A 113,787-nucleotide genomic window follows, 5' to 3' on the forward strand; every position below is an offset into this window, starting at 1 on the left:
CTCTTCATCGAGGAACAGCCCATCACCAAGTGGGGCCGCGCCCTGCAACAGGCCTTCCCGACGCTGCTGAATGCGGCGGGCCAGGTGGCGCGCTGACAGCCGGCGCGCTGACCTGAAAAACAGCATCCGGCGCGGCACCCGGTCCCCAGACCACCACCCCGCCGGAGCCCGGTGGGGACCGGCGCTGCCTGCCAGCTTTCCCAAAGCCCGCCCGCGTACAAATTTTTGGCGCTTTTTCGCCCGTCTTCCGGCCCTCCGCCCGGGCCGCCGCTTTCAAGTTGCGCCTCCGTGGGAAACTGCGATATGCGGACGCCGACGCGGACACCGGTCGATTACGCGACCGCCTCAGCAAAGAATGGTTGATTGATGAAGAAAGCTCTTATCACGGGTGTGACTGGTCAGGACGGCTCTTACCTGGCGGAACTGCTTCTTGAGAAAGGCTATGAAGTGCACGGCATCAAGCGCCGCGCCTCGCTTTTCAACACCGAACGTGTCGACCATATCTATCACGACCCGCACACCAGCGGGAAACCGTTCACGCTGCATTACGGCGATCTCACCGACACCTCCAACCTGACCCGGATCCTGTCCGAGATCCGCCCCGACGAGGTCTATAACCTGGGCGCGCAGAGCCACGTGGCCGTCAGCTTCGAGGCACCGGAATACACCGCTGACGTGGACGCCACCGGCACCCTGCGCCTGCTGGAATCGATCCGATTCCTGGGCATGGAAAAGACCACGCGCTTCTACCAGGCCTCGACCTCGGAGCTCTACGGTCTGGTGCAGGAAATCCCGCAGACAGAAACCACGCCTTTCCACCCGCGCAGCCCCTATGCGGTGGCCAAGATGTACGCCTACTGGATCACGGTGAACTACCGTGAAGCCTATGGCATGTACGCTTGCAACGGCATCCTGTTTAACCACGAAAGCCCGCGCCGCGGCGAAACCTTCGTGACCCGCAAGATCACCCGCGGCATGGCCAATATCGCCCTGGGCCTGCAGGACTGCCTCTACATGGGCAACATCGACGCCCTGCGCGACTGGGGCCATGCCAAGGATTATGTCCGCATGCAGTGGATGATGCTGCAACAGGACGTGGCCGAAGATTTCGTCATCGCCACCGGGGTTCAGTATTCGGTGCGCGAATTCATCCAGTGGACGGCCAAGGAACTGGGGATCGAGCTGGAATTCTCCGGCGAGGGCGTGAACGAGATCGCCACCGTCGCCTCGGTCAGTGGCGACTTGGCCCCGGCGGTGAAACCGGGCGACGTGCTGCTGCGGATCGACCCGCGCTATTTCCGGCCCGCCGAGGTGGAAACCCTGCTGGGCGATCCGACCAAGGCCAAGGAAAAGCTGGGCTGGGTGCCCGAGATCACCGCCCAGGAAATGTGCGCCGAGATGGTCGCCGCCGACCACAAGGTCGCCCGCCGGCATGCGCTCTTGAAAGAGCACGGTTACGAAATTCCCGTCGCGCTGGAAAACGGCTGAGCTTCATCCCGCGCGATCGCCATTCGAAGTCAGGAGGCACATTATGCCCAAGATCTACGTCGCAGGCCATCGCGGTATGGTGGGCGGAGCGATCACGCGCAAGTTGCAGGAGCGCCAGGCCGCGGGGGAGGACATCACCCTCGTCACCCGCACCCATGCCGAGCTGGAGCTGACGAACCAGGCGGCGGTCAAGGCCTTCATGCAAGAGGAACAGCCCGACATCGTCGTGCTGGCCGCGGCCAAGGTCGGCGGCATCCTCGCCAACAACACCTACCCGGCCGAGTTCATCTACGACAACCTGATGGTGCAGTGTAACGTGATCCATGCCGCCTGGGAGGCGGGGGTGGAACGCCTGCTGCAGCTGGGGTCGTCCTGCATCTATCCCAAGGCCGTGCCGCAGCCCATGCGCGAGGCGGCACTGCTGACCGGCCCGCTGGAACCCACGAACGAGCCCTATGCCGTCGCCAAGATCGCGGGCATCAAGATCTGCGAAAGTTACAACCGCCAGTACGGTGTGGACTATCGCTCGGTCATGCCGACCAACCTCTATGGCCCGGGCGACAACTTTCACCCGGAAAACAGCCACGTCCTGCCCGCCTTGATCCGCCGCTTTCACGAGGCCGCGCAGGAAGGCAAGGACGAGGTGGTCATCTGGGGCAGCGGCAAACCGCGCCGCGAGTTCCTGCACGTCGATGACATGGCAGAGGCTTCGCTCTTCGTGATGGATCTGGACAAGACCACCTACGATGCCAACACCCAGCCGCAGCTGAGCCACATCAACGTCGGTTCCGGCGTCGATGTCTCGATCCTGGAACTGGCGCAGATGGTGGCCGAGGTGACGGGCTTCAAGGGCAAGATCGAACTGGACCGGACCAAGCCCGACGGCACCATGCGCAAGCTGATGGATGTCAGCCGCCTGGCCGACATGGGGTGGAAAGCCTCGATCGACCTGGAAAACGGCGTGCGCGAAACCTACCAGTGGTTCCTCGACAATCAGGACAGCTTCCGCCGCTGATCCGCTGATCAATCTGCCGACGCGCCGGGCCTTTGCCCCGGCGCGTTTGCGTTTTCGGGGCTCAGTCTACCGGCAGCCCCGAGGGCACCCGGTCCGGCCGTCCCAAGGGACGTTGATCCACACCCGCCCCGGTCAAGGCCTCCAGGAAGGCCAGCAGGTCCGCGACCTCGGCGTCGCCCAACGCCACCGGCACGATATCCAGCGCCCGCGCCTGCCGTGCCATTTCCAAACGGTCCTGCCGGATCGCGAAATCCCCGGCGGCCAGCCAGGGCACCTGGGGCAGGCGGGCCTCGGCCTCTTGCCACGCCGCCCGGCTGGCAGTCGGGTCCAGATGGTGCCGCACGATCCCGTCCAGCGTGGCAAAGGCGCCGTTGTGCCCATAGGGCGCGGTCAGCGCCACGTTCCGCAGTGATGGCGTGCGAAAGCGATAGGCGTCTTCCAGCAGGTCACTTTCTCCCATCCGGCCCACGTCGCGCGGCATCGGGTCGAAGGGTCGCGTGCGCCCCGGTCCGAAGGCGGGCAGGCCAAGGGCGTGGAACGCCTGATCGCTGAGCAGCGGTCCGGAATGGCAGGTGGCGCAGCGGGCCTTGCCAAAGAACAGCTGCCGCCCCCGTTCGGCGGGGGCGGGCAGGGGTGTCCCGTCGCGCAGCCAGTCGTCCCAGGGGCTGTCGATGCTGACCCACTCGGCGGCGGTAAAGGCCCCCAGCGCGTTACCGATCTCGACAATCGTCACCTCGCTGGGATGCTCGATGTGATCGAAGGCCTCGACGAATAGCGCGCCATACTCGGGAATCGTGCGCACGCGTTTCGCCAGCACCGGCCAGCCCAGATCGATCCGGTCGTGCACCGCGCCCGTCACCGCGTTCTCACCCACGTTCCCGGCCATCTCGAACTGTGCCGTCAGCGGGAACAGCGCCTGCGCGGCCAGGATGTTGTCCAGTCCCTGCGGCAGCCATTCCTCCGCCGGGCTGTCGAATCCGTTGCCAAACTGGTCCGACACTTCCAGCCGCCCGTCGTGGAACAACACGCGCACCGATTTGTGCCCAAGGTTCCACAGGGCCGGCGCGTTGCGGGGGATGCGCTTGCGGATCATCCGGTCGCCGGTGCCGGGCCTGCGCTTAGGGCCAAGCCCCTCTCCCCCCTCGCCGATGCCAAGGCTGAGGCCGTCACCGCTGGACAGGCTGTGATGGTGGCAGGTGCCGCAGGAAATGTTGCGGTTGCCGCTGAGGATGGGATCGTAGAACAGCAGCTGGCCCAGCCGGGCTTGCGCGGGATCGGCGTCGATGAAATCCTCCATCGACACCGGCTCGGCCCGGGCCGCAGTGACAAGCCAGAGGAGGCAGACAAGATGCAGGGCAGGGCGAAAGGCGCGCATGGCGTCATTCTGGCAGGCTTGCTGGCCTTCTCAAACCCCGTTCTTGCCGCCGACCTCGAAGAGGCGCGCGACCTGATGGAGGCGGGCGACTTTCCCGCCGCGATGGACCAGTTTCGCGTTCTGGCGCGGTCTGGCAACGCCGACGCCGAGGAACTGATCGGCGTCATGTATGCGCTTGGTCTCGGGGTGGAAAAAGATCCCGAACGGGCATTTGAATGGTATCTGCGTGCTTCTCTCAAGGGCCACCCCGGCGCCCAGTCGGGCCTGGGCTGGTACTATGAACTGGGCCTTGGCCTGCCGGCGCCGGACCTTGTGCGCGCCTACCTCTGGTACGCGCTGTCGGCCATCGGCGGCGATGTGGACGCGCCGGATTCGCTGGAGGAACTGACCCCGCGCATGACCCGCGATCAGCGCAAGCGGGCAGAGGTGCTGGTCGAGGACTACCGCGTCTGGATGTACCCGTTCAGGTGATCCCGGCCCCGGCGTCCAGCGCCTTGGCAATCCGGGCCACCCCGTCTTCGATCCGCTCCGAGGGGATCGAACTGTAGCCCAGTCGGTAAAACCGGTCCCGCGCGTGTTCGGCGGCGAAAAAAGGTGCACCGGGTTCGATCAACACGCTTTCACCGCGCAGCCGTTCGGCCAGATCCCGGCTGTCCACGCCCTCGGGCGCCTGCATCCACAGGCTTGACCCGCCATGCGCGCCGCGCCCCGCCACCCGCAGCCCATACCGCGCCACCGCCTCTTCCATGACGGTTCGACGGGCCGCCAGCGCCTTGCCGATACGCCGGACAAGAGCATCGTAATGTCCCAGGCTCAGGAAATGCGCCGCCGTGCGTTGCACATGCCCCGGAGGATGGCGCAGCACGCTGGCCCGCAGCGCACGCGCCTCGCGGATAAAGGGCGCGGACCCGACAAGGTAGCCCAGCCTCAGCCCCGGAAAGAGCGACTTGGAAAACGAGCCCACGTAGATCACCCGCCCGTCCTCGTCGAGGCTTTTGAGGGCGGGGCTGGGGGGCGTCAGGTAGGACATCTCGAATTCGTAATCGTCCTCCACGATCAGGGCACCCAGCTCTGCCGCCCGCGCCAACAGCGCCTTGCGGCGGGACAGGGGCAGGGTGGCCGAGGTCGGGCACTGGTGGCTGGGCGTGGTAAAGATTACCCGGGTGCCGCGTGGCACCGCCTCGGGCGGCAGGCCTTCTTCGTCCACCGGCACCGGGGTCAGGCGGCTGCCTGCCTGCCGCAGGATCTGCCGCAGCGCCGGGTAACAAGGATTCTCGACCGCCACGTCGCGCCCGGTGGCCAGGATCTGCGCCGCCAGCCACAGCGCGTTCTGCGCCCCCAGCGTGATCAGGATTTCCGACGGGCGGGCAAGGATGCCGCGGCGGGGCAGCGTGTGGCGTGCGATGAAACTGACAAGCTCGGGGTCGTCCGCATCGAACTGGTCCTGCGTCAGCGCATCGAAATTCCGCGCCCCCAACGCCTGCATCGCACACAGCCGCCAGTTGGCATGGTCGAACAGCGTCGGGTCCGCCTGCCCGTAGATGAAAGGGTATTTGTAGCGCGTCCAGTCAGCGGGTTTACCCATCCCCAGCGGTGGCCCGTCGGCGAATCTCTGCGCCAGCGCCTCGTCCCAGTCCACCCTGTCCGCCCGGTCGGGCGGCCTGCCGAAATCCGGCGGCTCGGGCGCGTTGTCAGAGACGAAATACCCCGACCGCCCGCGCGAGGTGAGATAGTCGTTCGCCAGCAGTTCCGTATAGGCCAGCGTCACGGTGATCCGGCTGACGCCCAGGTGCCGGGCCATCTTGCGAGTCGAGGGGAGCTTTTCGCCGCGTTGAAAGCGCCCGTCCAGGATGCCCTCGGCCACCATCTGCTGAATGCGCGCCTGAAGCGTGCCTTGCGCGCTGGGGGACAGGTGAAAAGTCTCGACCGGGATTGCCATGCGGCGCAGAGTAGGCTGGACCGATGCGGTGCGCAATCTGGACTTAGCAGCGCCATATCGGCGCAGCGCAGGTATGGCGGCCCGTTTCCGGGATGGAAACACTCAAGGCGCGCACAGCCCCGGCCCACGCCTAGTTAACAAGATCCTGACGGCTTGTACAAAATGCTGGAATAGCCGTACGTTTTGTACAAAACGTACAAAACGCCAGCGCCCTCCGGCACCCGGATTCAGGTTTTGACCCGGTCCCCGAAGATGGCCGATCCGACCCGCACATGGGTTGCCCCCAGCGCGATGGCCTGTTCGAAATCGCTGCTCATTCCCATCGACAACCCGCCCAGACCATTGCGTTCCGCGATCTTCCGCAGCAGCGAGAAATGCAGGCTTGGGGTCTCTTCGACCGGCGGAATGCACATCAGCCCACGCACCGGCAGGTCCATCTCGCGGCACTCTGCGATGAACCCATCCGCATCGCTCGGCAGCACGCCGGCCTTCTGGTCTTCCTCGCCCGTGTTCACCTGGATGAACAACTCGGGGCAATGGCCCTCTTCCTGCGCGATGCGCGCGATTGTCCTTGCCAGTTTGGGCCGGTCGACAGAATGGATCGCGTCAAACAATTCAAAGGCTTGCCGCACCTTGTTGGTTTGAAGCGGGCCGATCAGATGGACCGAGACATTGTCGAACCGTGCCTTGAAGTCCGGCCATTTGCCCGCCGCCTCCTGCACGCGGTTTTCGCCGAACAGGCGGTGGCCTTCGGTCAGGACGGCTTCGACCCGCTCCAGCGGTTGCACCTTGGAGACGGCGATCAGCTGCACCTCCTCGGCCCCGCGCCCTGCCTCGGTACAGGCTTTCGCGATCCGGTCCTGTATCTCGCTCAATCCCACGGTTCGTCTCCCCAGGCTTCGATGAAGGGCGCCAGTTCGCGCTCGTATTTGCGCCAGGCCTCGCGCCGCCCGGCGTGAATCGGTTGCCGAACCTGCATCAGGCTCAGCGTTTTCACCCCGGATTTCGAGGTGTGGAAGTTCAGGCAGGCCTCTTCCCAATCCAGCCCGGCGGCATCCACCAGGGCGCGCGCATTGGGTTCGGGGTCAGAGACCAGATCGTCGTAGCGTACCTCGTGGATGCGGTCGGGAATCCTTTGTTTCCAATGCTCCACCGACCGCCGGAACATCTTGATCGCATCGGCGATGTCGGCCAGGTCCGTGGCGTAACGGTGTGTGCCCAACTTGAAATGGTTCTTGTAGATCGACAGCGCGGTGTCGCGGGGATCACGATGCACCACGATGATCCGCGCGCCGGGCAGCCCGCGCGCGATCAGGCCAAAGACCATGTGGGTCTGGATCGACTTGTCGGTGACGACGCCCTCTGTCTGGCCGGTGTCGCGGCGCACCAGCCGCGTATAGGCCTCGGCCCATTGGGACAGCTTGGCCGAGGTCAGCTGGGCCAGAGGCGTCATCTTGTGGGCGGGGCCAAAATGGGCGACGGCCTGTTTCAGGGCGTGCCCCATTTCGCCGCCCGCATGGGCCTGACTGTGGCTGGCGATGATCTGTTCGACCAGGGTCGTCCCCGAGCGTGGCATGCCGGTGACAAAGACCGCGCGCGGCGCCTGTTCCTGGCCCAGCGTCGTGTAGTCGTCGCTGTCCTGGGCATCCAGATAGGCGCGCCATTCCGCGTCCCGTTCCGCCGGATCGTATGGGGCCTGTTGGCGCTGCAACGCATTGGCCCGGTCGAGGTAGGGAAAGACTTTTTCGGTCGCGCCGATATCTTCCAGAGCCTTGGCAAGGGCGAATCCCAAGTGCATGCGTGACATCTCGGGCAGTTGATCGTCTTTCCAGAGCGACAGCATCTTGTCCAGCAACGGATCGCCCTTGGGCATCTTCCGGCCCGAGCCGAGCACGCGATAGATCTCGCCGTTTCGGGGGACGCGTTTCACGAGAGAGCGCAGGATCTTTTCGGCCTCGTCAAAGCGGCCAAGATGCTGGAGGTACACGGCTTTTTCGCCGCGCGGTTGATTGGATTGCGGGTCCGCCGCGATCAGGCGGTCATACAGGCCCAGGACCTTGTCGGAGGCTTCCAGCCGTGAATATGCCTCGACTGCGGCCTTGAGCAGCGTCTTTTCGTAGGGTTTCTTGGCCAGCGCCCGGTCCAGTTCGCGGATCTGCGCCGGGGTGTCCCCCCGCGTCTCTGCGATGCGGGACAGGTGGTAATGGACCTCTGGCGCGCCCTTCGTTGGCAGCAGAAGGGACTTCAGGGTGGCTTCGGCGGGGTCGAGCTGCCCCTTGCTGATTTGTGCTAGCGCGCGACCGAACTGCGTCTTGATCTGCTGGGGCGTCATCACATGCTCTCTTGTCCGCTACGAAGTCCGTTCAACCAAAAGAAAAGAGCGGACGCAAGCGCCCGCTCTTCCCTAAGCCAGTTGGCTGGTGTCCTTAGAAGGACATCGCCAGACCCAGCGAGTACTGGTCGTAGTCGCCAGCCGGCATAGCGTCGAAGGTACCGCCGCCGATGCCGAAGAGACCACCGGCTGTGGGGGTGCCAACATCGCTGGAACCGTAGCCGAACTGAACGACGAGACCGCCACCCAGGTCATAGTTGGCTGCGAGGCCGAAGCCGCTGTTGCTCGCGAACCCGTCAGCGTTGTACTCACCGTAGTTTGCCGACAGGGTCAGGGCGTTCATGGTGTAACCCACGCCAATGCCCCAGTGGTCGACAGTTTCGCCAATGAAGTCGGTCAGGTCGGTTTGCGAGTAGTTCACGATGGCCTGCAGGCCGTTGTCGAAGGTGGTGTCGACCGACAGGCCAACCACGTCAACATCGAAGCCGCCACCGAAATCAACGGTCTGGTAGCCGAGGCCAACGCCCAGGTCCAGGCCGGCCAGCTCACCGGTGTAACGGAAGCCGATGCCCCAGATCGGGTCAAAGGTGCCGGTGTCGTCGATTTCGGTCGAGATGGCGACCGAGAATGCGTCGAAGGCATAGTCGAAGCGGACAACTTGACCGTCGAAGGTGCCGTCCAGGCCGCTGTTGAAGTTGAAGCCGGCGTGGGTGGTGTGGTCGTCAGCGATTGCACCGCCGATGCCCACTTCGGTCATGGCCCAGTCCAGAGCGCCGTCGGTGTCGCCCATGGTCAGGCGCGCGCCGCCGTATGCGATGAAGACCGACATGTCGGACTCGCCACAGACTGCCGGGCCGTTGGTGTTGGTGCCGCCAGCGCCGGGCTGCGAGCAGTAGTCCGGGTCGATTGCTTCGTCCAGGTCGATGGTGGCGCCGAAGGTCAGGCCGTTGTCAGCTTCGCCCGACAGGGTGAAGGTGACGTCGATGTCGCTGTGGAACTGAGCTGTGGACAGGTGGTCACCGTCGACCACACCCATTTCAGCGAAGCCGGTCAGCGAAACTTCGGCCGCGGCGACGCCTGCGGTTGCAACCAGTGCGGTGGTCGCGAACAGGATCTTTTTCATTGTTTCCCTCATGTGTTCAAAGGCACGTACCAAGCCGATTGCCCGGCCTTGATGAGGTTTCTATGCGCTTTGGGAGGGCGCCAATGCAAGCCATCGGGAAAGCTGCTCGGCAACAAGCAATTCAGTGATGCGATATTGCCACAAGGGTTTTTGCCCGGCCCCATCTTTATGCGCTATAGCAGCGCCTTGCACTGAAAGTTGGGCAGGAACCCGCCTATGATCCGTGCTTGCCGCAGGTGCGCGCCGCTTGTATGGAGGGCGACAGTGTTGTTGACGCAAGAGGGACTGCCATGACCACGTCGCGAATCCTTATCGGCTCCTCGCTGTGTGCGGTGATGCTGGCGACGTCCGGTTGCAGCTCCCTCAGGGGCAACAGCCAGCCGCGTCAGCCGGTCGACACTCCGCCCGCCGAAGAGATCTTTCGCGACCTCGAAGCGGAAAAGGGGCGCGCGCGGTCAGAGAGCACGGTCTGGGACATCTTCAAGAAGCGTGAAGATCCGGGCCGCGTCGGCGCGGTCAACCGGTACATATGGAACGCCGCGCTGGATGTGCTGGATTTCCTGCCGGTGCAGACCGTCGATCCCTTCTCCGGCGTCATCACGACGGGCTATGGCACGCCGCCGGGCGGTGGACGGGCCTACCGGGCAACGATTCTCATCAGCGATCCGGCGCTTGACGCGCGGTCGCTGAACCTTGCGCTGCACAGCCGATCCGGCCCGGTCGATCCGGCCACCGTGCGCGCGATCGAGGATGCGATCCTGACCCGGGCCCGCCAATTGCGTAAGCAGGACAGCGGGTTCTGATCGGCGCAGACCGAAGGTCATCACTATCCGGGCCGGCCCTTCGTGTGCCGGCCCTTTTGTTTGGAACGGTCCGTGGTTGTCGGCGAGACGATCGCGTCAGTCACGGGGCGGACGTGCGGGCATCTCTCCAAGCTGCCGGACCCAGTCCAAGTGGCGCGGCAGGCAGACGCTCTGCAGATCGTACTGTTCCCGCACCAGCGCCCGAGCATTCGCCCCCAGACGGGCCCGCGTGTCGGGGTCGTCCAGCAGGGCATCAATCCGGTCCACCAGCGCGGCACGGTCGAAGAAATCCACCATCAGGCCGGTTTCTCCCTCTGTCAGGACCTCGCGCACAGGGGCTGTGTCGCTGGCCACGATGGCGGCCTCGGCGCTCATCGCCTCCAGCAAGGACCAGGACAGGACGAAGGGATAGGTCAGGTAGACGTGTACCCGGCTGACCTGCATCATCGCAAGGAAGCGATCATAGGGGACGCGCCCCAGGAAATGCACGCGATTCCAATGCGGTGTGGGGATTCGCCCACGAACCTCATCGATGAAGATCTGTTTCCAGGTCTTTCCCTGCGGCGGTTTCGACCCGTAAGAGGTGCCGTCGCCGCCCAGCATCACCACATGCGCGTTTTTCCGGCGTTTCAACAGCTCGGGCAGGGCGCGCATGAAGACGTGGTAGCCGCGATAGGGTTCGAGGTTGCGGTTGATGAAAGTGATGACCTCGTCATCGCGGGTCAGCGTCGGACCGTCCTCGATATCCAGCCGCGCAGCGGGATTGGGCCGCACCAGGTTGGTGTCGATGCCGTCATGCGCCACGGTCAGCCGGTCCTGCCAGTGGTCCGGGAATGTCGCCGCCTGAAAGCGGGTGGGCGAGATTCCGGCGTCCATGACCTCTTCGTGCAACCGATTGTTGAGGTTCTTCATCCGAATCCGCAACGTGTCGCCGGCCGGGTTCTTGCTGGGGAATTCGGGGTCGAAATCCACGAAGGGATGCGTGGTCAGGTGATACAGCTCACAGTAAAGACCCAGCCGTGCATCGGGCCAGACATCCTTGAGGAACATGCTTTCGCCCCAGCCGTGGTGGGCGCAGATCACATCCGGTTCGAAGCCCTGTTCCTTGAGGCCCAGCGCGCCGCGATAGCAGGATGTGCCGCGCAGGATCTTGGTTTCGAAGTCCGCCAGCCAGGGGTGGATGCCCTTGGTCGAGGCGCCCTTGATCTCGTAGGGGACGATGCGGACACCCTGCCAGGTTTGCGCCTCCTTGACCTTGCATGTCAGCGCAACGACCTGGTGGCCCTGAGCGGCAAGCGCCGGGGCAAGGTGCTTGTATTGCCCGGGGAAATTCTGGTGAATCAGGAGAATCTTCATCTGCGCGTCCTCTTGCGGCCTCTGGCGGGCTGCCGTTCAGGGCATCCTAGACGGCGGCTGCGAAAAAGGGAATCGGTTGGTGGGAGAGGCAAGGCTCTTGCAAGAGCCTTGAGAAACGCGCTTCGAAGCGCGTTGTTCAAGCGGCTTCGAAGCCGCTTGGCGCGGCGCGGCCAGACCGTTGGGCGAGGTCGTTGGAAGGATCCGAGACCTGCACCCTCTGGACCTCACCGCCCCGGCGCCCTATCACCCGCCCCCAGCAGCCGCCCGCCGGAGAGAGACACATGTCGCGTTACGACCCCGCTACGATCGAGCCGAAATGGCAAGAGGCCTGGGATCAGGCCGAGACCTTCAAGGCGCGCCGCACCGGCGACAAGCCGAAGTACTACGTGCTGGAGATGTTCCCGTACCCCTCGGGTCGTATCCACATCGGCCACGTCCGCAACTACACGATGGGCGACGTGATCGCGCGCTACAAGCTGTCGACCGGACACAACGTGCTGCACCCGATGGGGTTTGACGCCTTCGGGATGCCGGCGGAAAACGCCGCGATGAAATCCGGCGGTCATCCCAAGACCTGGACCTACGACAACATCGACACGATGGTCGGCCAGATGAAGCCGCTTGGCTTTGGCCTCGACTGGTCGCGCATGTTCGCCACCTGCGATCCGGAATACTACGGCCAGCAGCAGGCGCTGTTTCTCGATTTCCTCGAAAAGGGGTTCGTCTACCGCAAGAACGCGGTGGTGAACTGGGACCCGGTCGACATGACCGTTCTGGCCAACGAACAGGTCATCGACGGCAAGGGCTGGCGGTCCGGCGCCGAGGTGGAACGGCGCGAGCTGACGCAGTGGTTCTTCAAGATTTCCGACATGGCCGGAGAGCTTCTGGACGCCATCGACGGGCTGGACGAATGGCCCGCCAAGGTCAAGCTGATGCAGCAGAACTGGATCGGCAAGTCGCGCGGGTTGCAGTTTTCGTGGCAGCTGGGCGCGCCGACGCATGGGTTCGACAGCCTTGAGGTCTACACCACGCGCCCGGACACCCTGATGGGGGCCTCTTTCCTTGGCGTTTCGCCGGATCACCCGCTGGTCAAGGCGCTGGAACAGGACGATCCGGAACTGGCCGCAGCGGTGGCCGAGATGCGCAAGGGCGGCACCACCGCCGAGGCGCTGGAGAAGGCCGAAAAGCTGGGCTACGACACCGGGCTGACGGTGAAACACCCGCTTGATCCCAGCTGGGAAATCCCGGTCTGGGTCGCGAACTTCATCCTGATGGACTATGGCACCGGCGCGATCTTTGCCTGCCCGGCGCATGACCAGCGCGACCTCGATTTCTGCCGCAAATACGACCTGCCGGTGATCGACACCTTCGTGGCGCTGGACGATCCCAAGCCGGTCGAGACCGAGGCTTTTGTGCCGCCCAAGACCGAAAAGGTGAAATGGATCAATCATTTCGCCGGGATGGACGAGGCGACGGGCGAGACGGCCATTGAGACAACCATCGACTTCATGGAAGGCAAGGGCCTGGGTAAGGGCGTCGAGAAATTCCGCCTGCGCGACTGGGGCCTTTCGCGTCAGCGTTACTGGGGCTGTCCGATCCCCGTGGTCCATTGCGACGCCTGCGGCGTGGTGCCCGAGAAAAAGGAAAACCTGCCGATCAAACTGCCCGACGATGTCAGTTTCGACATCCCTGGCAATCCGCTGGACCGTCACCCGACGTGGCGCGACTGTGCCTGCCCGTCCTGTGGCAAGCCCGCGAAACGCGAAACCGACACGATGGACACCTTTGTCGATTCGTCCTGGTACTACGCCCGTTTCACCGCCCCGCGCGCGACCACGCCCACGGAGATGGAGGAAGCGGCCTACTGGATGAACGTCGATCAGTATATCGGCGGCATCGAGCACGCGATCCTGCACCTGCTCTACTCGCGCTTTTTCGCGCGGGCGATGATCGCTTGCGGCCACCTGCCGGAGAAAAGCGCCGAGCCCTTCAACGCGCTGTTCACGCAGGGCATGGTCACGCACGCGATCTATCAGACGCGCGACGCGAATGGCCGTCCGGTCTATCACTACCCCGAGGACGTGCGGCTGGAAGGTGACAAGGGATATCTGGCGGACGGCACCGAGGTCGAGATCATCCCCTCTGCCAAGATGTCCAAGTCCAAGAGCAACGTGGTGGACCCGATGAACATCATCGCCACCTATGGCGCCGATACCGCGCGCTGGTTCGTCCTGTCCGATTCCCCGCCCGAACGAGACGTGGAATGGACCGCCAGCGGGGCCGAGGCGGCCAACAAGCACCTTGGCCGTGTCTACCGCATCGCCGCCGAGATCGCCGCCAACGAGGCGCCCGAGACCGCCGAGGATGCGGCGCTGCTGAAAGAGACGCACAAGTGCATCCATGACGTCACGATGGGCGTCGAGAGTTTTGGCTTCAACGCGGCCATCGCGCGGCTTTATGCCTTTACCAACGCGCTGTCGAAATCGCGTGCGGGCAAGCAGACCAAGACATTTGCCGCGAAAACTCTGGCCCAGCTCATGTCGCCCATGACGCCGCACCTGTCAGAGGAAATCTGGCAGATGCTGGGCGGTGAGGGGCTGATCGCCGAGGCCGCCTGGCCCAAGGCGGACGAGTCGCTGCTGGTCGAGGACACCGTGACCTTGCCGATCCAGGTCAACGGCAAGCGCCGGGGCGAGATCGAGGTGCCCAAGGACCTTCCCAAGGAAGAGGTTGAAAAGCTCGCGCTGGCGCACGAAGCTGTGGTGCGGGCCCTTGACGGGGGCCAGCCGAAAAAGCTGATCGTGGTGCCGGGGCGGATCGTGAATGTGGTTGTATGACAGGCGAATGATCCTGCTGGGGGCGACAGCCCTCGGCGCCTGCGGGTTCACCCCGGTCTATGGACCGCAGGGCGGCGGCGGGGCGCTGCTGAACGCGGTGGCACTGCCGGACCCGAACGACAACACGGGCTACCACTTCAACCGCCGGTTCGAAGAACGACTGGGCCGTGGCGGCCCGTCGGCCCCCTACCGGCTGGACCTTCGAATCCAGACCGATGAACAGGACATGGGGTCGACCTCGGCGGGCACGACCACGCGTTATCGCCTGATCGGGCGTGTCTTCTACACGCTGGTCGAGGCCGGCACGGCCAAGACCCTGCTACAGGGGCGCACCAATGCCTTTACCGGCTATTCCAGCACCGGCTCCACCGTTGCCACCCGCGCGGCGGAAACCGACGCATTGGAACGCCTGATGGTACTTCTGGCCGACCAGGTGATCGACGACCTATTGCTGTCAGGCATCACCGCTTCATGAAACTTTCGCCGCGCGATGCGAATGCGTTCTTCCGCAAGCCCGATCCGGGCGTGGCGGGCTTGCTGATCTATGGCGAGGACGTGATGCGCGTGGCGATGAAGCGCCAGGAGGTTGTCGCTGCCATCGTCGGCCCCGAGGGCGAGGCCGAAATGCGCCTGACCCGGATGGTGGGCGGGGATCTGCGCCGCGATCCGGCGCAACTGCTGGACGCGGTCAAGGCGCAGGGGTTCTTTCCCGGTCCCCGCGCGGTGCTGGTCGAAGAGGCGGCGGACGGCATCAGCGCAGCGATGAAATCGGCGTTGGGCGACTGGCGCGAAGGCGATGCGCAGATCATCGCGACCGCAGGGCAGTTGACCGCGCGATCGTCCCTGCGCAAGCTTTTTGAGGGCGCGAAAAACGCCTATGCGGCGGCGCTTTACAACGATCCGATGGGGCGGGCAGAGATCGAGGCCGAACTGGCGCGGGCGGGTCTCAAGAATATCGACCGCGAGGCGATGGGGGCGCTTGAACACCTTGCGCGCGACCTGACACCGGGCGATTTTCGCCAGACTCTCGAAAAAATCGCGCTCTACAAGTTCGGGGACGAAGCGCCGCTGACACCGGACGAGGTCACGCTGAACGCGCCCGCCTCGATCGAGGCGCAGATGGACGAGATCTTTCACGTTCTGGCCGAAGGGCGCACCGGTGATATTGCCCCGGTCATGCAGCGGCTGACAGCGCAGGGCGTGGCGCCGGTGACATTGCTCATCATGGGGATGCGGCATTTCCGGACGCTCTTTGCTATCGCCTCGGCGCCGGGTGGCCCGGCGCAGGGCATCGGCAAGCTGCGCCCGCCGATCTTTGGCCCGCGCCGCGACCGGATGCTGCGCCAGGCGCAAAGCTGGTCGTCCGCGCGGCTGGAAGAGGCGCTGAAACTGCTGATGGATACTGATCTTACGCTGCGGTCTGCTGGTCAGAAGGCGCCGCAGATGGCGCTGGTGGAGCGGGCCTTTGTCCGGCTTGCCTACCTTGGGCGGCGCTGAATGTGACTGGGGAGAAAAGCAAATGACTTACACGGTTTACGGTGCGATCCGCAGCCGCGCGTTCCGGGTGCTCTGGCTGCTGGAGGAGCTGGGCCTTGACTATTCGCATGTGCCCGCCGGTCCCCAGTCCGACGAGATCCGCAAGGTCAGCCCTCTGGGCAAGATCCCGGTGCTTGTCGAAGGGGACACCGTGTTGCGCGATTCCACCGCGATCCTGACCTATCTCGCGGACAAGCACGGCGGGTTCACCCATCCCGCCGGTACGATCCTGCGGGCGCAGCAGGACGCCTGGACCTTCCGCATCCTGGACGAGGTGGAATCGCTGCTCTGGACCGCGTCCAAGCATACCTTCGTCCTGCCAGAGGCAGAACGCGTCCCCGAGGTCAAACCGGCCTGTGCGGCGGAATATGCCCGCAATATCACCCGCATCATGGAAGAGGCCGAGGGTCCCTACCTGATGGGCGAGGCGCCTCTGGTGCCGGACATCATCCTTGGCCATTGCGGGACCTGGGCGCAGGTGGCGAAATTCCCGGACGGGGGCCCGGCTCTTGCGGACTACCTGGCGCGCCTGCGCGCGCGTCCGGCGTTTCAGGCGGCGGCCTCTTAGGATCCTCAATACCACCTTGGTGCAGCGGCCATCCTTGGCCGCACAAAGCGCCCTGTCCGTCCTGTCGAGAAACTCCTTGACCTCGATAGGACGCACACCCACCCGCCAGGCGTCCTCCGAACTCGCCTCGCGCAGTCAGCGCACGCATTGCCCGTCTCCGATACGGGCCAGCACGCCAGGCTGACGGACCAGTGCATGACAGACGCCCGAGATCAGCGGCACATGGGGTCGATGGAGGCCAAGACATAGGCCTTGGTACTGAAACTGTTGGGAATCAGTCGGTTTGGCCAGAGACAGAAGCCCATGAAACGTCCCTTGTCGGGGTTCAATCCAATACCTAATACTGATGTTAACAGAGGGTTGCTGTCACAGCGCTGAATGCAAAGCGGGCCGGGCATTGCCTGCCCGGCCCGCCTGCTGCCAAGATGGCCGCTTAGTTCAGGTCGGCGTCATAGGCCGCCTGAAGATCGGCCTCGGCTTTTTCGACGGCTTCGATCAATGCATCAAGGATCTTGTCGCCGCCGTCCACGTTGTCGCGGAACCAGTCCTGCACCGGCTTGGCGGCCTCGGCAAAGGCGGCCTTTTCCTCGGGCGAGGGCACGTAGATGTCACCGCCGCCTTCGACGAAATCGGCATAGGCCTGGATTGCGCCGCGCTTGGGCGCCGCGAACGTGGCCTGCTGCAGCGCATAGAACCCGTCAACCACGACGCGCTTCATCGCTGGGTCCATATTCATGAACTTTTCGTTGTTCATCCACCACAGCGCGCCCATGTAGGCGTGACCGTCCAGCGTGACGTACTGCAGGCCGGCATCGGGGAACTTCATGCCCATGATGTCGGTGATGCCGTTCTTGGACCCGTCCACGACCCCGGTCTGGAACGAGGTGAACAGCTCGGGCCAGGGGATCGGGGTGGGCGCGGCGCCCAGGGCCTTGACCAGTTCCTGCGGCAGGTCGGCGACCACGGTCCGGATCTTCAGCCCTTCCATGTCGGCGGGCGAGGTGATGCGGCGCTTGGTGTTGGCGAAGTTGCGCCAGCCGCCGGTGTTGCCGATCGTCATCAGGCGCACGGTGTTGTCGCTGTCGTCCAGCGCCATGTCCCGCATGGTGCGCACGAAATCGCCCTGAAGCACATGTTCGGCCACGCGGTCATTGGCCATCAGGTAGGGCAGGTCCAGCACCTGGACATAGGGAAAGATCCCCGCCGCGCCGCCGGACGTGGAGATATAGATGTCGATCGAGCCTTCGGCCACGCCCTCGATGCATTCCGCCCCGGTGGAACACAGCTGGGTGCCCATGTAGATCTCGACCTCGATGGCGCCGTTCGACGCGGCCTCGACGAAATCCTTGAAGACGATCAGGCCGGCATAGTCCTCGTCCGCCTCGTTCGAATTGGCGGTGGCGACCAGCTTGATCGGGTCCTGGGCGAAGGCCGGGCCCCCGGTCAGGGTGGCGGCGGCTAGGGTCGCCGCGGTCAAGATTGGTTTCAGCATGTGTTTCCTCCCGTATGCTGTCGTCTGTGGTTATTGCGGCGCCGGGCTGATGCAGGCCATGAAACCTGTATCGGGCGGGCACCGGATGAAATCTGTGAGGTAGGGCACGGTCATCGAGATCGGCGGGACATAGGTAATCAGGAAGATCACGAAGACTTCGACCGCGAGGAAGGGCAGGATCGCGCGGGCAATTGTCTCCACCCGTTCCCGGCTGACCGTTGAGGCGACGAAAAGCACCAGTCCCATCGGCGGCGTGGCAAGGCCCACGGTCAGGTTCACGCTCATGATGATGGCGAAATGGACCGGGTGCACGCCCAGTTCGACAAAGATCGGGCCAAGGATGGGGCCGAGGATGATGATCGCCGGGCCCGCATCCAGGAACATGCCCACGATGAACAGCAGGATGTTGATGAGGAACAGCAGGATCAGCGGGTTTTCGGACAGGCCCAGGATGATGTCGGTCAGGATCTGCGGCGCATGGCTCAGGGACACGACGGTCTTGAAGGCGACCGCCGCGCCGACCAGCAGCAGAACGGCGGAGGTCGACAGGGCCGAGCGGGCCAGCACCTGGTAGAGGTCTTTCACGGTCATCGAGCGCAGGACGGCAAAGCTGACCACCAGCGCATAGGCCACGGCGACGGCGCTGGCCTCTGTCGGAGTCATGACGCCGATGAGGATGCCGCCGAGGATGATGATCGGCGTTTGCAGCGGCGCGACGGCCTTCTTGCAGACGATGCGGAAATCATGGCTGACCTGCCTGCGCCAGTACATCAGCAGGAAATGCGCCGGGACCAGCATGGCAAGGTAGACGGCCCAGCCACCCGGATTGCCCGGGATCGCCGCGGCCACGGCGTAAAAGAGTCCGGCGAGGTTGATCCGGACGAGGATCAGGCTGACCCAATATTCCGTGGTGCTGATCGTCTGGCCCCTGACCACGATGCGTTCCGCCTTGGGCAGGTCATAGCGGTCGGCCATGACACGGACCATGACCATCAGCCCGACACCCACCAGGATGCCCGGCACGATGCCCGCAAGGAACAGCGCGGCGACGCTTTCGCCCATGACATAGGCGTAGATGATCATGATCCCCGAGGGTGGGATGATCGGGCCGATGACGGAACTGGCGGCGGTGATGGCGGCGGCAAAGCGGCGAGTATAGCCGTTTTTCTCCATCGCCGGGATCAGGGTCGATCCCAGCGCCGAGGTATCGGCCACGGCCGATCCGGACAGCCCGGCAAAGAGGATCGAGGACAGGATGTTGACCTGCGCCAGCCCGCCGCGCAGGTGGCCCATGATGGCCTGTGAGAACTCGACCAGACGGATGGTGATGCCGCCACGGTTCATGATTTCGCCCGCCAGCATGAAGAAGGGCAGCGCCATCAGCGGAAAGCTGTCCATGCCGTTGTAGAGGTTGCGGTAAAGGACCGAGAGCTGGCGGCTCTGGTCGTCCATGACCAACAGGCCGAAGGGTGCGGCGAGCAGGGCAAAGACCACCGGCAGCCCGATCAGGATGAGCACGAGGAAGACGGGCAGGAACCAGATCAGCATCAGTCCGCCCCCGCCATCGCGTCATGATGCAGCGATTTCAGCCGGTCGCCGCCGCCCAAGACGGTGATGACCTGCCGCAGGATCAGCTCGACATTGACGAGGATCAACAGGTTTATCCCGACCCAGAGCGCGGCATACTGGTACTGGTTGGCGAACTTGGCCTTGCACTTGCCGATCTCGATCCCGAAAGGCCAGCGCAGGGACGAGGAACAGCCGCGCCCGGACAGGCTGTCGACATGGTTGTTCAGCCCCTTGTCCCAGGCAATCAGCAGCACCCAGAGAGAGATCCCCAGCAGCACCAGCGACAAGAGCGCGGCGACAATCCGGGGCAGGGCGCGTTCGACGATGTCTATGGCGACGAATCCGCCCTGCCGGTAGGCCAGCGGCGCCATGAGGCCCACCAGCCAGAGCATCCCAAAACGGGCGGCTTCCTCTGTCCAGTTGGGAGCGTCGTTCAGCACGTATCGCCAAAAGATCTGGCCCAGGATCAGGCAGACCATGATCGCCAGCGCAAGCACCGCGATAACACGGCCCACGGCAAGCAGACCGGTATTCAGCCGCTCCAGCGGCCAAAGCAGAGTCAGCAGCACCGGCATGGCGCTCCTCCCATAAGCGGGGCTTTTTTCGCCCCTTGTTGTTCAGGCCGGGATCTTGGGCGCCCCGGTCCCTGTGGTCTCAGCCCTTGAGGCTGACAAAGCGGCCGCCCTGGAACAGCAGGGGCAGGCCGGGCCGGAAGGCCGCGCTGGTCACGCGGCCCAGGATGATGAGGTGATCGCCCGCGTCATGGGTGATCTCCTGGGTACAGTCGAAACGGGCGAGGCATCCTGCGATGCGCGGCACGCCGTTGGCGTCCTCACCCCAGTCGCAGGCATGAAAGGCATTGGCCTCGCGCGTGAAGGCGGTGCAGATATCCTGCTGGTGGCCGTCAAGGACGTGAATCGCGTAATGGCGCGCGTCGCGGAAGACGGGAAAGCGGCGCGAGGTCTTTTGCGGCGACCACAGCACCAGCGGCGGATCCAGCGAAACGCTGGCAAAGCTGGAGGCGGTGATGCCCACCGGGCCGTCGGCCCCCTGTGCCGTGACCACGGTCACGCCGGTGGCAAAGCTGCCAAGGGCCTCGCGGAAGGCGCGGCTATTCTCGCTGGGGTCGACGCTTTGCATGGCGTGGCTCAGGTCGCCGTCCATCAGGGCACCTCCTGCCCCAGCGCGGCGGTATAGAGTTCGAACCAAAGCTCGCGCGTCATCTGGATGTCGAAGGCGTGGGAAATCGCCTTGATCCGCTCGATCGAATTCGTGCCCATGACCGGCAGGATGCCCGCCGGATGCGCCAGCAGCCAGGCCACAGCCACCGCCGCGCGATCGGCCAGGAAATCGTCGGCCACCCGGTCCATGAGTTGTGTCAGGTGCGTGTCCTCTGTCATCAGCGCGCCACCACCCAGCGGGGACCAGGCCATTGGCGGAATGCCCCGCTCTTGCAAATAGGCCACGTCACCATTGGTGAAACCCTGATGCGCCGACAGGCTGAGTTCGATCTGGTTGGTCACAAGCGGCGTTTTCATCGCCGATTGCAGCAGGGTCCAGTCGTGCAGCCTGAAGTTCGACACGCCGACGGCACGCACCTTGCCCAAGCCCACCAGTTCATCTAGCGCTTCACCCGTTTCACGGTGATCCATCAGCGGATCGGGGCGGTGGATCAGCAAGAGGTCGATCTCGTTGATGCCCATGAGGCTGAGCGAATGATCGACCGAGGCCATAATATGCGCGCGGCTGGTGTCATAGTATTTCACCCGCGCATCCGCGTAGCGGCCCACGGGTGCCACGATATCGCACTTGGTGACGATCTCGACCTGTTTGCGCAGGTCCGGCGTCAGCGCGGCGCCCAGGATTTCCTCGGCCATGTAGCCGCCGTAGATGTCGGCCTGGTCCAGCGTGGTGATGCCCTGGTCAAGGCAGGCCGCGATCTTGTTGCGGACGTGGTCGGGCGCGGTATTGGCATCGTCGCCCAGCCGCCACATGCCATAAACGATGCGGCTGAGGCTCAGCCCCTCTTGAAGATCCACGCGGTCCATCATTTGCGCTCTCCCACGCCAAGGGGCGTTGCCGGGGTTTCATCGGGGACACGACCGTACTCATGCGGCAGCGAACAGGTTTTTAGCTCCGGCATGACCAACTTGCCGAAATGCTGGCATTCGTCAATGTGCGGATAGCCGGAGAAGATGAAGGCGCGGATGCCCATCTTGCGGTACTCTTCGATCTGGCTCAGGACCTGGTCGGCGGAGCCCACCAGCGCCGCGCCGCAGCCAGAGCGCGCGCGCCCGATCCCGGTCCAGAGGTGAGGTTCGACATAGCCGAACTGGTCGGCCAGCTCGCGGGCGCGGGACTGGTGCGACACACCAAGAGAGCTGCTGTCATGCGCCCGGTCGCGGATCAGGCGGCCGTATTCGTCGTCGAGTTGCGACACCAGGCTTTCGGCGTATTCGCGCGCCTCGGCCTCTGTGTCGCGGACGATCATGTGCACGCGCAACCCGTAGTCCAGCGTTCGGCCATGCCGTTCGGCCACGGCGTTCACGTCCCTCATGCGTTGGGCAAGCTGCTCTTTGGGTTCCGGCCACATCAGGTAGACGTCGCAATGTTCGCCGCAAAGCTCCAGCGCGGCGGGCGAGTAGCCGCCGAAGTACAGCAGAGGCCCGCCGGTCTGGTAGGGTTTGGCGGGATCGGTGGTCAGGCCCTCGAAATCGTAGACCTCGCCGTGAAAATTTATCTCGTCTTGCGTCCAGGCCTGTTTCAGGATCTGCACCACCTCGCGCGAGCGCTGGTAGCGATAGGCGCTGTCGGCCTTTTCGCCCGGGAAATCCGACGAGATGACGTTCAGCGTCAGCCGTCCCTTCATCATGTGGTCCAGCGTGGCCACCGTGCGCGCCAGCATGATCGGGTGCATCTCGCCACAGCGGATGGCGGCCAGCATGTTGATCCGGTCTGTCAGCGGCGCCATGCCCGCGACAAAGCTCAGCGTGTCCTGCCCGACCTGGTAGGAGGACGGCGCCAGGATGTTGCGAAATCCCTGCTGTTCCGCCTCCAGCACGATGTCACGGCAATGTTCGAACGAAGAGCGCAAATCGCCCTCTGGCACGCCGAGATAGCGGTAGTCGTCAGAGCAGAGCGCCGAGAACCAGCTGACCTCGGACGCATCGAGATCGCGGGATGTGAGGGGCACGACGGTCATTTCAGGGCCTCCCGGAAGTGCGCCGGATTCGGCGTCGATTTCTTCTTGCGTAGCATCCGGATAATCATGCATCAATAGTGTATTAATTTTGCCGCGACGCGAACGGGACTGCGGCGGGAGGAGATCATCTTGGCGCGGGGAAGAAGCTCGGCGGCGTTGCCCAAGCACGCCCAGATCAGCGAAATGCTGATCCGTGACATTGCGGCAGGACGGCTGGCCGATGGCGCACGGCTGCCGCCGGAACGCGAGATGGCCGAACAACTTGGAATTGCCGTGGGCACCCTGCGCAAGGCGCTGGAGGCCTTGGCCAACAAGGGGTTGCTGGACCGTGTCCAAGGGTCCGGAAACTATGTCCGGGCACGTGACGGCGTGGCCTCGATCTATTCGATGCTGCGGCTGGAGCTGAAGGCCGGTGGCGGGCTGCCCACGGCGGAACTGTTGGGTGTAGAGCGATTGGCGAAACCGGCGGATGCCCCCCCCTTCGGTCCGTCGTCCGAGGGGTGGCGGTTCCGGCGCCTGCGGTTCCTGGGCGGTGTTCCGGCGGCATTGGAAGAGATCTGGCTGGACGGAGCGCAGGCGGCGCGTGTCGCCGCAGAGGACGTGTTGGAATCGCTTTACCTTTTCTACCGTGAACGGCTGGGGCTGGTGATCCTCTCGGCAGAGGACCGGATTGGTTTCGCGCCGGTGCCCGACTGGCGCGATGCACGGTTCCCGCCCGGGGTGGGTGAAACGGCGGGCTATGTCGAACGCATCGCCTGGGACAAGACAGGCGCGCCGGTCGAATATTCTCGCACCTGGTTCGACGCGGAAACCGTCACTTATATCAACAGGATCGGCAGGGGGTGAGCGTGGTCAGGTACGGCGTGATCGGCTGCGGCATGATGGGCCGCGAGCATATCCAGAACATCAACCTCTTGCCGCAGGGCAGGGTGGTCGCGGTTTTCGATCCGGTCATAGACTTGGCGCAAAGTGCGGCCGAACTGGCGGGCGGCGCGCAGGTCTGCGCCACTCTGGACGAGTTGCTGGCGGTCGACGGGCTGGATGCGCTGGTGGTGGTCAGCCCGAACGATTGCCACGTCCCGCAGCTGCGCCGGATCGCGGCGACTCGACCGCTGCCGGTGCTCTGTGAAAAGCCGCTGTATACCACGCCGGAAGACGAGGTCTTTCTGACCGAATTCGCGCACAGCTATCCCGCGCCGGTCTGGGTGGCGATGGAATACCGCTACATGCCGCCCGTGGCGCTGTTGCGGCAGGAAGTGGCCGAGGCGACAGGCGGAATTTCCATGCTGTCGATTCGCGAGCACCGCTTTCCCTTTCTGCCCAAGGTGGGCGCGTGGAACCGTTTCAACGCGCGGAGCGGCGGCACGCTGGTCGAGAAATGCTGTCATTTCTTCGACCTGATGCGCCTTATCCTCAGGGATGAACCGGTGCGCGTCATGGCCAGCGCCGGGCAGGCGGTGAACCACAAGGACGAAACCTATGACGGGCGGTCGCCAGACATTTGGGACAACGGCTATGTGATCCTGGATTTCGCAGGCGGTGCGCGGGCGATGCTGGAACTGTGCATGTTCGCCGAGGGCGCGCGGTACCAGGAAGAAATCTGCGCCCTCGGCCCCGCCGGCAAGATCGAGGCGCTGGTGCCCGGGCCGGGCCGGTTCTGGCCCGAACACCTGGGGGAGGCGCCTGTGCCGCAGGTGATCGTCTCTCCGCGCGTGCCCAGGGGGCCGCGCGTGATCGAGGTGCCGGTCGAGGCCGAGTTGCTGGCAGCAGGCGATCACAACGGGTCGACCTTCTACCAGCACGAGGGGTTCAACGCGGTGGTCCGGGGAGAAGGGGCGCCCGAGGTGACACTGGCGGACGGGATGGCCGCGGTCCGGATCGGGCTGGCGGCGCAGGAAAGCGCGCGGACCGGACAGGCGGTGCTGCTGTAGCGCCGTGCGCATGAAGCGGGCAGCGCGATGCCTTGCCGTTAGGTAATTCGTCTGACCTTGATGCGGATCATGACACCTGTGACACTTCCCGTGCAGTTTGCGCGGGACACGCGGAGAGGATCATGGCGCGACTCGATGACAGGACCCGCGAGGTGGTGTTTCGCACCGAGGGTCTGACCAAGACTTATGACACCGGCGAGGTGCAGGTGCATGCCCTGGCGGGCGTGGATCTGGAATTGTATGGGTCAGAGCTGACCGTGTTGCTGGGCCCCTCGGGGTCCGGCAAGTCGACGCTGCTGAACATCCTCGGCGGGCTGGACCGGCCCAGCGGCGGACGATTCTGGTTTCGCGAGAAAGAGTTGACCAATGCCAGCGACCGGCAGCTGACGCGCTACCGGCGCGACCATGTCGGCTTTGTCTTTCAGTTCTACAACCTCGTGCCCTCGCTCAATGCGCGCGAGAACGTGCAACTGGTCACGGACGTGGCAAAGCGCCCGATGAAACCCGCCGAGGCGCTGGACCTGGTCGGCCTGAGCCACCGGATGGACCATTTCCCGGCGCAGATGTCGGGGGGCGAACAGCAGCGGGTCGCCATTGCGCGGGCCATCGCGAAACGGCCCGACGTGCTGTTGTGCGACGAACCCACCGGCGCGCTGGACAGCCACACCGGCACGCAGGTCCTGGCGACGCTGCAGCGGATCAACGATGAATTCGGCACCACTACGGCGGTCATCACCCACAACGCCGCCATCCGGCTGATGGCGCACCGGGTGATCCGGTTCCAGGACGGGCGCATCGACCGGATCGAGGAAAACGACAGCCGCCTCGCCGCAACCGAGATCCATTGGTGAACGCATGCACGCAATGGACCTCAAGCTGTTTCGCGACTTTCGCAGGCTCTGGGTGCAGGGCGTGGCAATCGCACTGGTGCTGGCGGCGGGTATCGCGGTCATCATCATGTCGGTGGGTATGAGCCGGGCGCTCAACGAGACCCGCAGCGCCTATTACGAGAGCAACCGCTTTGCGCATGTCTTTGCCTCGGCCCGTCGCGCGCCGGACAGCCTGCTGTCGCAATTGCGCGACATCGAGGGCGTGGCGCAGGTGGAAACGCAGGTGCGCTCCTACGCGATCCTCGACATTCCGGGGCGTGCGAAACCGGCGACCGGCCTGCTGATTTCGCGCCCCGAACTGGGCGAGCCGCTGTTGAACGTGCCTCTGCTGCGACGGGGCCGCTGGCCCGAAAATGCGGGCGAGACGGTGGTGAACGAACCCTTTGCAGAGGCCAACGGCTTTGTCCCCGGCGACACAATCTCGGTCAACCTGAACGGACGCAAGCGCGGGGTGACGATAACCGGCACCGCGCTGTCGCCCGAATTTGTCTATACCATCGGCCCCGGCGCCTTGATGCCGCAGAACGAAACCTTCGGCATCCTGTGGATGCAGGCCGAAGTGCTGGACGCGGGGTTCGGCATGGCGGGGGCCTTCAACACCGTGGCGCTGACCGTTCTGCCGCGCACGCCGTTGGAACCGGTCAAGGACGCGGTCAAGGCGCTGCTGGACCCCTACGGCGCGGCGACGCCGGTGGGGCGTGATGCGCAACAGTCGAACGCCTTCCTGGATGCCGAGATCCAGTCTCTGGAGGTGCTGGCCTGGGTGCTGCCGCCGGTCTTTCTGGGGATCACTGTCTTTCTGGTGAACATGGTCATGGGCCGCATCGTGCAACTTGAACGGTCCGAGATCGGTCTGATGAAGGCCGTGGGCTACACCAACTGGGAAATCGGGCTGCACTACCTGATGCTGGCGGCGTTGATCGCCTTTCTGGGGGTCGGCATCGGCTGGGGTGTGGGATCCTGGCTGGCGCAGGCCATGTCAAAGCTCTACGCCAAGTATTTCGACTTTCCCTTCCTCGTCTTCGGCGTGCCGCTCAGCATCTATGCGCTCTCGGCGATGCTGGGCCTTGCGGCGACCAGCGCGGGGGCGCTGAACAGCGCGATGCGTGCGGCGCGGCTGGCGCCCGCGGTGGCGATGGCGCCGCCCGCACCGCCCAATTTCCACGGCTCCACGCTGGACCGGCTGGCCGATCTGCTGAGGCTGGGCCAGCCGACTCGGATGATCCTGCGCAGCCTGCTGCGCTGGCCGCTGCGCGCGGGGATGACCCTGTTGGGCATGGCGCTGGCGGTTTCGGTGCTGGTGGCGTCGAACTTCTTTCCCGACGCGATGGAAGAGATCATAGACACTGCCTTTTACCAGTCGAACCGGCAGGACATGTTGCTGTTGTTCGACCCCGACGCGCCCGAAACCGCGCTGGAAGAGGTCAGGCGGCTGCCCGGTGTCCTGCAGGTGGAGCCCCAGCAATACCACGCAGCCCGCCTGATCTATGGTCCCTACGAAAAGCAGGTCCCGGTCTCGAGCGTGGCGGATGCGGCGGACCTGGCGCGGGTGGTGGATGGCGACGGGCAGGTGATCACGCCCGACCCCTTCGGCATCCTGCTGTCGGATCGCCTGGCGCTGGCGCTGCATGTCGGCGTCGGCGACACACTGACCGTCAGTTTCGAAAGCGGTCGGCGCGAGACCTTCGAGGTGCCCGTCACCGGCATCGTCACCCAGTTCTTTGGGCTGGGCGCCTATTTCGCCCATGACACGCTGAACTCCATGTTCCGTCAAAGCCCGCGGGTGTCCATCGTCAACGTGACATTGGCGAACCCGCAGGCGGCTGAGGCCTTTCAGGAGTGGATCAAGGATGTGCCCCGGCTGACGGGCACCATCAACATGACCGAAAACCGCATCAGCTTTACGGACACGTTGAGCAACAACATCCTTGTCGCGACCACGGTCTATGGCATCCTTGGCATGATCATCACCGTCGGCGTGGCCTACAATGCCGCGCGGGTGCAGCTCTCTGAACGGGCACGAGAGCTGGCCTGCCTGCGCATCCTGGGTTTTGGCAAGGGTGAGGTGGCCTATATCCTGGCCGGTGAGGTGCTGTTGCTGGCCGTTCTGGCGCAGCCGGTGGGCTGGGTGATCGGCTATGGCGTGGCGCGGCTGATGACCGAAGGCTTTACCAGCGATCTCTATGCCATCCCGCTGGTTCTGGAACCGGCGACCTTTGCCCAGGCCAGCCTGATCGTGCTGGGCGCCGCGGTGGTCTCGGTAGCGCTGGTGGCGCGCCGGTTGGGGCGTCTCGATCTGATTGCCGTCATGAAAACAAGGGAGTGAGGACATGTGGTCCCTGCGTACCATAGGACTTTCGGCTGTCGGCCTCGCCCTGGTGGGCGGGTTGGCGGTCACCGCTTTCCGGACCGATCCGATTCCGGTGGACACGGCGCCTTTGGCGCGCGGCGTGCTGAGTGTGACGGTGGACGCGGATGGCAAGACGCGGATCAGGGAGGTCTACGAGGTCTCCTCTCCCATCGTCGGCACGGTCCTGCGCTTGCCGGTGACGGTGGGCGACCCGGTGGCCAAGGGGGTGACCGTGGTGGCCCAGGTGCAGCCCGCTGTGCCGACACTGCTGGATGCGCGCAGCCGGGCACAGGCGGTGGCGGCGCTGCACGAGGCCGAGGCAAGCGTGAAATTCGCCGAGGCCGAGGTTGTCCGGACAGAGGCGCAGCGCGCCTATGCGCAGTCGCAGTATGACCGGGCCAAGGCCCTGGCTGACCGGGGCACGGCCTCGCTGACCGCGCTTGAGACGGCGGCGCAGCAGCTGCAACTGGCCGAGGCCGACAAGCTGTCTGCCGACGCGCGGCTTGCAATGTCGCGCGCCGCGCTGGAAAGCGCGCAGGCGGTGCTGGCCGAACCCGAGGACGCGCCGGGCGGGGGCGATTGCTGTCTGCCGATCCTGGCGCCCGCCGATGGCGTTGTCCTGTCGGTCGAGGGCGAAAGCGCGCGGCCCGTGGCGGCAGGCGCGCCGCTGCTCAGCATCGGCGACCCGGACGATTTGGAAATCGTTGTCGATCTTTTGTCCTCACAGGCGACCCGCCTGGCGCCCGGCGCCTCCGTCGAGGTGGACCGCTGGGGTGGCGAGGGCACGCTGGCGGCGGAATTGCGGCTGATCGAACCGGCAGCGCGCACTGTCGTTTCGGCCCTGGGGATCGAGGAACAACGCGTGGATGCGGTGCTGGATTTCACCTCTCCGCCCGAGATGCGCGCGGGGCTGGGTCAGGCCTTTGCTGTCTTTGTCCGGATCGAGGAATGGCGCACCGAAGATGCGCTGTTGATCCCGCTGTCGGCGATTTTCCGGCGCGAAGGGCAATGGTTCACCTATGTGCTGGCCGATGGCGCCGCGCATGAGACGGCGATCGAGATCGGCCGCCGCGACGGGCGCAGCGCCGAGGTGCTGGCCGGCGTCGCGGTCGGGGATCGGGTGATCCTGCACCCGCCGGACACGGTAGAGGACGGGGTCGAGGTGGCCGAGCGCGACTGGCAGTAGGCGCCCCCACCCGCAGGCAATCATGAAAACCTCTTGGCCGGGGCTTGTGATTTGACGCGCGTCCAACTTAATCTTGACGAACGCGGGCGGTCCGCCCAGTCTTTTAATATTGCGCGCGTAAAGTTTTTTCTGCGTGTGCGGCGGGCATGCGTCCGATGCCGGAGGGGGAGACAGGGTTCATGACCGGCAGGAAGATCCGGAACATGGAGGAATTCGCCGAGGTCAGCGGGATCTCGCGTCCGACCGTGTCCAAGTATTTCAACGACCCGGACAGTGTGCGGAAATCCACGCGCGCGCGGATCGAGAGTGCCCTGGAGCAATACGACTATCGCCCCAACATCTTTGCGATCAACCAGAACCGCAAGCTGACCAAGAACATCGGCATCGTGGTGCCCTATCTTGCCGACCCCTTCTTTGCCGAGATTGCGCGCAATCTGGAAATGCTGGTGATCGCGGCGGGCTATCATCCGATCCTGCTCAGCTCGCACGGATCCACCGCGCAGGAAAACGACAACTTCGAAAGCCTGCGCGCGATCAAGCCCGCCGGGGCATTGCTGGCGCCCCTTGGCCGGGCGTCTGACAAGGCGGCTGTCGAGAGGTTCTGCAAGGCGGTGCCCTCTGTTCTTTTTGATAGTTATATCAGTGGTATGGGTGAGGCCTTCGTGGGGCATGACAATATCCAGGCGACCAAGCTGATCTGCGAATACCTCTGCCGGACGGGGCAGCCCCCGGCCTTTTTCGAGATGCGCACGCCAACCAACCCGAATGCCTATCGTCGCCGCAACGCCTATTGCGAGGCGATGGAGCGGCTGGGCCACCCCGTGCAGCTGTTGCAGGCCGAAGGCGGCGGCTGGGATTTCGAAAAGATCGGGCTGGAAGGCGGTACGAAAGTCATCGAAGAACGCAGCCTGACCACCGATACGATCCTGTGTTCGAACGACCGTCTGGCCATCGGCTTTCTGGCGGCGGCTTATCAGAAGGGGCTGCGAGTCGGGCTGGGTGCGGGGGCCGCGCTGCGCGTTGCCGGACACGACGACCACCCGTTCTCGCGCTATACCTGCCCGCCGCTGACAACGGTTTCGCAGGACTATACTGCAATCGCAGAACGCAGTGTCGAACGACTTTTCAGCCTGGTCGAAAGCGGGGAACGTGCTGAAAACCGCGATGAAATCTTTTTCGAAGGCAAGCTGGTCATGCGGCAATCCGCATAGAGTATTCTGCGTCGCGGCAAATTTTAATTTTACTCCCGTAAAGTTTTTGATTGACTCGCTGAGGGGCGTTGCGCAGTCTTTGAGTGTGCAACGAGCACTCCAAGGGAGGAAATTGGATGACTTTGAAAGGCGCATTTTTTGCGGCTTCCGCTCTTGTGTCGGTCAGCGCGACTGCGCTTTCCGCCGAGGTCCTGACCATCGCCACGGTGAACAATGGCGACATGATCCGGATGCAGAAGCTGACCGACGACTTTACCGCCAAGACCGGACACGAGGTGAGCTGGGTCACGCTGGAAGAGAACGTGCTGCGGCAGCGCGTGACCACGGACATCACCACCAAGGGCGGTGCCTTCGACATCATGACCATCGGCATGTACGAAACGCCGATCTGGGCCGCCAACGGCTGGCTGGTTCCGCTGGACGACCTGTCGGAAGAGTATGACGCCGATGATATCCTGCCGGCGATGCGCGGGGGCCTCAGCCATGACGGCACGCTCTATGCCGCGCCCTTCTACGGCGAAAGCTCGATGATCATGTACCGGACCGACCTGTTCGAGGCCGCCGGGCTGGAAATGCCCGAGGCGCCGACCTGGAGCTTTGTCGCCGACGCCGCCCGCAAGATCACCGACAGGGACAACGAGATCTACGGCATCTGCCTGCGCGGCAAGGCCGGCTGGGGCGAGAACATGGCCTTCCTGACGGCCACCGCCAACTCCTTTGGCGCGCGCTGGTTCGACGAGGACTGGACCCCGCAGTTCGACAGTGATGCCTGGGAAGAGACACTGACCTTTTACCTGGACCTGATGAACGATGCAGGCCCTCCGGGCGCCTCGACCAACGGGTTCAATGAGAACCTCTCGCTGTTCCAGCAGGGCAAGTGCGGGATGTGGATCGACGCCACCGTCGCCGCCTCTTTCGTGACCAATCCCGACGATTCCGCCGTGGCCGACAAGGTCGGCTTCGCGCTGGCGCCGGACACCGGCAAGGGCAAGCGCGGCAACTGGCTCTGGGCCTGGGCGCTGGGCATCCCGGCGGGCACCCAGAAAGAGGATGCCGCCAAGGAGTTCATCGAGTGGGCGACCTCCAAGGCCTATATCGAGCTGGTCGCGGCGAACGAGGGCTGGGCCAACGTGCCTCCGGGTGCGCGCAGCTCGCTCTATCAGAACGAGGCCTATCTCTCCGCAGCGCCCTTTGCCGAAATGACGCTGAAGTCGATCAATTCGGCTGACCCGCTGAACCCGACCGTGGACCCGGTTCCCTATGTCGGCGTGCAGTTCGTGGCGATCCCGGAATTCGCGGGCTTTGCCACCGACGTGGGCCAGGAATTCTCGGCCGCGCTGGCCGGTCAGCAGACCGCGCAGCAGGCCCTTGCCAAGGCGCAGGCGCTGGTCGCCGACGCAATGGAAGCCGCAGGGTACTGAGGCCTCCTCCCAGGCCGGAGGGCGGGGGCAACCGCCCTCCGGTTCCTGACCTAACAACAGACATCAACACGGCGGCGCGACGCCGCCAAGGGAGGAGATGCGTCATGGCGACCCAGCATTCGCGATCCGCAGCCCGTCTGATGATGGCCCCCGCGGTTTTCCTGCTTCTGGTCTGGATGCTTGTTCCGCTGTCCATGACCCTCTGGTTTTCCTTCCGCAAGTACCTGCCGCTGCGCGGCGGGGACCTGGGGTGGGCCGGCTTTGACAACTACGTCCGTTTCGTGACGTCCAGTTCCTTCTGGCCCAGCGTAATGACGACTCTGATGATCGTCGGTGGTGTGCTGGTGGTGACAGTGGTCCTGGGCGTGCTGCTGGCGATCCTCCTGGATCAGCCGATGTGGGGGCAGGGGGTGGTGCGCATCCTTGTCATCGCGCCCTTCTTCGTGATGCCCACCGTGTCGGCGCTGGTCTGGAAGAACATGTTCATGGACCCGGTGAACGGGCTCTTCGCACACCTGTGGAAGTTCTTCGGTGCCGAGCCGATTGCCTGGCTGTCCGAGGCTTCGATGCAGTCGCTTATCATGATCGTCAGCTGGCAATGGCTGCCCTTTGCGACGCTGATCCTGCTGACCGCGATCCAGTCGCTGGACAGCGAACAGCTCGAAGCTGCCGAGATGGACGGCGCCCCGCCATTGGCGCGCTTCTTTCACATCATTCTGCCGCACCTGAGCCGGGCGATCACCGTGGTGATCCTGATCCAGACGATCTTCCTGCTGTCGATTTTCGCCGAGATCTTCGTCACCACGCAGGGCTCGTTCGGGACCAAGACGCTGACCTACCTGATCTTCCAGCGCGTGCTGGAAAGCCAGAACGTCGGACTGGGGTCCGCGGGCGGGGTCTATGCGATCATCCTGGCCAATATCGTCGCGCTGTTCCTGATGCGCATCGTCGGGAAGAACCTCGATGCCTGATCTGGCCACATGCAAAACGGCGGGCGGGGCGCGCGTGCGCCATGCCCGGCCTCGGGAGAGCGGTGACGCGACCACGCTGGCTGCCCTCCAAAGCCCGATAGCCGCCCTGACAACGGCTGTTCCAACAAATGCCCTCCCGGGGGGGAGGTCGGGCTTGGCGCATGCGCGCCGGATGTGCCCGACGATCGGTGCAACGCATCGCCCCGCCGCCACGCAGGAAAGGCTCTGATCATGGCACGCGCCGTCAAGACACAACGCAAGGCGATCAACACCGCGCTGGCCTGGGCCGTCGGTCTGCTGATCTTCTTTCCCATCCTCTGGACCATCCTGACCAGCTTCAAGACAGAGGCGCAGGCCATCAGCGATCCGCCGGTCTTCCTCTTCTTCGACTGGACGCTGGAAAACTACGCGGTGGTGCAGGAGCGGTCGAACTACATGCGGTTCCTTTGGAACTCGGTGATCATCGCCGGTGGCTCCACGATCCTGGGCACGATCATCGCGATCCCCGCCGCCTGGTCCATGGCATTCGTGCCCTCGAAGCGGACCAAGGACATTCTGCTGTGGATGCTCTCCACAAAGATGCTGCCCGCGGTCGGCGTGCTCTACCCGATCTACCTGCTTTTCATCAAGCTGGGGTGGCTGGACTCGCGGGTCGGGCTGATCATCGTGCTGATGCTGATCAACCTGCCGATCATCGTCTGGATGCTCTACACCTACTTCCGCGAAATTCCCGGAGAGATCCTGGAAGCGGCGCGGATGGATGGTGCCAGCCTGCGCGAGGAAATCCTTTACGTGCTGACCCCGATGGCGGTGCCGGGCATCGCCTCGACCATCCTGCTCAACATCATCCTGGCGTGGAACGAGCCCTTCTGGACGCTCAACCTGACCGCCGCAAAGGCAGCGCCGCTGACGGCATTCATCGCCAGCTATTCCAGCCCCGAAGGGCTGTTCTACGCGAAACTTTCGGCGGCCTCGGTCATGGCCATCGCGCCGATCCTGATCATGGGCTGGTTCAGCCAGAAACAACTCGTCCGCGGCCTGACCTTCGGCGCGGTGAAATAAGGGGGAGAGACCCGTGGGACGTATTCAACTCAAGCAGGTCAAGAAGTCTTTTGGCGACGTGACCGTTATCCCGCCCTTGGACCTGACCATCGAGGATGGCGAATTCACCGTCTTTGTCGGTCCGTCCGGCTGCGGCAAGTCCACCCTGCTGCGGCTGATCGCCGGCCTGGAGGATACCACCGACGGCGTGATCGAGATCGACGGCAAGGACGCGACCATGTTGCCGCCGGCCAAACGCAGCCTGGCAATGGTGTTCCAGTCTTACGCCCTGTACCCGCACATGTCCGTGCGCAAGAACATCGCTTTCCCGATGAAAATGGCGGGCATGGACAAGGCGGAGCAGGACAAGCGTATCGCCTCGGCGGCCAAGGCGCTGAACCTGACCGACTACCTGGACCGGCGTCCGGGGCAGCTGTCGGGCGGCCAGCGCCAGCGGGTCGCCATCGGGCGGGCCATCGTGCGGGAACCCGCGGCCTTCCTCTTTGACGAACCGCTGTCCAACCTCGATGCCGCCCTGCGTGTCGGCATGCGGATGGAAATCAGCGAACTGCACAAAAAGCTGGACACGACGATGATCTACGTCACCCACGACCAGGTCGAGGCGATGACGATGGCCGACAAGATCGTGGTGCTGCATGCGGGCGTGATCGAACAGGTTGGCAGCCCGCTGGAACTGTATCGCAACCCGCGCAACAAGTTCGTCGCCGGGTTCATCGGCAGCCCCAGGATGAACTTCATCGAAGGGCCGGAGGCCGCGAAACACGATGCGCAAACCATCGGTATCCGCCCCGAACATATCGAGGTTTCGACCACCGAGGGCCTGTGGCAGGGCCGGGTCGGCGTGGCCGAGCACCTGGGGTCGGACACCTTCATCCACGTCCACGGAGTGCCGGGCTGCGACCCGATGACCGTCCGCGTGGGCGGCGAGATCCCGGTGCATCACGGCGACACGGTTTTCCTGAACCCGAACCTCGATCACCTGCACCGTTTCGATGCCAAGGGGTTGCGCATCCAATGACTCGACTGACGGGAAAGGTGGCGCTGGTCACCGGCGGCGCGCGCGGCATTGGCCGCGCGATCTGCCAGGCTTATGCGCGAGAAGGGGCAAGGGTTGCCGTGGCTGATCTGATGGCGGATGAGGCGCGGGACTGTGCGGCCACTCTGGGCGACAATGGCATGGCGCTGGGCATGGACGTGACGAACCCGGCCTCCATCGCCGAGGGCGTCTCCCGGGTCGAGGCGCAATGGGGCCGGATCGACGTGCTGGTGAACAATGCCGGCATCTTCAACATGGCCTCTGTCGACCGGATCACGCCCGAGGACTACCGCCGGCAGTTCGACGTCAACGTCGGCGGCACGATCTTTGCGATCCAGGCCGTTGTGCCGGGGATGAAGGCGCGCGGCGGCGGGGCGATCATCAACTTTTCCTCGCAGGCTGGCCGTCGGGGAGAGCCGAACATCGCCGTTTATTGTGCCACAAAGGCGGCGGTGATCTCGGTCACGCAGTCGCTGGCGCTGGAACTGGCCGGGGACGGCATCCGGGTCAATGCCATCGCGCCCGGTGTCATCGACACCCCTATGTGGGAGATCGTCGACGGGCTGTTCGCCGAATACGAGAACAAGCCAAAGGGCCAGAAGAAACGCGAGGTAGGCGAGGCGGTGCCGCTGGGCCATATGGGTACACCCGACGAGGTCGCCGATCCCTGCGTTTTCCTGGCCTCTGACGAGGCCCGCTACATCACCGCGCAATGCCTGAACGTCGATGGCGGGAACTGGATGAGCTGATGACCGGGAGCCTTGTCAAACTGAGCAATGCGACGCTGGCGGAGCTGCCCGAGGCTGTCTCTGCTCCCGTCTATGACCGTGATGCCCTGACGCCCGGGATTGTGCATATCGGCCTTGGCAACTTTCACCGCGCGCACCAGGCCTGGTACCTGCACCGGCTGATGCAACAGGGGCTGGCAAGCGACTGGGCCATCGTCGGCGCCGGTGTGCGCCCCTATGACGAGGCGCAGCGGCTGAAGATGGCCGAACAGGACTACCTGACCACGCTGATCGAGCTGGACCCGAAGGGCAGTTCGGCGGAGGTGGTGGGCTCGATGATCGACTATGTGCCGATTGTCGAGGGCAATGGCCCGCTGATCGACCGTATGGCCGACCCGGCGATCCGGATTGTCGCTTTGACGGTGACAGAGGGCGGATATTACCTGGACCCGGCGACCAAGGCGTTTGATCCTGCGCATCCCGACATGCGCCATGACGCCGCCAACCTGGATGCCCCGCGCACCGCCTTTGGCGCCATGATCGCCGCGCTCAGGCGCCGTCGCGACAGCGGCGCGGGGCCGTTCACCTGCCAGAGCTGCGACAACCTTCCCGGCAACGGGATCAAGCTGGAGGAGGTCATTCTTGGGCTCGCCCGGCTGGCCGATCCGGCACTGGCCGATTGGATCGCGGCACATTGCAGCTTTCCCAACTCGATGGTGGATTGCATCGTCCCGGCCACCGGCCCGCGCGAACTGGCGCTGGTGCGCGATTTCGGAATCGACGACGGGGTGCCTGTCACCCATGAGAATTTCCGCCAGTGGGTGATCGAGGATCGCTTTTGCGCCGGACGCCCGCCTTGGGAAGAGGTGGGGGCGACCATCTCTGACGATGTGCACGCCTACGAGGCGATGAAGCTGCGCATCCTGAACGGTGGCCACCAGGTCATTGCTGCTCCGGCCGAGATCCTGGGGATCGAAACGATCCATGATACGATGGACCATCCGCTGATCCGGGGCCTGTTCCGCAAGGTGGCGTTGGAGGAAATGGCACCGCATGTCCATCCGGTACCGGGTATGACGCCCCCGGCCTATGTCGACCTGATCGATACGCGGTTTTCCAACCCGAAGATCGCCGACACCGTGCGCCGCGTGGCCTTTGACGGCTCGTCGCGCCATACCGGGGCCGTCCTGCCGGTGATCCGTGACGCGGTGGCGGCGGGGACACCCTTGGCCGGGCTGGCCTTGTCCCAGGCGCTGTGGGCCAGGATGTGTGCCGGCACCCGAGAGGACGGGTCGGAGATCATGCCCAACGACCCGGTCTGGGACGCGCTCGTGCAGGCGGCACGCGCCGCAAAGGACAGGCCACAAGCCTGGCTCGATCAGCGTCAGTTCTATGGCGGACTGGCGGATGACCCCGGTTTTGCGGCGGCCTTCGCCGAGGCGCTGCAACGGGTCTGGGCCGACGGGACAGAGGCGGCAATAGGCGCCTACCTGGACTGACGGCCCTGTCCGGGGCGGTGAAAGCAGAAAGATATCAGTTGGTTGTCGGCGCGTGTTGGCGTTGGTTTGCCTCTTGTGACCCGGTGCTTCTGCGCCGGGTCTCTTCTTTCCGGACCCATCAGTCAGGCCGTTTCTCCAATAACATTTCCGGTTTCAGACAAATTCTAGGCAAGCAAGAGGAGGGTTTTAGCCTTCTGTTCATTCCAAGCGGTGAGGTTGGCGGCGCACCTGAAGCGGTGGCGCAGACCGATACCAAGGCCTGCATCCGTCAGAACGACGTCAGCAAAGCCGATCGCGGCAAATGAAACCGGCGCCAAAATGCGCTTTCGAACATCAAGGGCAAGAATATGTCTAGCATCCTGACGAACAATGGCGCGATGGTCGCGCTGCAAACCCTCAAATCCATCAACTCGAACCTCGCGGACACCCAGTCGGAAATCTCGACGGGCAAACGTGTTGCAACCTCCAAGGACAACTCCGCCGTCTGGGCCATCTCGAAGGTGATGGAAGCGGACGTAAAGGGCTTCAAGGGGATCTCCGACAGCCTCAACCTTGGCCAGTCCACCGTCGCCGTCGCCCGCCAGGCCGCGGAAACCACGACCGAGCTGCTGACCGAGATCAAGGCCCGCATCGTTGCCGCCCAGGAAGAGAACGTCGATCGCGACAAGATCCAGACCGACATCGACGCCCTGCGCAACCAGATCGTCGGCGTCGTCGGCGCGGCACAGTTCAACGGTCTGAACCTGCTGTCGAACACCGAGACCACCGCCGGCACAGGGGCGGTCAACATCCTTGCCTCGCTGGATCGGTCGGGCACCGGCGTGACCGCATCGGACATCACGGTGCAGAAACAGGACCTCGGGCTTGGCGCAGCCTCGATCGACGTGGCATCGGCATCCGCCACCGCCGCGGCCTCGGACGAACTGTCAGGTGCGGCCAACACCGCCGCCGTCGCCCTGGCCGGTAACGCAACACAGGCGACCACCGCTGCCGTTGTTGGTCAGACCGCAGGTGCAGGCACCGCCACTGTGGCGGCCGGCACCGGTTTCTCGATCGAGATCACAGCGGGTGCCGCCGGTCTGGCGACCTTCAACACCACCGCAACGGCAGGCGCACAGGAAATCACCTATGTTGCCCGCGACGGTGACACTCAGGCCGATGTGGCCGCCGGTCTTGCCGACGCGTTTAACAAGTACGTGACCGACAACTCGGCCATCACCGACGGCCTCGGCATCGGCGCGGCGGTGAATGGCACCAACGCGAACCAGATCGATTTTACCGGCGCCAACAACACCGGTGACAACTTCTCGGTCCAGGTCCGCAGCTACGCTGTCGGGGACTCCACCATCGGTGGCCGACTCGAAGCCCTGGCCGATATCGACGTCACCACCCAGGCCGGTGCCGATGCCGCCCTGCTGGAGGTCGAGACGCTGATCCAGACCGCCATCGACTCGGCCTCGGCCTTCGGCTCTGCCCAGGGCCGGATCGAAACTCAGGCGGATTTCGTGTCCCAGCTGACCGATGCGCTGAAATCCGGCATCGGCGCGCTGGTCGATGCGGACATGGAAGAGGCCTCGGCCCGCCTGCAGGCGCTGCAGGTCCAGCAACAGCTGGGTGTCCAGGCGCTGTCCATCGCCAACCAGGCGCCGCAGTCGCTGCTGTCGCTGTTCCAGGGTTAACCCCTATCCAGGGCCCGCCGGGGTCGTGGAACGTTTTGTTCTCGAAGGGGCGGTGCGCATGCGCCGCCCCTTTGCCTTGTCGGGTGAATGCCCGGAGTTGCTTAAAAATTAAGCGGTATGCCGGGGCGGCAGGCATCCGGGCGCGCGCGCGCTTGCCCCGCGTCGCGCCAGTCGTGAAAAGACCTCATGTCGGATCGGATCACCATCGTCGTTGTCGAAGAAGACCGCGAGCGCGCGATCTCGATCGTCGATGCTCTGCGGGCCTCGGGCCCTTACGACGTTCATGTCATCGGCAATGCGTCCAGCCTGGCGCGCCGGATCGGGGCGCTGGCACCGGATGTCGTGCTGATCGACATCGACAATCCCACCCGCGACATGCTGGAGGAACTGACGCTGGCCTCCGGCCCGCTGGAACGCCCTGTCGCCATGTTCGTCTCAGGCGCGGCAAGCGGCCTGGCGCGCGAGGCGGTGGAGGCGGGCCTGTCCGCCTATGTCGTCGACGGGATGCAGCCGGACCGGCTCAAACCCGTGCTGGACGCGGCCATCGCGCGTTTCCAGATGATGCGCCAGATGCGCCGCGAACTGGCCGAGACTCGCCGCGCGCTGGAGGAACGCAAGGTCATCGACCGCGCCAAGGGCCTCTTGATGAAGGCACGCGGCATCGAGGAGGAAGAGGCCTACGCCCTATTGCGCAAGGCAGCGATGGATCAGGGGCGCCGCGTGGCCGATGTGGCCGAGGCTCTGGTCACGGCATCGGGGCTCTTGTCATGAAGATGGTCAAACTGCCCGTTGCCTTTGTTCCGCTGGTGGACGCGGCGCCGCTGATCGTGGCCGAGGAGATGGGCTTTGCCCGCGAAGAGGGGATCGCGCTGGACCTGGTCGCCGCGCCCTCGTGGTCCTCGGTGCGGGACATGCTGGCCTTTGGCCGCGTGGATGCGGCGCAGTTGCTGTCCCCCGTGCCCGTCGCGATGGCGCTGGGGCTGGGCGGGGTGACACAGCCTGTTTCGGCGGTCTCAGTCCTGTCGGTGAACGGCAACGTGATCGGCGTCAGCCGCGCGCTGGAGGATCGGTTGCGGGCCACGGGCTATGGGTTCGATTTCCATGACGCGGCGGGCGCGGCCCGGGCGCTGGCGTCAGTCGCCGACCGACCGCTGGTCTTTGGCGTCCCCTTTCCCTTTTCCATGCATGTAGAACTGCTGCACTACTGGCTGGAAAGCTCCGACCTGGCGCAAAAGGGGTTCGAGGTGCGCACCGTGCCGCCGCCGTTGATGGTGCGCGCCCTGGCCGAAGGCGATGTGGATGCCTTTTGCGTGGGTGAACCCTGGGGATCGGCGGCGGTCGAGGCCGGGGCAGGGGCGCTCTTGCTGCCGGGCAAGGCTGTCTGGTCCTTCGCACCGGAAAAGGTTCTGGCGGTGCGCACCGACTGGGCCGAAACCGAACCGCACCTGTTGGGCAAGCTGATGCGCGCGGTCTGGCGGGCGGGCCGCTGGCTGGATGCGCCGGGGCACCGGACCTCGGCGGCCGAGATCCTGGCGCAGAAACCCTATCTCGACCTGCCGTCCGAGGTGGTCGACCGCGCACTGACCGGGCGCCTGACGATCTCGGGCCATGCCGAACAGCGCCTTGTCGATGGCTTTGTCGCCTTTCACGAGGGCGCGGCCAACTTTCCCTGGCGCAGCCAGGCCAAGTGGATCGCGCACCGTCTTGCCGCCCGCCTGGGCCTGGACGAGGCCGAGGCCCGGGCGCGCGCCGCAGAGGTTTTTCGCAGCGACATCTACCGGGCGCAGATGGCCATGACGGGTGCGGACCTGCCCGGAGCCTCGGAAAAGCTCGAAGGCGCGATTCGAGAAGAGACCGCCGTCGCATCGAAGAAAGGTGGGCTGCTGCTGCCGCCGGACGCGTTCTTTGATGGGCGCATTTTTGATCCGGAGAAGCATTGATGCCCAATAATGCGGCACTGCAGCGTGCGATCCCGCCGGTTTTCGCGGTCTTGCGCTGCGCTGCGGCAGAAAACCATTGCCTGGGGACCTCTGCCTGACGCAGGATCACCCCATCGACGTGCAATGGCGTACGTCGCGCGAAATATCTCCCATAGACCGGGATTATCCGAGCAACGCCGCTCACACTTTGTCCTCCTCCCGGACAAAGCGTGTTTGCGGCTTTTTGTTTTGCCCGGAGTTTCGTGAAGGACCCGGGCCCTTGAAAAAAGGAACCGACCTCATGAAGTCTTTCCTCCTCGGCCTTGCGGCCACCACCGCCCTTGTCAGCCCCGCTCTTGCGCAGATGCTGGATCTCGAAAAGGACGAACTGACCTTCGGCTTTATCAAGCTGACCGACATGGCCCCGCTCGCCGTGGCCTATGAGCAGGGTTATTTCCTTGACGAGGGCCTGTTCGTGACGCTCGAGGCGCAGGCCAATTGGAAGGTCCTGCTGGACGGCGTGATTGGCGGGCAGCTGGACGGCGCGCACATGCTGGCCGGTCAGCCGCTGGCCGCGACCATCGGGTTCGGCACCGAGGCGCATATCATCACGCCGTTTTCGATGGATCTGAACGGCAACGGCATCACTGTCTCGAACGAGATCTGGGACCAGATGAAGCCGAACATTCCGCATGAAGACGGCAAGCCCGTCCATCCGATTTCCGCCGAGGCGCTGGCCCCGGTGGTCGAGAAGTACAAGTCCGAGGGCAAGCCCTTCAACATGGGCATGGTCTTCCCCGTCTCCACCCACAATTACGAGCTGCGCTACTGGCTGGCCGCCGGCGGGCTGCACCCGGGCTATTACAGCCCCGAGAACATCACCGGCCAGATCGGCGCCGACGTCCTGCTGTCGGTGACGCCGCCGCCGCAAATGCCCGCCACGCTGGAGGCCGGGACGATCTATGGCTACTGCGTCGGTGAGCCGTGGAACCAGCAGGCGGTGTTCAAGGGCATCGGCGTTCCGGTCATCACCGACTATGAGCTGTGGAAGAACAATCCCGAAAAGGTCTTTGGCATCACCGCCGAGTTCGCCGAGGAATATCCGAACACCACGCTGGCCGTGACCAAGGCGCTGATCCGCGCGGCCATGTGGCTGGACGAGAACGACAACGCCAACCGTCCCGACGCGGTCGAGATCCTGTCGCGGCCCGAATATGTCGGTGCGGATTACGACGTGATCGCTGCCTCGATGACCGGCACATTCGAGTATGAGAAGGGCGACAAGCGCGAGGTTCCCGATTTCAACGTCTTCTTCCGTTACAACGCCACCTATCCCTTCTACTCGGACGCCGTCTGGTACCTGACCCAGATGCGCCGCTGGGGCCAGATCGCCGAGGCCAAGCCGGACAGCTGGTACGACGAGGTGGCCAAATCGGTGTATCGCCCGGACATCTACCTGGAAGCCGCGCGCATTCTGGTGGACGAGGGCCTGGCGGATGAGGCCGATTTCCCCTGGGACAGCGATGGGTACAAGGCGCCGACCCCGGCGGGCGATATCATTGACGGCATTCCCTACGACGGCCGCACGCCCAATGCCTATCTCGACAGCCTGCCCATCGGTCTGAAATCCGAGCAGACTGTCGTCGGCACCGAGGTCAAGGGCTGACACCGGCCCGGACGCCGAGGCCCCGGATCAGGTCCGGGGCGCGTTTCACTCCCTGTATCGCGCGCCCCGGGCACCGCCCCGGGGCCTCTCCCTCCCTCCGCACGAGGACCGCAAGACATGACGACAGTCGATCCGAATTTCTCTGACAACGCCGCCCGCGAAGCCCGCCGCGCCCGGCTCTTCACCCGCATCAACGCCGCCGACAAGTGGTTCCAGGTACTGGGGCTGAGTTGGCTCACCCCGGCGCTCAAGGCCGCCGCAGGTGACAACCCCAGGGCCCAGATGAAAGACCTCTGGCGCCTTCTGGGCGTGCCCTTGCTGGCCATCGCCGGTTTCCTGCTGCTCTGGGGCACGCTGGCGCCGCAGGTGCAAACCAGCCTCGGCGCCGTGCCTGGCCCGGCCGCCGTCTGGGAAGAGGCGGTGAACCTGCACGCCGATGCCGAGGCCAAGGCCGCCAAGCGCGAAAAGTTCGAGGCGATGGTGGCCAAGCGCAATCAGAAGTTCATCGACGCGGGCCAGCCCGACAAGGTCAAGGACATCGCCTATACCGGCGCGCCCAGCTACTACGAGCAGATCTGGACCTCGATCAAGACGGTCTTCTTCGGCTTTTTCGTCGGCACGGTCATCGCCATTCCGCTGGGTATCATGGCGGGGTTGTCGCCCACTGCGAACGCCGCGCTGAACCCGCTGATCCAGATCTTCAAGCCGGTCTCGCCGCTGGCCTGGCTGCCCATCGTCACGATGATCGTCTCGGCCATCTACGCCACCAATGACGGGCTGTTCGCCAAGTCGTTTCTGATCTCGGCCATCACGGTGACGCTCTGCTCGATCTGGCCGACGATCATCAACACCGCCCTGGGCGTGGCGAGCATCGACAAGGACCTGGTCAATGTCTCCAAGGTTTTGAAGATGAACACCTGGACCAAGATCACCAAGCTGGTGCTGCCCTCGGCCCTGCCGCTGATCTTCACCGGTCTGCGCCTGAGCCTCGGTGTCGGCTGGATGGTCCTGATCGCGGCGGAAATGCTCGCGCAGAACCCTGGCCTGGGCAAATTCGTCTGGGACGAGTTCCAGAACGGCTCCAGCCAGTCGCTGGCCAAGATCATGGTGGCGGTCTTCACCATCGGGATCATCGGCTTTCTGCTGGATCGCGTGATGTACGCCCTGCAGTCCCTTTTCACCTTCTCGAACCAGCGGTGAGCGACATGGCTGTGATCGAATTCAACAACGTCTCCAAGAGCTTTGGCGAGGGCACACATGCCACGCCGGTACTCAAGGACATCGACCTGGCGGTCGAGGAGGGCGAATTCCTGGTGATCCTGGGCTTTTCCGGGACCGGCAAGACGACGCTGATCAACCTGATGGCCGGGCTGGACAGGCCCACGCAGGGCAGCGTCACCTTCCAGGGCCAGCCGATCACCGGACCGGGCCGGGAACGCGGGGTGATCTTCCAGAACTACTCGCTGATGCCCTGGCTGACGGTCGAAGGCAACGTGCGCCTGGCAGTGGACACGGTGTTCCCGCGGATGCCGCGGGCGGAAAAGGCCGCCAAGGTCGCCCATTACGTCCAGATGGTGGGCCTCAGCCACGCCGCGACGCGCCGCCCGGCGGAACTGTCGGGTGGTATGCGCCAGCGCGTGAACGTGGCCCGGGCGCTGGCCATGTCGCCCGAGGTGCTGCTGTTGGACGAACCTCTGTCGGCACTGGATGCGCTGACGCGCGCCAACCTTGCCGAAGAGATCGAGAAGATCTGGGAGGCGGACAAGAAGACCTGCGTGCTGATCACCAACGACGTGGACGAGGCGATCCTGCTGGCGGACCGCATCATCGCGCTGAACCCGGACGGGACCCTGAGCGAGGAATTCAAGGTCGGCATCGAACGCCCGCGCGACCGCACGGCGATGAACAGCAACGACAGTTTCAAGGCGCTGCGGGCGCAGGTCACGCAATACCTGATGGAGGTGGGCATCGAGGCCAAGCCCGAGGGCACACGGGTATTGCCCGAGGTCACGCCGATCCACGGTGTCCCGCAGGCGGTCAAGGAGGCCCAAAAAGGCCTGATCGACGAGCGGTTCCTGGACTTCAGCCAGTTGCACAAGGTCTATCCGACGCCCAAGGGGCCGCTGACCGTGGTCGAGGATTTCAACCTGAAGATGGACCGGGGCGAGTTCATCTCGCTCATCGGCCATTCGGGCTGTGGCAAGTCCACGGTGCTGACAATGGCCGCCGGTCTGAACGAAATCTCCAAGGGGGCGATCAAGCTGGACGGCCGCCATGTCGAAGGCGCGGACCCCGAACGCGCCGTGGTGTTCCAGTCGCCCTCACTGTTCCCCTGGCTGACGGCGCGCGAGAACTGCGCCATCGGTGTCGACAAGGTCTATCCGCGGGCTTCGCGGGGCGAACGGCAGGACGTGGTGGAATACTACCTCGAACGGGTCGGGCTGGCCGACGCTATGGACAAGCCCGCCAGCGAGATGTCGAACGGCATGAAACAGCGGGTCGGCATCGCGCGGGCCTTTGCACTCTCACCCAAGCTGCTGCTGCTGGATGAACCTTTCGGGATGCTGGACAGCCTGACGCGCTGGGAATTGCAGGAAGTGCTGATGGAGGTCTGGGACCGGACCAAGGTCACGGCCGTCTGTGTCACCCATGACGTGGACGAGGCGATCCTTCTGGCCGACCGGGTTGTGATGATGACCAACGGACCGCAGGCGACGATCGGCAAGATCATCGACGTCGACCTGCCGCGCCCGCGCACCCGCAAGGCGCTGCTGGAACATCCCGATTACTACAAATACCGCGCCCAGGTGCTCGATTTCCTCGAGGAATACGAACACGGCGCCAAACCCAAGCCCAAGGCCGCCGCGCCGCGGGCCATCGCGGCGGAGTGATCCCCATGAAACAGAAACTTGTCGTCATCGGCGCCGGAATGGCCTCTGGCCGGGTGCTGGAGCACCTGCGCGACCGCGCGCCCGATCAATATGACATCACGCTTTTCAACGCCGAACCGCGTGGCAACTACAACCGCATCATGCTGTCGCCTTTGCTGTCGGGCGAAAAGACCTACGCGGAAATCGTCACCCATGACGATGACTGGTACGCGGACAAAGCGATCACCTGCCGCTTTGGCGAGCATGTGGTCGGCATCGACCGCGAGGCCAAGACGGTGACCGGGCAGAATGGCACGGTGGGGTATGACAAGCTCTTGATCGCCACCGGGTCCGCGCCCTTCATCATCCCGGTGCCGGGCAAGGACCTGCCCGGCGTGATTTCCTACCGCGATCTCGACGACACCAACGCGATGGTCGAGGCCTCTGCCAAGGGCGGAAAGGCTGTTGTGATCGGCGGCGGGTTGCTGGGTCTTGAGGCCGCGGCCGGGCTGGCGCTGCGCGGCATGGAGGTCACCGTCCTGCACCTGATGGGCCACCTGATGGAACGCCAGCTGGACGAGGCGGCGGGCTACCTGCTGAAGAAGGACCTCGAAAAGCGCGGCATCACCGTGCTGACCAAGGCCGCGACCAAGGCGATCCTGGGCGAGGATCACGTCGAGGCGGTGCTGCTGGAGGATGGCACCGTTCTGGACGCCGACCTGGTGGTCATGGCGGTCGGCATCCGCCCCGAAACCCGGCTGGCCAATGATGCGCATCTGGATGTGGCGCGCGGGATCGAGGTCAACGCGCAGATGATGACTTCGGACCCGGACGTGCTGGCCGTGGGCGAATGTGTCGAGCTTGACGGGCAGCTTTTCGGCCTCGTCGCGCCGCTTTACGATCAGGCCAAGGTGGTCGCCGCGACCCTGACCGGGGAAGAGGCGGCCTTCGTGCCCAAGGAACTGTCCACCAAGTTGAAAGTCACCGGCTGTGATCTTTTCAGCGCGGGGGATTTCGCCGAGGGCGAGGGGCGCGAAGACGTGGTGTTCCGCGACCCGTCGCGCGGCGTTTACAAGCGCCTCGTGATCGAGGGCAACAAGCTGGTCGGCGCGGTCATGTACGGCGACACCGCCGACAGCAACTGGTTCTTCGGGTTGATCAAGGACGGCACCGACATCGCGGAGATGCGCGAGACGCTGATCTTTGGCCCCGCCTACCAGGGAGGTGGCCAAGCGGACCCTCTCTCAGCCGTTGCAGCCTTGCCGCCTGAGGCGGAAATCTGCGGCTGCAACGGCATATGTAAATCCACTATCGTCAATGCCATCGAGGGCGGCGCCACCGATCTTGGCGCCGTCAAGGCAACCACCAAGGCCAGCGCCTCTTGCGGGACCTGTACCGGGCTTGTCGAACAGCTTTTGCAGGTGACGCTGGGCGACGGGTTCGAGATGCCCACGGCCCAGCCGGTCTGCGGCTGCACCGACCTTTCCCATGAGGACGTCCGCCGCCTGATCAAGAGCCAGGAGCTGAAATCGCAAGAGGCCGTCTGGCAGGAACTGGGTTGGAAAACGGTCAACGGCTGCCACACCTGCCGCCCGGCGGTGAACTTCTACCTGCTGGCGGATTGGCCGCTGGACTATACCGACGACCCGCAAAGCCGCTTCGTCAACGAACGCAACCACGCCAACATCCAGAAGGACGGCACCTATTCGGTGATGCCGCGCATGTGGGGTGGCATGACCACGCCGCAGGAACTGGTGGCCATCGCGCAGGCGGCCGAGAAATACGGCGCCACGGTCAAGGTGACAGGCGGCCAGCGGATCGACCTGCTGGGCGTCAAGAAAGAGGATCTGCCCGCCATCTGGGCCGATCTGAACGCCGCCGGCATGGTCTCGGGTCATGCCTATACAAAGGGGCTGCGCACGGTGAAAACCTGTGTCGGCTCGGACTGGTGCCGTTTCGGCACGCAGGACTCGACCGGCCTTGGTATCAAGCTGGAAAAACGCCTCTGGGGGTCGTGGACACCGCACAAGGTCAAGCTGGGTGTCTCTGGCTGCCCGCGCAACTGTGCCGAGGCGACTTGCAAGGACATCGGCATCGTCTGCGTCGACAGCGGCTATCAGATTGGGGTCGGCGGGGCGGCTGGCATGGACGTCAAGGAGGTTGAACGCCTCGTCGATGTGCCGACCGAGGAAGAGGCGATCGAATGGACCGTCGCCTTTGTCCAGCTCTACCGCGAGAACGCAAAATACCTCGACCGGGCCTACAAGTGGCTGGCCAAGGTCGGGTTGGACTGGGTGCAGGAGGTGTTGGCCGATCCTGCGGAACGCGCGGCGCTGGTTGACCGCTTCGACCTGTCGCAAAGCGTCTACCAGACCGATCCCTGGGCCGAACGCGCCCGCCCCGAGGTGGCGCAAAGCTTTCAGCCCCTGGCCGATTTCACACTGGAGGCAGCAGAATGACCTGGACCGATATTGGCGCCGTCACGGATGTTCCCCTGCGCGGTGCGCGCCTGGTCAAGACCCACGCGGGCTGCATCGCCGTGTTCCGCACCGCAGAGGACGAGGTCTTTGCCGCCTCGAACGCCTGCCCGCACAAGCAGGGGCCATTGTCCGAGGGCATCGTGCACGGGCAGAAAGTCACCTGCCCGCTGCACAACTGGGTCTTTGACCTGAACACCGGCGAGGCGCAGGGCGCTGACGAGGGACGCATCGCGGTCTACCCGGTGCGGATCGAGGCGGGGCGCATCCTGTTGGAGATCAGTGCCCTTCAGAACCGGAGTGCTGCGTGATGGCGGGGGCAGGGCGGAAAACTGTCCGGTCCACCTGCCCCTATTGCGGGGTGGGCTGCGGCGTGTTGCTCACTCCTCAGCCCGACGGTGGGCTGGAGGTGCGCGGCGACCCGGACCACCCGGCGAATTTCGGGCGTCTCTGCTCCAAGGGCTCTGCGCTGGGCGAGACGGTGGGTCTTGACCGCCGCCTGACGGCCCCCCGGATCGGTGGGCAGGAGGTTGGCTGGGACCGCGCCATTGACACCGTGGCCCGCAGGTTTTCCGAAACGATTGCCGAACACGGGCCGGACAGCGTCGCGTTTTACGTCTCCGGCCAGTTGCTGACCGAGGATTACTACGTCGCCAACAAGCTGATGAAAGGCTTTATCGGGTCCGCCAACATCGACACGAACTCGCGCCTCTGCATGGCCTCGACCGTGGCGGGACATCGGCGCGCCTTTGGCACTGATACGGTCCCCGGCACCTACGAGGACATTGAAGAGGCCGACCTGGTGGTGCTTGTCGGGTCGAACCTGGCCTGGTGCCACCCGGTATTGTACCAGCGCGTTCTTGCGGCGCGAAAGGCGCGCGGCACCCGGATCATCGTCGTGGACCCGCGCCGCACCGCCAGTTGCGACGGCGCCGACATGCACCTGGCGCTGGAGCCCGGATCGGACGTCGCCTTGTTCAACCGTCTCCTGGCTGAGATCGAGGCGCATGGCGCAGTGGATGCGGATTTCCTGCGCAATACCACGGGCTTTGACGCGGCGCTGGCGCAGGCGCGCGCCGAGGACGGCAAGGCGACCGGGTTGAGCGAGGCACAGATCGCCGCCTTCTGCGCCGACTGGATCGGCACCGAAAAGGTGGTGACGATCTTCAGCCAGGGGGTGAACCAGTCCAGCGCCGGATCGGACAAGGTCAATGCCATCCTGAATTGCCATCTCGCGACGGGCCGGATCGGCACACCGGGCTGCGGGCCGCTGTCGGTCACCGGCCAGCCAAACGCGATGGGCGGGCGCGAGGTGGGCGGGCTGGCCAACATGCTGGCTTGTCACCTGGATCTTGAAAACGCCGACCATCGTGCCGCCGTGCGCGAATTCTGGTCGGCGCCCAGGGTGCCCGACGCGCCGGGGCTCAAGGCCGTGGAGATGTTCAACGCCGTGGGCGATGGGCGGATCAAGGCGCTCTGGATCATCCACACCAACCCCGCCGTGTCGATGCCCGATGCCGACGCCGTGCGCGACGCCATCGCGGGCTGCGATTTCACCGTGGTCAGCGACATCACCGCCGAGACCGACACCGCGCGGCTGGCCGATGTGCTGCTACCCGCCAGCGCCTGGGCCGAGAAAGACGGCACCGTCACCAACTCCGACCGCACCATCAGCCGTCAGCGCGCGGTCCTGCCCGCTCCGGGCGCGGCCCGCCCCGACTGGGAAATCCTCGCCGAGGTCGGGCGCCGCATGGGCTGGCGCGAGGCCTTCGACTACCAGTCCCCGGCCGAGATTTTCCGCGAATATGCCGCGCTTTCGGGTGTCGCCGGCGGTTTTGGCCGCGACTTTGACATTTCCGGTCTCGCAGCGCTGGGCGCCGAGGACTACGACGCTTTGGAACCCACCCGCTGGCCGGTCAGCGTCAGACGTGACGGCGGGCGCTTCTTTTCCGATGGCCGGTTCTTCCATGCCGACCAAAAGGCCCGCCTTGTCCCGGTTTCATGGCGTCCGCCGGCGGCGAAAACGGCGCCGCGCTACCCTTTCCGCCTCAACACCGGGCGCACCCGTGACCAGTGGCACACGATGACGCGCACCGCGCTTTCGCCGCGGCTCTCGGCGCATCTGGCAGAGCCTTTCCTGGAAATCCATCCCGCAGATGCCTTTGCCAAGGGTATTGGCACGGCCGACCTTGTCGGCGTCGACAGTCCGCAGGGCAGTGCCATCCTGCGCGCCCGTATCACCGATGCCGTCCGCCCCGGGCAGGTTTTCGCGCCCATGCACTGGACCGGCGAAACCGCCCCTTCGGCCCGCATCGACGCGCTGGTGGCGGCTGTGACCGATCCGGTTTCGGGCCAGCCGGAAAGCAAGGCCAGCGTGGTCAATGTCACGCGCCTGGACGCGGCCTGGTACGGTTTCGCGGTCTCCGCCCGCCCGATAGCGCCAAAGGCGGCCTACTGGGCGCGCAGCGTGACCCGTTCGGGCCAGCGGGCCGAGCTTGCCGGGCTGGACAGGCCGCAGGACTGGGAGGCGGAGGCCCGCGCGCTCTTCGATCTGCCAACTGCGGAACTGACCTCTGTCATGGGGCCGGGGCAGGGCAATGCGCGCCTGGCTTTTCGGGAAAACGGCCAATTGATCGCGGCGCTGTTTGTCTCGCCCACGCCCGTTGCCGTCATGCGCGACTACCTGGCCACGCTGCCGGATCAACCGGACCAGAGCCTGCTCTCGGGCCGGTCGCCCGCCGATGTTCCGGACCCGGGGCCGATCCTCTGTTCCTGTTTCGGCGTTGGCGTGAACACGATCCTGAGTGCCATCGAGGCCGACGGGCTGCTGAGCGTCGAGGCCATCGGCGCCGCCCTGCAGGCAGGAACGAACTGTGGTTCCTGCCGACCGGAACTGGCCGACCTCCTGGCCTCTGTTCAGCAAAAGGAAGCGGCGGAATGAGCCTCGCCGCCCATGTCCGCACGTTGGGTCGGGGGCCGGGCCGGTCGCGTTCTCTGACCGAGGACGAGGCCGCCGAGGCCATGTCGCAGATGCTGGAAGGCGCCGCGCCAGAGGCCGTCGGGGCGCTGTTGATGCTGCTGAGGATGAAGGGCGAGACGGCAGAGGAAATCTCAGGCTTTGCCCGCGCGGCCCAGGCAGCGCTGGCCGATTGGCCCCGCGCCGATCTGGACTGGCCGTGCTACGCCGCCGGGCGCACCCGTGGTTTGCCCTGGTTCCTACTTGCCGCGAAACTGGTCGCCGTCAACGGCCAGCGTGTTCTCTTGCACGGCTGGAACGGACCGGATCAGGCAATCCGCGACGGGTTGGCCGCCTTGGGCATCCCGCAGGTCCGCACCCCCGCCGAGGCCGCGCGAGCGCTCGACGAAGGCCGGATCGCCTATGTGCCGCTGGAAAGCGTGCACCCCGCGCTGTTCCATCTGCTCGATCTGCGCCGAACTCTTGGCTTGCGCTCCTGCGTCAACACGGTCTGCCGGATGCTGAATCCGGGCCGCGCACCGGCCAGCGTGCAGGGGGTCTTTCACCCCTCTTACCGGCTGTTGCAGGCCGATGCGGCGCAGCGCCTCGGCTGGCGCAACCTGACCGTCATCAAGGGCGGCGGTGGCGAATTCGAACGCCATCCGGGTATGGAGATCGCCGGTTTCGGCCTGCGCGAGGGCGTCCCGTGGCACGGCAGCTTTCCGGGTCTTGCCGAGGATCATCGCCGCTTGTCGGACCTCGCCTTGCCCACCGAGGCGCTGACGCACCTCTGGGACCGCGACCAAGGCCCGGCGTTTGCCCGTCAGATCGTCCTCGGCACCGCCGCGCTGGCCTTCGACACGCTGGACCTGGCCCCCGACCTCTCCGCGCTCTGGCAAGCGCGCCCCGTTCCGCAGACCGCCTGACAGGAGGCACGTCATGAAAAGCTTTCCCATGTTCATCCGCACCTCGGGCCGCCGCGTCACCATCGTCGGCGGCGGCGAGCAGGCGGCGCAGAAGGCGCGGCTGATTCTCAAGACCGACGCCCAGATCCTGCTGGTCGCGCCCGAGCTTGAACCGGAATTGCAGGGGCTGGTTGCCGAAGGCCGCGCCCGTCACCAGCGCCAGCTAACGACGCAGGTTTTCGAGGATGTCGCGATGGGCTTTATCGCCACCGGTTGCCCGGCGCTCGATGTCTCGGCCCATGCCTTGGCAAAGGCCGTGCGCTGCCCCGTCAACGTGGTCGACCGACCCGACCTCTGCGATCTGACAACGCCTGCGCTGGTTGACCGCGACCCGGTGGTGATTGCCATTGGCAGCGAAGGCACGGCGCCGGTCCTGACCCGCGAAATCAAGACCCGGCTCGAAGAGATGCTGTCCCCCTCGCTGGGAGGTCTGGCGGCGCTGGCGGGACGTCTGCGCCCGGTGGTCAACGCCCGCGTACCGCGTGCGAAACGCCGCGCCTTCTGGGCCTGGGTTTTCAAGGGCGCGCCCCGCGCCACCTGGACCCGGGGCGGCGAACGCCAGGCCGCGCAGGCCATCAAGACGGCAGTCGAAGCCGGGGGTGCGCCCGAACAGGCGCCGCAGGGACATGTCGCCCTCGTCGGCGCGGGCCCCGGCGCGCGCGACCTGCTGACACTGCGCGCCGTCGAACGCCTGCAAGAGGCCGACGTGATCTTTTACGACCGGCTGGTCGATCCGCAAGTTCTGGAACTGGCCCGGCGCGATGCCGAAAGGGTCTTCGTGGGCAAACATGTCGGTGCCCACAGCTGGCCGCAGGATCGTATCAACGCGGTGATCCTGACCGCCGCGCGCCAGGGCAAGCGGGTGGTGCGACTGAAGTCCGGCGATCCGGGTATCTTTGGCCGCGCGGGTGAGGAAATCGCCGTGTTGCGCGCCGCCGGTATCCCGGTCGAACTGGTGCCCGGCATCACCGCGGCCTCTGCGGCGGCAGTGGCGCTGGGCGAGCCGCTGACCGAACGCGGCGTCTCGGACACGCTGATCCTGACCACGGGCATGTCCCGCGAAGGCGCGGCCTTGCCCGACAGCACGCGCCACGCGGCACCGGGGACCACCTCTGCCTTCTACATGTCGGTGGGGCAGGCGGCCCGCATTCGCGACGACCTGATGACGCGCGGGATGCCGCCGCAGGCTCCGGTGCGTGTCGCGATAGAGGTGTCCAAACCCGGCGAACACCTGCTGACCTGCCCGCTGGGTGTGCTGGAAGAAAGCCTGCAAGAGGTCGGATGCAAGGGATGCGCGGTGATCCTTGTCACCTGGCCGGAGGTGGCCGTCACGGCTCCTGCGGTTGCCGTCGCCTGACGGAAGGCCAGGCGAGCGACCCCGCCCCGGACCTGATCCGGGGCCCCGTCTGCATTACCCTGTCAGGGCGGCCGTGCTTTCCCCGATCACCTCCAAGGCCCGTTCCGGTTGGTCCAGGTCCTCGGCCAGGGCCAGCGCCAGCCGTGCCAGGAACACCTCGCTCTGATCCGGTCCAACGGCGTCGATCGCCTTGGCCATCGCTTCGTAGATGCGTTCAAGCTCTGCCTGGGTCATGCGGTTTCCTCCTCGCTGATCGCCAAGCGCCCCAAGGCCCGGGCCAGGTTTCCCGCCGTGACGCTGCGCCAGCGTGCCGCGATGTGCAGATCGGGCCGCACCAGGTAGGCGCTGCCCTCTGCCGCGCCATAGGCCCGGGCCACCGGGCCATCGGCGGGCAGGCGCAGGACACTCAGGCCCGGCGGGACGTCGAAATCCGGGTCACCAAAGGTCAGAAGGGTCAGGCCCTTGCCCAGTCGCTCGCTGAGGTGTCCGTCCCCCAGCGCCACGTCCCGGATCATCGCGCCGGGGATCGGCCCGGCGTCGAATCCCGGATCGTCGGGCGTGGTGGCCGGACTGTCGGCGTAGGTGTGCGGCGTCATCTGGCGCGGATTGGCGAGGTGCCCGGCGCTTTCACGGCTTAGCGCCAGCGACAGCGCCGCGTCCCGCATCACCCGCCAGCCATGCGTGGGCGGCGTCATGAACCGCGTGCTCTTGCTGGCATTGGCAAAGACATCCAGCGTCGCCCCGCGCCGCTCGGGCGTGTAGCTGTCCAAGAGACCCTCACCGGCGTCCCCGTTCAGCACGGCGGCCAGTTTCCAGCCGATGTTGTGCCCGTCCGCGATGCCGTTGTTCAGCCCGCGCACGCCGAAGATCGGTACGATATGCGCGCTGTCCCCGGCAAAGAACACGCGGCCCTGCCGGTAGTCGTCCAGAAGCAGCGTATTGGCGGAATAGACGCTCCACCACTCAAGGTCGTAACCGCCATCGTGGCCGATCTCGGCCAGCACCCCTTCGACCGAGGCGCGCACGTTCTCTTCGCGGGTGGCCTCTTCGTTCGTCTCATCCTCGCGCAGCTGGTAGTCGATGCGCCAGATGCCGTCGGGCTGGCGGTGGATCAGCACGGTGCCGCCCGGTCGGCAAGTGGGATCGAACAGAGCACGGCGGATGGTGGGATAGTCATGGGCCATCTTCACGTCGGCGATGACATAGCGGCCCTCGTAGTTCTCGCCCTTCAGGCGCAGTCCGCACAGGCCGCGCAGCGCGCTGCGCGCGCCGTCGGCGGCGATCACCCAGCGCGCGGGCAGGGCATAGCTGCCGTTCGGGTCTTCGACCGTCAGCACCGCGCCCTCTGCCCGCTGTTCCAGCCCGGTCACCCGGCTTTGCCAGCGTGTCTCGATCAGCGGCGCGGCCTCGACGGCCTTCCACAGGAAGGCCTCGATGTACTGCTGTTGCAGGTTGTACATCGGGCGGAATTTCTCGTCCGCGCTGTCGGGCATGTCGAATTCCAGGATCTGCCGCCCGCGATAGAAGGACCGCCCTTTGGTCCAGCCCAGCGATTTCTCCAGGAACGGCGCGGCGATACCCAGCTGGTCGAGGATGTGATAGCTGGACCGCGAGATGCAGATGGCCCTGCTGCCGTCGTTGAAGGTGGCCTTGGCGTCCAGCAGGAGGCTGCGCACCCCGTGCTGTGCCAAGGTCAGGGCCGCGACCATGCCGACCGGTCCGGCGCCGACGACGACAACGGGCATTTGCGGCTCACCCCCGGGCCGCGTGGGCGGGTCGAAATGCGGGTAGTCGAAATAGAGCGAGTCCAACTCGCCGCGTCCCTTTGGGCGCATGTCCTGTCCTCTTCGTCTTGTCTTGCGGGATGTGTACCAGAGCGCGCCGGTGGATTATGTCCTACAAAATGAAGGACAAGCCGACATCGGGGATGGATGACCTGCTGGCCGGGATCGATGCCTGCCTTGCTTTGGCCGGTCAGGATGCCTGGGCCGATGCCTTTGTCCCCTGCGTGGCCGCGACCGGGGCGGCGCAGGTCATGGTGTTTTCTTATGGCGCTGACAGGGCAGCCTGCCTGCTGTCGCGCAACTTTCGCAGCGCGGCACTGGGACCACGACTGGCCGAGGATTACCTGGGCGGCTGGTTCCGGCAGGACCCGCTGTTTCATCGTGCCCTGGCATTGGAAACCGGCACGCTGGAGGTGGTCGAAAGTGGGGCCGTTATCGGCGGGATGACCGGCGAGTATCGCGCGCGGTTCTACGACCGTCCGGGACTGGAGGGAAAGACCGCTGCGCTGGTGCGCGGTCCGTCCCTGTGCCTTGCGGTGAACTTTTATTGGCCAGAGGCCGGGGAAGCGGGCGCAGGGGCCGTGGTGCGTGTGCTGGCGCGGCTGGCCCTCATGCATTTCCAGGCGCGCGTCGAAAGCGATCTGCCCGCGCCATTGGCGGTGCTTTCGGACCGTGAAAGGGATGTCTGCCTGGGCATACTGTCGGGAAAGAAGGCTGAGGTGATCGCCGGGGAACTGGGTGTCGCGGTTTCGACGATCGCCACCTATCGGACCCGCGCCTACGAGAAACTGGGCATTTCCTCACGCGGGTCGTTGTTCGCGTTGTGCCGGGGCTGAATGCGAAAAGGGGAGCGCGGCGCGCCCCCCTCTCATGCCGAATGACCGGCGGTCTTACTTTTTCAGGTTGGTCCAGATCTGGTCGTAGACCTCTTGCGTTTGCTGGTCGCAGACCTCGATGAAGACGCCCTTGCCGGCGTCGGCGGGCGGGTTGGATTCCGGCTGCTTGGCCAGCTCGGGGTCCAGGAAGGGGCCCACGCCTTCGACGCCCGAGACGTAGCGCGCGTAGTTGGTCACCGCGGCGATGTTCTCGGGTTCCAGCAGGAAATCCATGAACTTCAGCGCGTTTTCACGGTTGGGCGCGTCTTTGAGCAGGACAACGTTGTCCATCCAGACGATGTAGCCCTGTTTCGGGAAAGCATATTCGATGTTCGCGCCTTCCTGCCGCGCCTTGGCGGCGAAGCCGTCGTAGATCTGCCCGACAGAGGCATCGCCCGAGACCAGCACCTCTTTCGCGGTGTCCGAGTTGAAGGACGCCCAGTGCTGTTTCGCCTCCTGCAGCATGGCGTTCAGCGCCTTGAGCTGTTCGCGGTCCGTGGAACACTGCGGGATGCCCATGTGCAGCGCGGCCATCGCCATGACCTCGCCCTGGCTGTCCAGCATGTTGATCTTGCCCGAGAGCGCGGCAGGCGGGTTGAACAGGATGTCGGTGGTGTCGATGGGACCATCGAAATCGTCCCGGTTCACCGCAAAGCTGGTCGAGCCCCACTGGTAGGGGATCGAATGCGTGCGGCCCGGATCGAAAGAGGGATCGGCCCATTCCGGCTGGATATTGCCCTTGTTGGCCAGCTCACCGTCTTCGATCGTGTCCAGCAGGCCTTCCTGCGCCATGATCTGCACCATGTAGTCACCGGGCACGGCGACGTCATAGGTGCCGATGGCCCCCGCCTTGAGCGAAGCCAGCAGCGCCTCGTTGCTGTCGTAGGTGTCCATGACCACCTCGACATCATGTTCCTCGGAAAACTTGTCCAGCAGCTCTTGCGGGATGTATTCGAACCAGTGGTAGACGACGAGCTTGCCCTCGGCCGAGGCCATGCCTGCGGTCAGGGCCAGTGCGGCGGCGGTGGTGATGAGTTTCTTCATGTGTTTTCCCCTCTGTTGGATCATGTTTTCCGGTCTTTCCGGCTGATCAGCCATGACAATGTCACCATGACCACCGAGACGCCAAGCAGCATCGTGGAAATGGCCATGATATTGGGTTTGATTCCCTGTTTGACCGCGCCAAAGATCGCCGTCGGCAGGGTTTCGACGCCCGCGCCCTTGACGAAGTTGGTGATGATGAAATCGTCCAGCGACACTATGAAGGCCAGGATGAAACCCGAGACGATGCCCGGCGCCATCAGCGGTAACAGCACCCGGGTGAAGGCCTGGCGCCTGGTGGCGTAAAGGTCCATCGCGGCCTGTTCGTAGGTCGACTCGATCCCCTGCATCCGGGCCGAAATGGGCAGGTAGGCAAAGGGGATGCAGAAGGCGATATGCGCCAGCAGGATCGTCAGCAACCCCCGGTCGAACCCGATGGCGTTGAAGAAGATCAGCGTGGCGACGGCTGTCACGATTTCGGGCACCATCAGCGGCAGGGAGATCAGGCCAAAGGACACCATGCGCAGTCGGAATTTTCCGCCGCGCAGGATGGCGGTGGCCGAAAGCGTGGCGATTGTGGTGGCCACCGTGGCCGCGATCAGCGCGATGACAAAGCTGTTGCGCGCCGCGGATTTGAACTTGGCGCTTTCGGGGCCCGTGAAGACGTCGGCGTACCAGCGCAGCGACAGGCCTTCCCAGTTGGTGATCGAGGGCGAGGCGTTGAAGCTGTAGACCATGACCACGATCAGCGGCGCGTAAAGGATCACGAGGCAGAGCAGCGTGATGCCGCGAAACCCGGGATAGACCCGCAGGTCGTATTTCTTGCTTGCCATGATCAGCTCTCCGCCTTGGCCTGCTGGCGGGCAAAGATCAGCAGGATGATCAGGACCATCGTCAGCAGGATCATCGAGGCCGCCGCGCCGAAGGGCCAATTGCCCGCGTTGCCCTTGAACTGCTCCTCGATCAGCGAGCCGATCATGAAATTCCGCGCCCCGCCCAGCAGGTCGGGCGCCAGGAAGGACCCCAGCGAGGGCACGAAGACCAGGATGCAGCCCGCCACGATCCCCGGCTTGACCGAGGGCAGCAGGATGCGCCGCAGCACCGTCCAGCGGGGCGCGTAGAGGTCCGAGGCCGCCTCGGAGAGGGCAAAGTTGTAGCGCTCCACGGCGGCATAGATCGGCAGTACCATGAAAGGCAGGTAGGAATAAAAGAGGCCCAGTTGCACCGCGAAGTTCGTGTTCACGATGGCCAGCGGTTCGTTCAGCAGGCCGATGCCCGTCAGGAAATCGTTCAGCGGCCCCTCGTCGCGCAGCAGGAATTTCATCGAGACGGTGCGGATCAGCAGGTTGACCCAGTAGGGGATCGTCACGAGGAACACCCAGAGCGTGCGCTGCCTTGGGGGCCTTGTGGCGATGAAATAGGCCGTCGGAAAGCCGATCACGAGGCTCAGCAGCGTTGCCGCCCCCGCCTGCCAGATCGAGCGCCAGAAGATCTGGATATAGGTCCATTCGATGCTGCAGGGTTCGTCCCCGAACAACCCGCGACTGCAAAAGAACTGGTCATAGGCGCCCAGGCTGAATTCCCAGATCACGCCACCGCGGAATTCCTTGGTCAGGAAGGAATAGACCAGCATGATCGCCACCGGGGCCAGCACGAGAATACCCAAGGTCACCCAGGCGGGCAGCAAGAGCCATGTCCGCGCCTCTGCATAGGTGTCGCTGGTCGAGGACCCGCCGGTTGCCGCACCGCCTGCCATCAGTCCATCAGGAGGCGCGCGGCCCCCTGCTCCATGTTGACGAAAACCTCTGTGCCCGGCTCAAAGACGCGGGACGTGCCACGGCTGGAATTGGAGGCCCGGACCCGGAATTCCGGCCCGTCGTCGAGGTCGAGGATGGTCGAGATGTCGGTGCCGATGAAGATGTTTTCCCGCACGCGGGCCTTGAGGCTTTCGCCCTCGGTGGGGGCGGACGACAGGAACAGCCGTTCGGGACGCAGCGACATATGCACCGAGGCGCCCGCGCCGATCCCATCGACCGCGTCGCATGTCAGCCGGTGGCCGCCGCCCAGGTGACAGGCCGCGCGGCCCGCGTCTATGCGGTCCACCGTGACCTCGATCAGGTTGGTCTCGCCGATGAAATCCGCCACGAACATGTTGCGCGGGCGTTCATAGATCTCGCGCGCGTCGCCCAGTTGCTGCACCTCGCCCGAGGACATGACGGCGACGCGGTCGGACATGGTCAGCGCCTCTTCCTGGTCGTGGGTGACAAAGATGAAGGTGATCCCGGTTTCCTTTTGCAGGTGCTTCAGCTCGATCTGCATGGCCTTGCGCAGCTTGAGGTCCAGCGCGCTCAGCGGCTCGTCCAGCAGCAGCACCTTGGGACGGGGCGCCAGCGCGCGGGCCAGGGCGACGCGCTGTTGCTGACCGCCGGATAATTGTGCGGGTTTGCGCGCCGAGAATTGCGTCAGCTGCACCATTTCCAGCACCTCACCGGCGCGGGCGCGGGCCTCTGACTTGCTCTTGCCCAGCATCTCCAGCCCGAACCCGACATTGTCGAGCACATTCATGTGCGGGAACAGCGCGTAGTTCTGGAACACCGTGTTGATCGGGCGCTTGTGCGGCGGCAGGCCCTCGATTTCCTCACCGAAGAGAAAGATGCCGCCCTCTGTCACCTCCTCGAACCCGGCGATCATCCGCAGCAAAGTGGTCTTGCCACAGCCCGAGGGGCCGAGCAGCGTGAAGAATTCGTTGTCCGAGATCGTCAGCGATACGTGTTTCAGCGCCGTGAAGTCGCCGTAGCGCTTGACTGCATTGCGCACCTCGATCGCGTCGTTTGTCCTGCTGGTCACGCCTGTCCCGCCCAGATGTTCGTTTCCCCTGCGCCAGAGCATAGGGACATGCGCCTGGATGCCAGAAGAAACGACTACCTCAGCGCGCCTTAGCCTCAGCCTAATCCGCCGGGAAACGCGAGTTTCCGCAGGGTGGGCATCGTGCCATCATTGCCTGCGCACACAAATTGGGCGTCGCCGCGTGAAATCTGGGCAAACTGGAAAAGCGGGGTCAGCGCAATTCGTCCAGTAGCGCGTCCAGCATCGAGTCGCAGGCCTCCAGCTGGCCGCGTTCAACATACTCGTCGGGCTTGTGGCCCTGACCTTCCATGCTGCCGGGACCGCAGACGACGGTGGGAATGCCCAAGGCGTCAAAGAACCCCGCCTCGGTGCCAAAGGCGACCTTGGTCAGGTCCTGGCTGCGGGCAAGCCGCTGCACCAGCCGCGTGACCCCGGCGTCCGGCGCGGTATCCAGGCCGGGATAGCCCGTGACCTCTTGCAGGTCGATGGCGGTGCCGTGCCGCGCTGCGATCTCCGATGTCAGCGCCCTGATCCGGGCCATGAGCTCCGCGGGCGCATCGGCGGCGAGGTGACGGAACTCGAACAAGAGTTCGGCCCGGTCGGGCACGATATTGAGCACGGTGCCGCCCTTGAGAACGCCGGCATGCACGGTGCTGTAGGGCACGGCATAATCCGCATCGCGGGCGCCGTTCCGGGCCAGGTCGTCCTGCAGCCCGCGCAACCCGGTGACCAGCTCTGCCGCAAGGTGCAGCGCATTGGTGAAGCGTGGCGCCAGCGCGGAATGCCCGGCCTCTCCGTGGCAAATGGCGCGCAGCCCCTGCTTGCCCTTGTGCCCCACGGCCACCCGCATTTCGGTCGGTTCGCCCACGATGCAGGCGCGGGGCAGGCCGATGGCCGGTTCCAGCGCGTCGATCATCCGCGCGATCCCGACACAGCCCACTTCCTCGTCATAGGAAATGGCCAGTTTCAGCGGTTCGCGCAGCGGAGTCCTCGCGGCCTTGTCCGCCGCCGCCAGCATGGAGGCCAGAAAGCCTTTCATGTCCGTGGTGCCGCGCCCGAACAGCCTGTCGCCTTCTGTTGTCAGCTTGAACGGGTCGCGCGTCCAGTCCTGTCCTTCGACCGGCACGACATCGGTGTGCGCCGACAGCATCACGCCCGCGCCCTCGGGGCCGATACTGGCGTATAGCCCGGCCTTCGGTTCGGTCGGGTCCGACAGGCGGGTGACGGCATAACCGCGCGCCTTCAGGAAATCCTCGACATAGGCGATCAGCTCCAGGTTGGACCGGTCGCTGACGGTGTCGAAAGAGATGAGCTTGTCGAGGATCTCCAGCGTCCGGGTCATCGGGTGAGCGTCTCCAGAATCTCCAGCACCTCGTCCGCGCGGGTCGCCGGGTTGACGATACACAGGCGAAAGACCATCTGGCCCCGCCAGCGCGTCGGCAGACACAACAGCGCGCCCGAGCGGCGGTGCAGCTCTCCCCAGGCGATCATCTGTGCTTCGTCCATGTTTTTCGGGCGGAACAGGATCACTGTCAACTGCGGACCAAGCAGCAAGTCGAGGCCCGGCATGGCGTCGATGCCTTTGGCGATGTCTTCGGCCACCTGCCGGGTGGTGGCGATGGCCTTGGCATAGGCATCTGTCCCGTGCACCGCCAGTGAGAACCACAGAGGCAGGCCGCGCGCTCGCCGGGTCAGATGCAGCGCGTAGTCCGAGGGGTTCCAGTGCGTCTTGTCCACCGTGTCGAGGTAGACCGCCTGTTGACCATGCGCCGCCGCGCCGTGGCCCGCGTCACGATAGATCAGCGCGCAGCTGTCGTAGGGGGCAAAGAGCCATTTGTGTGGATCGACGATCAGGCTGTCGGCCCGCTCGATCCCGTCGAAGGCAGGGCGCATCGCGGGGTCGGCAAGGGCCGCGCCGCCATAGGCGCCGTCGACATGCAGCCAGAGGCCGTGGTCCCGCGCGAGGTCGGCCAGACCGGCGATATCGTCCACCGCGCCGCAGTTGGTTGCACCGCCATTGGCGACGATGGCAAAGACTTCCTCGGTGACATGCGGGGCGGCGGCCTGCGCGCTCATGCGCCCGGTCTTGTCCGCGTCGACCAGGATCACCTCGACATCCATCACCCGCGCGACCGCCTTGATCGAACTGTGCGCCTCTGACGAACAAAGGATCGCGCCGCGCCCCTCCCCGGGGCGGTTGCGCCGGTGCCATTCGCGCGCGGCATGAAGCGCCGAAAGGTTGCCCAGCGTGCCCCCGGCGACAAAGACGCCGCCGGCGCTGGCCGGCCAGCCGGCAAGGTCCGCGATCCAGCGCAGGGCCTGGTTTTCCGCGTGGATGGCGCCCGCGCCGCCGTCCCAGTTGCCGGCAAAGATGCCCGCCGCGCCAAGCGCCGCGTCGAAACTCAGCGCCGCGCGGCTGGGGGCGGAGGCGACGAAGGACAGGCTGGTGGGATGGCCGAAAGGCCGGGTCGACGGAACGATGGTGTCCGAGAACAGGCCAAAGGCCCGGTCCGCACCGATGCCATCGGCGGTGATTGACCCGCCCAGAACGGGTTCCAACGCGGCAAAGGCCTGCGCCCCATGTTTCGGGTCCGGCCCCTCGGCGATGCGCCTTTCGGTCCAGTCCAGGATCTCGCGGGTGGCGCCGGGCGGGAAGGGAAAGGGATCGTTGCTCACTCTGCCGCCAGCTCCGTGATCTCGCGGCGGAAGGGCAGCGCGTCACCGATGTCCTCTCCGTCCAGTTCGCGGGCATAGCGGTGGCCCGCGTAGGTCGCCCAGGCGATCGGGCCGGGGGCCTCGGCGTCGCCGATGATCCTGACCGTCTTGATGCCCGCATCGGCCCAGTCGGCCTCTCGCGCCTTGAGGTCGGCATATACGCGATTGTTTTCCAGCTTCGAGGCAACCACGACAACGGCATCGCAGCCCAGTTCGGTGAGCCGGTCGGTGTAGGTGCAATTCGTCACCACGTGGCCCTTGCCGATCTCCGTCACGCCCCGGTTCAACACGATCTCGACCCCCATCTCGGCCAGACGTTTGTGAATCGTGTGCTGTTCCAGCGTGTTCACTGTCCAGTCGGACAGATAGGCCGATGGCGTGACGATGGTCACCTCGCAGCCCTCTTGCCGCAAAAGCTCGGCCAGCACCCCGCCCATGTAATAATGGTCGTCGTCGTAGATCACGACATGGCCCGAGGGGCGCTTGCCGTCCATGATGTCGTCGGGCGTGTAGATGGGCATGGCATCATCCATCGGCATCGGCACGACGTGCTGTCGGCTGACCCCGTCGCGGCGCCACTTGGCCCCGGTGGCCAGGCAGACATGCTCGAACCCGAATTCGAGGATGCTTTCCGCATCCAGCGCGCTGTCAAAATAGGTCTGCACGTTGGGTTTCTGGCTGATCTGGTATTCGCGGTAATCCGCCACCCGGCCCCAGGCCGACAGGCCCGGCAGCAGCCTCTCGCGCGCCACACGCCCGCCCAGGGCCGTCCCCGCCTCGGCCAGTGCCACGTCATAGCCGCGTTCCGCCAGCGCGCGCGTCGCCTCCAGCCCGGCGGGGCCTGCACCGACCACCAGCACCGACTGGCTTTCGCCCTTGGTGTTCATGCGTTCGGGATGCCAGCCTTTGCGCCATTCCTCCATGAAAGTCGGGTTCTGGGTGCAGCGGCTGATCGACATGGTCATGTCGCCGGTGATGCAGATGTTGCAGCCGATGCATTCGCGGATATCCTCGATCCGCCCTTCCTCGACCTTCTTTGGCAGGAATGGATCGGCAATCGACGGCCGCGCACAGCCAATGGCATCCAGCGTGCCTTGCCGGATCATCCGCGCCATCACGTCCGGAGACGTAAAGCGGCCAACCCCGACCACGGGTTTCGACGACAGTTCGCGGATGCCTTTGACCAGCGCCTCCTGCGCGGCCTCCTCCTTGAACCGGCTCGGCCCGGAACAGTCCTCCCAGGTGCCGTGGGCGAGGTCCCAGAGGTCGGGCAGGTCCTTGTTCATCTCGACGAACTCGCGCACCTCGGCGTTGGAAAAGCCGAGGTCTCCGATGGTCTCGTCCAGTGACACCCGCAGGGTCAGGCCCATCGTGTCCCCCACCGCGTCGCGCATGTCGGAGATCACCTCGCGCGCAAAGCGCGAGCGGTTTTCCAGCGACCCGCCGTATTCGTCGTCGCGCATGTTGGTGGCGCGGCTGAGAAAGTGCTGAAAGATTCCGAACCCATGCGCACCATAAAGGCAGATCAGGTCGAATTCGGCGGCCTTGGCGCGCTTGGCTGCATTCACGAACCATCGGCGCAGGTCCTTGATCTCACCCTTGGACATGCCGCGCGCCTGCACCGGGTCGTTGGTGAAGGTCCGGATCGGCCCGGGCGACACCGCCAGCGGCACCTCCTTGGTATAGAGGTTCGGCCCGTTGATCCCGGAATAGGCCAACTGGATGCCTGCCAGTGCGCCGTGTTCCTTCATCTTGCTGGCCATCTTCGCCAGCATGGGCACGTCCTTGTCCTCCCACAGGCGCAACTCGATGAAGGGCGTGATTTCCGAGGTGTGGTGCATCTCGCATTGTTCGGTGAACACCACGCCCCAGCCGCCTTCGGACTTGATCCCGCGCATGGCGGCGGCGGCGGAGGGGTCGCGATACCCGCCCCCGTTGCAATGCGGCACCTGGTAGAACCGGTTTTTCGCGGTCACCGGCCCAATGTCCAGCGGTTCAAAAAGAATGTCGTAACGGGGATCGCGCAAGGTCTGCTCCATGAACTGTCGGGCGCAGGATACCCATCGGGCAAACGCCCGAAAGTCCGCCCTGCGAAAGCGTTGCTTAGGAAGGCGCTAAGCCGGGACGATGGGTTCGCCGCCGATGCGGGCCAGCTTGCCCGCGCGCACCAGTTCCATCCCGAATTCGATGAAGGCGCGCACCGCGTTCGACCGATCCGCATCCTGCGCCGTCAGGAACCCCATGCGCAACGGGCGAACGGCGCCGGTAATCGGCACGCAGCGCACCGGGTTGCCGTCGGGCGCACTGTCGCTCAGCGGGCGGACATTGGCAATGGAATAGCCGAAATCATTGGCGACAAGGCTGCGCATCACCGCCATGTCGCGGGTGCGTTCGGCGATCACCGGCTTGCCGCCCACCGCATCGAAGAAGGACAGGAAGTAATCGGCGCTCAGCGGCAGGTCCAGCAGGACCATCGGGTGATCCTTGAGCTCTTCGATCGAAACGGCATCGCGTCCGGCCAGCGGGTGCCCGGTGCCCATCAGCGCGATGGGTGGCAGGCGGACAAGGCCGGTGAACTGCAGGTCGGCGGGCACGTCCAGGTCATAGGTCAGGGCCAGGTCGATCTCGGACCGGCGCAGGGCACTGAACAGTTCGACCTGGTTCAGTTCGACCTGCCTCAGGCGCACCTCGGGATATTGCGCCTCGAACCCACGGCGGAGGCCCGGCAGCACAAGCTGCGCAAAGGTCAGCAGGCAACCCACTGACAAGGGGCCGCGCACCTTGCCGGCGATGTCCCCCGCGATGTCGTTCATCGCCGCCGCCTCGCGCAGCACCAGCCGCGCCTGGTCCATCATCTGCCGCCCACCCTGGGTCAGCGACAGGCCCTGCGCGTGCTGGCGCACAAACAGCGGCAGGCCGAATTCCTGCTCAAGCTGGGCAATGGCGGCGGAAATCGACGGCGAGGACACGTTGATCCGTTCCGAGGCGCGCGCGATGCTGCCCGCCTCGCCCACGGCGACGAAATATTCCAGTTGCCGGAGGGTGTAGCGCAGCATCCCGCGTCCTTGAACAGTTGGCCCGTTCAAGCTTTGTCCATGCGTCTCGGGGTTGCAAGCGCGCTGAGCGCGTCTCATTCGTCCCCGGGCACCCCGTAAGAGGGCGCCTCGCGTGGGTCCAGCGCGCGCTGCACGTAGGCGTCCAGCTGCGGCTTGTAGACCTCCCAAGCGGTGGCAATGGCCTCGATGGGGCAGTCCTCGGTCCAGTCGCAGCGCAGGTCGGCCACCGGCCAGGGCACCTCGTCCACCAGCATCATGCCCGCCGAATGCACCGGCCCGGCCTCGCCGCCCGCCGCCAGCCCGGCGCGCATGGCCGCGATCAGACGGTCGCCCAGATGACCCTTGGCCGCCTCGAAACCGGCGACGATGGCCGCCGGCACGCCCTCGTTGTCCAGCAGGTTGCCGCCCGAGGCCACGTCCTGCCCCTGCGCCTGCGTCCAGATGCCCAGCGAGTTCGGCCCCGAATGGATCGCCGTGCCGCCCTTGCCGTCCACCACCAGAACCTGCCGGTACTCGATGAACTTGCCCCGCGCCTGCACCTCGGCCACGGCCTCGACCGCGCTCATGCCGCTTGCCATCAGGTCCAGCGCCAGCGGTCCCAGCGTCGGGTCGGTCACGTTCTGCGAGGCCACGGCGCCGACACCCGCCCGCGCATAGGAACAGCGCGCCGCCACGGCAGGCGAGGACGAGGAGATCGCCACCCCGAACATGCCGGTGTCGGCGCATCTTGCGACAAGTGAAAAGGTCATCCCGACACCTCGTGTTTCTTCTCTCTGAAAATACTCAACCGACCGCTCTCAATCCGGAATGACGGCGGTGGCGTCGATCTCGACCAGCCACTCGGGCCGCGCCAGCGCCTGCACGACAAGGCCGGTACAGACCGGGTGCACGCCCTTGATGTAGTCTCCCATCACTCGGTAGATCGCCTCGCGGTGGCGCACGTCGGTGATGTAGACCACCAGCTTGACCACATGGCTCATCTCGCCGCCCGCTTCCTCGACCAACTGGCGGATGTTCTGCATCACCTTGTGGGTCTGCTCCGCCGGGTCGTGGCTGTCGATGTTCTTGGCGGTGTCCAGGTCCTGCGGGCACTGGCCGCGCATCCAGACCGTGCTGCCGCCGCGTGTGACAACTGCCTGGCACAGGTCGTTGTCCAGGCTCTGTTCCGGGTAGGTGTCGCGCGTGTTGAACCTGCGGATGCGCTTGTGCGCCATGTCGCTCTCCTGTCGATGCATCGCGGCGAACATCCCCTTGTGCAGGGGGCGGCGGAAAGAACGGATCGCCTCATCGCCGCTTAGGGCGCCCCTAACCGCGCTTAGCCTGGCCCCAACCAAGGCTTCACGAAAACCGTGTTTCGGCGGGGACAGGCCCGGGCCTAGGGTGCCCGGCAATGATGGATCGGAGGACCCCGGGAATGGAAAGCACGGATACGGTTGTCGTTGGCGGCGGTCAGGCGGGTATCGCGATGAGCGAGCACCTGGGCAAGCTGGGCGTGCCCCATATCGTGCTGGAGCGCGACCGCATCGCGGAACGCTGGCGCACGGGGCGCTGGGACTCGCTGGTGGCGAACGGCCCGGCCTGGCATGACCGCTTCCCGAACATGGAGTTCGCCTGCGACGGCGATGCCTTTGCCGAAAAGGAGGCGGTGGCCGACTACTTTGTCGACTACGCGGAAAAGATCGGTGCGCCTGTCCGTACCGGGGTCGAGGTGACTGCGGTGACCCCGCTGGAGGGGCGGCCCGGGTTCCATGTGGAGACCTCGCAAGGTGTGATCGAGGCGCGGCATGTCGTGGCGGCCACCGGCCCGTTCCAGCGCCCGGCGATTCCGCCGATCCTGCCGCAGGACGCGGGGCCGATGCAGATGCATTCCAACGCCTACCGCAATCCCGATCAACTGCCTGAAGGCGCGGTGCTGGTCGTCGGCGGCGGATCGTCCGGTGTGCAGATCGCCGAGGAACTGATGAAGGCGGGACGCCGCGTCTACCTGTCCATCGGCCCGCACGACCGCCCGCCGCGCCGCTATCGCGGCCGCGACAATGTCTGGTGGTTGGGGGTTCTGGGCAAGTGGAACGCGGATTCGCCCGGCCCGGGGACCGAACATGTCACCATCGCGGTCAGTGGCGCCGAGGGCGGCAAGACCGTGGATTTCCGCAGGCTGGCGGAACAGGGGATGACCCTGCTGGGCATGACCGCGGGCTATGAGAACGGCAAGCTTCGGTTCGCGCCGGACCTCAAGGAGAACCTCGACAAGGGCGATGCGAATTACCTCTCCGTCCTGGACGAGGCGGACGCCTATGTCACCCGCCACGGGCTGGACCTGCCGGAAGAGCCGGAAGCGCGAGCCATTCCCGAGGACCCGGCCTGCGTGCGCGACCCGATCCTTGAGCTGGACCTGGCCGAGGCCGGCATCGGCACCGTGCTCTGGGCGACGGGCTATGCCTTCGATTTCGGCTGGATCAAGGCCGATACCTTCGATGAACGCGGCCGCCCGATCCACCAGCGCGGTGTCTCGGAGGAGCCCGGGCTCTATTTTGTCGGTCTGCCCTGGCAGACGCGGCGCGGGTCGTCCTTTATCTGGGGGGTCTGGCACGATGCCAAGTTCATCGCCGACCAGATCGACATCCAGCGCGGCTACATGGCATATCAGGGCAATGCCCGCCGCGTGACAGAGGATGCCTGAGCAGACATGAAACTGGCCCTGTACCAAGGGGCGCCCACCGATGGCGACATCGAGGGCGCCTTTGCTCGGATCGAGTCCGTTCTGGCCGCGTCCCGGGCGATGGATGTCGAGATGGCGGTTCTCCCCGAGCTGTTCCTGCCCGGTTACAATCGCCCGGACCTGCATTCTGCCCTGTCACAGCCGCAAGGCGGTGACTGGGAGTGTCGCCTTTCCGGCCTCTGCCGGGCGGCGGGTGTGGGGCTGACCCTTGGCTGGGCCGAACGGGACGGCGACAGGGTCTTCAACGCGGCCAGTTGTTTCGACCAAGCGGGCGCGAAACTGGCGCATTACCGCAAGGTGCAGCTGTTTGGCCCCATGGAGGCCGCGAGCTTCGAGCCGGGCGAGGCCTATAGTACCTTCGACCTTGGCGGTTTCCGGGCGGCCCTGCTGATCTGCTACGACGTCGAGTTCGCCCATCACGTCACGGTGCTGTCCGGGCGCGGTGTCGACCTGTTGTTGGTGCCAACGGCCAACCCGGCGGGGTTCGAGAATGTCGCAGACGTGCTGGTGCCCGCGCGGGCCTTTGAAAACGCGATGACCGTGGTCTACGCGAATTATCATGGCAATGAGGTGGGGCTGGAGTTTGGCGGCCGCTCCGCCATCGTCGGGCCGGACGGGAACATACTGGCGCGGGCCGGGACAGGCGAAGCGCTGCTGATCGCCGATCTGCGGCATCGCGACAGGCTGGACGCGAGCTTGCTCAGCACCCAGAAACGGGACCGGCGCGAGATCGAGTAGGCGAGGATCTTCATCCGGTTTTACTGACCGCCGCCCAGTCCAGCCCAAAGCGCGCAAGGTACTTGCGCAGCCTGTCCGCATCATTGGTCGTGGCGCGTTTTGCACGCGAGGCGGCGAACAGGCTGCGCCCCGCCGCGCTGAGGCTGGCGGAGCTGCGGCAGCAGCGGATCACCTCGGCCAGTTGCACGAGGTCGAAACGGTCGATGTCGGCGGAGGCCCCGCCCAGAACCTCGCGAACCAGCCTTGCGTCGCCATCGGCCTCGGCGCTGCGCCAGTCGGCCTGCAGGGTTGCGATCTCGTCCTCGACCATCGCCAGGGTGATCCGTCCGCGCGGCGCCAGCACGCACAGCCGCCGGATCGACCCGCCGAAATCGCGGAAGTTGCCGGGCCAGGGCGTGCCGGGATCCGCCGCGAACCGCAGGTAGCGGTCCCGCGCGTCGGTGTTGAAGCCGACCCGGTTGCCCAGCTCCTTTTCCGCCCGGTCCAGTTCAAACCGCAGGTTGGCCTCGATGTCTTCGCGCCGTTCGCGCAGGGCGGGCAGGCGGAAACTCCACATGTTCAGGCGGGCCAGCAGGTCAGGGCGGAACAGCCCCTCTGACGTCAGCGCGCGCAGGTCACGGTTTGCGCCCGCGATGACCTGGAACCGGCTTGTGACCTCGCTATCGGACCCCAGAGGATAGAAGCGCCCGCTTTCGATCGCGTGCAGCAGAATGCTTTGCTCATTGGGCCCCAGTTCGTCCACCTCGTCGAGGAACAAGACCCCGCCGTCCGCCTCGCGCAACAGCCCGCTGCGTTCCGTCCCGGCTTGCCCGGTAAAGCTGCGCCTTTGGCCGAACAGCGTGGCGCGCGCATCCTGTCCGCGCAGCGTGGCGCAATTGACGTGGACCAGCCGGCCCTTGACGCGGCGCCTGTCCAGTTTCAGAGAATGGATGCGTTCGGCCAGTTGCGTCTTGCCGGTGCCGGTTTCCCCCAGCAGCAGGATCGGTTCGGCGGAGTTGCTGGCCACCAGTTCGATCCGGTCGATCAGCGCGTTGTAGGCGGGGTTCGACGTCGCGATTCCACCCTTCAACTGATCGCTGTATTCCCGCGACAGCAGGTCGAACCGTTGTTGCAATGCGTTGTAGCGGCTGAGGTCGAGGTCGATGACATCGTATTTCGCCTTTTCGTCCTCCGGGCCGGGCGGGCCGGTCTGGATCAGGCGGGCGGGAATATGGCGGCTCTCGGTCAGCAGGAACCAGCAGATCTGGGCCACATGTGTGCCGGTGGTCAGGTGAACGTGATACCGCTCGCGGTCCTCGTCAAAGCCATAGCCGCGGGCAAAGTCGAACAACTTGCCGTAGACCTCCTGAAAATCCCAAGGGTCCGACAGATCGAGGTTGCGAAGCAAGACCTCTGTCTGCGGGTTCGCCTGCTGCACCTCTTCTTGAACAAAACCGGCAAGGCGCTGGAATCGCATGTCGTAGAGGATTTCGAGCCGGTCGACGGGGAAACCGTCATGCGTGACCAGACTCACCGTGGGTTTCCAGCGCCGCTTGCGCCCCATGTCGAGCTGCGTTCCGAGGAATCCGAGGACGACATTGCGCATGGGCATATCCAAACCGATAAATCAATATCAGTTCGTATCGTATCTCCCTGAGGAGGAATCGGCAACAGCATGATTGTTGGTTGTATTTCAATGGCTTGATGGAGGTTTTCTTTTTCCTCGGGCCGCAGCCCTGCGCATGGCAAAACATCCTCACCAACAACGAAGGAACAGAGCAATGGCAAACAAATCCGTGTTTGCATCGATCCGGGGCCGGTTGCTGCCCAAGGCAACCTCCGTGAACGCCGAAGGCGCACCGGCCTACGCCTATTCCGATGCACATGCCCTGGCGCAGATGGCAGCCACAGGCACATTCGGTGGCCTGTTCTACCAGTCCGCGCAGGGCGAACTGACCCGCGTGGTCGAACTGGCCGACAAGGTCGATCCGGCTTTCCTGGCACAGACGGCGATCTATGCCCGTCAGTCGGGCTACATGAAGGACATGCCTGCGGTGCTTCTGGCGGTGCTGGCGCGGCGCGATCCGGCGCTTTTCCGGGCGGTCTTTGCCCGTGTGATCACGCACGGCAAGATGCTGCGGACCTTCGTGCAGATCGTCCGTTCCGGCCAGAGCGGGCGCAAGTCGCTGGGCTCTGCCCCCAAGGCGATGGTGCAGCACTGGCTGAACACCGCGTCCGACCGGGCGCTCCTGAACGCCAACATCGGCAACGATCCGTCGTTGAAGGACGTGATCCGGATGGTGCACCCGAAGCCGGAGACGGCCCAGCGTGAGGCGCTGTTTGCCTGGATCGTCGGGCGTCCCTGTGACGTGTCGATGTTGCCGGAGGCGGTGCAGGACTGGATGACCTTCAATGAAGGCTGCGACGGGGAACTGCCCGACGTGCCGTTCCAGATGCTGACGCAATTGCCGCTGACCGCGGACCATTGGGCGCAGATCGCGCGCACTGGGTCGTGGCAGATGGTGCGCCAGAACCTGAACACCTTCCTGCGCAAAGGCGTCTTTGCCGATGCGCAGATGGTCGAACAGGTCGCGGCAAAGCTGCGTGATCCGAAGGCGGTCTCGAAGGCGCGGGCCTTCCCGTACCAGATGATGGTTGCGGCCAAGCACGCGAGCGACGAGATGCCCCGCGAGATCGTGGATGCCTTGCATGACGCGATGGAACTTGCGGTGCGTAACGTGCCGAAGGTCGCCGGCGAGGTCGTGATCTGCCCGGACGTGTCCGCGTCGATGACGTGGCCGGTGACGGGCTACCGCAAGGGCGCAAGCTCGGCGGTGCGCCATGTGGACGTGGCCGCGCTGGTTGCGGCGTCGTTCATGCGGGTGAACCGCAAGTGCCAGGTTCTGCCGTTCGAGGTGCAGGTGCGCGAAGCTCGCCTGAACCCGCGCGACACGATCCTGACCAACGCGGAACGCCTGTCGGCTCTGGCCGGGGGCGGGACCAACTGCTCGGCACCGCTGCGGTGGTTGAACGACCGTCGCGCGGCACCGGATCTGGTGGTCTTCGTGTCCGACAACCAGTCCTGGGTGGATGCCGGGGGCGGGCGCCAGCCGACGGCGATGATGCAGGAGTGGGCGGCGCTGAAACGGCGCAACCCGCAGGCCAAATTGGTCTGCATCGACATCGCGCCTTACGGCACGACGCAGGCGGCGCCTCGCGAGGACGTGCTGAACATCGGCGGGTTCTCGGATGCGGTCTTTGATCGGATCGCGGATCTCGCAAAGGGCCGGACAGGGTCCGAGCACTGGTTGCAGAAGATCGAGAAGATCGACCTCTGAGTGCCCGAACACAAAGGGTCAGGCGGAATGCCGACGGGACTACATTATTCAAGCAATGTCTCTGTCTCGTCATTCTCTTGTCCGCCTGACCCACATCGAAAACGAAATACGAAAGGACCATTGTCCCGGCGAATGCCGGCGGAACTACAGCGCTTCTCACGCCCAGGTTGCGGGTTCGAATCCCGTCGCGGCCGCCACACACCATCCAGAGGCAGGGTATTCCTGCCTGTCGGATCGGTGCCCGAAAGGGAACTATGGCCGCGTAGCTCAATCGGAAGAGCAGGTCATGTTTCGCCACCTCTTTGTCGCCGGGACAGATTTTCAGGGATTGGCCCGGTTTGGCAGAGCGCCGCACCCGGACCGCGAAAGCCGAAGGGTCGCCCCCTTATCCCTGACCAGAAAACCGGGAGGAATGCCTGCGGGGTTACTTGTCTTTCACACATATCAAACCTCGCAACCCCTTGTCCTCCCCGCCTAATTCGAAAGGAAGCCCCCGGCGAATGCCGAAGGAACTACATGCCTCCACCTGTACCGGGTCACCAAGCGGTTCGATTCCGCTTTTGGCAATCGCCCAGACGGCAAACGCGCGGCACGCGCGGGGCGGGTTCCGGAAACCGTTTCTTCACCCTTGTCGCCGGGGTCCATTGCAGGAGATATTTTCATTACGATGTCCGATGATGCCACATTCGACCCGGTCACCGGGCACCACCTCAAGGACTGGGGGCACCGCCCCGGCAAGCATTTTCCAGTGCTGCTGGAAAAGGCCAATGCGATGCGTGCCGAGGGTTATGGCCTTGTGCGCATCCGGCAGGAACTGGACGGGATGGCCCCGCCGGAACCGGACACGCTGGCGCTGCGTGCGCCCGGTGAACTGGCCTTTGCCGAGAACATCGAGATTTCGCATCCCGACGAGCAGGAGAACGTTGCAAAGGTGCGCTCCACCATGCGCGAACTGATGCGCACACCCACGATCGAGGCGGGGGCGATCATGCCCGACGCCTGCCCGGCAGGGCCGGAAGGGACGATCCCGGTGGGCGGCGTCGCCGCCGCCAGGAACGCGATCCATCCCGGGATGCATTCGGCCGACATCTGTTGTTCGGTCATGATCTCGGACTTGGGGATGGCTGATCCCAAGGCCGTGCTGGACGCCGCGCAGTCGGTCACGCATTTCGGACCCGGGGGGCGCCCTCAGGGCAAACGCTATAGCCTGCCGGTCGATTTGCTGGACGAGATCCGCTTTAACGCTTTCCTGTGCACCCAGAAAATCCTGGGCATGGCCCAGACGCATCTTGGGACGCAGGGGGACGGAAATCATTTCCTGTTTGTCGGACGCTCGCGCAAGACCGGGCGCACGGCGATGGTGACGCATCACGGCTCTCGCGGGCCGGGGGCGGTGCTCTACAAGGAGGGGATGATCGCGGCAGAGCGCTATCGCAGGGAGTTGTCGCCCGAGACGCTGAAGCAGAACGCCTGGATTCCGGCGGACAGCGACGAGGGGCAGGACTACTGGGATGCGCTGCAGATCATCCGCCAGTGGACCAAGACCAACCACGCGATGATCCACGACGCGACGGCGGCGGTTGCCGGTGCCGAGGTGGGAGACCGCTACTGGAACGAGCATAACTTCGTCTTCAAACGTGGCGATCTCTACTTTCACGGAAAGGGGGCGACCCCGGCCTGGAAGGACTATGCCGATGACGCCACCGGGCTGACCCTGATCCCGCTGAACATGGCGCAGCCGGTCCTGGTGACGCGCGGGCTGGATGCGGCCAGTGGGTTGGGGTTCAGTCCGCACGGGGCCGGGCGCAACTTTTCGCGCTCGGAACATCGCCGCCGCATGGGGGCGGTCACGCCCGACCAGATGCTGAAGGCCGAGACCGAGGGGCTGGACATCCGGTTTCACGCCGGGGCGGTGGATGCCTCGGAACTGCCGTCCAGCTACAAGGATGCGGACAGCCTCGTGGCGCAGATCAAGTCCTACGGGCTGGCCGAGATCGAGGATTACATCGACCCATACGGCTGCATCATGGCGGGCGACGTTCCGCCCTTCTGGGCCAAGAAAAAGAAAGGTGCGCGTCGCGGTGCCTGACGGGTCTTGAGGCAGGCCGGGCGATGAACCCGGCCTGCCGACAATCCCGCCCAACCGGGGCAATCTTTTCCACTTTCAAATTTTCCGGAAGGGAGTTGTCGGTAACCGCTTGCTGGCCCGGCGCCGGGCGTCGGGCTAGTTTCGGGGGAACCCCAATGTCCCAGAGGCCAATATGACCGCAAGCTACTATGCACAGATGGGGGGGCATCCTCCTCAAGAGCAGATCATGACGGACCGCGCCGTGTTCACCGACGCCTACGCGGTGATCCCCAGGGGCACGATGCGCGACATCGTCACCAGCTTTCTGCCCTTCTGGGAGGACACGCGTCTGTGGGTGCTGTCGCGCCCGCTGAGCGGCTTTGCCGAGACCTTTTCGCAATACATCATGGAAGTCGCGCCGGGCGGCGGGTCCGACCGGCCCGAAACCGACCCCGGGGCCGAGGCCGTGCTGTTTGTCGTCGAGGGCGCCGGCACACTGACCATCGACGGGACGGCGCATGCGCTGGAGCCCGGGAGCTATGCTTTCCTGCCGCCCGCGACGGATTGGACCCTGCGCAACACAGGCGATGCGCTGCTGAAGTTCCACTGGATCCGCAAGGCCTATGAACCGGTCGAGGGGCTGTCCGCGCCCGAAGCCTTTGTGACCAACGAAAAGGACATCACACCCGCCGCCATGCCGGGCACGGACGGCAAATGGGCGACGAGCCGTTTCGTCGATCAGACCGACCTGCGCCATGACATGCATGTGACCATCGTGACGTTTGAACCCGGCGGCGTGATCCCCTTTGCCGAGACCCATGTCATGGAACACGGGCTTTACGTGCTCGAAGGCAAGGCGGTCTACCGGCTCAATTCCGATTGGGTCGAGGTCGAGGCCGGGGATTACATGTGGCTGCGCGCCTTCTGCCCGCAGGCCTGCTATGCGGGTGGGCCGGGGCGGTTCCGCTACCTGCTCTACAAGGATGTGAACCGGCACATGCCGTTGCGGCTGACGCCCCGCGGCTGACCGGCACCTAGGCGAACCATCGAAAGGGCCGGGGTGGTTTCCAAAAGCGCGCAAGCAGATGCGTTGCGCCACCAGCCCACTGGCACGGCAGGCACGGGCTGTCTGTAGTCAAGCGCCTTCGCAGAAAACAGCGAGGGCGCTTTCGTCTCAAGTGTCAGGTATGCGGGACAAACCGAAAGACCGTCCCAGAGAAGAATTCCGAAATTGGACTCCTATGGCACCTGGCCATCCACTTTAAGAACAATATATGATTCGAACACGATCAATCCTAAGACTGTAAGTGACCCAAACGATGCGTATGACGCCCACTTTAGCAAAAAGAACTTTCGGTCAGCCCAAATGCTGCGATGGTAGACGGCTACCAATACTCTGCTGACGACGGGCGGAGATTCTGGCTCCGAGAACGAACTGATGAAGCTGTCTTGGCTCTCAAATTTTGAGATGGGGAAAAACTGAAGCGAGTATTTCCGCTTAGGCCAGTTTTCCCCCTGAAAGTGGGGCCTTTGTGGGTGCAGCGACGCCATGGAAAGGCCCGTCGCAGCAACGGCTAGAAACCAGAAAGCCAGGTTAGCATAAATGCCGGTGCTATCTTGGTCTAATCTGAGGCTGCCAACGATAAGGGCAAGATTCAGTGCTATATAAATATTGGCCCTGCGCTCGCCGAGGACAATTAAGCTTTCAACGTGATCTAACAATTTAATTGCCTCAGACGCTCTGATTTCTTGCTCTGACATACAGTCACCGACTCCAAGAAAATTCAGTCAACCAAACACTATAGGACACTACAAAGACATCAAGTCTGGCCACACAGAAATCACACAAGCTCATTCTGCTTGGGCTCGGAGCAGACGTTGCAGGGACAGGCATAACATCCAGTAGGGAGCTTTTGTTTGCCTTGCAGATCCCTTTGCATGGGGAGTGCGCCTGCAACCGGGAAAAGATGCAACAAGGCCCGTTGGACACCAGCGGGCCTTGATTGTGTCTTGGCAGAAGGATCAGCTCTGCTTGAGCGATCCGTCGCCGTGACCGGCCATTCCGCCCGAGACTTCCTCGGTGGATTCATCGGCCAGGTCCTGCGGCAGCGCCAGGTTCAGAACGATGGCGATCAGGGCCGCGGGCAGGATGCCGGAGGTTGCCAGAACCTTGACCGTGCCGGGCAGGTACTGCAGCGCGTCGGGTTCAAGCTGCAGGCCCAGGCCCAGCGAGAGGGCGATGGCGAAGATCACCATGTTGCGTCGGTTCCAGTGCACGTCAGACAGCATCGAGACACCCGCCGCGACCACCATGCCGAACATCACGATCACGCCGCCGCCCAGGACCTCGATCGGGACCGAGGAGATGACAGCGCCGATCTTGGGCACCAGGCCGCAGAGGATCAGGAAGAAGGCGCCGATGGTGACAACGGTCCGGCTCATGACGCCGGTCATGGCGATCAGGCCGACGTTCTGGCTGAAAGACGTGTTGGGCAGAGCACCGAACAGGCCCGAGATCGCCGTGCCGATCCCGTCCGCAAAGGTCGCGCCCTGGATTTCCTTGTCGGTCGCCTCGCGGCCCGCGCCGCCCTTGGTGATCCCCGAGACGTCGCCCACGGTTTCCACCGCCGAAACGAAGGACATCAGGCAGAAGCCGACGATGGCCGCGACAGAGAATTCCAACCCGAAGTGCAGCGGGTCCGGCAATGCAAAGGACGCCGCCCGGCCGACGTTGCCGAGGTTGACCTGTCCCAGCGCAAAGGCCAGCGCATAGCCGACCAGCAGGCCGACAAGCACAGCAGAGACCGACAGCATCCCGCGGGCAAAGAACTTCAGCCCCAGTGTCACGATGATCACGGTGCCCGCCATCAGCCAGTTGATGCCCGATCCGTATTCGGGTGTGCCGATGGCCGGAACGCCGCCCGCCGCGTACTGAATCCCGACCTTGACCAGCGCCAGGCCGATCATCGTCACCACCAGCCCGGTGACAAGCGGCGGCAGGGCAAAGCGGATCTTGCCGATGAAAAGCCCCAGGAAGGCGTGGAAGATACCGCCGACCAGGATACCGCCCATCAGCACGGCAATGGCGTCAACGCCTTTGCCGGCGACCAGCGGGATCATGATCGGGATGAAGGCGAAGGATGTGCCTTGGACGATGGGCAGCCGCGCGCCTACCGGGCCAAAACCGATGGACTGGAACAGCGTCGCGATGCCGGCAAAGAACATCGACATCTGGATCATGTAGATCATCTGCGGAAAGTCGGGCGAATTCGAGCCAAAGCCAAAGCCCGCCGCGCCGCAGACGATGATGGCCGGGGTCACGTTCGAAACGAACATGGCCAGGACGTGCTGGATTCCCAGTGGCACCGCCTTGGCGATGGGCGGTGTGTAATTCGGGTCGCGGAGCTGCTCCGGTGTCCCGATGGATGTGTCGGCCATGTTCTTTCCTCCAATGAATACGGGTGCCGGCTCCTCCTCCGGCGGCCCATTCAGGTTTCGATTTCGTAAGGCGCCTCGAACCAGTGTTCTTCCAGGTTCGGGCCCTCTCCGATCCGGTCCACCACCGCGAACAGACCCGGCGCCGCCAAAGGCGTCAGGACGCCGTGCCAGGTTCCACGGTGAAAGTTGACGGCCTGTCCGGGGGCGCTCAGAAAGGCGCGGGGCCGTCCCGGTTTGCCGTCCTCGTCCTTGGCGACGACAACCAGAAAGCCATCCATGCTCATGGGGATGAAGCACTGGCTGCCCTCGGGGTGACGCTCGACCATTTCCAGCGTCACGGGCAGGCTGCGCGGCTCTGCCTTGAACAGGCTCACGCCCGCCCGCCCGTCGGTGACGTCCACCCGGGCGCGGTCATGGTAGCGGCCGCAAAGCCCCTGGTTGATGATCTTGTCGGCCTCGCCCGCCGTGTCGATCACGTCGCCGAAACCGGCAAAGGCATCCTGGGTCAGGGGATCTGCGGTGATGCTGCGGCTCATGCGGCGAATTTCTCTTCCAGGCGCAGCTCGGCGATCCGTTCCACCTGGCGGCAGGCCTCGGCGAACTCGGCGGCGCGGTCGTTGGCGACCCGGCGCTTGAACGCCTCCATGATCGTGGCCTTGGTGTTGTCGCGGACCGCGATGATGAAAGGAAAGCCGAATTTCTCGGTGTAGGCGGTGTTGAGATCGGTAAAGGCGGCGCGTTCCTCGTCGGTCAGCGCGTCCAGCCCGACAGAGGCCTGTTCCGCCGTCGATTCCTCTGTCAGGCGCTTGGCCTCGGCCAATTTTCCGGCCAGATCAGGGTGCGCGGTGAGCACGCCAAGGCGCTTGTCCTCGTCCGCGGCGCGGAACACACGGGCCAAGGCGGAATGCACGCCTGCTGCCGTGTCATGGGTCGGCCCCAGTTCCAGCGCAAAGGCGCCCTCGGCGATCCAGGGGCTGTGCTCGAAGACACCGCCGTATTCCGCAACAAAGCTGTCGCGGTCCATGTCAGAGGGGCGTTGGCGGGTCATCGGCGGGTGCTCCTTTGTCCAGTGTTCGGCGATCTGCAGGCGCGTGGCGAACCAGACACCGGCGTGCGATTGCATGTAGTCGAGCGCCCGTTTCAGCGCAGCCATCCGGCTGGGCCGGCCGACCAGCCGGCAGTGCAGGCCGATCGACATCATCTTTGGGGCGCCCTCTGCGCCCTCGGCGTAGAGAATGTCGAAGGAATCCTTCAGCATCGCCTCGAACGGATCGCCGTGGGTAAATCCGGCCTGGATCGCAAAGCGCATGTCATTGCAATCCATAGTGTAAGGCACGATCAGCTGGTCGCGGCCATTCACCCGGTGCCAATAGGGCAGGTCATCCGCGTAACTGTCTGAAATATAGGCGAACTGACCCTCTTTTGCCGCCAGGTCGACCGTGTTCATGGAACAGCGCCCGGTGTACCAGCCGCGCGGCGCCTCGCCGACAACCTCGGTATGCAGGCGGACCGCCTCGCGAATCTGCGCCCGCTCTTCCTCTTCGGTCATGTCCTTGTGTTCGATCCACTTCAGCCCGTGGCTGGCGATCTCCCACCCGGCCTCTTTCATGGCCTTGACCTGTTCCGGGGCGCGCGCCAGTGCCGTCGCGACGCCGTAGACGGTCACCGGCAGGTCACGCAACGCGCGGTGCACCCGCCAGAATCCGGCGCGCGCGCCGTATTCATAGATCGATTCCATGTTCCAGTGGCGCTGCGCCGGCCAGGGCTGGGCCCCGGTGATCTCTGACAGGAAAGCCTCGGAGGCTGCATCGCCGTGCAAGATGCAGTTCTCGCCGCCTTCCTCGTAGTTCAGGACGATCTGGACGGCGATCCTGGCGCCGTCGGGCCAGTTTGCGGCGGGCGGCGTGGCGCCATAGCCGGTCATGTCTCTTGGATACTGTGTCACGTCTGCCCTCATCGAATTTGGGCATTTATAAACCAGAACAATCAGGCAGTTTTTCAAAAAGCGTTTGAAGGTGCCTTAAGCCGTGCAGGTTTTGCACCCGGGCGTCGACCCACCCTATAAGACGGCAAGCAAGGGAGTTTGCAGCAATGGCCGGATATCTGACGACCCATGTTCTCGACACCGCGCGCGGGTGCCCCGCGCAGGGGCTTTCGATTGATCTCTACCGGATCGACGGCGACAGCCGTCAGCACCTGCGGACGCTTGTCACCAACGGCGATGGCCGGACCGATGAGCAGATCCTGCCCGAGGCCGAGTTCGAAACCGGCACCTATGAGCTGGTCTTTCACGCAGGCGCCTACCTGGATGCCAGCGGCGTGGCGCCCGAATCCCCGCGCTTTCTGGACGTGATCCCGCTGCGCTTTGGCATGTCGGAGCCGGCGCACTATCATGTGCCGCTCTTGCTGTCGCCTTTCGGCTATTCGACCTACCGGGGCAGTTGAACCCGCTTTTCGGCGTCGCGGACGACGGCGCCGATGCGATCTATCACGAATTCCATGAACATCCGGGTCTTCGGATCCTGCCTGCGCCGATGGGTGAACAGGCAGGCCATCTGAATGGGTTCCGGCGGGGTTTCCGTTGCGACGGGAACAAGGCGGCCCTCTTCGAGGTGATCCGCGATCTCGAAGATCGGTTTCAACGCGATGCCATGCCCGCCCAGGGCCCAGTCGGTCAGCACGTCCCCATCATCGGATTCGTAGCGGCCCGCGATGGGAAACTTCCGAACGCCCTCCGGTGTCTTCAGCCGCCATTGGAATTCCGTCGCGCCGGGAAAGCGCAGGTTCAGGCATTCGTGCCCCTTTTCCAGGATCTCGTCGCCGGTCATCGGCGTGCCGCGCGCCGCGAGGTAGGCCGGCGCGGCGCATAGCACCCTCTCTACATCTGAAATTTTGCGAATGCGCAGGTTGCTGTCCTCTGGCTGGCCAAGAAAGAACGCCAGGTCCAGCCCTTCGGTCGTCAGGTCGACCTTTCGGTCGGTCAGCCGCAGGCGCACATTGACCTCTGGATAGGTCTCCAGAAAGTCCGGCACCTGCGGCGCGATCAGCCGCCGCCCGACACCCAGAGGCGCCGCCACGAACAGCGACCCCTTGGGGTTTTCGGTGATGCTGACCACCTGCGCCTCTGCATTCTCGACCGATTCCAGGATCTCGCAGGCGCCGGTGTAAAAAGCGCGGCCATGTTCCGTCGGCGTCAGGCTGCGGGTGGTGCGCTGAAACAGCCGCACGCTGAGATGTTCCTCAAGCTGGGAGATTCGCGAAGAGGTGACCGCAGGCGAAATCCGCAGGTCCCGACCGGCTGCCGACATGCTGCCAAGTTCATAGACACGCACAAAAGTTCGGATATTGTCGAGATAGGACATTGTTCTGCAATTTTTGATGCTGCTTGGTATTGAGCAGCGATACCAGAACAATTCTCATCCGCATAGTCTGCCGTGGATTCGACCCTTTAGGAGGCTTGCCATGTACGATCTGGCCATCATGTGGGATTGGGCGGCCTTTGCCGTCCGCTGGCTGCATGTCATCACCGCAATCGCCTGGATTGGCTCTTCGTTCTATTTCATCGCGCTTGACCTGGGCCTGCGAAAGGTTCCGCATCTGCCCGTCGGCGCGCATGGCGAGGAATGGCAGGTCCACGGCGGAGGTTTCTATCACATCCAGAAATACCTGGTCGCGCCCGAGCAGATGCCGGACCACCTGACCTGGTTCAAATGGGAAAGCTATGCCACCTGGCTTTCGGGCGCGGCGATGCTGATGATTGTCTACTGGGTTGGCGGGGAGCTGTTCCTGTTGGACCCGACCAAGGCGGAGCTATCGCTTTGGCAGGGTATCCTGATCTCGGCGGCCTCGATCGGTGTGGGCTGGCTGCTGTATGACGTCCTGTGCAAGTCCAAGCTGGGCGATTACCCGACCGCGATGATGCTGGTGCTTTTCGTCATCATCGTGGTGATGAGCTGGGGTCTGAACCAGGTGTTCACGGGCCGCGCCGCGCTGCTGCACCTTGGTGCCTTCACGGCGACGATCATGACGGCCAATGTCTTTTTCATCATCATGCCGAACCAGCGCATCGTGGTGAAGGACCTGCAAGAGGGCCGCACCCCCGATCCCAAGTACGGCAAGATCGCCAAGCTGCGCTCGACGCATAACAACTACCTGACCCTGCCGGTCATCTTCCTGATGCTGTCGAACCACTACCCGCTGGCATTCGCCACCGATTATGCCTGGATCATCGCCAGCCTGGTGTTCCTGATGGGCGTCACCATCCGGCACTACTTCAACTCGATGCATGCCCGCAAAGGCCAGCCGAACTGGACCTGGGCCGTCACGGTTGTTCTGTTCATCGTCATCGCCTGGCTGTCGACCGCGCCGATGCTGGACACCTATGACGAGGCAGAGGCGCGCCCCTTGTCGCCTTATGAACAGCAATTCGCATCCGCTGACGGGTTTTCGGATGCTTATGACGTGGTGTTGGGCAACTGCTCCATGTGCCATTCTCGCGAGCCGGTCTGGGATGGCGTGCGCTGGCCCCCCAAGGGCGTGGTGCTGGAGACGGAGTCGGACGTTGCCCGTCATGCGAAGCAGGTCTTCCTGCAAGCAGGGGTGAGCCATGCGATGCCGCCGCCCAACGCGATCTCGACGATGGACGCCGAGAGCCGGGCTACCATCGTCGCCTGGTACCGCGACGCGACGCGCTGAGGCGGATCGAAAGACGGCAACACCCGGGCAGGCCCTCTTGCCCGGGTTTTGCCGTTGTCGGTATCGGCATAAAGCTGCATCATCCGGGTCTGCCCGGACCACGCGGCGGCTGGCGGAATACCCTCTGGATAAGGCTCCGGGCAGGGCGCACCAAGGTACGTTGCGTGACGCGACGGCAATCCTTGTCTGCGGCGCCTTGCTCTTTGGCGCGCGGACTGCATAACATTGCACCTGAGACGATTGCCGGGGCCGCCCGGCCTTCGCCCTATTGGTAAATCCAACTGGCGGCGAGCTGAGTGGATGCTTAGACCTAGGAATTGACAGCCATGAACGGTGGGCGCGAATGTCGCGCCGCACCCCGCATACCCGCGACGGTCATGCACGGCGCCGCGGCAACCGACAAAGGGAGGTGACCTTGCGATATCACACACCAACGACATTCGAGGATGCCGCACAACTGGCTGCACAGGCCAAGGGGCTGACGCGCTTTCTGGCCGGGGGCACCGACGTGCTGGTTCAGTTGCGGGCCGGCATGGTGCAGCCTGACGACCTGATCGACCTTAAAAAGATCGCGGGCGTGTCCGAGATCACCCGCACCGACGACGGTGGCTGGCGTATCGGCGTGGCGGTTCCCGGCATTGCGCTGGGCGCGCATGAAGGGCTGTGCGCGGACTGGCCTGGCGTGGTCGAGGGGATGGAGCTTGTCGGCTCGACCCAGATCCAGGGCCGCGCGACGCTGACAGGCAACCTCTGCAACGGCTCTCCGGCGGCGGATTCGGTGCCCGGGCTGGTCGCGGCGGGCGCCTCTGTCGAAATCACCGGGCCGGGCGGCACGCGCACCCTGCCGGTCGAGGATGTCCCCGTCAGTCCCGGCAAGACCGCGCTCAAGGCCGGAGAGCTGATCTCGGCCATCCTGCTGCCGCCGCGTGGCGAAAACGCGGGCGACGCCTACCTGCGGTTCATCCCGCGCACGGAAATGGACATCGCCGTGGTCGGCAGCGCGGTCAGCCTGCGGCTGGACGGCGACACCGTGACCGAGGCCCGCGTGGCGCTGGGCGCGGTCGCGCCGACGGTCAAGCTGGTGCCCGAGGCGGCGGATGCCATCATCGGCACCACATTGGACGAACCCGCGCTGGAGGCGCTGGCCAAGGTCGCCAGCGCGGCCTGTTCGCCCATCGACGACAAACGCGGCACCGTCGCCTTCCGGACGGAAGTGGCCGGCGTGCTGACGAAACGGGCGGCACTGATCGCCAAGGCCCGTGCAAAAGGAGACACCGCATGAGCAAGGTCCATGTCACCACAAGCGTGAACGGCGACGAGGTCGAATTCCTGGCCGATCCGCGCGAAACGCTGCTGGATTGCCTGCGCGATCACATCGGCCTGACCGGCTCCAAGGAAGGCTGCGGCACCGGCGACTGCGGGGCCTGTTCGGTCACGCTGGACGGCACGCTGGTCTGTTCCTGCCTGGTCCTGGGGGTCGAGGCCGATGGCAAGCGCGTCGAGACCATCGAGGGCATGGCGGACGGGGCTGAGCTGCACCCGCTGCAGCGCAAGTTCATCGAACACGCCGCCCTGCAATGCGGGTTCTGCACGCCGGGCATTTTGGTCGCGGCGAAAAAGCTGCTGGAAACCAACCCGAACCCGACAGAGGAAGAGGTCCGTTACTGGTTGGCGGGAAACCTCTGCCGTTGCACCGGGTATGACAAGATCATCCGCGCCGTCATGGATGCGGCGGCGGAACTGCGGCAGGAGGCTGCGTGATGGCTAAGGACGAGTTCAAGGAATTCAAGCTGGTCGGCACGCGTCCCGATCGTCCCGACGGGCTGGACAAGGTCACGGGCCGCGCGCGTTACGGTGCCGATATCTCGGCGCCGGGGATGCTCTGGGCGGCGGTGCTGCGCAGCCCGCACGCCCATGCGCGGATCGTCAAGATCGACACGTCGAAGGCCGAGGCGCTGACCGGCGTCAAGGCGGTGATCACGCGGGCCGATTTCCCCACCGGGCTGACCGGTGAGGACTGGAACCTGCAGGAAAACACGATGGCGGGGGAGCGCGCGCTCTATGATGGCCATGCCGTCGCCGCCGTCGCCGCCACGTCGAAGCTGCGCGCCGAAGAGGCCGTGCGCCTGATCGAGGTCGAGTACGAGGTTCTGCCCCATGTCATCGACGTCGATGACGCGATCAAGCCCGACGCGCCGGTGATCCGCGAAGGCGCCGCCGACGCCACCGTGCCCGAAGGCATGCCGCCGAACGTCGTGCGCTACATGGAATTCGGTCGCGGCGATGTCGAGGCGGGCTTTGCCGAGGCCGATCTGGTCATGGAAAAGACGTACAAGACCGAGGCCACGCACCAGGGTTATATCGAACCGCATGCCTGCATGGGCCAGCTGGGCGCCGACGGCAAAGGAGAGATGTGGGTCTGTACCCAGGGGCAGTGGTTCATCCGCAAGATGTGCACCGCCGTCCTGGGCCTGGAAACCGCGCAACTGCGCGTGACCCCGTCCGAAATCGGCGGCGGCTTTGGCGGCAAGACCACCATTTTCATGGAGCCGCTTTCGCTGGCGCTGTCGAAAAAGGCGGGGGGCAAGCCGGTCAAGCTGGTGATGAGCCGTTCGGACGTGCTGCGCGCCACGGGGCCGACCGCCTCGGCCTCGATGGACGTCAAGATCGGCATGAAAAAGGACGGCACCATCACCGGCGCCCGGGCAGAGTTCCGGATGCAGGGCGGCGCCTTCCCCGGCTCTCCGGTGGACATGGCGTTGTACTGCGCCTTTGCCCCCTACAAGCTGACGAACGTCGAACACGTCGGCTATGACGTGCTGGCCAACCGTCCGAAATGCGCCGCCTACCGCGCGCCGGGCTCGCCGATGGGCGCCTTCGCGGTCGAAAGCCTGCTGGACGAGATGTGCCGCGAACTGGATGTCGACCCGCTGGACATGCGCCTGAAAAACGCGGTGCGCGAAGGCGATACCGCCAGCTATGGGCCAAAGTACGGCTCCATCGGTCTGGTTGAGACGCTGGAGGCGACCAAGGCGCACCCGAACCTGTCGATCCCGCTGGGGCCGAACCAGGGGCGCGGCATCGCCGCCGGGTACTGGTTCAACCACAACGGCGAGACCTCTGTCAGCATGGCGATTTCCGAGGACGGGACCGCGCAGGTCTCTGTCGGCACGCCGGACATCGGCGGCAGCCGCGCCTCGATCGCGCTGATGACGGCGGAAACGCTGGGCATTCCTTATGAGGACGTGCGCGTCAACGTGGTCGAAACCGGGGCGCTGGGCGTCAACGAACCGACCCACGGCAGCCGCGCGACCTTTGCCAGTGGCAAGGCGGCGGTGATCGCGGCGGGCCATGCCATCACCGAGATGTGCAAGCGCGCGGCCAACGAATGGGGCATCGACCCCGAGGCCGTGGAATGGGTCGACGGGGCCGCACAGCCGGCGGGCGACAACGCCGGGAAGTTCCCACCCATGTCCATCGCCGAGATTGCCGGCAAGATGGGATCGACCGGCGGGCCGATTTCGGGCCACCATGAGTCCGTGCCCGAGGGCGTCGGCGCCTCGTTCGGCTGCCACGTCGTCGACGTCGAGGTCGACCCGGAAACCGGGCGCACGACGATCCTGCGCTACCTCGTGGTGCAGGACGCGGGCCGCGCGATCCACCCCGCCTATGTCGAAGGCCAGTACCAGGGTGGCGCCGCGCAGGGCATCGGCTGGGCGCTGAACGAGGCCTATATCTATGGCGATGACGGACGCCTTCAGAACACGGTGTTCCTGGATTACCGCGTGCCGGTGGCCTCGGACCTGCCGATGATCGACACGGTCATCGTCGAGGTGCCGAACCCGGGCCATCCTTATGGCGTGCGCGGCGTGGGTGAGACCGGCATCACGCCGCCGCTGCCCGCCATCGCCAACGCAATCCAGGAAGCGACCGGTGCGCGCCTCTGCGAGCTGCCGATGTCGCCGCCCAAGGTGCTGGCGGCGATCAAGGCAAAGGGGGGCTGATGGTTGCCATCAACCTCTGGTCCAGCCTGACGCGCTTTACCGACGGCGCCCGCGTGGTCGAGGTCGAGGCCGAGACGGTCGGCGGGGCCCTGGACGGGCTGGTTGCGGCCCATCCGGGCCTGGCGCCGATCATCGAGGCCGGTGTTTCGGTCGTGGTCGATGGTGAGATCGCGCCGAACCGCCACGCGCAGCTGCCCGAGGGCGCCGAGGTGGTGCTGATGCAGCGGCTCAAGGGCGGCTGATTCAGGTCGCCGGGAGTGTGGCCCCCGTTGGAGCGATCCGGCGGGGGCGTTTCGTTCGACGATGGAGGCCTTGGCATGAACCCCGCCGAATGGCTGAACCGCACGGCGACCCGCTATCCGTCGGCCCCCGCGCTGTTCCGGGGAACCGTTTGCGAGGCCGACTACGCCACATTCGCAGCCCGTGCCGCAGGCCTCGGTGCGGCCCTTGCCGCGCGCGGGATTGGCGCGGGCGACCGGGTCGCACTCTTTATGGCGAACCGGACCGAGTACCTGGAGGCGCTTTACGGCATCTGGTGGGCCGGGGCGGTGGCGGTGCCGATCAACGGCAAGCTGCACCCGCGCGAAGCGGCCTGGATCGTCGAAGACGCGGAGGCGGCGCTTGTCTTCACGGATAACAAGAGTGCCGAGGCGCTGACGGGGCTGACCCCGGTGCCGACGATATCGACCGAGGGAGACGCCTTTCGCGGGATGCGCGAAACGGCCCCTTCGGGCGCGCCCACATCTCTTGCCCAGAGTGACATGGCCTGGCTGTTCTATACCTCTGGCACGACCGGCCAGCCCAAGGGCGTGATGATTTCCTGCGGAAACATCGCCGCCATGACGATGAGCTATTTCGCGGATGTGGACGAGGTGCAGGCCGAGGATGCGATCCTCTATGCCGCCCCGATGAGCCACGGTGCGGGGCTTTACAACTTCATGCATGTCTTGCGTGGCGCGCGCCATGTTGTGCCTGACAGCGGCGGGTTCGACGCGGCAGAGATCCTGCGGATCGCCCCCGGGATCGGCCCCGTGTCGATGTTCGCCGCGCCCACGATGGTGCGACGGCTGGTCGACGTGGCGAAATCCCTCGGAAGCGCGGGTGAGGGCCTGCGCACCATCGTCTATGCCGGTGGCCCCATGTACGAGGCCGATATCCAAGAGGCGGTCGACGTGATGGGGCCGCGTTTCGTGCAGATCTACGGGCAGGGGGAATGCCCGATGGGGATCACCGCCCTGCCGCGCGCGGATGTGGCCGACCGCAGCGCGGCTGGCTGGCGGAACCGGCTGAACTCTGTCGGGCGGGCGCAAAGCCTTGTGGAGGTCGCGATCCTCGCCCGTGAGGGCGCGGAATTGCCCGCCGGTGAAGTGGGAGAGATCGCGGTGCGCGGTGCGACGGTGATGCCCGGCTACTGGCGCAATCCAGAGGCCACGGCCAAGACGCTGCGCGATGGCTGGCTCTGGACCGGCGACATGGGCCGCATGGATGCCGAGGGCTACGTCACCCTGCATGATCGGTCCAAGGACATGATCATTTCGGGCGGGTCGAACATCTACCCGCGTGAGGTCGAGGAAGTGCTGCTGTCGCACCCATCGGTCAGCGAGGTTGCCGTCGTTGGTCAGCAGGACCCGGAATGGGGAGAGGTCGTGGTGGCCTTCATCGTCTGTCAACCCGGGCAGGCAGTGGAGGCTGCAGAGCTGGACGCGCTCTGCCTTGACCGGATCGCACGGTTCAAGCGGCCCAAGAGGTATCGCTTTGCCGAGGCGCTGCCCAAGAACAACTACGGCAAGGTGCTGAAGACAGAGCTGCGGAAAATGCTGGAAACCGAGAAAAACTGACCAAGGGTCAACTTTGTTGGCTGCCCCGGTCGACGCCGAGGTGAGGGTGCGTTAGGGAAGGCTCCGAGACGCAGCCCGCGCCGGAAACCCGCGGTCGATCTGTCGGTATTTCCGCTGCAGATCGCGCAGGGTTCACATGATTGATACAAAATCGTCATGTCGGTGAAGCACGGACGGCCTAGGCGCTCTCGAAACGCTAACAACAACCTGGCAAAGCGGTGTCCGACCGAACGATTTTCATTTCCGATGTGCATCTTGGAACCCGGGGCTGCCGGGCCAGACTGCTTGTCGAGTTCCTGAACAAGCACGAGGCCGAGACGCTCTACCTTGTCGGGGATATCTTCGATGGCTGGCGGTTGCAGCGCGGCTGGCACTGGCCCGAGGCCCATAACGACGTGGTGCAGGCGGTGCTGGAAAAGGCGCACAAGGGCACCCGCGTGGTGTTCATCCCCGGCAATCATGACGAGGTCATGCGCAACTACTTCGGGGTTCATTTCGGGGGCATCGAGGTCAAGAACCAGGACGATTTCCGCGCCGCCGATGGCAAACGCTACTTGGTGACACATGGCGACGAGTTCGACGCCGTGGTGATGAATGCCAAGTGGCTGGCCCACCTGGGCGACCGCGTCTATGCTATGCTGATCTGGCTGAACCCCAGGATCAACCGGGTGCGCCGCCTGTGGTCGCGGCGCTACTGGTCGCTGTCCAAATGGAGCAAGCAGCAGGTCAAGCAGGCGGTCAACTACATCTGCAAGTTCGAGGAAGTGCTGGCCCAGGACGCCCGCCAGAAAGGCTATGACGGGGTGATCTGCGGTCACATCCACCACGCGGCGATCCGCGATATCGGCGACATCCGCTACATCAACACTGGCGACTGGGTCGAAAGCTGTACCGCGATCATCGAGAACCACGAAGGCGAGATGCGGCTGATCGACTGGGAAGCCCGGAACAACCGTCAGCGCATGCTGAAACAGCGCGCCAGGCGGCGGGCCAGAAACAGCCAGAAGAAACAGAGCAAACAGGAAGCATGATGAGCGACACGACCAGCGACTTGATTGGCGAAGCGGTCTACCAGAACAGATCCTTCTCTTTCGCTTCCCTGTCCGACCGGGTCTTTGCGCGGCTGTTCCGGGGGCTGGTCTATCCGCAGATCTGGGAGGACCCGGTTTGCGACATGACCGCGCTGGAGCTTGGCCGCGAAGATCACGTCGTCTGCATCGCCTCGGGCGGCTGCAACATGATGAGCTATCTCACCGCGCGGCCCGCATCCGTCACGGCGGTGGATCTGTCCCCCTGGCATGTGGAGTTGAACCGGCTGAAACTGGAGGCCGCGCAGCGCCTGCCCGATCATGCCAGTTTCTACGCGCTGTTCGGCCATGCGGACCGGGCGGAAAACGTGGCACTGCTGGATCGCTATGTCCTGCCCTACCTTGATCCGCAGGCGCGCGCCTTCTGGAACGGGCGCGAACGGCTGCGCCGCCGCAAGTCCATGTTCGCACGCGGGTTCTACCGGTTCGGCGTGCTGGGGACCTTCCTGGGTGCGGTGCACCTCGTGGCGCGGATCGGCGGCGTGGATTTCACCCGGCTCCTGAGCGCCCGGACGCTGGAGGACCAGCGCGCCTTTTTCGAAGATGAGATCAAGCCGCTCTATCGTTCGCGCCTTGTCCGGTTTGCGGCGCGCCGCCGGGCCTCGCTGTTTGGGCTGGGCATTCCCCCGGCGCAGTACGACAAGCTGGCCGCCGATGCCGATGGCGATATCGTCACAGTGCTCGAGGAACGGACGCGCAAGCTGTTCTGTGACTTCCCGATCAGTGAGAACTACTTTGCCTGGCAGGCCGCAAACCGGGCCTACAAGGAAGATGGCACCGGGCCGGTGCCGCCCTACCTCGACAAGCGGAATTTCGAGGCGCTGCGCGTCGCGGCAGGCCGTGCGACGGTGCTGAACCGCTCGATCACCGATGTGCTGGCAGAGGCCCCGGCGGGTTCGAAATCGGTTTATGTCCTGCTGGATGCGCAGGACTGGATGACCGACGACCAACTGACCGCGCTGTGGCGGGAAATCACACGCACGGCCATGCCCGGCGCCCGGGTCCTGTTCCGCACAGGCGGCGGCCCGGACATCCTGCCCGGCCGCGTCCCGGTCGAGCTGCTGGACCAATGGTCCTACGACGCTCCCGCGTCCGAACGCGCCTTTGCCGAGGATCGCTCGGCAATCTATGGCGGCGTCCACCTTTATCGTCGGAAGGGCTGAGCAAATGAGCGAGGTGGCCGACCACGGGCGGTTGATGGACGATGTCTATCGTTACCAGCGCCTATTCTACGACATTACCCGCAAGTATTATCTGCTGGGCCGTGACCACATGATCGCCAACATGCAGGTCCACCCCGGGGACCGGGTGCTGGAAGTGGCCTGTGGCACCGGGCGCAACCTTGCCGCGATCCGCAAGCGACATCCGCGCGCCCTGCTTTTCGGGCTGGATATCTCGGACCAGATGCTGATTTCCGCGCGCCGCAAGCTGGACGGCGCGGCGCGGCTGGCGCAGGCGGATGCCTGTTCTTTCGACCCCGAGGCGCTGTTCGGCGAGGCGGAGTTCGACCATATCGTGTTTTCCTACAGCCTCTCGATGATCCCTGACTGGCAGGCCGCGCTGGACGAGGCCATGCGCCACCTGGCGCCGGGCGGCACCCTTCACGTCGTGGATTTCGGCGACCAGGGGCGGCTGCCGGGATGGTTCAAAACTGGCTTGCGCGCCTGGCTGGCCCGGTTCCATGTTGCGCCCCGCGATACCCTGGGAGCGGCCATGCAGGACATGGCGGCGGGCGCCGGGACCCTGACCGGGCAAAGCCTGTACCGGGGCTACGCCATCTACGGGTGCCTGACGCGCTAGTACGCCGCAGTCCTCCAGACCAGTGCGGTCAGCAACAGGACAGAGGACAACGCGCAGGCAAGGGTGCGCACCGTGTTCCAGAAGGTCCAGCGGGGCAGGTAAGTCCCCGTCCAATAGTCTCGCGCCGTGTCGGTTGCCGGGTCCATTGCGGCCAGCCGCTCGTTCATCGGCACGTTGCGGATCACCGTGACGCCGAAGCAACCCACAAGGTAGACCAGCCCCGCCAGCAGGATCAGAGTGTCGGCAGGGGTGTTCAGGCTCAGCGCGGCCAATCCCGACAACAGCAGCGATACCACCGCCATCCCCATAAAGAGGGTCATGAAGATCCAGCGGAACACCTCGCGGTTGATGAGCTGCATCGCCTCTGGACCGCCGATGCCACTGGTCCGTGACAGCGCGCGCATGATGAAATCCGAGAAGGCCAGAAAGACGCCAGCCAGCAGCGCATAGGCAAGAATGCCGCCCTGCAAGAGGACAAGATAGATCGTCGTCATGTCGTTCAGTTCCTGTTCAGGCAGTGATCGGGGCGGGGCGGCGATTGCCGTCCCGCCAAGGCCAGGTCAGGCCACAGGGGCGCGGGTGTCAGCGCCTTGCAGCGGAGAGGCCCGGGACCCAAGGCGAAAGGCCAGAAGGCAAAGCACGGCGATGCCAGCCTCGAAGGCCAGCGCGCCGAGAATGCCGCCCGACGGCATTCCGTCGACCAGCAGCCCGACCAGCCGCCCCGCCGGGAAGGCAATGTAGACGGTCAGCGCGGCCACCTGCGCGACCTGGCGCATTGCGCTGTTCCAGATGCCCCAGAGCATCAGCGCCCCCAGTACGGCCAGCCCCGCCCCGGGCGCTCGCAGCTCACTCAGCAAGCTGGCGTCATCCGCCAGAACGATGCCGTAGCTGGCGTAGAACTGGTGCGGGATGACAAGGATGCACAGGCCGATGGCCAGCGTCGTAGCGCCCGCGATCCCGAGCGTGATCTTTTGAAAAAGTGAACGTGTCATCTCTGGTCCTTTCCTGAAACAGGGGCGGTCAGGCCGCGAGCGGCCATTTGCCGGCTAGGGCCGCGGCCCGTGCAAAGTCCGCGAAATCCCGCGGCGCCCGGCCAAGAGCCCGTTGCACGCCGTCCCCGAGGCTGGCGTTGCGCCCGTCCAGTGTCTCGCGCGCGATGGCGGTAAAGACATCGGCGACGAAATCGCCCCCGGCGCTGGCCACGTTGGCGTGAAATTCCTCGAAGGTAATCGGGATGTGCCGGATCGGCCGACCAATGGCGGTGGACAGGTCCCCGGCCATCTCGGCAAAACTCATGAGGCGCGGGCCCGTCACCTCGTACAGTTCGCCCTCGTGGCCGCCTTCGGTCAGCGCGGCGACCACGACGTCGGCGATGTCGTCCACGTCGATGATCGGTTCCACCACGTCGCCGCCGGGCATCGGCAGAACCCCGGCCAGCACCGGTTCGCGCAGGTAGCCTTCGCTGAAGTTCTGCGCGAACCAGGCGGCGCGCACGATGGTGAAGTCCGGGCCGGAGTTGCGCACAACCTCTTCACCAAGACGGGCGTGATGCTCTCCCCGGCCCGACAACAGGACCAGATGTTCGACACCGGCGGCGCGAGCGGTGCGGCACAGCGCGTCGAGCTTGTCGACGGCGCCGGGAAAGGCAAGATCGGGGAAATAGGTGACATAGGCGGCGCGGACACCGGAGAGGGCAGCGGCCCAGGTTTCGGGTGCCTCCCAGTCGAAGGGGATCGGTGCATTGCGCGACCCAAGGCGCACGGCATGGCCAAGCGCCTGCAGTTTGCTTGCGACGCGCGAACCTGTCTTGCCGGTGGCGCCGATAACGAGAATGGGGTGCATGGTCTGTCTCCTTGTCTGGACGTGATGACAGGGGGATAGACCGGCGGCAGGCACCCGGTATTGACCGCCATCGCCAGCGTTTTGACAGTTGTTGCCAATGGGGCGTCAGTCTGCGCCGTGGGTCTTGCGGTAACTGGCCGGGGTCCGCCCGACCCAGCGTTTGAACGCGCGGGTAAAAGAGCTCTGCTCGGAAAACCCGGTCAGGAAGGCGACCTCTGCAAGCGAATACCCCTCGTCGCGCAGCAGTCCTTCGGCCAGTTCGCGACGGGTCTCGTCGGTCAGGGTCTGAAAGCTCAGCCCTTGTTCGGACAGGCGCCGGTGAAAGCTGCGTGCGCTGAGGCCAAGGCCCCGGGCGATGTCGGCCATCTTGGGCAGGCCCTCGCTAAGCGCGCGGGCAATGGCCGCCTTGGATCGGGCCTCCAGCGTGTCCTCATCGGCAATCTCGGACAGTTCCTCGTCCAGATGCGAGATCAGAAAGCGGGTGATGCCCTCATCCCCCAGGATATTGGGTTGTCGGGCCGACTCGTGGGAAATCAGCAATGCGTCCATGTCACTGTCGAAACGGACCGGACAGCCAATCCAGCTTTCGTGGTGGGACAGGGTGCGGGGCGGTGGGTGCCGAAACCGGACCTCGAGCGGGGCAAAGGGCACCGGGCTGACCTGCCGGGCAATGGACACCGCGCTGACCAGCGAGGTTTCGTTCGAGAGCCTGAGTCCCAGGCGCCGTGCCCCGGCCCGTTGCAGGACCAGCAGGACACCACGCGGATCGGGGCGCAGCTCGTATTCCACCACGCTGGTCCAGACCCGCGCATAGCGTTCGATCCGCGCCAGCGAGCCTGCCAGGTCCGGGGCGGCCTTCCACGCCAGGCCAAGCGCCCCGTATTCGTCACACCGCATGGAGGCGCCGACCTTCAGCGGCAGGTCGGTCGGGTCGACCGTCTCGGCGATCCGTTCCAGCATGTCATAGTAGACCGCCACGGGCACCATGATCTTGGGATCCCAGGGGCCGTCGGGGTCCAGCCCCAACCCGCGCAGCAGGCCAGGGCCATCGACCCTAGGCCCGACCGCCGCGATCACCTTGCGCGGGAAAAGCGATGTTACGTACCCCATGCCGCCCAGATTACCCCCTGTCCTGCATCGCGGTCCAATCCTTGCCGCCTCGCCGACGCGCAAACCCATCGGTCCATGCAACCGCGCCACGCGGTGTTGGCATGGCCGGAAACGGTGAAACCCCAGGGCTGTCCGGCTGGTCGTCCCTTCTGTTCTGTCCCGGAAAGAGGCGAGACCTGCAATCGGGAGGAAGCCGGGAAAAGCGGACCTAGGCAAATCCTGTCCTTCGTTGGTCCTGTTGCACAAATCAGCTGATCGCCAAGGTACCCCTTTCCCTGCGCGGACTTATCCCTCGGGTTCCGTGGCATGGACGCTTCGAGGTCGAGATACGGGTGGCTGGACTCACCGCCACGGATTTCGTTCTTTAGGGGCAGCAAAAACCCGGCATCGGGTTGCGGTTCCGCCTGTCCCGGTCGTAAGGATCTGCCTGCAAGGCGGGGCCGGTTGCCCGCCGAAAAGGGGCCAGGACACTGCGGCATGACCGGCGTCCCGGCGCAGCGAGGTGCGGGCGAATGACGACGGGCATCGAGGTCAGGCACATCGGCAAGGACTATGCCGGGAAACCGGCCGTCGCCGAGGTCTCTTTTACGGTCGCTGACCGTGAGCTCTTTGTCATCGTCGGGGAATCCGGGTGTGGCAAGAGCACGCTCCTGCGCCTGATCGCGGGGCTTGAAACGCCGGATCGCGGCGAGATCCTTTTGCATGGCGCGCGGGTGGCCGGGCAGGGCACGATGGTGCCGCCCGAACAGCGCGGCACCGGGTTCGTCTTTCAATCCTATGCGCTCTGGCCGCACATGACAGTGCGGGACAACGTGGCCTTTCCGCTGGAAGCGGGCGGCATGTCGCACAAGCAGGCGGCGCGCTCGGTCGAGGCGCATCTTGAAACCGTCTCGATGAAGGAGCTGGCCGCGCGAAAACCCGAGGCCCTGTCCGGGGGCCAGCGGCAGCGGGTGGCCCTGGCGCGCTGCCTGGCGGGTGGGGCGCGGACAATCCTCATGGACGAACCTCTGGCCAATCTCGATCCGCACCTGCGCGGCACGATGGAGCGGGAATTGCTGCACTTTCACCGCTCATCCGGGGCGACCACGCTCTATATCACCCACGACCAGCGCGAGGCGATGGCCCTGGCCGACCGCATGGCGGTGATGAAGGGCGGGCGGTTTCTGCAAGTGGGAACGCCGCAGGAGATCTACGAACGTCCCGGGTCCGTCGAGGTGGCGGAGTTTATCGGGCATGGCAGCGTCGTCGAGGTCTACTATCGCGACGGCATGGCCGACCTGTCCGGCTGCCGGTTCGCCGCAACCGCCGTGTCCGGCCAGCCGGAAGGGGCGGCGCGGGCGCTGGTGCGCCCCGAGGGGATCGAGATCCTCGACGCCGGGGCCGAAGGGCAGCTGGCGGGCACGGTGCGCAGCGTCCTTTATCGTGGCGGGATCTGGGAAGCGGGTCTGGACCTGGACGCGGGGGCCAGCCTGACCGTGGCCCATGACGCGCCGATGCGGGTCGGGGACCGGCTGGCCATCCGGATCAAGCGGGCCTGGGTCCTGCCGGGATGAAGACGCCCGAAGACTGGTTTCCGCCCGATGCGCCCCGGCTGGCCCATATCCAACAGGTGATGCGGACGGCGCGTATCGTAGAGGCGCGGCAAGAGTTCGGCGGTCGGCTGGTCATCGCCGCTGCCTATCACGACATCGGCTATGCCGAGGCTTTTGCGGTGACGGGGTTTCACCCGGTCGATGGCGCCGTGCTGGCCCGTGCGGACGGCTGCGACGCCGGGGTCGTCGATGCGGTGCTGCACCATTCCGGCGCGCGCGGCCTTTGCCTGCGGATGCGGCCCGACCTTGCCGGGCGCTATGGGCCGACCTGCCGGATGATGGATACGGCGCTCAGCCGGGCGCTGACCTTCTGCGACAACCGGTCCGGCCCGAATGGTGAGGCCCTGACCCTGGCAGAGCGGATTGCGGACATACGCTGGAGGCACGCGGGCAACCCGGCGCTGCTGGAAACAACCGCAGACTACCTGCCCCTGTTCGAACGGATCGACGCCGAGTTTGCGCGGCTTTTGTCCTGAGCCGGGTCACATCCGCCAGGGCACCACGCCGCGCGGCGCGTGCCGTCCCAGCCGGTCCAGCGCGGCCATCAGAAGGACCGTGGCCAGGACCGTCACGCTGGCCATCGCGGCGGCGAGGGTCGTATAGCCGCCATCCTCGTAGTTGTAGATCGTCGTCCCGATGGTTTCGTTCCCGCTGGACCACAGCAGGGCCGAGACCGTGACCTCGTTATAGGCGGTCAGAAAGACAAGGATCGCGCCCGAGGCCGCCGCCGGGGCGATGAGCGGCAGGAAAATCCGCCGCATCCGGAACCCGTAACATGCGCCCGAGATCCGGGCGGCCTCGTCCAAAGCCGGGTCCAGCTGCACGAAGGCGGCGCTGACGGGTTTCAGCGCGATCGAAAAGAAGGCGCAGAGATAGGCGATCAGGATGATCCCCAGCGTGTTGTAGAGCGAGACGTTGAACAGCGGCAGCGGTTTGAGAAAGGCCAGGATGAAGGCAATCGAGATCACCAGGCCGGGAACGGCGTAGGTCATCTCGCTCAGCGTCGCGATGCCAAGCCCGGTGCCTCGCACGGCGCGCCGGGGTGAGGACATGAAATGCGCCACAAGGATGCTGCCCAGGGCGATGATCGCGGCAGCCGTGGCGGCGGTCAGCGAAGAGTTCAGAAAGGCGCGTGCGGTGACGGATTGCCGGAACAGGATTTCGGCGAAGTTGTCCAGCGTGACCGTGTCCGCGTTCAGGGGGAGCCCGTAGGTACGCACCAGGGCGGTTGCCACCAGTGCCGCGATGGGCAGCACCAGCGTGCCAAGGACCAGCAGGGCCAACCCGACCTCCGTCCAGCCGCGCAGACGGCCCAGCCGGATATGCAGGGGCGGTTGCGGCGGGCCGATCAGCGTGCTGCGGGCGTTCCGCAACAACAGCATCTGCAGCAGGATCACCACCATCGCCAACAGGGCCAGAATCGAGGCGATCACCGCCACGTCGGTCAGCACCGAGGGGCCAAAGCTGGCCAGGCGCTGCCAGATCAGCACGGGCAGGGTGATGTAGCGCGAGGGAATGCCCAGCAGCGCCTGGATGCCGAAATTCCCCAGGGCCGAGACAAAGGCCAGCGCGTAACCGGCAATCAGGGTGGGCGCCAGAAGGGGCAGGATGATGCGTCGCAGCAGCCTGCCGCCCCCGGCCCCTGCGATGCGGGCGGCATCGCTCATCTCGCGCGGCAGGGCACGCAGGGCCGCCAGCACGACCAGAAAGACCAGCGGCGTGTGCTGAACGCCCAGCAGAAAGATCAGCCCGCCGGGGGAATAGAGCGGATGCGTCGTGCCCAGCTCTGGCGCGATCCCCAGGCTGCGCAGGATCGGAGAGGATGGGCCCATCGCCTGTATCCAGGCAATCGCCGTCACATGCGGCGGGATCATCATCGGGATCAGCAACAGGAAGGTGAAGACACCCTTCCAGCGGATATCGGTCAGACCGATGGCCAGCGCGATCCCCGTGCCCGCGACCAGCGACAGAAGCGACGAGAAAAAGGCGCTTTCCAGCGAATGCGTAAAGGCGCGCCAGACCGAGCGTGAGGACAGCGCATCCGCCAATGGCGCCAGCGAGACGGCGCCGTCCTGTGTCACCCCGACGCGCGCCAGAAGGCCCAGCGGAAAGACCAGCAGGGCCAGCGCGAAAAAGGTAACAGCGGCAAGGGTCAGGCCCTCGCCGCTGCGCAGGAAATTCAACAGCCGCAAGTGATCAGCCGCCGAAGATATCGATGAATTTCATCTTGTTGGCCTGGTCGTCCGCCAGCGCCTTGGCCGGGTCGAAGTCCAGCAGCTTGATGTCGGGCAGCGCCGGGAATCCCTCGGGCGGGGTGATGCCCGGATGTGCGGGCAGATACCCCATGTCTGCGGCCAGTTGCTGGCCTTCCTCGGAGATCAGGAAGTCGACAAAGGCCTTGGCGGCGTCGGGGTTCTGCGCGGTCGACAGGATCGCCACCGGCTCTGTCACGGCGGAAACGCCTTCCTCGGGAAAGACGAACTCGACCGGGGCGCCGTCCAGCTTGTTGCGGATCGGCAGGAAGTCGACCACGAACCCATAGAGCTTTTCGCCCCCGGCGACGGCCTTGTATGTGCCGCCGTTGCCGCCCTCGGGGATAGCGCCCTGCGCGGCAAGGCCCTCGTAGAAATCCCAGCCCAGGTCGGGATGCGCGGTGATGGCGGCCATGTGGATGGTCGCCGCGCCGGAGGTCAGCGGCGAGGGCATGGCCAGCTTGTCCTTGGCCGCTTCTTTCAGCAGGTCTGCATAGGAGGTCGGGACCATCTCGGCGCCGGTGTTGTAGACGATGCCGGTGGTGATCAGTTTGGTCGAGAAATAATGGCCTTGGGCATCCATCAGCGCGGGGTCATAGGCGCTGGTGTCGGCCTCGGGGTAGGCCATCAGGCGGCCTTCGGCCTCCAGTCCTTCCATCGTCACCATGTCGGCGATCAGCAGCACGTCGGGCTGCGGGGCGCCTGCGGCAAACTCGGCGCGCAGCTTGGCCATGACCTTGGTGGTGCCGTCGCGGATCCATTCGACCTCCACCTCCGGGTACTTGGCCTGAAAGGCGTCGACCGTTTGCTGGGCATCGGCATTGGGCTGCGAGGTATACAGCACCAGCTTGCCCGACACCTCGGCCATCGCCGAGGTCGAAAGCAGCGCGGCAGCAAGCGCGGAAAGGGCGAAACGCATGAGGGTCTCCATGATTTGATTACATCTGCGTCGGGCTATCAGAGCAATGTGACAGTCTTTCAACGGTCGGTTTGGCGCGGTGCGGCATCTGACCAGGCGGCAAGCAGAAGTGCGGCGGATTCGGCCCCCGGGTCCAGGTGCCCAATAGACCGCTCACCCAGTTTCTGCGACCGGCCCTTGCCGCTTTGCATCTGCGCGGTGGCCTCCGCGCCGCGCCGGGCGGCCTCGCAGGCGCGTTTCAAGGTGTCCGGCAGGGGTGCGCCTTCGCGGGCCGCGTCGGTCGCGGCCTCTGCGGCGGGCAGCCAGGCGTCCAGCATGGTCTTGTCGCCCGGGGCTGCGCCGCCGCGCGTCGCGATGCCCTGCGCCATGCCGTCCAGCCAGGCGGCCAGCGCGCCGGCATCCAGCGCCCAGCGGTCTGAGACCGCCCGCCCGGCGGCCCCGAACCCCGAGGCATAGAGCGGCCCGGCAGAGGCGCCGACGGCGGACAGAAAGCTGTTGGCGATCACGTTGCACAGGTCCGTGATGGTCATGTCCGGGTCGGCATTGTCCATTGCGGAAAGAACGGCCTTCCAGCCGATCTCCATCGTGACGCCGTGGTCGCCGTCGCCGATTTCACCGTCGAGCGCGCAAAGCCGGTCCACCGCAGCAAAGATCGCCTCGGCCCCCGCCCGCATCATGGTGCGAAACTCTGCCGGGCCGATCTCGCCGTCGGTGCACAGGTTGGCGCGGTCAGTGGCGCCTGCCACAGGGTTGGCCCTGTGCCGGTGTCTTTGCGGGCGGGCAGTGCGGGGGATATCGGCCCTGCCGACGCGCAGGGCCGGTGTCTCGCAGGGGTGATCCAGCCAGGTCCGCAAATCGTCGTCCAGTTTCATCAGCGTGATCGAGGCGCCCTCCATGTCCAGCGAGGTGCAATATTCCCCGACCCAACTGTGGTGGATCGTGATCTGCCGGTCATCCAGCAGTTGCGCGACACGCCGGTGCAGCAGGTAAAGCTCCATCAGGCTGGTTGACCCCAGCCCGTTGATCAGAACGGCCACCTTGTCGCCGCTCGTGCAGGCCAGTTCCGTCAGGATCGGCGGCAACAGCCTGTCCACGACCGCATCAGCGCCTTCGGCGGGGCCGCGTTCGATGCCCGGTTCGCCGTGGATGCCCATGCCGATTTCCATCTCTCCCACGGGCAGGTCGAAGTTCGGGCGACCGGTCTGCGGCAGGATGCAGGCGGACAGAGCGACGCCCATCGTCCGGGTGGCCGCGTTTGCGCGCGCGGCGGCCTCTTCGACCTCGTCGAGGCTCAGGCCCAGATCCGCGGCCGCCCCCGCCACCTTGAAGACAAAGAAATCCCCGGCGATCCCGCGCCGTTCGCTGACCCGTTCCGGCGGGGCCGAGGCGATGTCATCGGTCACGACGAATGAGCGCGCGGTGATCCCGTGTTCGGCAAGCCCCTCTTCGGCCATGCCGAAATTCATCACGTCGCCGGTGTAATTGCCGTAGAGAAACAGCATCCCCGCACCACCATCAGCGGCAAATCCCGCATCCATGATCTGCGCGGGCGAGGGCGAGGCAAAGATGTTTCCCAGTGGCGCCGCATCGGCCAACCCCTTGCCGACATAGCCCGCGAAGGCGGGTTCATGGCCGGATCCGCCGCCGATGACGATGCCGACCTTGCCGTCGCGCGGGCCGTTCAGCGCAACGATGGCCCGCCCGGTGTCCCCCTCGACATAGATCAGGTCGGGATGGGCCGAGATCATGCCCGCCACAAGATCCTCGATCAGGTGATCGGGATCGTTGATCAGCTTGCGGTGCTTCTGCGACATGGTGTGGCCTCCCTTGCGCGGGAGGCTAGCGCAAGTCGAGGCGAACGCCATGCCTTTCGGACAGCAGGGTGGCCAGGTCCGCCAGTTCCTCCTGTTCCCGCTCCTGGTCCCAGCCCAGAGCGCCGCCCGCGATCCGGGCAACCGCGCGGCAGAGGGCGGGGGTCAGGCGTCCGCTGATAGCCAGTGACGTTCGGCGCAGCAGGATGTCGGACAGGTGCACCACTGCCTCGTGCCGTGCGATCCAGTCGACCTCGCGGTCAGAGACATCCGGCGCGTCGGGCAGGCCGATGGTATCCCGGCCCTCATGCGCGGCAACCTCGCGCGCGGTGGTCCCGTAGCGGTCCAGCAGCACGGCCACCCGGTCCGGCGCAACGCCGGTATCCGCCGCGACGCCAGAGACCCAGTCTTGCCGCGCCTCTGGAGTCAGGGGCATGCCGCGCCCGCCGCCGATGGGCATCTCGTCGGTCGGGTGCTGCCGGGGCTGGCCAAGCTCGGCCAGCACGCGGTCGCTGACCTCTGCCGAAAAGGCGCGGAAGGTGGTCCATTTGCCACCAACCAGCGACATGACCGGAAATTCGCGCTGCGGTGTGGCCGGGTCCAACGGGGCGGAATGATCACGGCTGATGAGCCCCGGCGCCACACCTTCGGAGTTGGGCAGCGGGCGAATGCCGGCATAGGCGTAGACGATCTGATCGTGATCGAACTGCAGGCCGGGTAGCAGGTCGCGCAGGCTCTGGATGAAATAATCGGTTTCCGCCTCGGTGCAGATCACGGCATCCGGGTCTTTCGCGGGGATGTCGGTGGAGCCGACCAGCGCCTTGCCGTGAAAGGGAAAGACCAGCAGGATGCGCCCGTCGTCGCCCTCGAAATAGATCATCCGCCCGTCAAGTTGATCCAGCAGCGAGGGATGATCCAGAAGGATGTGCGACCCTTTGGTGCCGCCGATCAGCCGTGTGTCCAGCCCCAACAGCGCGTTCACCTTGTCGATCCAGGGACCTGCGGCATTGACCACGAAACGCGGGCGCACCGTGCGGCGGTCCCCGTCCGGTCCGCGCAGGGACACGGTGCCGTCCTTCTGCCCATGGACGGCGGTCCAGTTCAGCGCCTCGGAGCCCGGCGACATGGCGACCCCGTCAGACGTCAGCTCCATCACCAGCCGTTCCGGGGCGGTCACGGTGGCGTCGTAGTAGGTGCCGACGGCGACGATCCGGGGCGTCAGCGCCGGGAACTGGGCAAGCGCCTGCTTTCGTCCCAGCATTCCGTGCCGGGGCATCTGGCGCGCCTTCGCACCGTAGAAATCATAGATCGCTAACCCGGCCTTGACCAACAGCGCCCCTCGGCTGCGCGGCGCTGTCGTTGAACCGAAGAAGGTGCGCAGCGCCGCCCAGACACCCTTGGTCCAGGACTGGATCGGGATCACCGTGGGCAGGGGGCGGACAAGGTGCGCCGCGTTCTTCAGCAGCAGGTTCCGTTCATAGGTGGATTCCGCGACAAGACGAAATTCCCCGGTTTCGAGGTATTTCAGTCCGCCGTGGATCAGGCGCGATGGTGCCGCGCTGGTGCCCGACCCAAAATCGCCCTTGTCCACGATCATGCATTTCAGTCCCTGCGCGCAGAGATCGCGGAACACGCCGGCGCCGTTGATCCCGGCGCCGATGACCAGCACGTCAAGGTCTTCTGTCACGGGGTCAGTCATCGGTGTCGCCCCGAGCAAGGGTTTCCAGGCTGTTCAGGCGATCCCAGGCCGCGCCCATGCTTTCGGCAATTTCGCTGTAAATCGCGTAGCGCCGGGCATAATGCGCGGCGCGGCCGGGTGTGGGCTGATAGGTGGTTTCCAGCGCCGCCAGGTTGCGCGGGTCCGCGTCCCAGCGCGCAAAGGCGCCCACCGCCGCCCCGGCGCAAAGCGCGGCGCCCCAGGCGGCGGCCTCGTCCGTGTCGGTGACGGTCACGGGCATGTCCAGGACGTCGGCAAAGAGCTGGGCCACCGACGGGCTGCGCGAGGCGCCGCCGGTCAGCCGCGCCGCGCTGCCGCCGAAGCTGCCGCGCAGCGCATCGACGTGATCGCGGTGGTTGAAGGCCACGCCTTCCAGCAGGGCGGCCAATAGGTCGCCGCGTTCGTGCCAGCCGCGCAGGCCGAGGAACCCGGCGCTGGGCGCCGCACCCATCGGCGAGCCGAAGAGGTAGGGATGATAGAGGATCGAGGAGGGGCGGCTCAGCGCCGCGTCGATCTCGGGGCGCAACAGGGCATGGATGTCCTGGCCCTCGGCCCGGGCCTGCGCGCGCTCGGCGGCACAGAAGGTCTCCAGGAACCAGTCGTAATTCGTGGTCGAGGCGGGCGAGATGGACATGTTGTTCCATTGTCCCGCGTCGATGGCATTGCGGCAGAACCAGCGGGCATCGACAATCGGCCGGGTCGAGACGCTTTCGTTGATCGAATAGGTGCCAGCGACGATTCCGACCACTCCGGGCCGATGCGCGCCGATCCCCAGCGCCGAGGCGGTCACGTCATGCAGGCCCGCCGCCACGGGCGTGCCGGGGCGCAGGCCCGTCGCATCCGCTGCTGCCTGCGTGACCTCTCCGACCACGGTGGCGGAGTGGTCGGCGCGGGGCAGGGCGTCCTGCAAGTTGCCAAGGCCGAAGAGCTCCAGCGCCCCTTGCGACCAGGTTTGTGACTGCACCTCCGTGAAGGATGTACTGGCCTCGGTGTGATCGGTTCCGATGCGGCCGCTGAGGCAGAAACACAGCCAGTCCTTGCAGGCCAGCACATGACCGATTTGCGCGAAACGATCCGGCTCATGCCGTTGAACCCAGCCAAGCAGCGCGGAATGGGCCGAGACATGCGGCACCTGCCCGGTCAGGGACAGCGCGCGCTGGTCGGTCCCGTCGGCCTGCCAATCATCGACAACCTCGAAGGCGCGGCTGTCCAGCGACAGGATTCCGTTCCCCAGCGGCTTGCCTGCCTTGTCCAGCAGGTAGATGCCGTCGCCATGCGCCGTGGCGGCCACGGCGACGATGCGCGCCGGGTCGGCCCCGCTGCTGTCCAGCACATCGCGGATGGCAGAGGCGGTTTGCTGCCAGAGATCGGTCATGTCCCGTTCGACCCGGCGGGGCGCGGGTTTCAACTGGGTCACGTTGCGGCGCGCGACGGCCAGCTGTGTCCCCGCAAGGTCGAAGATCACCGCCTTGGTCACGGTCAGACCGCTGTCGATGGCCAGAATCCGGTCCATGTCATGTCCTTCGGGCTTGTCCGAGAATGGCCGGAGCCCGGGGGAGGAAGACCGGGCTCTGGACGTGGCGTGACGGCCGGGCGCCCCTGGGCGCCTTGCAGTCAGGCCTTGTTGTATTTCGCGTCGACCTCGTTGATCGCGTTCACGTTCCCGGCCGAGCGGCCATCGGGGTCGAAGGAGGTCGAGAGGAAGGCATCGGCGATGTCCTTGGCCAGTTCCGTCCCGATCACGCGCGCGCCCATCGTGATGATCTGCGCGTTGTTCGAGGTCGAGGCCTTGCCTGCGGAATAGGTGTCGTGGCACTGCGCCGCGCGGATGCCGGGGATCTTGTTGGCCGACATGGCGACGCCGATGCCGGTGCCGCAGATCAGGATCGCGCGGTCGTAGTCTCCGGCCATGACGGCGCTGCACACGCGGTCCGCGAGGTTGGCATAGAAGGGGTCGGGTCCTTCGCTGGTGCGCGAGATTTCCGAGACTTCGTGCGTGTCCTTGAGGTGGTCGGCGAGGACTTTTGCCAGGGCTTCGCCCGCGCTGTCGCCTGCAACTGCAATCTTCATGGGATCGTGTCCTTTCGTTCAGATGACGGTGGCGCACTTGGCCAGGATGTCGAGGTAGCCCGCGACATTCCAGGCAGAGCGCCCGATGAAAAGCCCGTCGATATGCGGGCACTGGATGAGTTCCTCGCAATTGCCGGGGTTGACCGAGCCGCCGTAGAGGCAGGGCACGCGGCGCCCCAGCACCTCTTCGGCAACTGCGATGATCTCACCCTGCCGGTCGTCGGCATACTCCGAGGTGGCGGGAATGCCGTTCTCGCCAATCGCCCAGACCGGTTCATAGGCCAGGAGGATCGGCGCGGATTTCTGGGTGTCGTCCAGCCTACCCAAGGCGCCGCGCACCTGTGCTGCCAGCACCTCTTGCGCGCGGCCCGCCTCGCGTTCGGCCAGCGTCTCGCCGATACAGATCAACGGGATCAGGCCGTGGCGCACCGCGGCCTCGGTCTTGAGGCCGACGGTTTCGTCTGTCTCTCCGAAATGCTCGCGCCGTTCCGAATGGCCGAGTTCGACGATATCCAGCCCGCAATCGGTGAGCATGAGCGGCGAGACTTCGCCGGTCCAGGCGCCCTGGTCGGCCCAGTGCATGTTCTGCGCGCCGACCTTGACCGAGCTGTCCGCAAGGATCTGCTTGACCTCGCGCACGGCGGTGAAGGGCGGGATGACGAACCGCTGGATGCGCGGATCGCGATCCGCGTCCACCTCAGCGAGGGCAATGGCAAAGGCCTGCGCCTCTGCCAGCGTCTTGTTCATCTTCCAGCTGGTTCCGATCCAGAACGGCGATTGTGTCATGCCTCGGCCTCTTGGGGGTCTGCGATTGTCAGGGTCAGCCCGGCCTCGTCCAGGGCCGTGCGGGCCTCGGGGGCGGGGGGCTGGTCGGTGATGATGTGGTCGAATTCCGACAGGGCGGCCAGCCGGTGCAGGGCGGCTTTGCCAAAGCGGCTGTGGTTGACCAGCAGCACGCGGCTTGCCCCCTGCCGCATCATTGCCTGTTTGGACCGGACCACGGTTTCGTCCATGTGAAAGACTTCCAGCCCCGACACCGCGGGAGAAGAGATAAAGGCCAGGTCGGCGCGCAGATGCGCCAGCGCATCCTCTGTCACCTTGCCGAGATAGGCGTTGAACTTGGCGGAATAGACGCCGCCCAGGGCGATCAGGGTGATCCCGGCCTCTGCCTTCAGGGCATCCATGACCGCCGCGTTGTTGGTGATCACCGTCAGGGGCCGGCAGGCGGCAAGCTGTTGACCCAGGATCGCAGCCATCGAGCCATCGTTGATCATGACCGTCATGCCCGGTTCGACAAGGCGCAGCGCGGCGCGGGCCATCGCCAACTTGGCCGGGGCGCCTTGCCGTTCGCGAAAGCGGAAATCGCTTTCGAACTGGGTGCCGGAGCGGATCGTCGCGCCACCACGGATTTTCCGCAGCAGACCCGCGCCTTCGAGGTCGTCGAGGTCGCGGTGAATGGTCATGCGCGACACGGCAAAACGGTCGGCGAGCGCGTCCAGCTCGACCTCTCCATCCGTGACCAGCAGGTCCATGATCGCCTGTTGCCTGTCGTCTCTTTTCACCGGTGCACCTCCTGAACGTAACATCACATATCACACAATTATCGTCAATTGTGTTATTTTGGGATTGCTGGTTGTGATTTTTGCCGGTCTCGCGTAACACCGGATCAACGCAGGAGGACGTGATGCCCAAAGATCCGATGCCGCAGTCGATTTTAGCCAAGGCCGCGCTGGACCCCGGGGGTTTTGCCCTTGCCAACTGTATCCGGGCCCTGTCGATCGACGCGGTCGAGGCGGCAAAGTCCGGTCACCCCGGCGCCCCGATGGGCATGGCCGATGCGGCCACCGCGCTCTTTCGGGATCACCTGAAGTTCGATGCCTCGACCCCCGACTGGCCGGATCGCGACCGGGTGGTGCTGTCCAACGGTCATGCCTCGATGCTGCTCTATTCGCTGCTGCACCTGACCGGCTATGACGACATGACCATCGAAGAGCTGCGCAACTTCCGTCAGCTTGGCGCCCGCACCGCGGGCCATCCGGAATACGGTCATGCCAAGGGGATCGAGACGACAACCGGGCCGCTGGGCCAGGGCATCGCCAATGCCGTCGGCATGGCAATGGCCGAGCGCGCGTTGGGGGCCGAGTTCGGCGCCGACCTGGTCGATCATCATACCTACGTGTTCCTCGGTGACGGCTGCCTGCAAGAGGGTATCGGGCAAGAGGCGATCTCGCTGGCGGGACACCTGGGGCTGGGCAAGCTGATCGTTCTGTATGACGACAACCAGATCACCATCGACGGGCCGACCTCCGTGTCGTTTTCCGAGGATGTGCCGGGGCGTCTGCGGGCCTGCGGCTGGCATGTGCTGGAGTGTGACGGCCATGACATTCCCGGCGTTTCGACCGCCATCGCAGAGGCCAAGGCGGAAACCGGCAAGCCGACCCTGATCGCCATGAAGACGGTGATCGGCTACGGCGCGCCATCCAAGGCGGGCACTGCCTCGGCGCACGGGTCGCCGCTGGGCGCCGAAGAGGCCGCCGCCGCCAAGGCAGCGCTGGGCTGGGAGGCCGCCCCCTTCGAGGTGCCCGCCGATCTCGCCGCCGAATGGCGGGCCATCGGGGCGCGTGGCGGGGCCGCCCGCAAGGACTGGGAAGCCCGGCTTGCCGCCTCATCGGACCGCGCGGAGTTCACGCGCCGTATGGCGCGCGAGCTGCCCGGCGGATATGGCGCGGCGGTGGCGCAGGCGCGGGCGGGTCTTTTCGCGGAGCCGCAAAAGATCGCCACCCGCAAGGCCAGCCAAGTTGCGCTGGAGGCGCTGGCCCCCGCGCTGCCAGAGCTGATCGGCGGGTCCGCCGACCTGACCGGTTCCAACCTGACGCGGGTTCCGGCGGTGGACCGGCAGTATTCGCGCGCAGAGCCGGGCCGTTATGTCGGCTATGGCGTGCGTGAATTCGGAATGGCCGCAGCCATGAACGGCATGAACACCCACGGCGGGCTGATCCCCTATGGCGGCACCTTTCTCGTCTTCTCGGACTATGCCCGCAACGCGATCCGCCTGTCCGCGCTGATGGGCGTCGGCACGATCTATGTCATGACCCATGACAGCATCGGGCTGGGCGAGGACGGCCCGACCCACCAGCCGGTCGAGCATCTGACCTCGTTGCGCGCGATCCCGAACCTCTACACCTTCCGGCCCGCCGACGCGGTCGAGACGCTGGAATGCTGGGACATCGCCCTCCGGTCGCGTGGAACCCCGTCGCTGCTGGCGCTCAGCCGACAGGGCGTGCCACAACTTCGGCTGGACGCCGGGGATGAGAACCTAAGCGCGAAGGGCGCCTATGTCCTGCGCAGCTTCGGCGCGGGGCGCGACCTGACCTTGCTGGCCACGGGCACCGAGGTCAGCCTTGCGATCGAGGCTGCCGAAGTGCTGGCGGAACGCGGGCTGGGCGTGGCCGTCGTCTCGATGCCGTGCTGGGAGTTGTTCGAGGCGCAACCGGCGGAGTACCGGGCCGACGTGCTGGGCTCTGCGCCCCGTATCGCGGTCGAGGCCGCCAGCACCTACGGCTGGACCCGCTATGTCGACAGCGAGGAGGACGTGATCGGGATGCGGGGCTTTGGCGCCTCGGGCCCGGCAGGGGACCTGTACCGGACGTTCGGCATCACGCGCGAGGCCATCGTGGCCAAGGCCGACGCACTGCTGAACGGAAAGGGATAAGGCCATGCAAACGCCCCTGAAACTGGACGGCGACGCACCCGTCACCGCACCGACCCTGGCCGCGCACCTGGCGAATTGGGCGGGCGAGGACACCGCGCGCCGCGCGCTGGCGGCGCTGCTGATCCGCCTGGCCGAGGCCAGCGTGCCGCTGGCGACCCGCCTGGCACAGGGGCACCTGACCGGTGACCCGACCCATGTCATTGGCACCAACGATTCCGGCGACAAGCAAAAGGCGTTGGACATGGGCGCGCATGACCATTTCATCGAGGTGCTGCGCGGCATGTCGGTGGCCCGCATCCTGTCCGAAGAGGCCGAGGAGGTCGAGATCATCGACCCGGAGGGCGCATTCGACCTGGCGATGGACCCGATCGACGGGTCCGGCAGCATCGGCATCGGCGCGCCGCTGGGGGCGCTCTTCGCGATCTTCCCGGCGGGTGACAGCTTCTTGCGCAAGGGGCGCGAGATGATCGCGGCCTGCTATGTCTCTTTCGGGCATTCGGTCGATTTCGGTTTCAGCACCGGCGCGGGCGTCGACATCGCCACGCTGGACCCGGTGACAGGTGTCTTTCACGTCGACACCACTGCCGTCACGATCAAGCCTGGCACCTCGACCGTGGCCTTCAATGCCTCGAACCGGCGGCGCTGGCCCGAGGGGTTGCAGCGCTATACCGAGGACCTGCTGCGCGGGGCCGAAGGGCCGCGCGGGCGCGATTTCAACATGCGCTGGATCGCTGCCGCCGTGGGGGATCTGCACCGCATCCTGCGCCGGGGCGGGCTGTTCATGTATCCCGGCGACACGCGCCCGGGCTACGAGGAGGGCTTTCTGCGGCTGGCCTACGAGGCTTTCCCGATTGCCTACCTGATCGAACAGGCCGGCGGCACCGCGACGGATGGCCAGAGTGCCATCCTCGACCTGTCGCCCGCCCACCTGCATGACCGTGTGCCACTGATCTTTGGCAGCCGTGACGAGGTCGCGACGCTCTGCGACTACCTTTCCCACTCCGACTGAGAGGAGCCCGAGATGCCCCGTATCACCCTTCGTCAGCTGCTCGACCACGCTGCCGAGAACGGCTATGCCGTGCCGGCCTTCAACATGTCCAACATGGAACAGGGGCTGGCGATCATGGCTGCGGCCAATGAAACCGGGTCGCCCGTGATCCTACAGGCCAGCCGCGGGGCGCGCAGCTATGCCAACGACACGGTGCTGGCCAAGCTGATCGACGCGCTGGTGGAAATCTATCCGCATATTCCCGTCTGCATGCATCTCGATCACGGCAACACCCTGGCCACCTGCGTCACCGCCATCCAGCACGGGTTCACCTCTGTCATGATGGACGGTTCGTTGAAGGAGGACGGCACCACGCCCGCCGATTATGCCTATAACGTGGGGATCACCCGCGCCGTGGTGGAGATGGCCCATGCCGCGGGTGTGTCCGTCGAGGGAGAGCTGGGCGTGCTGGGCTCGCTGGAGACCGGGCAGGGCGACCAGGAGGACGGGCACGGCGCGACGGGCACCCTGTCGCATGACCAGTTGCTGACCGATCCCGAAGAGGCAGAGCGTTTTGTGGCCGATACCGGCGTCGATGCTCTGGCGGTGGCGATGGGAACCAGTCACGGCGCCTACAAGTTCACCCGCCAGCCGGACGGCGACGTGCTGGCGATGGATGTGATCGAGGCGATCCACAAACGCCTGCCCAACACCCATCTTGTCATGCACGGGTCGTCCTCGGTCCCCGAGGAGCTGCGCCTGCTGATCAACGCGTATGGCGGCGAGATCAAGCCGACCTGGGGTGTGCCGCTGGAGGAGATCCGGCGCGGCATCCGCCACGGCGTGCGCAAGGTCAACATCGACACAGACCTGCGGCTGGCGGCCACGGCGGCGATCCGCAAGACCCTGATGAGCGCGCCCGCCGAGTTCGACCCGCGCAAGTACCTGAAACCGGCGATGGACGGCATGAAGGCGCAATGCGTCGAGAAATTCGAGGCCTTCGGAACCGCCGGACAGGCCGAGCGCATCCGCACGCGGCCGCTGTCCGAAATGGCCCTGGCCTATTGATCCCCTGAAAGGAGACCGAACCATGAAATTCTTCGTGGACACAGCCAATATCGACGACATCAAGGAGCTGAACGACTACGGACTCTTGGATGGCGTGACGACGAACCCCTCGCTGATTGCCAAATCCGGGCGTGACTTCAAGGAGGTCATCGCGGAGATCTGCAAGGTCGTGGAAGGCCCTGTTTCGGCCGAGGTCGCGGCGATGGATTTCGACGGGATGGTCGCCGAGGGCGAGCACCTGGCAAAGATCGCCGACAACGTGGTCATCAAGCTGCCGCTGACGCTGGACGGGCTGAAAGCCTGCCGCCATTTCTCGGGCAAGGGCATCAAGACGAATGTCACGCTCTGCTTTGCCGCCAACCAGGCGCTGCTGGCGGCAAAGGCGGGCGCGACCTATATCTCGCCCTTCGTCGGGCGTCTGGATGATCTGAACATCGACGGGATGGAGCTGATCCACGAGATCCGCACCATCTTTGACAATTACGGGTTCACGACGGAAATCCTCGCCGCCTCGATCCGGTCGGCCAACCATGTCAAGGAGGCCGCCATCGCGGGCGCGGACGTGGCGACGATCCCGCCGGGTGTCATCAAGGGACTTGCGGCCCATGCCTTGACCGACAAGGGCCTGGACCAGTTCGCCAAGGATTGGGCCGCGACCGGTCAGTCGATCCTTTGAGGCGCAGGGCGGGTCCGGTTGCGCCGTCGCGTCGGACCCGCCTATCCCTCGAGCAGGGCCTTGGCCGTGCGCTCGTCGGTGATGAGACCGGACAGGCGCCCGCTCTTCAGGATGGCGCGGATCGCCGCCACCTTTTCCGGGCCGCCGGCAAGGGCGATGATGCGGTCATCCCGGGTTTCATCCAAGGACACGGCCAGCGTCCGCGAGGTCAGCGGCGTTTCCAGCGCCTTGCCCTCGGGGTCAAAGAAATGGCCCAGCATTTCGCCCACGCCGCCCGCCTCGGATATGGCCTCGATCTCGCTGGGTTCGATCATGCCCGAGGTGACAAGCTGGGTTTCCGCCTCGACCGTGCCGACGCCGACGATCTTGAGCGGTGCGGTCTCGGCCAGCTGAAAGACCTCGGCCACGCCGCGTTGCGCCAGCAGAACCTCGCGGTCCTCGGTGGTGTTGGCGAAAAAGGGCACCGGCATGACATAGGCCCGCGCCCCGGTCTTTTCGGCCAGGAGGTGCATCACGTCATGCGGGTTGGCCGCAAAGTTCCGGGTCAACCCGCCCAGGAGTGAGACAAAGCTCAACCCGTTGGTGTGGAAACGGGGCATGGCGCGCACTGCCTCGGCCAGGGTGCGGCCGTGGCCGATGCCGATGGTCAGTTCCTCGCCGCTCTCCAGCCAGCGGCGCAGGCGCGAGGCACCGGCGATCCCCAGCGTGCGCAGGGGCAGGCCCTCTTCGTCCAGGTCCGGGGCGACTTCGCAGGTGTCCAGCCCGTAGCGCAGGCATAGCGCCTGTTCCAGTTCGATGCATTCGATGATCTCGCCTTCGATGCTGACCTTGACGGCGCCCTCGGCCACCGCGCGGGCGATCAGGCGATGCGCCTTGACCGATTGGACGCCCAGCCGCTTGGCCACCTCGGCCTGCCGCAGGCCGCCGACATAGTGCAGCCACGCGGCGCGGATCGACAAGGAATGCTCGGCATCGCCCGACATCCGATCTTTGGCCATCTCCTGTCCTCCACACTCCGGCGCCTAGCGCGCCCGCTCCATGATCCCGGTCAGCGCCGCGGCGTCCAGGGGAACGGGGTTGGCTTTCATCGACGAAGAGCTGGCCGCCATCCGGGCGGCCTCGGCCCTTTGTTCCCCGTTCACGCCCTGCGCGTCCAGTCCGGGCAGACCGGCCTGCCGCGACCAATCGGCCAGCGTGGCAAAGGCCCGCGCGGGGTCTGTATCCAGAACCCGGCCCAGGTCATCGCGCAGGTCGGCAAGGCGGCGGGCGGTGTCGCCTGTCGCCCGAGCCGCGTTTTCCTCCAGCACATGCGGCAGCAGGATGCCGCAGATCGCCCCGTGCGCCGCGCCGGACAGGCCGCCCAGCGGACCGGCAAGGCCGTGCACAGCCCCCAGTCCCGCATTGGCCAGCGCAAGACCGCCGCACAGGCTGGTCCATGCGATCTGGTCGCGCGCGTCGGGGTCCTCTTGCTGCATCAGTGTCACCAGCGCTGCCAGACCCGAGGCAATCGCCGGGCGGCACAGCGCATCGGTCATCGGGTTGGCGCGGGTGCAGACATAGGGTTCGATCACCTGTGTCACCGCATCCAGCCCCGAGGCGAGGGTCACGCCGCGCGGGCAGCCATCTGTCAGCGAGGGATCGACTATCGCCATCCAGGGCAACATGCGCGCGTCCCGCAGGCTGACCTTGCGCTGGGCGTCGGGCACGGCGATCACCGCGTTGCGGGTGACTTCGGCGCCGGTTCCGGAGGTGGTCGGAATGGCGGCGAAGGGAAGGGGAGCAGCGTCCAGAGGAAGGCCCTTGCCGACCACCTCCAGATGGTCCAGCACCGGACGTGAGTCGGGGACGAGGGCGGCAATGGCCTTGCCAGCGTCGATGACAGCACCACCGCCCAGGGCGATGACCACTTGCGCCCCGCTGGTCCGGGCTGTGGCCACGCCAGCCTCGATCATCGCCAGGTCCGGCTCTGCCGCGACGCCAAAGCGTTCGACGGCACAGCCCTCGGCCTCAAGCGCGTCGGACAGCCAGTCGGCCCGCGCCGCGGTGCCGCCTTGCACCAGCAGAATGCGCTGTCCGCCTGCGGCCAGGTCGGGCACTGCCCGCCGGGCCTCTCCACGGCCAAAGCGGATTTCCGTGGCCGTGGCAAAGGAGAAGGCGGGCAGGGACATGGCTCAGACCTCCAGCTTGGCAATCATCAGGACCGCATCCGCCGCCTCGGCGCCCTTCTTGACGAAATGGTCGCGGAAGAACCCGATATGTTCCTCGGTCGGCTGGAAATGATGCGGCGTCAGCGAGACCGAGAAGGTCGGGACGCCGGTCTCCAGTTGCGCGGTCATCAGCCCGTCGACCACGGCCTGCGCGACAAAGTCATGGCGGTAGAGCCCGCCATCGACAACCAGCGCGGCGCAGACCACGGCGTCATACTTGCCGCTCTGGCCCAGCTTCTTGGCCAAGAGCGGCATCTCGAAGGCGCCGGGCACGTCGAAGGGCGTGACCGTGGCGGGCGCCCCGGCCTCTCCGATGCGTTGTTCGAACCCGGTCAGCGCCTGGTCGACGATATCGGCGTGCCAACGGGCCTTGATGAAGGCGATGTTCAGTGTTTCAGACATGGAACCATCCTTTGCGTTTCACAAATGGTCCCAAGGCGATGCCATCCGCGCAGGCCGGATGGCCCGTCGGCTGGTTCTCTTCCATCCGGACTATTACCGTCGGCCCCGGAATTTCACCGGTGTCTGCTGGACCCTTCCGGGTGTTTCCGAAAGGCGCTCGCGGGCTATCACCGCCGGTGGGGAATTGCACCCCGCCCTGAGAACGCGGCAAGGTTTGGCGGCAAGCGGCGGAAAAGGCAAGCAGCTTTGCGACAGGTGCGCGATATCTGCGACCCCGGTCAGACATTCAGGTCGTTTGCCCCGCTGTCGATATGCGGCGCCCAGAAGGCCACGCTTTCGGCGATCTGGGGGATCACCTGGCGGTCGTTGGGGTCGCGCTCCTTGAACGACAGCTCAAGGCAGATCTCGTTGTCGACGGCGCCGCCCTCGGCAAAGGCGGCCAGCAGCGGATCGGGATGGATCGCGCCCTTGGCGTTGAATTCGGCGGTGAACGGGCGGTGGCCAGACTTGTCCATCATCGACTGCTTGATGTGGATGATCGGGCTGACCTTGGGCACCGCACGCGCCCAGGCATAGGGATCGGTGTCAT

General features: G+C 65.2%; 100 protein-coding genes, 1 tRNA gene and 1 riboswitch (1 of these 102 only partly in view). Of the genes, 55 read left to right on the top strand and 46 right to left on the bottom strand.

Annotated elements, in window-relative coordinates; translation table 11 throughout:
- The first annotated feature begins 366 nt into the window (after positions 1-366).
- Both gmd and fcl read left to right on the top strand, forming a co-directional pair.
- A complete protein-coding gene (gene gmd, locus KZZ07_RS11470; RefSeq protein ID WP_219514284.1) occupies positions 367-1,488 on the top strand; it encodes a GDP-mannose 4,6-dehydratase in 1,122 nt (373 codons plus the stop codon).
- 43 nt (positions 1,489-1,531) lie between these two features.
- On the top strand, positions 1,532-2,503 hold the full coding sequence (gene fcl, locus KZZ07_RS11475; protein ID WP_219514286.1) for a GDP-L-fucose synthase: 972 nt from the start codon (positions 1,532-1,534) through the stop codon (positions 2,501-2,503).
- Positions 2,504-2,564: 61 nt separating this feature from the next.
- Here fcl and KZZ07_RS11480 read toward each other — a convergent pair whose 3' ends face one another.
- The gene (locus tag KZZ07_RS11480; protein ID WP_219514289.1) at positions 2,565-3,878 is read right to left on the bottom strand and encodes a cytochrome-c peroxidase; all 1,314 of its coding nucleotides are present in this window, start codon (positions 3,876-3,878) and stop codon (positions 2,565-2,567) included.
- Between KZZ07_RS11480 and KZZ07_RS11485 the strand changes: the two genes are divergently transcribed.
- Positions 3,852-4,349, top strand: coding sequence for a tetratricopeptide repeat protein (locus KZZ07_RS11485; RefSeq protein WP_219514291.1), 498 nt, complete (start codon positions 3,852-3,854; stop codon positions 4,347-4,349). The genes KZZ07_RS11480 and KZZ07_RS11485 overlap by 27 nt on opposite strands.
- Here the strand turns inward: KZZ07_RS11485 and pdxR are convergent.
- The 4 genes from pdxR to KZZ07_RS11505 form a co-directional block, all read right to left on the bottom strand.
- Entirely contained in the window at positions 4,342-5,817 is a 1,476-nt protein-coding gene (pdxR, locus tag KZZ07_RS11490; protein WP_219514514.1) for a MocR-like pyridoxine biosynthesis transcription factor PdxR, read from the bottom strand. The two genes, KZZ07_RS11485 and pdxR, sit on opposite strands and share 8 nt — an antisense overlap.
- A gap of 227 nt (positions 5,818-6,044) precedes the next feature.
- Positions 6,045-6,698 carry a YggS family pyridoxal phosphate-dependent enzyme gene (locus tag KZZ07_RS11495; protein WP_219514292.1) on the bottom strand — a complete coding sequence of 218 codons (654 nt, stop codon included), beginning with the start codon at positions 6,696-6,698 and terminating at the stop codon, positions 6,045-6,047.
- Positions 6,689-8,149: a tetratricopeptide repeat-containing sulfotransferase family protein gene (locus tag KZZ07_RS11500; RefSeq protein ID WP_219514293.1), complete on the bottom strand. Its 1,461-nt coding sequence runs from the start codon at positions 8,147-8,149 to the stop codon at positions 6,689-6,691. Before KZZ07_RS11500 ends, KZZ07_RS11495 begins: the two co-directional genes overlap by 10 nt.
- A gap of 94 nt (positions 8,150-8,243) precedes the next feature.
- A complete protein-coding gene (locus KZZ07_RS11505) occupies positions 8,244-9,272 on the bottom strand; it encodes a porin (protein ID WP_219514294.1) in 1,029 nt (342 codons plus the stop codon).
- Positions 9,273-9,562: 290 nt separating this feature from the next.
- On the opposite strand from KZZ07_RS11505, the gene KZZ07_RS11510 reads away from it, so the two are divergent.
- On the top strand, positions 9,563-10,075 hold the full coding sequence (locus KZZ07_RS11510) for a DUF3576 domain-containing protein (RefSeq protein ID WP_255564300.1): 513 nt from the start codon (positions 9,563-9,565) through the stop codon (positions 10,073-10,075).
- Positions 10,076-10,171: 96 nt separating this feature from the next.
- On the opposite strand, the gene KZZ07_RS11515 is transcribed toward KZZ07_RS11510, so the two are convergent.
- Positions 10,172-11,431, bottom strand: coding sequence for a glycosyltransferase (locus tag KZZ07_RS11515; RefSeq protein ID WP_219514295.1), 1,260 nt, complete (start codon positions 11,429-11,431; stop codon positions 10,172-10,174).
- 281 nt (positions 11,432-11,712) lie between these two features.
- Between KZZ07_RS11515 and leuS the strand changes: the two genes are divergently transcribed.
- The 4 genes from leuS to KZZ07_RS11535 are packed head-to-tail and all read left to right on the top strand — an operon-like array spanning position 11,713 to position 16,372.
- Positions 11,713-14,268 carry a leucine--tRNA ligase gene (leuS, locus tag KZZ07_RS11520; RefSeq protein ID WP_219514296.1) on the top strand — a complete coding sequence of 852 codons (2,556 nt, stop codon included), beginning with the start codon at positions 11,713-11,715 and terminating at the stop codon, positions 14,266-14,268.
- A gap of 7 nt (positions 14,269-14,275) precedes the next feature.
- A complete protein-coding gene (lptE, locus tag KZZ07_RS11525; protein ID WP_255564301.1) occupies positions 14,276-14,743 on the top strand; it encodes an LPS assembly lipoprotein LptE in 468 nt (155 codons plus the stop codon).
- Positions 14,740-15,765, top strand: coding sequence for a DNA polymerase III subunit delta (gene holA, locus KZZ07_RS11530; protein ID WP_219514298.1), 1,026 nt, complete (start codon positions 14,740-14,742; stop codon positions 15,763-15,765). The genes lptE and holA overlap by 4 nt, the downstream gene beginning before the upstream one ends.
- A gap of 22 nt (positions 15,766-15,787) precedes the next feature.
- Positions 15,788-16,372, top strand: a complete 585-nt coding sequence (locus tag KZZ07_RS11535) for a glutathione S-transferase family protein (RefSeq protein ID WP_219514299.1) — start codon at positions 15,788-15,790, stop codon at positions 16,370-16,372.
- Positions 16,373-16,805: 433 nt separating this feature from the next.
- On the opposite strand, the gene dctP is transcribed toward KZZ07_RS11535, so the two are convergent.
- From dctP to KZZ07_RS11565, 6 genes are all read right to left on the bottom strand, one after another.
- Positions 16,806-17,864, bottom strand: a complete 1,059-nt coding sequence (dctP, locus tag KZZ07_RS11540) for a TRAP transporter substrate-binding protein DctP (protein ID WP_219514300.1) — start codon at positions 17,862-17,864, stop codon at positions 16,806-16,808.
- Between the two features lie 30 nt (positions 17,865-17,894).
- Positions 17,895-19,412 (bottom strand): TRAP transporter large permease, encoded by a 1,518-nt coding sequence (locus KZZ07_RS11545; protein WP_219514302.1) that lies wholly within the window; start codon positions 19,410-19,412, stop codon positions 17,895-17,897.
- Positions 19,412-20,008 (bottom strand): TRAP transporter small permease, encoded by a 597-nt coding sequence (locus KZZ07_RS11550; protein ID WP_219514303.1) that lies wholly within the window; start codon positions 20,006-20,008, stop codon positions 19,412-19,414. The genes KZZ07_RS11545 and KZZ07_RS11550 overlap by 1 nt, the downstream gene beginning before the upstream one ends.
- Positions 20,009-20,087: 79 nt before the next feature.
- Positions 20,088-20,597: a flavin reductase family protein gene (locus tag KZZ07_RS11555; RefSeq protein ID WP_255564302.1), complete on the bottom strand. Its 510-nt coding sequence runs from the start codon at positions 20,595-20,597 to the stop codon at positions 20,088-20,090.
- Positions 20,597-21,481 (bottom strand): aldo/keto reductase, encoded by an 885-nt coding sequence (locus KZZ07_RS11560; RefSeq protein ID WP_219514517.1) that lies wholly within the window; start codon positions 21,479-21,481, stop codon positions 20,597-20,599. Before KZZ07_RS11560 ends, KZZ07_RS11555 begins: the two co-directional genes overlap by 1 nt.
- Entirely contained in the window at positions 21,481-22,635 is a 1,155-nt protein-coding gene (locus KZZ07_RS11565) for an LLM class flavin-dependent oxidoreductase (protein ID WP_219514304.1), read from the bottom strand. Before KZZ07_RS11565 ends, KZZ07_RS11560 begins: the two co-directional genes overlap by 1 nt.
- 129 nt (positions 22,636-22,764) lie before the next feature.
- Here KZZ07_RS11565 and KZZ07_RS11570 point away from each other — a divergent pair, with 129 nt between their 5' ends.
- The 24 genes from KZZ07_RS11570 (at position 22,765) to cysG (ending at position 52,809) form a co-directional block, all read left to right on the top strand.
- The gene (locus KZZ07_RS11570) at positions 22,765-23,481 is read left to right on the top strand and encodes a GntR family transcriptional regulator (RefSeq protein ID WP_255564303.1); all 717 of its coding nucleotides are present in this window, start codon (positions 22,765-22,767) and stop codon (positions 23,479-23,481) included.
- Complete coding sequence (locus KZZ07_RS11575; protein ID WP_219514305.1) at positions 23,478-24,566, top strand: Gfo/Idh/MocA family protein; 1,089 nt, start codon at positions 23,478-23,480, stop codon at positions 24,564-24,566. Before KZZ07_RS11570 ends, KZZ07_RS11575 begins: the two co-directional genes overlap by 4 nt.
- Before the next feature lie 122 nt (positions 24,567-24,688).
- Complete coding sequence (locus tag KZZ07_RS11580) at positions 24,689-25,417, top strand: ABC transporter ATP-binding protein (protein ID WP_219514306.1); 729 nt, start codon at positions 24,689-24,691, stop codon at positions 25,415-25,417.
- A gap of 4 nt (positions 25,418-25,421) precedes the next feature.
- Positions 25,422-27,782, top strand: a complete 2,361-nt coding sequence (locus KZZ07_RS11585; protein ID WP_219514307.1) for an ABC transporter permease — start codon at positions 25,422-25,424, stop codon at positions 27,780-27,782.
- A gap of 4 nt (positions 27,783-27,786) precedes the next feature.
- Positions 27,787-28,992, top strand: a complete 1,206-nt coding sequence (locus tag KZZ07_RS11590) for an efflux RND transporter periplasmic adaptor subunit (RefSeq protein ID WP_219514308.1) — start codon at positions 27,787-27,789, stop codon at positions 28,990-28,992.
- Between the two features lie 179 nt (positions 28,993-29,171).
- On the top strand, positions 29,172-30,203 hold the full coding sequence (locus KZZ07_RS11595; RefSeq protein ID WP_219514309.1) for a LacI family DNA-binding transcriptional regulator: 1,032 nt from the start codon (positions 29,172-29,174) through the stop codon (positions 30,201-30,203).
- Between the two features lie 116 nt (positions 30,204-30,319).
- Complete coding sequence (locus KZZ07_RS11600) at positions 30,320-31,624, top strand: ABC transporter substrate-binding protein (protein ID WP_219514311.1); 1,305 nt, start codon at positions 30,320-30,322, stop codon at positions 31,622-31,624.
- A 104-nt stretch (positions 31,625-31,728) separates the two neighbouring features.
- Complete coding sequence (locus tag KZZ07_RS11605) at positions 31,729-32,595, top strand: carbohydrate ABC transporter permease (protein ID WP_219514312.1); 867 nt, start codon at positions 31,729-31,731, stop codon at positions 32,593-32,595.
- 231 nt (positions 32,596-32,826) lie between these two features.
- Entirely contained in the window at positions 32,827-33,657 is an 831-nt protein-coding gene (locus tag KZZ07_RS11610; RefSeq protein WP_219514313.1) for a carbohydrate ABC transporter permease, read from the top strand.
- A gap of 13 nt (positions 33,658-33,670) precedes the next feature.
- Complete coding sequence (locus tag KZZ07_RS11615) at positions 33,671-34,675, top strand: ABC transporter ATP-binding protein (RefSeq protein WP_219514314.1); 1,005 nt, start codon at positions 33,671-33,673, stop codon at positions 34,673-34,675.
- Entirely contained in the window at positions 34,672-35,442 is a 771-nt protein-coding gene (locus KZZ07_RS11620) for an L-iditol 2-dehydrogenase (protein WP_219514315.1), read from the top strand. Before KZZ07_RS11615 ends, KZZ07_RS11620 begins: the two co-directional genes overlap by 4 nt.
- Positions 35,442-36,920, top strand: coding sequence for a mannitol dehydrogenase family protein (locus KZZ07_RS11625; protein ID WP_219514316.1), 1,479 nt, complete (start codon positions 35,442-35,444; stop codon positions 36,918-36,920). Before KZZ07_RS11620 ends, KZZ07_RS11625 begins: the two co-directional genes overlap by 1 nt.
- 17 nt (positions 36,921-36,937) lie before the next feature.
- On the top strand, positions 36,938-37,225 hold the full coding sequence (locus KZZ07_RS11630; RefSeq protein ID WP_219514317.1) for a hypothetical protein: 288 nt from the start codon (positions 36,938-36,940) through the stop codon (positions 37,223-37,225).
- A gap of 42 nt (positions 37,226-37,267) precedes the next feature.
- Entirely contained in the window at positions 37,268-38,599 is a 1,332-nt protein-coding gene (locus KZZ07_RS11635) for a flagellin N-terminal helical domain-containing protein (RefSeq protein WP_219514318.1), read from the top strand.
- Positions 38,600-38,785: 186 nt separating this feature from the next.
- Complete coding sequence (locus tag KZZ07_RS11640) at positions 38,786-39,370, top strand: ANTAR domain-containing response regulator (protein WP_043137215.1); 585 nt, start codon at positions 38,786-38,788, stop codon at positions 39,368-39,370.
- Positions 39,367-40,539 carry an ABC transporter substrate-binding protein gene (locus KZZ07_RS11645; protein WP_219514320.1) on the top strand — a complete coding sequence of 391 codons (1,173 nt, stop codon included), beginning with the start codon at positions 39,367-39,369 and terminating at the stop codon, positions 40,537-40,539. The genes KZZ07_RS11640 and KZZ07_RS11645 overlap by 4 nt, the downstream gene beginning before the upstream one ends.
- Before the next feature lie 280 nt (positions 40,540-40,819).
- On the top strand, positions 40,820-42,184 hold the full coding sequence (locus tag KZZ07_RS11650; protein WP_219514321.1) for a CmpA/NrtA family ABC transporter substrate-binding protein: 1,365 nt from the start codon (positions 40,820-40,822) through the stop codon (positions 42,182-42,184).
- Between the two features lie 117 nt (positions 42,185-42,301).
- On the top strand, positions 42,302-43,384 hold the full coding sequence (locus KZZ07_RS11655; RefSeq protein WP_219514322.1) for an ABC transporter permease: 1,083 nt from the start codon (positions 42,302-42,304) through the stop codon (positions 43,382-43,384).
- Between the two features lie 5 nt (positions 43,385-43,389).
- Complete coding sequence (locus KZZ07_RS11660; protein WP_219514323.1) at positions 43,390-45,075, top strand: ABC transporter ATP-binding protein; 1,686 nt, start codon at positions 43,390-43,392, stop codon at positions 45,073-45,075.
- A gap of 5 nt (positions 45,076-45,080) precedes the next feature.
- Positions 45,081-47,513 (top strand): nitrite reductase large subunit NirB, encoded by a 2,433-nt coding sequence (gene nirB, locus KZZ07_RS11665; protein WP_219514324.1) that lies wholly within the window; start codon positions 45,081-45,083, stop codon positions 47,511-47,513.
- Positions 47,510-47,842, top strand: a complete 333-nt coding sequence (gene nirD / locus KZZ07_RS11670) for a nitrite reductase small subunit NirD (protein ID WP_219514325.1) — start codon at positions 47,510-47,512, stop codon at positions 47,840-47,842. Before nirB ends, nirD begins: the two co-directional genes overlap by 4 nt.
- The gene (locus tag KZZ07_RS11675; RefSeq protein WP_219514519.1) at positions 47,842-50,472 is read left to right on the top strand and encodes a nitrate reductase; all 2,631 of its coding nucleotides are present in this window, start codon (positions 47,842-47,844) and stop codon (positions 50,470-50,472) included. The genes nirD and KZZ07_RS11675 overlap by 1 nt, the downstream gene beginning before the upstream one ends.
- Complete coding sequence (locus KZZ07_RS11680) at positions 50,469-51,413, top strand: glycosyl transferase family protein (protein ID WP_219514327.1); 945 nt, start codon at positions 50,469-50,471, stop codon at positions 51,411-51,413. The genes KZZ07_RS11675 and KZZ07_RS11680 overlap by 4 nt, the downstream gene beginning before the upstream one ends.
- 13 nt (positions 51,414-51,426) lie before the next feature.
- The gene (gene cysG / locus KZZ07_RS11685; RefSeq protein ID WP_219514329.1) at positions 51,427-52,809 is read left to right on the top strand and encodes a siroheme synthase CysG; all 1,383 of its coding nucleotides are present in this window, start codon (positions 51,427-51,429) and stop codon (positions 52,807-52,809) included.
- 54 nt (positions 52,810-52,863) lie between these two features.
- On the opposite strand, the gene KZZ07_RS11690 is transcribed toward cysG, so the two are convergent.
- Both KZZ07_RS11690 and KZZ07_RS11695 read right to left on the bottom strand, forming a co-directional pair.
- Entirely contained in the window at positions 52,864-53,043 is a 180-nt protein-coding gene (locus tag KZZ07_RS11690) for a hypothetical protein (RefSeq protein ID WP_219514331.1), read from the bottom strand.
- Positions 53,040-54,644 carry an FAD-dependent monooxygenase gene (locus KZZ07_RS11695; RefSeq protein WP_255564304.1) on the bottom strand — a complete coding sequence of 535 codons (1,605 nt, stop codon included), beginning with the start codon at positions 54,642-54,644 and terminating at the stop codon, positions 53,040-53,042. The genes KZZ07_RS11690 and KZZ07_RS11695 overlap by 4 nt, the downstream gene beginning before the upstream one ends.
- Before the next feature lie 56 nt (positions 54,645-54,700).
- Between KZZ07_RS11695 and KZZ07_RS11700 the strand changes: the two genes are divergently transcribed.
- Positions 54,701-55,429 (top strand): response regulator transcription factor, encoded by a 729-nt coding sequence (locus KZZ07_RS11700; protein WP_219514333.1) that lies wholly within the window; start codon positions 54,701-54,703, stop codon positions 55,427-55,429.
- A gap of 54 nt (positions 55,430-55,483) precedes the next feature.
- On the opposite strand, the gene KZZ07_RS11705 is transcribed toward KZZ07_RS11700, so the two are convergent.
- The 10 genes from KZZ07_RS11705 to KZZ07_RS11750 all read right to left on the bottom strand — a co-directional run bounded on the left by KZZ07_RS11705 (position 55,484) and on the right by KZZ07_RS11750 (position 66,341).
- Positions 55,484-56,512 (bottom strand): extracellular solute-binding protein, encoded by a 1,029-nt coding sequence (locus KZZ07_RS11705; RefSeq protein WP_219514335.1) that lies wholly within the window; start codon positions 56,510-56,512, stop codon positions 55,484-55,486.
- A gap of 20 nt (positions 56,513-56,532) precedes the next feature.
- The gene (locus KZZ07_RS11710) at positions 56,533-57,342 is read right to left on the bottom strand and encodes an ABC transporter permease (protein ID WP_219514337.1); all 810 of its coding nucleotides are present in this window, start codon (positions 57,340-57,342) and stop codon (positions 56,533-56,535) included.
- A 2-nt stretch (positions 57,343-57,344) separates the two neighbouring features.
- The gene (locus KZZ07_RS11715; protein WP_219514339.1) at positions 57,345-58,265 is read right to left on the bottom strand and encodes an ABC transporter permease; all 921 of its coding nucleotides are present in this window, start codon (positions 58,263-58,265) and stop codon (positions 57,345-57,347) included.
- Positions 58,265-59,356 (bottom strand): ABC transporter ATP-binding protein, encoded by a 1,092-nt coding sequence (locus KZZ07_RS11720; protein ID WP_370631136.1) that lies wholly within the window; start codon positions 59,354-59,356, stop codon positions 58,265-58,267. Before KZZ07_RS11720 ends, KZZ07_RS11715 begins: the two co-directional genes overlap by 1 nt.
- Positions 59,357-59,567: 211 nt before the next feature.
- Positions 59,568-60,698 carry an acetylornithine deacetylase gene (argE, locus tag KZZ07_RS11725; RefSeq protein ID WP_219514343.1) on the bottom strand — a complete coding sequence of 377 codons (1,131 nt, stop codon included), beginning with the start codon at positions 60,696-60,698 and terminating at the stop codon, positions 59,568-59,570.
- Positions 60,695-62,032, bottom strand: coding sequence for a pyridoxal phosphate-dependent decarboxylase family protein (locus KZZ07_RS11730; RefSeq protein ID WP_219514344.1), 1,338 nt, complete (start codon positions 62,030-62,032; stop codon positions 60,695-60,697). The genes argE and KZZ07_RS11730 overlap by 4 nt, the downstream gene beginning before the upstream one ends.
- Entirely contained in the window at positions 62,029-64,098 is a 2,070-nt protein-coding gene (locus KZZ07_RS11735) for an oxidoreductase (protein ID WP_219514345.1), read from the bottom strand. Before KZZ07_RS11735 ends, KZZ07_RS11730 begins: the two co-directional genes overlap by 4 nt.
- Positions 64,099-64,185: 87 nt before the next feature.
- Entirely contained in the window at positions 64,186-65,127 is a 942-nt protein-coding gene (locus KZZ07_RS11740) for a LysR family transcriptional regulator (RefSeq protein ID WP_219514346.1), read from the bottom strand.
- Between the two features lie 74 nt (positions 65,128-65,201).
- Entirely contained in the window at positions 65,202-65,876 is a 675-nt protein-coding gene (locus KZZ07_RS11745) for a DUF1028 domain-containing protein (protein WP_219514347.1), read from the bottom strand.
- Between the two features lie 48 nt (positions 65,877-65,924).
- Positions 65,925-66,341 (bottom strand): RidA family protein, encoded by a 417-nt coding sequence (locus KZZ07_RS11750; RefSeq protein WP_219514348.1) that lies wholly within the window; start codon positions 66,339-66,341, stop codon positions 65,925-65,927.
- 200 nt (positions 66,342-66,541) lie between these two features.
- On the opposite strand from KZZ07_RS11750, the gene KZZ07_RS11755 reads away from it, so the two are divergent.
- Both KZZ07_RS11755 and KZZ07_RS11760 read left to right on the top strand, forming a co-directional pair.
- On the top strand, positions 66,542-67,807 hold the full coding sequence (locus KZZ07_RS11755; RefSeq protein ID WP_219514349.1) for a flavin-containing monooxygenase: 1,266 nt from the start codon (positions 66,542-66,544) through the stop codon (positions 67,805-67,807).
- Between the two features lie 6 nt (positions 67,808-67,813).
- The gene (locus tag KZZ07_RS11760; protein ID WP_219514350.1) at positions 67,814-68,584 is read left to right on the top strand and encodes a carbon-nitrogen hydrolase family protein; all 771 of its coding nucleotides are present in this window, start codon (positions 67,814-67,816) and stop codon (positions 68,582-68,584) included.
- A gap of 10 nt (positions 68,585-68,594) precedes the next feature.
- On the opposite strand, the gene rtcR is transcribed toward KZZ07_RS11760, so the two are convergent.
- Positions 68,595-70,169 (bottom strand): RNA repair transcriptional activator RtcR, encoded by a 1,575-nt coding sequence (gene rtcR, locus KZZ07_RS11765; RefSeq protein WP_219514351.1) that lies wholly within the window; start codon positions 70,167-70,169, stop codon positions 68,595-68,597.
- A 175-nt stretch (positions 70,170-70,344) separates the two neighbouring features.
- Here rtcR and KZZ07_RS11770 point away from each other — a divergent pair, with 175 nt between their 5' ends.
- The 4 genes from KZZ07_RS11770 (at position 70,345) to KZZ07_RS11785 (ending at position 74,996) form a co-directional block, all read left to right on the top strand.
- Entirely contained in the window at positions 70,345-71,901 is a 1,557-nt protein-coding gene (locus tag KZZ07_RS11770; RefSeq protein WP_219514353.1) for a vWA domain-containing protein, read from the top strand.
- A gap of 322 nt (positions 71,902-72,223) precedes the next feature.
- Positions 72,224-72,299: transfer RNA gene (locus tag KZZ07_RS11775), tRNA-Pro, on the top strand.
- Between the two features lie 269 nt (positions 72,300-72,568).
- Positions 72,569-73,990: an RtcB family protein gene (locus KZZ07_RS11780; protein ID WP_219514355.1), complete on the top strand. Its 1,422-nt coding sequence runs from the start codon at positions 72,569-72,571 to the stop codon at positions 73,988-73,990.
- Positions 73,991-74,162: 172 nt separating this feature from the next.
- Complete coding sequence (locus tag KZZ07_RS11785) at positions 74,163-74,996, top strand: bifunctional allantoicase/(S)-ureidoglycine aminohydrolase (RefSeq protein ID WP_219514356.1); 834 nt, start codon at positions 74,163-74,165, stop codon at positions 74,994-74,996.
- Positions 74,997-75,208: 212 nt separating this feature from the next.
- Here the strand turns inward: KZZ07_RS11785 and KZZ07_RS28260 are convergent, their stop codons facing one another.
- From KZZ07_RS28260 to puuE, 4 genes are all read right to left on the bottom strand, one after another.
- A complete protein-coding gene (locus KZZ07_RS28260) occupies positions 75,209-75,730 on the bottom strand; it encodes a Pycsar system effector family protein (protein WP_500862240.1) in 522 nt (173 codons plus the stop codon).
- Positions 75,731-75,991: 261 nt separating this feature from the next.
- Positions 75,992-77,407 (bottom strand): uracil-xanthine permease family protein, encoded by a 1,416-nt coding sequence (locus tag KZZ07_RS11790; RefSeq protein WP_219514357.1) that lies wholly within the window; start codon positions 77,405-77,407, stop codon positions 75,992-75,994.
- A 50-nt stretch (positions 77,408-77,457) separates the two neighbouring features.
- Positions 77,458-77,943, bottom strand: a complete 486-nt coding sequence (locus KZZ07_RS11795; RefSeq protein ID WP_219514358.1) for an ureidoglycolate lyase — start codon at positions 77,941-77,943, stop codon at positions 77,458-77,460.
- Complete coding sequence (puuE, locus tag KZZ07_RS11800) at positions 77,940-79,352, bottom strand: allantoinase PuuE (RefSeq protein ID WP_370631138.1); 1,413 nt, start codon at positions 79,350-79,352, stop codon at positions 77,940-77,942. The genes KZZ07_RS11795 and puuE overlap by 4 nt, the downstream gene beginning before the upstream one ends.
- Before the next feature lie 146 nt (positions 79,353-79,498).
- Here puuE and uraH point away from each other — a divergent pair, with 146 nt between their 5' ends.
- The gene (gene uraH, locus KZZ07_RS11805) at positions 79,499-79,852 is read left to right on the top strand and encodes a hydroxyisourate hydrolase (protein WP_219514359.1); all 354 of its coding nucleotides are present in this window, start codon (positions 79,499-79,501) and stop codon (positions 79,850-79,852) included.
- On the opposite strand, the gene KZZ07_RS11810 is transcribed toward uraH, so the two are convergent.
- Positions 79,837-80,769 carry a LysR family transcriptional regulator gene (locus KZZ07_RS11810; RefSeq protein WP_219514360.1) on the bottom strand — a complete coding sequence of 311 codons (933 nt, stop codon included), beginning with the start codon at positions 80,767-80,769 and terminating at the stop codon, positions 79,837-79,839. The two genes, uraH and KZZ07_RS11810, sit on opposite strands and share 16 nt — an antisense overlap.
- Before the next feature lie 100 nt (positions 80,770-80,869).
- Here KZZ07_RS11810 and KZZ07_RS11815 point away from each other — a divergent pair, with 100 nt between their 5' ends.
- From KZZ07_RS11815 to KZZ07_RS11855, 9 genes are all read left to right on the top strand, one after another.
- Positions 80,870-82,102 carry a urate hydroxylase PuuD gene (locus KZZ07_RS11815; RefSeq protein WP_219514362.1) on the top strand — a complete coding sequence of 411 codons (1,233 nt, stop codon included), beginning with the start codon at positions 80,870-80,872 and terminating at the stop codon, positions 82,100-82,102.
- Between the two features lie 415 nt (positions 82,103-82,517).
- Positions 82,518-83,384 carry an FAD binding domain-containing protein gene (locus KZZ07_RS11820; RefSeq protein WP_219514364.1) on the top strand — a complete coding sequence of 289 codons (867 nt, stop codon included), beginning with the start codon at positions 82,518-82,520 and terminating at the stop codon, positions 83,382-83,384.
- Positions 83,381-83,863 carry a (2Fe-2S)-binding protein gene (locus tag KZZ07_RS11825; protein WP_069210931.1) on the top strand — a complete coding sequence of 161 codons (483 nt, stop codon included), beginning with the start codon at positions 83,381-83,383 and terminating at the stop codon, positions 83,861-83,863. Before KZZ07_RS11820 ends, KZZ07_RS11825 begins: the two co-directional genes overlap by 4 nt.
- Complete coding sequence (locus KZZ07_RS11830; RefSeq protein ID WP_219514366.1) at positions 83,863-86,106, top strand: xanthine dehydrogenase family protein molybdopterin-binding subunit; 2,244 nt, start codon at positions 83,863-83,865, stop codon at positions 86,104-86,106. Before KZZ07_RS11825 ends, KZZ07_RS11830 begins: the two co-directional genes overlap by 1 nt.
- Positions 86,106-86,348 carry a MoaD/ThiS family protein gene (locus tag KZZ07_RS11835; RefSeq protein WP_219514367.1) on the top strand — a complete coding sequence of 81 codons (243 nt, stop codon included), beginning with the start codon at positions 86,106-86,108 and terminating at the stop codon, positions 86,346-86,348. Before KZZ07_RS11830 ends, KZZ07_RS11835 begins: the two co-directional genes overlap by 1 nt.
- Before the next feature lie 75 nt (positions 86,349-86,423).
- Positions 86,424-87,944, top strand: coding sequence for a class I adenylate-forming enzyme family protein (locus KZZ07_RS11840; RefSeq protein WP_219514368.1), 1,521 nt, complete (start codon positions 86,424-86,426; stop codon positions 87,942-87,944).
- A gap of 218 nt (positions 87,945-88,162) precedes the next feature.
- Positions 88,163-88,975 carry a UDP-2,3-diacylglucosamine diphosphatase gene (locus tag KZZ07_RS11845; RefSeq protein ID WP_219514369.1) on the top strand — a complete coding sequence of 271 codons (813 nt, stop codon included), beginning with the start codon at positions 88,163-88,165 and terminating at the stop codon, positions 88,973-88,975.
- On the top strand, positions 88,975-90,195 hold the full coding sequence (locus KZZ07_RS11850; RefSeq protein ID WP_219514370.1) for a BtaA family protein: 1,221 nt from the start codon (positions 88,975-88,977) through the stop codon (positions 90,193-90,195). The genes KZZ07_RS11845 and KZZ07_RS11850 overlap by 1 nt, the downstream gene beginning before the upstream one ends.
- 4 nt (positions 90,196-90,199) lie before the next feature.
- Complete coding sequence (locus KZZ07_RS11855) at positions 90,200-90,832, top strand: class I SAM-dependent methyltransferase (protein WP_219514371.1); 633 nt, start codon at positions 90,200-90,202, stop codon at positions 90,830-90,832.
- Here KZZ07_RS11855 and KZZ07_RS11860 read toward each other — a convergent pair.
- The 4 genes from KZZ07_RS11860 to KZZ07_RS11875 form a co-directional block, all read right to left on the bottom strand.
- Entirely contained in the window at positions 90,829-91,326 is a 498-nt protein-coding gene (locus tag KZZ07_RS11860) for an anthrone oxygenase family protein (RefSeq protein ID WP_219514372.1), read from the bottom strand. The genes KZZ07_RS11855 and KZZ07_RS11860 overlap by 4 nt on opposite strands.
- A gap of 66 nt (positions 91,327-91,392) precedes the next feature.
- Positions 91,393-91,824 carry a DUF4345 domain-containing protein gene (locus KZZ07_RS11865; protein ID WP_219514373.1) on the bottom strand — a complete coding sequence of 144 codons (432 nt, stop codon included), beginning with the start codon at positions 91,822-91,824 and terminating at the stop codon, positions 91,393-91,395.
- Positions 91,825-91,852: 28 nt separating this feature from the next.
- Complete coding sequence (locus KZZ07_RS11870; RefSeq protein WP_219514374.1) at positions 91,853-92,674, bottom strand: NAD(P)H-binding protein; 822 nt, start codon at positions 92,672-92,674, stop codon at positions 91,853-91,855.
- A gap of 105 nt (positions 92,675-92,779) precedes the next feature.
- On the bottom strand, positions 92,780-93,784 hold the full coding sequence (locus KZZ07_RS11875; RefSeq protein ID WP_219514376.1) for an AraC family transcriptional regulator: 1,005 nt from the start codon (positions 93,782-93,784) through the stop codon (positions 92,780-92,782).
- Positions 93,785-94,296: 512 nt separating this feature from the next.
- On the opposite strand from KZZ07_RS11875, the gene KZZ07_RS11880 reads away from it, so the two are divergent.
- The gene (locus KZZ07_RS11880; RefSeq protein WP_219514378.1) at positions 94,297-95,337 is read left to right on the top strand and encodes an ABC transporter ATP-binding protein; all 1,041 of its coding nucleotides are present in this window, start codon (positions 94,297-94,299) and stop codon (positions 95,335-95,337) included.
- Complete coding sequence (locus tag KZZ07_RS11885) at positions 95,334-95,852, top strand: hypothetical protein (RefSeq protein WP_219514380.1); 519 nt, start codon at positions 95,334-95,336, stop codon at positions 95,850-95,852. The genes KZZ07_RS11880 and KZZ07_RS11885 overlap by 4 nt, the downstream gene beginning before the upstream one ends.
- A 6-nt stretch (positions 95,853-95,858) precedes the next feature.
- Here the strand turns inward: KZZ07_RS11885 and KZZ07_RS11890 are convergent, their stop codons facing one another.
- The 8 genes from KZZ07_RS11890 to KZZ07_RS11925 form a co-directional block, all read right to left on the bottom strand.
- Positions 95,859-97,568: an ABC transporter permease gene (locus tag KZZ07_RS11890; protein ID WP_219514381.1), complete on the bottom strand. Its 1,710-nt coding sequence runs from the start codon at positions 97,566-97,568 to the stop codon at positions 95,859-95,861.
- 4 nt (positions 97,569-97,572) lie between these two features.
- Positions 97,573-98,547 carry an ABC transporter substrate-binding protein gene (locus tag KZZ07_RS11895; protein WP_219514382.1) on the bottom strand — a complete coding sequence of 325 codons (975 nt, stop codon included), beginning with the start codon at positions 98,545-98,547 and terminating at the stop codon, positions 97,573-97,575.
- Between the two features lie 59 nt (positions 98,548-98,606).
- Positions 98,607-100,361 (bottom strand): dihydroxyacetone kinase subunit DhaL, encoded by a 1,755-nt coding sequence (dhaL, locus tag KZZ07_RS11900; RefSeq protein WP_219514383.1) that lies wholly within the window; start codon positions 100,359-100,361, stop codon positions 98,607-98,609.
- A gap of 25 nt (positions 100,362-100,386) precedes the next feature.
- On the bottom strand, positions 100,387-102,057 hold the full coding sequence (locus KZZ07_RS11905; RefSeq protein ID WP_219514384.1) for a glycerol-3-phosphate dehydrogenase/oxidase: 1,671 nt from the start codon (positions 102,055-102,057) through the stop codon (positions 100,387-100,389).
- Entirely contained in the window at positions 102,050-103,588 is a 1,539-nt protein-coding gene (locus KZZ07_RS11910; RefSeq protein ID WP_219514385.1) for an FGGY-family carbohydrate kinase, read from the bottom strand. Before KZZ07_RS11910 ends, KZZ07_RS11905 begins: the two co-directional genes overlap by 8 nt.
- A 101-nt stretch (positions 103,589-103,689) precedes the next feature.
- Entirely contained in the window at positions 103,690-104,145 is a 456-nt protein-coding gene (derI, locus tag KZZ07_RS11915) for a D-erythrulose-4-phosphate isomerase (protein WP_219514386.1), read from the bottom strand.
- Positions 104,146-104,163: 18 nt separating this feature from the next.
- The gene (locus KZZ07_RS11920; protein WP_219514387.1) at positions 104,164-104,931 is read right to left on the bottom strand and encodes a triose-phosphate isomerase; all 768 of its coding nucleotides are present in this window, start codon (positions 104,929-104,931) and stop codon (positions 104,164-104,166) included.
- Positions 104,928-105,707, bottom strand: coding sequence for a DeoR/GlpR family DNA-binding transcription regulator (locus KZZ07_RS11925; protein WP_219514389.1), 780 nt, complete (start codon positions 105,705-105,707; stop codon positions 104,928-104,930). The genes KZZ07_RS11920 and KZZ07_RS11925 overlap by 4 nt, the downstream gene beginning before the upstream one ends.
- A 137-nt stretch (positions 105,708-105,844) precedes the next feature.
- On the opposite strand from KZZ07_RS11925, the gene tkt reads away from it, so the two are divergent.
- Genes tkt through fsa form a run of 4 tightly spaced genes read left to right on the top strand, consistent with a single transcriptional unit; the run spans position 105,845 to position 110,589 of the window.
- Complete coding sequence (gene tkt / locus KZZ07_RS11930; protein ID WP_255564311.1) at positions 105,845-107,857, top strand: transketolase; 2,013 nt, start codon at positions 105,845-105,847, stop codon at positions 107,855-107,857.
- Positions 107,858-107,861: 4 nt separating this feature from the next.
- Complete coding sequence (locus KZZ07_RS11935) at positions 107,862-108,866, top strand: class 1 fructose-bisphosphatase (protein ID WP_219514393.1); 1,005 nt, start codon at positions 107,862-107,864, stop codon at positions 108,864-108,866.
- A 12-nt stretch (positions 108,867-108,878) separates the two neighbouring features.
- A complete protein-coding gene (gene fba / locus KZZ07_RS11940; RefSeq protein WP_219514395.1) occupies positions 108,879-109,913 on the top strand; it encodes a class II fructose-bisphosphate aldolase in 1,035 nt (344 codons plus the stop codon).
- Between the two features lie 22 nt (positions 109,914-109,935).
- Positions 109,936-110,589, top strand: a complete 654-nt coding sequence (gene fsa / locus KZZ07_RS11945) for a fructose-6-phosphate aldolase (protein ID WP_219514397.1) — start codon at positions 109,936-109,938, stop codon at positions 110,587-110,589.
- Between the two features lie 41 nt (positions 110,590-110,630).
- Here fsa and KZZ07_RS11950 read toward each other — a convergent pair whose 3' ends face one another.
- From KZZ07_RS11950 to KZZ07_RS11965, 4 genes are all read right to left on the bottom strand, one after another.
- Positions 110,631-111,587, bottom strand: a complete 957-nt coding sequence (locus KZZ07_RS11950) for a sugar-binding transcriptional regulator (protein ID WP_219514398.1) — start codon at positions 111,585-111,587, stop codon at positions 110,631-110,633.
- A 24-nt stretch (positions 111,588-111,611) separates the two neighbouring features.
- Positions 111,612-112,751: an iron-containing alcohol dehydrogenase gene (locus KZZ07_RS11955; protein ID WP_370631146.1), complete on the bottom strand. Its 1,140-nt coding sequence runs from the start codon at positions 112,749-112,751 to the stop codon at positions 111,612-111,614.
- A gap of 9 nt (positions 112,752-112,760) precedes the next feature.
- Positions 112,761-113,198, bottom strand: coding sequence for a 6,7-dimethyl-8-ribityllumazine synthase (locus KZZ07_RS11960; protein WP_219514402.1), 438 nt, complete (start codon positions 113,196-113,198; stop codon positions 112,761-112,763).
- A gap of 69 nt (positions 113,199-113,267) precedes the next feature.
- Positions 113,268-113,406, bottom strand: a riboswitch (FMN riboswitch).
- 70 nt (positions 113,407-113,476) lie between these two features.
- Positions 113,477-113,787 carry the 3' end of a TIM barrel protein gene (locus tag KZZ07_RS11965; protein WP_219514403.1) on the bottom strand. Its footprint extends 622 nt past the window's final position, so only the last 311 of its 933 coding nucleotides appear in the window; the start codon falls outside the window, past its right edge; it ends in the stop codon at positions 113,477-113,479.

It is taken from the genome of Mameliella sp. CS4, from assembly GCF_019392335.1.
Lineage (GTDB): Bacteria > Pseudomonadota > Alphaproteobacteria > Rhodobacterales > Rhodobacteraceae > Antarctobacter.

What these genes read in the sequence shown, in the direction of transcription:
- KZZ07_RS11610 (WP_219514313.1), top strand. Translation starts at nt 32,827, where the DNA reads ATGGCACGCGCCGTCAAGACACAACGCAAGGCGATCAACACCGCGCTG.
- KZZ07_RS11935 (WP_219514393.1), top strand. Translation starts at nt 107,862, where the DNA reads ATGCAAACGCCCCTGAAACTGGACGGCGACGCACCCGTCACCGCACCG.
- KZZ07_RS11650 (WP_219514321.1), top strand. Translation starts at nt 40,820, where the DNA reads ATGAAGTCTTTCCTCCTCGGCCTTGCGGCCACCACCGCCCTTGTCAGC.
- KZZ07_RS11655 (WP_219514322.1), top strand. Translation starts at nt 42,302, where the DNA reads ATGACGACAGTCGATCCGAATTTCTCTGACAACGCCGCCCGCGAAGCC.
- lptE (WP_255564301.1), top strand. Translation starts at nt 14,276, where the DNA reads ATGATCCTGCTGGGGGCGACAGCCCTCGGCGCCTGCGGGTTCACCCCG.
- KZZ07_RS11870 (WP_219514374.1), bottom strand. Translation starts at nt 92,674, where the DNA reads ATGCACCCCATTCTCGTTATCGGCGCCACCGGCAAGACAGGTTCGCGC.
- KZZ07_RS11550 (WP_219514303.1), bottom strand. Translation starts at nt 20,008, where the DNA reads ATGCCGGTGCTGCTGACTCTGCTTTGGCCGCTGGAGCGGCTGAATACC.
- KZZ07_RS11830 (WP_219514366.1), top strand. Translation starts at nt 83,863, where the DNA reads ATGGCTAAGGACGAGTTCAAGGAATTCAAGCTGGTCGGCACGCGTCCC.
- KZZ07_RS11790 (WP_219514357.1), bottom strand. Translation starts at nt 77,407, where the DNA reads ATGGCCGACACATCCATCGGGACACCGGAGCAGCTCCGCGACCCGAAT.
- KZZ07_RS11880 (WP_219514378.1), top strand. Translation starts at nt 94,297, where the DNA reads ATGACGACGGGCATCGAGGTCAGGCACATCGGCAAGGACTATGCCGGG.
- KZZ07_RS11760 (WP_219514350.1), top strand. Translation starts at nt 67,814, where the DNA reads ATGAAACTGGCCCTGTACCAAGGGGCGCCCACCGATGGCGACATCGAG.
- KZZ07_RS11895 (WP_219514382.1), bottom strand. Translation starts at nt 98,547, where the DNA reads ATGCGTTTCGCCCTTTCCGCGCTTGCTGCCGCGCTGCTTTCGACCTCG.
- KZZ07_RS11700 (WP_219514333.1), top strand. Translation starts at nt 54,701, where the DNA reads ATGTCCTACAAAATGAAGGACAAGCCGACATCGGGGATGGATGACCTG.
- fba (WP_219514395.1), top strand. Translation starts at nt 108,879, where the DNA reads ATGCCCCGTATCACCCTTCGTCAGCTGCTCGACCACGCTGCCGAGAAC.
- nirD (WP_219514325.1), top strand. Translation starts at nt 47,510, where the DNA reads ATGACCTGGACCGATATTGGCGCCGTCACGGATGTTCCCCTGCGCGGT.
- pdxR (WP_219514514.1), bottom strand. Translation starts at nt 5,817, where the DNA reads ATGGCAATCCCGGTCGAGACTTTTCACCTGTCCCCCAGCGCGCAAGGC.
- leuS (WP_219514296.1), top strand. Translation starts at nt 11,713, where the DNA reads ATGTCGCGTTACGACCCCGCTACGATCGAGCCGAAATGGCAAGAGGCC.
- KZZ07_RS11785 (WP_219514356.1), top strand. Translation starts at nt 74,163, where the DNA reads ATGACCGCAAGCTACTATGCACAGATGGGGGGGCATCCTCCTCAAGAG.
- KZZ07_RS11865 (WP_219514373.1), bottom strand. Translation starts at nt 91,824, where the DNA reads ATGACACGTTCACTTTTTCAAAAGATCACGCTCGGGATCGCGGGCGCT.
- KZZ07_RS11505 (WP_219514294.1), bottom strand. Translation starts at nt 9,272, where the DNA reads ATGAAAAAGATCCTGTTCGCGACCACCGCACTGGTTGCAACCGCAGGC.
- KZZ07_RS11555 (WP_255564302.1), bottom strand. Translation starts at nt 20,597, where the DNA reads ATGGACGGCGACCTGAGCCACGCCATGCAAAGCGTCGACCCCAGCGAG.
- KZZ07_RS11500 (WP_219514293.1), bottom strand. Translation starts at nt 8,149, where the DNA reads ATGACGCCCCAGCAGATCAAGACGCAGTTCGGTCGCGCGCTAGCACAA.
- KZZ07_RS28260 (WP_500862240.1), bottom strand. Translation starts at nt 75,730, where the DNA reads ATGTCAGAGCAAGAAATCAGAGCGTCTGAGGCAATTAAATTGTTAGAT.
- KZZ07_RS11545 (WP_219514302.1), bottom strand. Translation starts at nt 19,412, where the DNA reads ATGCTGATCTGGTTCCTGCCCGTCTTCCTCGTGCTCATCCTGATCGGG.
- fcl (WP_219514286.1), top strand. Translation starts at nt 1,532, where the DNA reads ATGCCCAAGATCTACGTCGCAGGCCATCGCGGTATGGTGGGCGGAGCG.
- KZZ07_RS11855 (WP_219514371.1), top strand. Translation starts at nt 90,200, where the DNA reads ATGAGCGAGGTGGCCGACCACGGGCGGTTGATGGACGATGTCTATCGT.
- KZZ07_RS11755 (WP_219514349.1), top strand. Translation starts at nt 66,542, where the DNA reads ATGGAAAGCACGGATACGGTTGTCGTTGGCGGCGGTCAGGCGGGTATC.
- KZZ07_RS11675 (WP_219514519.1), top strand. Translation starts at nt 47,842, where the DNA reads ATGGCGGGGGCAGGGCGGAAAACTGTCCGGTCCACCTGCCCCTATTGC.
- KZZ07_RS11595 (WP_219514309.1), top strand. Translation starts at nt 29,172, where the DNA reads ATGACCGGCAGGAAGATCCGGAACATGGAGGAATTCGCCGAGGTCAGC.
- KZZ07_RS11875 (WP_219514376.1), bottom strand. Translation starts at nt 93,784, where the DNA reads ATGGGGTACGTAACATCGCTTTTCCCGCGCAAGGTGATCGCGGCGGTC.
- KZZ07_RS11535 (WP_219514299.1), top strand. Translation starts at nt 15,788, where the DNA reads ATGACTTACACGGTTTACGGTGCGATCCGCAGCCGCGCGTTCCGGGTG.
- KZZ07_RS11860 (WP_219514372.1), bottom strand. Translation starts at nt 91,326, where the DNA reads ATGACGACGATCTATCTTGTCCTCTTGCAGGGCGGCATTCTTGCCTAT.
- dhaL (WP_219514383.1), bottom strand. Translation starts at nt 100,361, where the DNA reads ATGTCGCAGAAGCACCGCAAGCTGATCAACGATCCCGATCACCTGATC.
- KZZ07_RS11835 (WP_219514367.1), top strand. Translation starts at nt 86,106, where the DNA reads ATGGTTGCCATCAACCTCTGGTCCAGCCTGACGCGCTTTACCGACGGC.
- KZZ07_RS11950 (WP_219514398.1), bottom strand. Translation starts at nt 111,587, where the DNA reads ATGGCCAAAGATCGGATGTCGGGCGATGCCGAGCATTCCTTGTCGATC.
- KZZ07_RS11510 (WP_255564300.1), top strand. Translation starts at nt 9,563, where the DNA reads ATGACCACGTCGCGAATCCTTATCGGCTCCTCGCTGTGTGCGGTGATG.
- KZZ07_RS11750 (WP_219514348.1), bottom strand. Translation starts at nt 66,341, where the DNA reads ATGGCGCACAAGCGCATCCGCAGGTTCAACACGCGCGACACCTACCCG.
- KZZ07_RS11605 (WP_219514312.1), top strand. Translation starts at nt 31,729, where the DNA reads ATGGCGACCCAGCATTCGCGATCCGCAGCCCGTCTGATGATGGCCCCC.
- KZZ07_RS11590 (WP_219514308.1), top strand. Translation starts at nt 27,787, where the DNA reads ATGTGGTCCCTGCGTACCATAGGACTTTCGGCTGTCGGCCTCGCCCTG.
- uraH (WP_219514359.1), top strand. Translation starts at nt 79,499, where the DNA reads ATGGCCGGATATCTGACGACCCATGTTCTCGACACCGCGCGCGGGTGC.
- KZZ07_RS11795 (WP_219514358.1), bottom strand. Translation starts at nt 77,943, where the DNA reads ATGAGCCGCAGCATCACCGCAGATCCCCTGACCCAGGATGCCTTTGCC.
- KZZ07_RS11480 (WP_219514289.1), bottom strand. Translation starts at nt 3,878, where the DNA reads ATGCGCGCCTTTCGCCCTGCCCTGCATCTTGTCTGCCTCCTCTGGCTT.
- KZZ07_RS11635 (WP_219514318.1), top strand. Translation starts at nt 37,268, where the DNA reads ATGTCTAGCATCCTGACGAACAATGGCGCGATGGTCGCGCTGCAAACC.
- KZZ07_RS11810 (WP_219514360.1), bottom strand. Translation starts at nt 80,769, where the DNA reads ATGTCCTATCTCGACAATATCCGAACTTTTGTGCGTGTCTATGAACTT.
- KZZ07_RS11780 (WP_219514355.1), top strand. Translation starts at nt 72,569, where the DNA reads ATGTCCGATGATGCCACATTCGACCCGGTCACCGGGCACCACCTCAAG.
- KZZ07_RS11690 (WP_219514331.1), bottom strand. Translation starts at nt 53,043, where the DNA reads ATGACCCAGGCAGAGCTTGAACGCATCTACGAAGCGATGGCCAAGGCG.
- KZZ07_RS11625 (WP_219514316.1), top strand. Translation starts at nt 35,442, where the DNA reads ATGACCGGGAGCCTTGTCAAACTGAGCAATGCGACGCTGGCGGAGCTG.
- rtcR (WP_219514351.1), bottom strand. Translation starts at nt 70,169, where the DNA reads ATGCGCAATGTCGTCCTCGGATTCCTCGGAACGCAGCTCGACATGGGG.
- tkt (WP_255564311.1), top strand. Translation starts at nt 105,845, where the DNA reads ATGCCGCAGTCGATTTTAGCCAAGGCCGCGCTGGACCCCGGGGGTTTT.
- KZZ07_RS11580 (WP_219514306.1), top strand. Translation starts at nt 24,689, where the DNA reads ATGGCGCGACTCGATGACAGGACCCGCGAGGTGGTGTTTCGCACCGAG.
- KZZ07_RS11815 (WP_219514362.1), top strand. Translation starts at nt 80,870, where the DNA reads ATGTACGATCTGGCCATCATGTGGGATTGGGCGGCCTTTGCCGTCCGC.
- KZZ07_RS11695 (WP_255564304.1), bottom strand. Translation starts at nt 54,644, where the DNA reads ATGCGCCCAAAGGGACGCGGCGAGTTGGACTCGCTCTATTTCGACTAC.
- KZZ07_RS11885 (WP_219514380.1), top strand. Translation starts at nt 95,334, where the DNA reads ATGAAGACGCCCGAAGACTGGTTTCCGCCCGATGCGCCCCGGCTGGCC.
- KZZ07_RS11910 (WP_219514385.1), bottom strand. Translation starts at nt 103,588, where the DNA reads ATGGACCGGATTCTGGCCATCGACAGCGGTCTGACCGTGACCAAGGCG.
- KZZ07_RS11660 (WP_219514323.1), top strand. Translation starts at nt 43,390, where the DNA reads ATGGCTGTGATCGAATTCAACAACGTCTCCAAGAGCTTTGGCGAGGGC.
- KZZ07_RS11960 (WP_219514402.1), bottom strand. Translation starts at nt 113,198, where the DNA reads ATGTCTGAAACACTGAACATCGCCTTCATCAAGGCCCGTTGGCACGCC.
- KZZ07_RS11745 (WP_219514347.1), bottom strand. Translation starts at nt 65,876, where the DNA reads ATGACCTTTTCACTTGTCGCAAGATGCGCCGACACCGGCATGTTCGGG.
- KZZ07_RS11645 (WP_219514320.1), top strand. Translation starts at nt 39,367, where the DNA reads ATGAAGATGGTCAAACTGCCCGTTGCCTTTGTTCCGCTGGTGGACGCG.
- KZZ07_RS11740 (WP_219514346.1), bottom strand. Translation starts at nt 65,127, where the DNA reads ATGCTGCGCTACACCCTCCGGCAACTGGAATATTTCGTCGCCGTGGGC.
- KZZ07_RS11840 (WP_219514368.1), top strand. Translation starts at nt 86,424, where the DNA reads ATGAACCCCGCCGAATGGCTGAACCGCACGGCGACCCGCTATCCGTCG.
- KZZ07_RS11640 (WP_043137215.1), top strand. Translation starts at nt 38,786, where the DNA reads ATGTCGGATCGGATCACCATCGTCGTTGTCGAAGAAGACCGCGAGCGC.
- KZZ07_RS11825 (WP_069210931.1), top strand. Translation starts at nt 83,381, where the DNA reads ATGAGCAAGGTCCATGTCACCACAAGCGTGAACGGCGACGAGGTCGAA.
- KZZ07_RS11715 (WP_219514339.1), bottom strand. Translation starts at nt 58,265, where the DNA reads ATGGCAGGCGGTGCGGCAACCGGCGGGTCCTCGACCAGCGACACCTAT.
- KZZ07_RS11850 (WP_219514370.1), top strand. Translation starts at nt 88,975, where the DNA reads ATGAGCGACACGACCAGCGACTTGATTGGCGAAGCGGTCTACCAGAAC.
- argE (WP_219514343.1), bottom strand. Translation starts at nt 60,698, where the DNA reads ATGACCCGGACGCTGGAGATCCTCGACAAGCTCATCTCTTTCGACACC.
- KZZ07_RS11620 (WP_219514315.1), top strand. Translation starts at nt 34,672, where the DNA reads ATGACTCGACTGACGGGAAAGGTGGCGCTGGTCACCGGCGGCGCGCGC.
- derI (WP_219514386.1), bottom strand. Translation starts at nt 104,145, where the DNA reads ATGAAGATTGCAGTTGCAGGCGACAGCGCGGGCGAAGCCCTGGCAAAA.
- gmd (WP_219514284.1), top strand. Translation starts at nt 367, where the DNA reads ATGAAGAAAGCTCTTATCACGGGTGTGACTGGTCAGGACGGCTCTTAC.
- nirB (WP_219514324.1), top strand. Translation starts at nt 45,081, where the DNA reads ATGAAACAGAAACTTGTCGTCATCGGCGCCGGAATGGCCTCTGGCCGG.
- KZZ07_RS11680 (WP_219514327.1), top strand. Translation starts at nt 50,469, where the DNA reads ATGAGCCTCGCCGCCCATGTCCGCACGTTGGGTCGGGGGCCGGGCCGG.
- KZZ07_RS11905 (WP_219514384.1), bottom strand. Translation starts at nt 102,057, where the DNA reads ATGACTGACCCCGTGACAGAAGACCTTGACGTGCTGGTCATCGGCGCC.
- fsa (WP_219514397.1), top strand. Translation starts at nt 109,936, where the DNA reads ATGAAATTCTTCGTGGACACAGCCAATATCGACGACATCAAGGAGCTG.
- cysG (WP_219514329.1), top strand. Translation starts at nt 51,427, where the DNA reads ATGAAAAGCTTTCCCATGTTCATCCGCACCTCGGGCCGCCGCGTCACC.
- KZZ07_RS11560 (WP_219514517.1), bottom strand. Translation starts at nt 21,481, where the DNA reads ATGGACCGCGTGGATCTTCAAGAGGGGCTGAGCCTCAGCCGCATCGTT.
- KZZ07_RS11565 (WP_219514304.1), bottom strand. Translation starts at nt 22,635, where the DNA reads ATGACCGTCGTGCCCCTCACATCCCGCGATCTCGATGCGTCCGAGGTC.
- holA (WP_219514298.1), top strand. Translation starts at nt 14,740, where the DNA reads ATGAAACTTTCGCCGCGCGATGCGAATGCGTTCTTCCGCAAGCCCGAT.
- KZZ07_RS11515 (WP_219514295.1), bottom strand. Translation starts at nt 11,431, where the DNA reads ATGAAGATTCTCCTGATTCACCAGAATTTCCCCGGGCAATACAAGCAC.
- dctP (WP_219514300.1), bottom strand. Translation starts at nt 17,864, where the DNA reads ATGCTGAAACCAATCTTGACCGCGGCGACCCTAGCCGCCGCCACCCTG.
- KZZ07_RS11705 (WP_219514335.1), bottom strand. Translation starts at nt 56,512, where the DNA reads ATGAAGAAACTCATCACCACCGCCGCCGCACTGGCCCTGACCGCAGGC.
- KZZ07_RS11920 (WP_219514387.1), bottom strand. Translation starts at nt 104,931, where the DNA reads ATGACACAATCGCCGTTCTGGATCGGAACCAGCTGGAAGATGAACAAG.
- KZZ07_RS11585 (WP_219514307.1), top strand. Translation starts at nt 25,422, where the DNA reads ATGCACGCAATGGACCTCAAGCTGTTTCGCGACTTTCGCAGGCTCTGG.
- KZZ07_RS11485 (WP_219514291.1), top strand. Translation starts at nt 3,852, where the DNA reads ATGCAGGGCAGGGCGAAAGGCGCGCATGGCGTCATTCTGGCAGGCTTG.
- KZZ07_RS11770 (WP_219514353.1), top strand. Translation starts at nt 70,345, where the DNA reads ATGGCAAACAAATCCGTGTTTGCATCGATCCGGGGCCGGTTGCTGCCC.
- KZZ07_RS11710 (WP_219514337.1), bottom strand. Translation starts at nt 57,342, where the DNA reads ATGGCAAGCAAGAAATACGACCTGCGGGTCTATCCCGGGTTTCGCGGC.
- KZZ07_RS11600 (WP_219514311.1), top strand. Translation starts at nt 30,320, where the DNA reads ATGACTTTGAAAGGCGCATTTTTTGCGGCTTCCGCTCTTGTGTCGGTC.